This is a genomic window from Rhodococcoides navarretei (genome assembly GCF_038069675.1).
Classification (GTDB): domain Bacteria; phylum Actinomycetota; class Actinomycetes; order Mycobacteriales; family Mycobacteriaceae; genus Rhodococcoides; species Rhodococcoides navarretei.
Map to the genome: position 1 here is coordinate 4193197 of NZ_JBBPCN010000001.1, position 114441 is coordinate 4307637.

General features: G+C 64.8%; 111 protein-coding genes and 2 pseudogenes (2 of these 113 cut by a window edge). 61 read left to right on the top strand and 52 right to left on the bottom strand.

Annotated features, from left to right (window positions below):
* Positions 1–351 carry the 5' portion of a class I SAM-dependent methyltransferase gene (locus tag AABD04_RS19695; protein WP_341442214.1) on the bottom strand. It extends 510 nt beyond the left edge of the window, so the window shows 351 of its 861 coding nt (coding positions 1–351); the start codon lies at positions 349–351; the stop codon falls past the left edge of the window.
* A gap of 63 nt (positions 352–414) precedes the next feature.
* Here AABD04_RS19695 and AABD04_RS19700 point away from each other — a divergent pair, with 63 nt between their 5' ends.
* Genes AABD04_RS19700 through AABD04_RS19710 form a run of 3 tightly spaced genes read left to right on the top strand, consistent with a single transcriptional unit; the run spans position 415 to position 3494 of the window.
* The gene (locus tag AABD04_RS19700; RefSeq protein ID WP_341442215.1) at positions 415–1227 is read left to right on the top strand and encodes a class I SAM-dependent methyltransferase; all 813 of its coding nucleotides are present in this window, start codon (positions 415–417) and stop codon (positions 1225–1227) included.
* Positions 1218–2192, top strand: a complete 975-nt coding sequence (locus tag AABD04_RS19705) for a phytanoyl-CoA dioxygenase family protein (protein WP_341442216.1) — start codon at positions 1218–1220, stop codon at positions 2190–2192. The genes AABD04_RS19700 and AABD04_RS19705 overlap by 10 nt, the downstream gene beginning before the upstream one ends.
* 36 nt (positions 2193–2228) lie before the next feature.
* Positions 2229–3494, top strand: a complete 1266-nt coding sequence (locus AABD04_RS19710; protein WP_341442217.1) for an esterase/lipase family protein — start codon at positions 2229–2231, stop codon at positions 3492–3494.
* 1 nt (position 3495) lies between these two features.
* Here AABD04_RS19710 and AABD04_RS19715 read toward each other — a convergent pair whose 3' ends face one another.
* Positions 3496–3918: a phosphate acetyltransferase gene (locus AABD04_RS19715; protein WP_341442218.1), complete on the bottom strand. Its 423-nt coding sequence runs from the start codon at positions 3916–3918 to the stop codon at positions 3496–3498.
* A 109-nt stretch (positions 3919–4027) separates the two neighbouring features.
* Between AABD04_RS19715 and AABD04_RS19720 the strand changes: the two genes are divergently transcribed.
* Positions 4028–4942, top strand: coding sequence for an aldo/keto reductase (locus AABD04_RS19720; protein ID WP_341442219.1), 915 nt, complete (start codon positions 4028–4030; stop codon positions 4940–4942).
* Between the two features lie 16 nt (positions 4943–4958).
* Here AABD04_RS19720 and AABD04_RS19725 read toward each other — a convergent pair whose 3' ends face one another.
* The 3 genes from AABD04_RS19725 to AABD04_RS19735 form a co-directional block, all read right to left on the bottom strand.
* On the bottom strand, positions 4959–5219 hold the full coding sequence (locus AABD04_RS19725; RefSeq protein WP_341442221.1) for a hypothetical protein: 261 nt from the start codon (positions 5217–5219) through the stop codon (positions 4959–4961).
* A 114-nt stretch (positions 5220–5333) separates the two neighbouring features.
* The gene (locus AABD04_RS19730; RefSeq protein WP_341442222.1) at positions 5334–6224 is read right to left on the bottom strand and encodes an oxygenase MpaB family protein; all 891 of its coding nucleotides are present in this window, start codon (positions 6222–6224) and stop codon (positions 5334–5336) included.
* Positions 6221–8164 (bottom strand): linalool dehydratase/isomerase domain-containing protein, encoded by a 1944-nt coding sequence (locus AABD04_RS19735; protein ID WP_341442223.1) that lies wholly within the window; start codon positions 8162–8164, stop codon positions 6221–6223. Before AABD04_RS19735 ends, AABD04_RS19730 begins: the two co-directional genes overlap by 4 nt.
* A 232-nt stretch (positions 8165–8396) precedes the next feature.
* Here AABD04_RS19735 and AABD04_RS19740 point away from each other — a divergent pair, with 232 nt between their 5' ends.
* A complete protein-coding gene (locus AABD04_RS19740) occupies positions 8397–9020 on the top strand; it encodes a TetR/AcrR family transcriptional regulator (RefSeq protein ID WP_341442224.1) in 624 nt (207 codons plus the stop codon).
* Between the two features lie 434 nt (positions 9021–9454).
* Positions 9455–10453: a DUF368 domain-containing protein gene (locus AABD04_RS19745; RefSeq protein WP_341442225.1), complete on the top strand. Its 999-nt coding sequence runs from the start codon at positions 9455–9457 to the stop codon at positions 10451–10453.
* A gap of 314 nt (positions 10454–10767) precedes the next feature.
* Here the strand turns inward: AABD04_RS19745 and AABD04_RS19750 are convergent, their stop codons facing one another.
* Positions 10768–11517, bottom strand: coding sequence for a FadR/GntR family transcriptional regulator (locus AABD04_RS19750; RefSeq protein WP_222062785.1), 750 nt, complete (start codon positions 11515–11517; stop codon positions 10768–10770).
* A 115-nt stretch (positions 11518–11632) separates the two neighbouring features.
* Between AABD04_RS19750 and AABD04_RS19755 the strand changes: the two genes are divergently transcribed.
* The 4 genes from AABD04_RS19755 to AABD04_RS19770 are packed head-to-tail and all read left to right on the top strand — an operon-like array spanning position 11633 to position 16319.
* Positions 11633–13264, top strand: a complete 1632-nt coding sequence (locus AABD04_RS19755; protein ID WP_341442227.1) for an AMP-binding protein — start codon at positions 11633–11635, stop codon at positions 13262–13264.
* Positions 13265–13272: 8 nt separating this feature from the next.
* Positions 13273–14070: an enoyl-CoA hydratase-related protein gene (locus AABD04_RS19760; RefSeq protein ID WP_341442229.1), complete on the top strand. Its 798-nt coding sequence runs from the start codon at positions 13273–13275 to the stop codon at positions 14068–14070.
* Positions 14067–15257 carry an acyl-CoA dehydrogenase family protein gene (locus AABD04_RS19765; protein WP_341442230.1) on the top strand — a complete coding sequence of 397 codons (1191 nt, stop codon included), beginning with the start codon at positions 14067–14069 and terminating at the stop codon, positions 15255–15257. Before AABD04_RS19760 ends, AABD04_RS19765 begins: the two co-directional genes overlap by 4 nt.
* Positions 15258–15266: 9 nt before the next feature.
* Positions 15267–16319 carry an acyl-CoA dehydrogenase family protein gene (locus tag AABD04_RS19770; protein WP_341442231.1) on the top strand — a complete coding sequence of 351 codons (1053 nt, stop codon included), beginning with the start codon at positions 15267–15269 and terminating at the stop codon, positions 16317–16319.
* Between the two features lie 17 nt (positions 16320–16336).
* Here the strand turns inward: AABD04_RS19770 and AABD04_RS19775 are convergent, their stop codons facing one another.
* Positions 16337–19720 (bottom strand): pyruvate carboxylase, encoded by a 3384-nt coding sequence (locus tag AABD04_RS19775; RefSeq protein ID WP_341442232.1) that lies wholly within the window; start codon positions 19718–19720, stop codon positions 16337–16339.
* A gap of 232 nt (positions 19721–19952) precedes the next feature.
* Between AABD04_RS19775 and AABD04_RS19780 the strand changes: the two genes are divergently transcribed.
* From AABD04_RS19780 to AABD04_RS19790, 3 genes are all read left to right on the top strand, one after another.
* Entirely contained in the window at positions 19953–21692 is a 1740-nt protein-coding gene (locus AABD04_RS19780) for a PEP-utilizing enzyme (RefSeq protein WP_341442233.1), read from the top strand.
* Positions 21689–22633 carry a TIGR03619 family F420-dependent LLM class oxidoreductase gene (locus AABD04_RS19785; RefSeq protein WP_341442234.1) on the top strand — a complete coding sequence of 315 codons (945 nt, stop codon included), beginning with the start codon at positions 21689–21691 and terminating at the stop codon, positions 22631–22633. The genes AABD04_RS19780 and AABD04_RS19785 overlap by 4 nt, the downstream gene beginning before the upstream one ends.
* A 79-nt stretch (positions 22634–22712) precedes the next feature.
* Positions 22713–23480 carry an SDR family NAD(P)-dependent oxidoreductase gene (locus tag AABD04_RS19790; protein ID WP_341442235.1) on the top strand — a complete coding sequence of 256 codons (768 nt, stop codon included), beginning with the start codon at positions 22713–22715 and terminating at the stop codon, positions 23478–23480.
* Here the strand turns inward: AABD04_RS19790 and AABD04_RS19795 are convergent.
* From AABD04_RS19795 to AABD04_RS19815, 5 genes are read right to left on the bottom strand one after another with little or no spacing between them, the layout of a single operon-like run.
* Complete coding sequence (locus AABD04_RS19795) at positions 23477–24523, bottom strand: zinc-dependent alcohol dehydrogenase (protein WP_341442236.1); 1047 nt, start codon at positions 24521–24523, stop codon at positions 23477–23479. The two genes, AABD04_RS19790 and AABD04_RS19795, sit on opposite strands and share 4 nt — an antisense overlap.
* 39 nt (positions 24524–24562) lie before the next feature.
* Positions 24563–25402, bottom strand: a complete 840-nt coding sequence (locus tag AABD04_RS19800; protein ID WP_341442237.1) for a sugar phosphate isomerase/epimerase family protein — start codon at positions 25400–25402, stop codon at positions 24563–24565.
* 6 nt (positions 25403–25408) lie between these two features.
* Positions 25409–26533 (bottom strand): sugar ABC transporter substrate-binding protein, encoded by a 1125-nt coding sequence (locus AABD04_RS19805; protein WP_341442238.1) that lies wholly within the window; start codon positions 26531–26533, stop codon positions 25409–25411.
* Positions 26534–26552: 19 nt separating this feature from the next.
* The gene (locus AABD04_RS19810) at positions 26553–27581 is read right to left on the bottom strand and encodes an ABC transporter permease (protein WP_341442239.1); all 1029 of its coding nucleotides are present in this window, start codon (positions 27579–27581) and stop codon (positions 26553–26555) included.
* A 10-nt stretch (positions 27582–27591) separates the two neighbouring features.
* On the bottom strand, positions 27592–29136 hold the full coding sequence (locus AABD04_RS19815) for a sugar ABC transporter ATP-binding protein (protein WP_341442240.1): 1545 nt from the start codon (positions 29134–29136) through the stop codon (positions 27592–27594).
* A 495-nt stretch (positions 29137–29631) separates the two neighbouring features.
* Between AABD04_RS19815 and AABD04_RS19820 the strand changes: the two genes are divergently transcribed.
* Entirely contained in the window at positions 29632–29862 is a 231-nt protein-coding gene (locus AABD04_RS19820) for a hypothetical protein (protein WP_341442241.1), read from the top strand.
* A gap of 21 nt (positions 29863–29883) precedes the next feature.
* Here the strand turns inward: AABD04_RS19820 and AABD04_RS19825 are convergent, their stop codons facing one another.
* Both AABD04_RS19825 and AABD04_RS19830 read right to left on the bottom strand, forming a co-directional pair.
* The gene (locus tag AABD04_RS19825; RefSeq protein ID WP_341442242.1) at positions 29884–30357 is read right to left on the bottom strand and encodes a nuclear transport factor 2 family protein; all 474 of its coding nucleotides are present in this window, start codon (positions 30355–30357) and stop codon (positions 29884–29886) included.
* A gap of 1 nt (position 30358) precedes the next feature.
* A complete protein-coding gene (locus AABD04_RS19830; protein WP_341442243.1) occupies positions 30359–31804 on the bottom strand; it encodes an aldehyde dehydrogenase family protein in 1446 nt (481 codons plus the stop codon).
* A gap of 242 nt (positions 31805–32046) precedes the next feature.
* On the opposite strand from AABD04_RS19830, the gene AABD04_RS19835 reads away from it, so the two are divergent.
* Genes AABD04_RS19835 through AABD04_RS19845 form a run of 3 tightly spaced genes read left to right on the top strand, consistent with a single transcriptional unit; the run spans position 32047 to position 36295 of the window.
* Entirely contained in the window at positions 32047–32673 is a 627-nt protein-coding gene (locus AABD04_RS19835; protein ID WP_341442244.1) for a hypothetical protein, read from the top strand.
* A gap of 41 nt (positions 32674–32714) precedes the next feature.
* Positions 32715–35213 carry a putative PEP-binding protein gene (locus AABD04_RS19840; RefSeq protein ID WP_341442245.1) on the top strand — a complete coding sequence of 833 codons (2499 nt, stop codon included), beginning with the start codon at positions 32715–32717 and terminating at the stop codon, positions 35211–35213.
* Positions 35210–36295 carry an acyl-CoA dehydrogenase family protein gene (locus AABD04_RS19845; RefSeq protein WP_341442246.1) on the top strand — a complete coding sequence of 362 codons (1086 nt, stop codon included), beginning with the start codon at positions 35210–35212 and terminating at the stop codon, positions 36293–36295. Before AABD04_RS19840 ends, AABD04_RS19845 begins: the two co-directional genes overlap by 4 nt.
* A 7-nt stretch (positions 36296–36302) precedes the next feature.
* Here the strand turns inward: AABD04_RS19845 and AABD04_RS19850 are convergent, their stop codons facing one another.
* From AABD04_RS19850 to AABD04_RS19875, 6 genes are read right to left on the bottom strand one after another with little or no spacing between them, the layout of a single operon-like run.
* Complete coding sequence (locus tag AABD04_RS19850; RefSeq protein ID WP_341442247.1) at positions 36303–37553, bottom strand: acyl-CoA dehydrogenase family protein; 1251 nt, start codon at positions 37551–37553, stop codon at positions 36303–36305.
* Between the two features lie 13 nt (positions 37554–37566).
* Complete coding sequence (locus AABD04_RS19855; protein ID WP_341442248.1) at positions 37567–38721, bottom strand: thiolase family protein; 1155 nt, start codon at positions 38719–38721, stop codon at positions 37567–37569.
* Positions 38718–39098 (bottom strand): Zn-ribbon domain-containing OB-fold protein, encoded by a 381-nt coding sequence (locus tag AABD04_RS19860; protein WP_341442249.1) that lies wholly within the window; start codon positions 39096–39098, stop codon positions 38718–38720. Before AABD04_RS19860 ends, AABD04_RS19855 begins: the two co-directional genes overlap by 4 nt.
* A 5-nt stretch (positions 39099–39103) precedes the next feature.
* Complete coding sequence (locus tag AABD04_RS19865; RefSeq protein WP_341442250.1) at positions 39104–40555, bottom strand: 2-oxo acid dehydrogenase subunit E2; 1452 nt, start codon at positions 40553–40555, stop codon at positions 39104–39106.
* A gap of 3 nt (positions 40556–40558) precedes the next feature.
* Positions 40559–41596 (bottom strand): alpha-ketoacid dehydrogenase subunit beta, encoded by a 1038-nt coding sequence (locus AABD04_RS19870; protein ID WP_341442251.1) that lies wholly within the window; start codon positions 41594–41596, stop codon positions 40559–40561.
* A gap of 21 nt (positions 41597–41617) precedes the next feature.
* Positions 41618–42646, bottom strand: coding sequence for a thiamine pyrophosphate-dependent dehydrogenase E1 component subunit alpha (locus AABD04_RS19875; RefSeq protein ID WP_341442252.1), 1029 nt, complete (start codon positions 42644–42646; stop codon positions 41618–41620).
* A gap of 160 nt (positions 42647–42806) precedes the next feature.
* Here AABD04_RS19875 and AABD04_RS19880 point away from each other — a divergent pair, with 160 nt between their 5' ends.
* The 3 genes from AABD04_RS19880 to AABD04_RS19890 are packed head-to-tail and all read left to right on the top strand — an operon-like array spanning position 42807 to position 45586.
* Positions 42807–44351, top strand: coding sequence for an AMP-binding protein (locus AABD04_RS19880; RefSeq protein ID WP_341442253.1), 1545 nt, complete (start codon positions 42807–42809; stop codon positions 44349–44351).
* 39 nt (positions 44352–44390) lie between these two features.
* Complete coding sequence (locus AABD04_RS19885) at positions 44391–44990, top strand: histidine phosphatase family protein (protein WP_341442254.1); 600 nt, start codon at positions 44391–44393, stop codon at positions 44988–44990.
* On the top strand, positions 44987–45586 hold the full coding sequence (locus tag AABD04_RS19890) for a histidine phosphatase family protein (protein WP_341442255.1): 600 nt from the start codon (positions 44987–44989) through the stop codon (positions 45584–45586). Before AABD04_RS19885 ends, AABD04_RS19890 begins: the two co-directional genes overlap by 4 nt.
* A 4-nt stretch (positions 45587–45590) precedes the next feature.
* Here the strand turns inward: AABD04_RS19890 and AABD04_RS19895 are convergent, their stop codons facing one another.
* Together AABD04_RS19895 and AABD04_RS19900 are read right to left on the bottom strand one after the other, a co-directional pair.
* Positions 45591–46604, bottom strand: a complete 1014-nt coding sequence (locus AABD04_RS19895) for an NADP-dependent oxidoreductase (RefSeq protein ID WP_341442256.1) — start codon at positions 46602–46604, stop codon at positions 45591–45593.
* Positions 46601–48325, bottom strand: a complete 1725-nt coding sequence (locus AABD04_RS19900; protein WP_341442257.1) for a PEP-utilizing enzyme — start codon at positions 48323–48325, stop codon at positions 46601–46603. The genes AABD04_RS19895 and AABD04_RS19900 overlap by 4 nt, the downstream gene beginning before the upstream one ends.
* 159 nt (positions 48326–48484) lie before the next feature.
* Between AABD04_RS19900 and AABD04_RS19905 the strand changes: the two genes are divergently transcribed.
* Genes AABD04_RS19905 through AABD04_RS19915 form a run of 3 tightly spaced genes read left to right on the top strand, consistent with a single transcriptional unit; the run spans position 48485 to position 50932 of the window.
* Positions 48485–49261 (top strand): SDR family NAD(P)-dependent oxidoreductase, encoded by a 777-nt coding sequence (locus AABD04_RS19905; protein ID WP_341442258.1) that lies wholly within the window; start codon positions 48485–48487, stop codon positions 49259–49261.
* Between the two features lie 40 nt (positions 49262–49301).
* A complete protein-coding gene (locus AABD04_RS19910; protein ID WP_341442260.1) occupies positions 49302–50141 on the top strand; it encodes a mycofactocin-coupled SDR family oxidoreductase in 840 nt (279 codons plus the stop codon).
* Positions 50138–50932 (top strand): maleylpyruvate isomerase family mycothiol-dependent enzyme, encoded by a 795-nt coding sequence (locus AABD04_RS19915; protein ID WP_341442261.1) that lies wholly within the window; start codon positions 50138–50140, stop codon positions 50930–50932. The genes AABD04_RS19910 and AABD04_RS19915 overlap by 4 nt, the downstream gene beginning before the upstream one ends.
* Positions 50933–50938: 6 nt before the next feature.
* Here the strand turns inward: AABD04_RS19915 and AABD04_RS19920 are convergent, their stop codons facing one another.
* The 5 genes from AABD04_RS19920 to AABD04_RS19940 form a co-directional block, all read right to left on the bottom strand.
* Complete coding sequence (locus AABD04_RS19920) at positions 50939–51718, bottom strand: ThuA domain-containing protein (protein WP_341442262.1); 780 nt, start codon at positions 51716–51718, stop codon at positions 50939–50941.
* Positions 51719–51754: 36 nt separating this feature from the next.
* Positions 51755–53155: a dihydrolipoyl dehydrogenase gene (lpdA, locus tag AABD04_RS19925; protein ID WP_341442263.1), complete on the bottom strand. Its 1401-nt coding sequence runs from the start codon at positions 53153–53155 to the stop codon at positions 51755–51757.
* An 8-nt stretch (positions 53156–53163) separates the two neighbouring features.
* Positions 53164–53925 (bottom strand): SDR family NAD(P)-dependent oxidoreductase, encoded by a 762-nt coding sequence (locus AABD04_RS19930; protein WP_032369204.1) that lies wholly within the window; start codon positions 53923–53925, stop codon positions 53164–53166.
* Between the two features lie 35 nt (positions 53926–53960).
* Positions 53961–54668, bottom strand: coding sequence for a histidine phosphatase family protein (locus AABD04_RS19935; RefSeq protein WP_341442264.1), 708 nt, complete (start codon positions 54666–54668; stop codon positions 53961–53963).
* Positions 54669–54776: 108 nt separating this feature from the next.
* Positions 54777–55418, bottom strand: a complete 642-nt coding sequence (locus AABD04_RS19940; RefSeq protein ID WP_341442265.1) for a TetR/AcrR family transcriptional regulator — start codon at positions 55416–55418, stop codon at positions 54777–54779.
* A 68-nt stretch (positions 55419–55486) separates the two neighbouring features.
* Here AABD04_RS19940 and AABD04_RS19945 point away from each other — a divergent pair, with 68 nt between their 5' ends.
* From AABD04_RS19945 to AABD04_RS19960, 4 genes are all read left to right on the top strand, one after another.
* Positions 55487–56260 carry a TetR/AcrR family transcriptional regulator gene (locus tag AABD04_RS19945; protein WP_341442266.1) on the top strand — a complete coding sequence of 258 codons (774 nt, stop codon included), beginning with the start codon at positions 55487–55489 and terminating at the stop codon, positions 56258–56260.
* A 51-nt stretch (positions 56261–56311) separates the two neighbouring features.
* Positions 56312–57070, top strand: a complete 759-nt coding sequence (locus AABD04_RS19950; RefSeq protein ID WP_341442267.1) for a ThuA domain-containing protein — start codon at positions 56312–56314, stop codon at positions 57068–57070.
* A gap of 113 nt (positions 57071–57183) precedes the next feature.
* Entirely contained in the window at positions 57184–57489 is a 306-nt protein-coding gene (locus AABD04_RS19955; RefSeq protein WP_094630315.1) for a hypothetical protein, read from the top strand.
* Positions 57486–58868 (top strand): aromatic ring-hydroxylating oxygenase subunit alpha, encoded by a 1383-nt coding sequence (locus AABD04_RS19960; protein ID WP_341442268.1) that lies wholly within the window; start codon positions 57486–57488, stop codon positions 58866–58868. The genes AABD04_RS19955 and AABD04_RS19960 overlap by 4 nt, the downstream gene beginning before the upstream one ends.
* 298 nt (positions 58869–59166) lie before the next feature.
* Here AABD04_RS19960 and AABD04_RS19965 read toward each other — a convergent pair whose 3' ends face one another.
* The 3 genes and pseudogenes from AABD04_RS19965 to AABD04_RS19975 all read right to left on the bottom strand — a co-directional run bounded on the left by AABD04_RS19965 (position 59167) and on the right by AABD04_RS19975 (position 62621).
* The gene (locus AABD04_RS19965) at positions 59167–59361 is read right to left on the bottom strand and encodes a hypothetical protein (protein WP_341442269.1); all 195 of its coding nucleotides are present in this window, start codon (positions 59359–59361) and stop codon (positions 59167–59169) included.
* 682 nt (positions 59362–60043) lie between these two features.
* Positions 60044–61369: pseudogene (locus AABD04_RS19970) on the bottom strand (ISL3-like element ISPfr2 family transposase).
* A gap of 940 nt (positions 61370–62309) precedes the next feature.
* Positions 62310–62621 carry a putative quinol monooxygenase gene (locus AABD04_RS19975; RefSeq protein WP_314142768.1) on the bottom strand — a complete coding sequence of 104 codons (312 nt, stop codon included), beginning with the start codon at positions 62619–62621 and terminating at the stop codon, positions 62310–62312.
* 107 nt (positions 62622–62728) lie between these two features.
* On the opposite strand from AABD04_RS19975, the gene AABD04_RS19980 reads away from it, so the two are divergent.
* A complete protein-coding gene (locus AABD04_RS19980; protein WP_341442270.1) occupies positions 62729–63670 on the top strand; it encodes a GlxA family transcriptional regulator in 942 nt (313 codons plus the stop codon).
* Positions 63671–64133: 463 nt separating this feature from the next.
* Here AABD04_RS19980 and AABD04_RS19985 read toward each other — a convergent pair whose 3' ends face one another.
* From AABD04_RS19985 to AABD04_RS19995, 3 genes are all read right to left on the bottom strand, one after another.
* A complete protein-coding gene (locus AABD04_RS19985) occupies positions 64134–65582 on the bottom strand; it encodes an aldehyde dehydrogenase family protein (RefSeq protein ID WP_243608729.1) in 1449 nt (482 codons plus the stop codon).
* A gap of 85 nt (positions 65583–65667) precedes the next feature.
* Entirely contained in the window at positions 65668–66534 is an 867-nt protein-coding gene (locus AABD04_RS19990; RefSeq protein WP_008719926.1) for an alpha/beta fold hydrolase, read from the bottom strand.
* Between the two features lie 37 nt (positions 66535–66571).
* Positions 66572–66985, bottom strand: coding sequence for a hypothetical protein (locus AABD04_RS19995; RefSeq protein WP_042940221.1), 414 nt, complete (start codon positions 66983–66985; stop codon positions 66572–66574).
* Between the two features lie 109 nt (positions 66986–67094).
* On the opposite strand from AABD04_RS19995, the gene AABD04_RS20000 reads away from it, so the two are divergent.
* The 3 genes from AABD04_RS20000 (at position 67095) to AABD04_RS20010 (ending at position 69466) form a co-directional block, all read left to right on the top strand.
* Positions 67095–68069 carry a LysR family transcriptional regulator gene (locus AABD04_RS20000; RefSeq protein ID WP_243597456.1) on the top strand — a complete coding sequence of 325 codons (975 nt, stop codon included), beginning with the start codon at positions 67095–67097 and terminating at the stop codon, positions 68067–68069.
* A gap of 294 nt (positions 68070–68363) precedes the next feature.
* Positions 68364–68795, top strand: a complete 432-nt coding sequence (locus AABD04_RS20005) for a cupin domain-containing protein (RefSeq protein WP_314142761.1) — start codon at positions 68364–68366, stop codon at positions 68793–68795.
* Positions 68796–68947: 152 nt separating this feature from the next.
* Positions 68948–69466, top strand: a complete 519-nt coding sequence (locus AABD04_RS20010) for a MarR family winged helix-turn-helix transcriptional regulator (protein ID WP_314142760.1) — start codon at positions 68948–68950, stop codon at positions 69464–69466.
* Here the strand turns inward: AABD04_RS20010 and AABD04_RS20015 are convergent.
* The 5 genes from AABD04_RS20015 to AABD04_RS20035 all read right to left on the bottom strand — a co-directional run bounded on the left by AABD04_RS20015 (position 69396) and on the right by AABD04_RS20035 (position 74903).
* Complete coding sequence (locus tag AABD04_RS20015; RefSeq protein WP_341442271.1) at positions 69396–70265, bottom strand: nucleotidyl transferase AbiEii/AbiGii toxin family protein; 870 nt, start codon at positions 70263–70265, stop codon at positions 69396–69398. The genes AABD04_RS20010 and AABD04_RS20015 overlap by 71 nt on opposite strands.
* Positions 70175–70768, bottom strand: coding sequence for a type IV toxin-antitoxin system AbiEi family antitoxin domain-containing protein (locus tag AABD04_RS20020; protein WP_094662028.1), 594 nt, complete (start codon positions 70766–70768; stop codon positions 70175–70177). Before AABD04_RS20020 ends, AABD04_RS20015 begins: the two co-directional genes overlap by 91 nt.
* A 1273-nt stretch (positions 70769–72041) precedes the next feature.
* Positions 72042–72671, bottom strand: coding sequence for a Cap15 family cyclic dinucleotide receptor domain-containing protein (locus AABD04_RS20025; RefSeq protein WP_094650840.1), 630 nt, complete (start codon positions 72669–72671; stop codon positions 72042–72044).
* On the bottom strand, positions 72671–73531 hold the full coding sequence (locus AABD04_RS20030) for a nucleotidyltransferase family protein (RefSeq protein ID WP_094650841.1): 861 nt from the start codon (positions 73529–73531) through the stop codon (positions 72671–72673). Before AABD04_RS20030 ends, AABD04_RS20025 begins: the two co-directional genes overlap by 1 nt.
* 229 nt (positions 73532–73760) lie before the next feature.
* Positions 73761–74903: a site-specific integrase gene (locus AABD04_RS20035; RefSeq protein WP_249277103.1), complete on the bottom strand. Its 1143-nt coding sequence runs from the start codon at positions 74901–74903 to the stop codon at positions 73761–73763.
* 394 nt (positions 74904–75297) lie between these two features.
* Between AABD04_RS20035 and AABD04_RS20040 the strand changes: the two genes are divergently transcribed.
* Both AABD04_RS20040 and AABD04_RS20045 read left to right on the top strand, forming a co-directional pair.
* Complete coding sequence (locus AABD04_RS20040; RefSeq protein WP_237669138.1) at positions 75298–76092, top strand: SDR family NAD(P)-dependent oxidoreductase; 795 nt, start codon at positions 75298–75300, stop codon at positions 76090–76092.
* A gap of 54 nt (positions 76093–76146) precedes the next feature.
* Entirely contained in the window at positions 76147–77148 is a 1002-nt protein-coding gene (locus tag AABD04_RS20045; RefSeq protein ID WP_094650844.1) for a GAF domain-containing protein, read from the top strand.
* Positions 77149–77246: 98 nt separating this feature from the next.
* Here AABD04_RS20045 and AABD04_RS20050 read toward each other — a convergent pair whose 3' ends face one another.
* On the bottom strand, positions 77247–77699 hold the full coding sequence (locus AABD04_RS20050) for a helix-turn-helix transcriptional regulator (protein ID WP_094650845.1): 453 nt from the start codon (positions 77697–77699) through the stop codon (positions 77247–77249).
* Between the two features lie 1194 nt (positions 77700–78893).
* Here AABD04_RS20050 and AABD04_RS20055 point away from each other — a divergent pair.
* The 21 genes from AABD04_RS20055 to AABD04_RS20155 all read left to right on the top strand — a co-directional run bounded on the left by AABD04_RS20055 (position 78894) and on the right by AABD04_RS20155 (position 98831).
* Positions 78894–79970 (top strand): hypothetical protein, encoded by a 1077-nt coding sequence (locus tag AABD04_RS20055; RefSeq protein ID WP_143537089.1) that lies wholly within the window; start codon positions 78894–78896, stop codon positions 79968–79970.
* Positions 79967–81529 carry a cutinase family protein gene (locus tag AABD04_RS20060; RefSeq protein WP_259468020.1) on the top strand — a complete coding sequence of 521 codons (1563 nt, stop codon included), beginning with the start codon at positions 79967–79969 and terminating at the stop codon, positions 81527–81529. The genes AABD04_RS20055 and AABD04_RS20060 overlap by 4 nt, the downstream gene beginning before the upstream one ends.
* Before the next feature lie 58 nt (positions 81530–81587).
* Positions 81588–82364 (top strand): hypothetical protein, encoded by a 777-nt coding sequence (locus AABD04_RS20065; protein ID WP_094650848.1) that lies wholly within the window; start codon positions 81588–81590, stop codon positions 82362–82364.
* Positions 82361–83248, top strand: a complete 888-nt coding sequence (locus AABD04_RS20070; RefSeq protein ID WP_147458314.1) for a MinD/ParA family ATP-binding protein — start codon at positions 82361–82363, stop codon at positions 83246–83248. Before AABD04_RS20065 ends, AABD04_RS20070 begins: the two co-directional genes overlap by 4 nt.
* Positions 83245–83895, top strand: a complete 651-nt coding sequence (locus AABD04_RS20075) for a DUF6668 family protein (RefSeq protein ID WP_259468021.1) — start codon at positions 83245–83247, stop codon at positions 83893–83895. Before AABD04_RS20070 ends, AABD04_RS20075 begins: the two co-directional genes overlap by 4 nt.
* Positions 83892–84173 carry a hypothetical protein gene (locus AABD04_RS20080; RefSeq protein WP_121870945.1) on the top strand — a complete coding sequence of 94 codons (282 nt, stop codon included), beginning with the start codon at positions 83892–83894 and terminating at the stop codon, positions 84171–84173. The genes AABD04_RS20075 and AABD04_RS20080 overlap by 4 nt, the downstream gene beginning before the upstream one ends.
* 10 nt (positions 84174–84183) lie before the next feature.
* Entirely contained in the window at positions 84184–84420 is a 237-nt protein-coding gene (locus AABD04_RS20085; RefSeq protein ID WP_032393575.1) for a hypothetical protein, read from the top strand.
* 47 nt (positions 84421–84467) lie between these two features.
* Positions 84468–85142, top strand: coding sequence for a hypothetical protein (locus AABD04_RS20090; RefSeq protein WP_121870946.1), 675 nt, complete (start codon positions 84468–84470; stop codon positions 85140–85142).
* Positions 85142–86011, top strand: coding sequence for a hypothetical protein (locus AABD04_RS20095; RefSeq protein ID WP_241259768.1), 870 nt, complete (start codon positions 85142–85144; stop codon positions 86009–86011). Before AABD04_RS20090 ends, AABD04_RS20095 begins: the two co-directional genes overlap by 1 nt.
* The gene (locus tag AABD04_RS20100; protein ID WP_121870947.1) at positions 86008–87573 is read left to right on the top strand and encodes a hypothetical protein; all 1566 of its coding nucleotides are present in this window, start codon (positions 86008–86010) and stop codon (positions 87571–87573) included. The genes AABD04_RS20095 and AABD04_RS20100 overlap by 4 nt, the downstream gene beginning before the upstream one ends.
* Positions 87574–87638: 65 nt before the next feature.
* Complete coding sequence (locus AABD04_RS20105) at positions 87639–89126, top strand: SCO6880 family protein (RefSeq protein WP_121870948.1); 1488 nt, start codon at positions 87639–87641, stop codon at positions 89124–89126.
* Between the two features lie 28 nt (positions 89127–89154).
* Positions 89155–90864, top strand: coding sequence for a hypothetical protein (locus AABD04_RS20110; RefSeq protein ID WP_206511069.1), 1710 nt, complete (start codon positions 89155–89157; stop codon positions 90862–90864).
* Complete coding sequence (locus tag AABD04_RS20115; RefSeq protein ID WP_094622100.1) at positions 90861–91169, top strand: transposase; 309 nt, start codon at positions 90861–90863, stop codon at positions 91167–91169. Before AABD04_RS20110 ends, AABD04_RS20115 begins: the two co-directional genes overlap by 4 nt.
* A gap of 4 nt (positions 91170–91173) precedes the next feature.
* Positions 91174–92832, top strand: coding sequence for a peptidoglycan DD-metalloendopeptidase family protein (locus tag AABD04_RS20120; RefSeq protein WP_341442272.1), 1659 nt, complete (start codon positions 91174–91176; stop codon positions 92830–92832).
* Entirely contained in the window at positions 92829–93422 is a 594-nt protein-coding gene (locus tag AABD04_RS20125; protein ID WP_206511067.1) for a hypothetical protein, read from the top strand. Before AABD04_RS20120 ends, AABD04_RS20125 begins: the two co-directional genes overlap by 4 nt.
* The gene (locus AABD04_RS20130; RefSeq protein ID WP_206511066.1) at positions 93419–93658 is read left to right on the top strand and encodes a hypothetical protein; all 240 of its coding nucleotides are present in this window, start codon (positions 93419–93421) and stop codon (positions 93656–93658) included. The genes AABD04_RS20125 and AABD04_RS20130 overlap by 4 nt, the downstream gene beginning before the upstream one ends.
* Positions 93659–93691: 33 nt before the next feature.
* Positions 93692–95599, top strand: coding sequence for a type IV secretory system conjugative DNA transfer family protein (locus AABD04_RS20135; RefSeq protein ID WP_206511065.1), 1908 nt, complete (start codon positions 93692–93694; stop codon positions 95597–95599).
* On the top strand, positions 95596–96207 hold the full coding sequence (locus AABD04_RS20140; protein WP_294638009.1) for a DUF4913 domain-containing protein: 612 nt from the start codon (positions 95596–95598) through the stop codon (positions 96205–96207). Before AABD04_RS20135 ends, AABD04_RS20140 begins: the two co-directional genes overlap by 4 nt.
* A gap of 52 nt (positions 96208–96259) precedes the next feature.
* Complete coding sequence (locus AABD04_RS20145) at positions 96260–97126, top strand: hypothetical protein (protein WP_206511064.1); 867 nt, start codon at positions 96260–96262, stop codon at positions 97124–97126.
* Between the two features lie 41 nt (positions 97127–97167).
* On the top strand, positions 97168–97605 hold the full coding sequence (locus tag AABD04_RS20150; RefSeq protein WP_206511063.1) for a hypothetical protein: 438 nt from the start codon (positions 97168–97170) through the stop codon (positions 97603–97605).
* A 134-nt stretch (positions 97606–97739) separates the two neighbouring features.
* The gene (locus AABD04_RS20155) at positions 97740–98831 is read left to right on the top strand and encodes a hypothetical protein (protein WP_341442273.1); all 1092 of its coding nucleotides are present in this window, start codon (positions 97740–97742) and stop codon (positions 98829–98831) included.
* A gap of 95 nt (positions 98832–98926) precedes the next feature.
* Here AABD04_RS20155 and AABD04_RS20160 read toward each other — a convergent pair whose 3' ends face one another.
* The 4 genes from AABD04_RS20160 to AABD04_RS20175 are packed head-to-tail and all read right to left on the bottom strand — an operon-like array spanning position 98927 to position 102304.
* Entirely contained in the window at positions 98927–99418 is a 492-nt protein-coding gene (locus AABD04_RS20160; RefSeq protein WP_176457858.1) for a Pycsar system effector family protein, read from the bottom strand.
* A complete protein-coding gene (locus AABD04_RS20165) occupies positions 99415–100158 on the bottom strand; it encodes an adenylate/guanylate cyclase domain-containing protein (protein ID WP_141215092.1) in 744 nt (247 codons plus the stop codon). Before AABD04_RS20165 ends, AABD04_RS20160 begins: the two co-directional genes overlap by 4 nt.
* 44 nt (positions 100159–100202) lie before the next feature.
* Positions 100203–101897, bottom strand: a complete 1695-nt coding sequence (locus AABD04_RS20170; RefSeq protein WP_206511061.1) for a relaxase/mobilization nuclease domain-containing protein — start codon at positions 101895–101897, stop codon at positions 100203–100205.
* 26 nt (positions 101898–101923) lie between these two features.
* Positions 101924–102304 carry a plasmid mobilization protein gene (locus AABD04_RS20175; RefSeq protein ID WP_341442274.1) on the bottom strand — a complete coding sequence of 127 codons (381 nt, stop codon included), beginning with the start codon at positions 102302–102304 and terminating at the stop codon, positions 101924–101926.
* 395 nt (positions 102305–102699) lie between these two features.
* Here AABD04_RS20175 and AABD04_RS20180 point away from each other — a divergent pair, with 395 nt between their 5' ends.
* Positions 102700–103920, top strand: a complete 1221-nt coding sequence (locus AABD04_RS20180; protein ID WP_206511060.1) for a hypothetical protein — start codon at positions 102700–102702, stop codon at positions 103918–103920.
* 761 nt (positions 103921–104681) lie between these two features.
* A pseudogene (locus AABD04_RS20185) lies at positions 104682–104924 on the top strand (GNAT family N-acetyltransferase); the annotation flags it as partial.
* A 12-nt stretch (positions 104925–104936) separates the two neighbouring features.
* Here the strand turns inward: AABD04_RS20185 and AABD04_RS20190 are convergent.
* Together AABD04_RS20190 and trxA are read right to left on the bottom strand one after the other, a co-directional pair.
* Entirely contained in the window at positions 104937–106130 is a 1194-nt protein-coding gene (locus tag AABD04_RS20190) for an N-acetylmuramoyl-L-alanine amidase (RefSeq protein ID WP_206511059.1), read from the bottom strand.
* 136 nt (positions 106131–106266) lie between these two features.
* Positions 106267–106599, bottom strand: a complete 333-nt coding sequence (gene trxA, locus AABD04_RS20195; protein WP_037152116.1) for a thioredoxin — start codon at positions 106597–106599, stop codon at positions 106267–106269.
* A 482-nt stretch (positions 106600–107081) separates the two neighbouring features.
* Between trxA and AABD04_RS20200 the strand changes: the two genes are divergently transcribed.
* The 4 genes from AABD04_RS20200 to AABD04_RS20215 all read left to right on the top strand — a co-directional run bounded on the left by AABD04_RS20200 (position 107082) and on the right by AABD04_RS20215 (position 109268).
* Positions 107082–107492, top strand: coding sequence for a hypothetical protein (locus AABD04_RS20200; RefSeq protein ID WP_206511058.1), 411 nt, complete (start codon positions 107082–107084; stop codon positions 107490–107492).
* 104 nt (positions 107493–107596) lie between these two features.
* A complete protein-coding gene (locus AABD04_RS20205) occupies positions 107597–108526 on the top strand; it encodes a methyltransferase (protein ID WP_241260216.1) in 930 nt (309 codons plus the stop codon).
* The gene (locus AABD04_RS20210; RefSeq protein WP_206511057.1) at positions 108523–108942 is read left to right on the top strand and encodes a hypothetical protein; all 420 of its coding nucleotides are present in this window, start codon (positions 108523–108525) and stop codon (positions 108940–108942) included. Before AABD04_RS20205 ends, AABD04_RS20210 begins: the two co-directional genes overlap by 4 nt.
* Entirely contained in the window at positions 108939–109268 is a 330-nt protein-coding gene (locus AABD04_RS20215) for a hypothetical protein (protein WP_206511056.1), read from the top strand. The genes AABD04_RS20210 and AABD04_RS20215 overlap by 4 nt, the downstream gene beginning before the upstream one ends.
* Before the next feature lie 36 nt (positions 109269–109304).
* Here the strand turns inward: AABD04_RS20215 and AABD04_RS20220 are convergent, their stop codons facing one another.
* From AABD04_RS20220 to nrdH, 4 genes are all read right to left on the bottom strand, one after another.
* The gene (locus AABD04_RS20220) at positions 109305–110117 is read right to left on the bottom strand and encodes a hypothetical protein (RefSeq protein WP_206511055.1); all 813 of its coding nucleotides are present in this window, start codon (positions 110115–110117) and stop codon (positions 109305–109307) included.
* A gap of 139 nt (positions 110118–110256) precedes the next feature.
* Positions 110257–110853, bottom strand: a complete 597-nt coding sequence (locus AABD04_RS20225; protein ID WP_341442275.1) for a DnaB-like helicase N-terminal domain-containing protein — start codon at positions 110851–110853, stop codon at positions 110257–110259.
* Positions 110854–110932: 79 nt separating this feature from the next.
* Positions 110933–111076, bottom strand: coding sequence for a hypothetical protein (locus AABD04_RS20230; protein WP_155289416.1), 144 nt, complete (start codon positions 111074–111076; stop codon positions 110933–110935).
* 36 nt (positions 111077–111112) lie between these two features.
* The gene (nrdH, locus tag AABD04_RS20235) at positions 111113–111346 is read right to left on the bottom strand and encodes a glutaredoxin-like protein NrdH (protein WP_032364215.1); all 234 of its coding nucleotides are present in this window, start codon (positions 111344–111346) and stop codon (positions 111113–111115) included.
* A 501-nt stretch (positions 111347–111847) separates the two neighbouring features.
* Between nrdH and AABD04_RS20240 the strand changes: the two genes are divergently transcribed.
* On the top strand, positions 111848–112018 hold the full coding sequence (locus tag AABD04_RS20240) for a hypothetical protein (protein ID WP_341442276.1): 171 nt from the start codon (positions 111848–111850) through the stop codon (positions 112016–112018).
* Between the two features lie 179 nt (positions 112019–112197).
* Here the strand turns inward: AABD04_RS20240 and AABD04_RS20245 are convergent, their stop codons facing one another.
* The 3 genes from AABD04_RS20245 to AABD04_RS20255 all read right to left on the bottom strand — a co-directional run.
* Positions 112198–113217, bottom strand: a complete 1020-nt coding sequence (locus AABD04_RS20245) for a DUF4192 domain-containing protein (RefSeq protein WP_341442277.1) — start codon at positions 113215–113217, stop codon at positions 112198–112200.
* Positions 113218–113269: 52 nt separating this feature from the next.
* Positions 113270–113410: a hypothetical protein gene (locus tag AABD04_RS20250; protein WP_155289314.1), complete on the bottom strand. Its 141-nt coding sequence runs from the start codon at positions 113408–113410 to the stop codon at positions 113270–113272.
* A 573-nt stretch (positions 113411–113983) separates the two neighbouring features.
* Positions 113984–114441: the 3' portion of a hypothetical protein gene (locus AABD04_RS20255; RefSeq protein ID WP_341442278.1), read on the bottom strand. It continues 40 nt past the right edge of the window; only the last 458 of its 498 coding nucleotides appear in the window; its start codon lies beyond the right edge, outside the window; it ends in the stop codon at positions 113984–113986.

The window sequence follows — 114441 nt, forward strand, 5'->3', positions numbered from 1 at the left end:
GGCGGCGAAGCGCTCCGCACTTCCCACCCAGGGGTCGACGCCGACGTACCGAACCGGTCGGCCGGGTACCCCCTGCACCAGCCCCGCCGCCAGCCGCGCGTCCAGCGAACCGTCACCGCAGCCCACCGACAGCACCGAGATCGGGCCATCCCCCATTCCGGTCAGCCGGCCCGCGAGGTGTTCGGCGATCAGGCGGCGCTGGTCGGAGAGGCACTCGAAGGCGGCGTGCCCTCGGGCGTAGGCATCGGGCTCGAGGCCGGCGAGGGCCGCAGCGCCACGCCGCACCGCGCGTACGCCGTCGAGGAGCACTGCCGCAGTGTCGGTCGACGAAGTCGGAGCTATGTTGGACACCACACCGAGTGAACCACGGCGCGCCCACGAGTGCGTTGCGGTTGGCTTCCCGAGAGGAGTGCCGTGAGCAACGGAGACACAGCCGAGCGCAGTCTCGAGCATTGGAGCGAGGCCGGCCGCACGGGTATGGAGGCGTTCTACGCCCTGGCCACCGAGGACTACCACCAGCTGGCCCTGGCCGCCGACTGGCCCACACTGCTCGCCGGACGGGCGCACGAGAACTGGTCATTGCTCGACGTGGCCTGCGGCAGCGGAAAGTTTCCCACCGCTCTGCGTCGCTACACGGACCTGTCCGCCGTGCCGGAGCTGGCCTACGACCTGCTCGATCCGTCCGAGTTCTCGGTGGCAGAGGCACGCGGGGCGCTCGGGGCACCGTTCGTGGCCCGCCACGACCTGGTGATGACTCTGCAGGAGCTACCCGACGATCACACCGGCTACGACGTCGTCTGGGCCACGCACGCGCTGTACGCCTTGCCGCCTGCCGAGCTGGATGCCGCAGCCGAAAGGTTCGTGTCCGCACTGGCTCCCGGCGGTCTCGGACTGATCGCGCAGGCCACCGAGGCGTCTCATTACATCGCGTTCTACGACGCTTTTCGCGCCGGCGTACGCGAGGCCACGCCGTACACGACGGCCGAACAGGTGCGCGACGCGCTGATTCGAGCCGGTGCAGACGTGCGCGACCAACGCGTCAGGTACACCACCGGTACTTCCGATCGCGTTGTCGCAGAAGGCTTTCTGCAACGCTGCGCCTTCGACGACTCGGTGTCGCTGGAAGAGATGGAAGCGGCACCGGTACTGGGCGACTACCTTGCCTCCTGCCGGGACGCATCCGGCTCCTACACCTTCTCCCATGAGGCGGCGCTGCTGTGGCTCTGACGAACGAACGGCTCCCCGAGCAGAACCGCAATGGCGGTATCGACCAGGACTGGGCGGGCGACGATCAGGATTGGTGGGACTGGTACGTCACCCTGGCTGCCAACGACACGATGCCGACCGAGCTGGTCGACGGTCCCGGCCTGCCCGAGATCGAGGCGGCCACGGACCAGCAGGTCGAGCGTGAGCTCGCCGAGCCCTACGACCTCGACCCGGCCGCCGTCGAGTCCTTCGCTCGAGAAGCGTTCGTGCGGCTGCCCGCGGTGTTCTCACCCGCCGTTGTACGACGCCTCGCCGAACGCCTCGACGAGCTACTCCGAGCCGAGCACGGCGAGAACGTGGCAGGCCGGTTCACCGCACTGGAACAGATGTGGCTGCACGACGACCTGATGCGGGCAGTGGCACTGTCACCGCGAATCGGCGGCCTGGCCGCAGCACTGCTCGACGAACCGGGCGTTCGGCTCTACCACGACAACGCGCTGTCCAAGGAGCCCGGCTGCGGACGCACACCCTGGCACCACGACGCGGAGCATTTCCCGCTGCAGACCACGCAGGCGGTTACCGCGTGGATGCCCATGTCTGCCATCCCCGGCCGAATGGGTCCGCTGTCGTTCGCCCGTGGTCGACAGGTACTGGACGAGGTTGCCGACCTCGAGTTCGACAAGGTCGGCACGTCGTACGACGAGGCCGTCACGCAGCGCTTGGTCGAGCGTGACGTCGCGGTCGAGTCCACGCCGTTTGCCGTGGGCGACGTGTCCTTTCACTCCGCGCTGTGCTTCCACACCGCGGGGCCGAACCTGACGACGCAGCCGCGCCGAGCGCTGGCCACCACCTACTTCGCCGACGGGGCCCGAGTGGTGGAATCGCCGACACTGATCAGCGGCACCTGGCGCGAATTCCTTCCCGGCGTCGAGCCAGGAGGCCTTGCGGCCTCCGAACTGAACCCGGTGGTGGGTCGCCGGGACTGAGCCGACGGTTTCAGTGGACACGCGTACACTGATTTCGTGGGTATCAGAACTCGGCGCACACAGGAATTGGGTGAACTCGGCGAGCTCGCACTTCGCGAACTGGCCTCGGCCGCGGGTGGCGTTCGCGCAGTTCACTCGGCAATCGCACGACGGACGTTCGCTGCCGTGAGGCTCGGTGTCGGTCCCGCCGCACGACCGACACAGCTGATGCACGACGCCATTTCCGCAGGCACCTACGCGAGCATCGAGGCCGCCTGCACCGGCGCAGCCAAGGCAGTCGGTGCCATGACGGGCGGCGACGACGCGTCCGACGACGACCCCCGCCCGTCGCCGTCGCACACCACCCTCGGCGCACAGACCATCGCGATCTTGCACGGTCTCATCGGCGACGACATGGAGCGAACCTCCCGGGTCCTCGCCTACCCGATGTCGATCCGCGTCGACGGACGCCCGGTAATTCCGAAGTACCGCGCTCTGGCCACTGCTTTTCCCGACGCGGGAGCACACCTCGTGGTGTTCCTGCACGGGCTCGTAGAGACCGAATCGGCATGGCGGCTCGGCGGGCGGCCCACCTACGGGGAGCGGCTGGATTCCGAAGCCGACACCACCTCGATCTTTCTGCGCTACAACACCGGACGTCGTATCGCCACGAACGGCGCCGACCTGTCGGAACTGCTGGAACAACTCGTGCAGGCGTGGCCCGTCAGGGTTCACCGCATCACCCTGGTCGGGCACTCCATGGGAGGACTGGTCTCACGCAGCGCCGCTCATCACGCCGCCGAGAACGGACGCCGGTGGGTGGACCTGTTGACCGACGTATTCACCCTGGGGACACCACATCTGGGTGCGCCACTCGCACACGGCGTTCACGTCGCCACAGCAGCGCTGGCACTCACACCCGAGACCAGGCCGTTCGCACACCTATTGGCGCGTCGAAGCGCCGGAGTCCGGGATCTGATCCACGGATCGATCACCGAAGACGAGGGACATGCCAGCTACGCCGACGGATTCGACGTCGGAGTTGCCGCGGATATCTCGGTTCCGGAGGGGGTGCGGCATCATCACGCCTCCGCGGTCGTCACCGGAAACCCGCGGCACCCGGTCGGGATCTTCGTGGGCGACGGGTTGGTCCGCACCGACAGCGCCGGCGGACGGAATACACTGCGCAACATAGGACTTCGCCCGGACGATGGCCTGGCGATCAACGGTGCGCACCACTTCACCCTGCTCAACGACGAGAGAGTCTATGAGTGGATGCGGCGTGCACTGGTCGGTGAATCCGATCCACGACTCCGGTCGTGAGCTACTTTTCGGCCAGACCTGTTGCCGCTGAGAGATATTCACGCGAGTCCCGAAACGTCTGCGCCACGCCGCGTCCGGCGATGGCCCGGTACCGACTGATCTGATCGTCATCGAGAAGATCGAGCACCGTGCTGGAATCCGCATGCATCCAACCACCGTCTCGCACCAATTCGTGGGCCCGCTTGCCCTGCAACGCTGCAATTCCTTCGACCCTGATTCCGTTCGGATCGGTCGACACCGCGATGTAGTAGGCCTTCTTGCCCGAGTAACCGGCCTTGACCTTCGAGCGCAGCCGCAGGACGGCAGCGGCCGCGTCATCGACGGCAGACGAATGCTCGTCCGAGCCCGATTCGGCAGCTGAGAGTCGCGCGATCTCAGCATCCAGTCCGGCAAGCAAAGTGGCAAGGTACTCGAGATCGCTCATCAACTCATGATGCCCTACAACAGTGAGCTTTCGAACCAGCACCCGACGACAGGCATACTCGAGGAGCGTGCGCGCATTCCGACCCTGACGCAACGAAGGTAATGACGACATGACACAACTCGGCCTCGGCCTTGCCGCACTCGGGCGACCCGAGTACCTGACGATCGGGCACTCGGATGCTGTGGACGGGCGATTCGATCCGGCAGCCTTGGAGCAGCTGTGCCACGCAGTACTCGACGCCGCGTGGGACAGCGGCGTTCGACACTTCGACGTTGCGCGCTCCTACGGGTTGGCCGAGCGGTTCCTCGGCAGCTGGCTGTCTCGACACCCGAATCGGCGCGAGAACCTCATGATCGGCTCCAAATGGGGATACGCCTACGTCGCCGATTTTCAGCGCAAAGCCGAAGTTCACGAGGTCAAAGAACACTCGGTGGCACGTTTGGCCGAACAGTGGCCGCAGACCCTGCACGACCTCGGCGGCGCGCCAGATCACTACCTGATCCACAGCGTCACCCCGGACAGCCCTGCCCTCACCGACACAGCACTGCTCGACAAACTACGGGCCATAGCCGAGGGTGGCACCCGAATAGGTATCAGCACCAGCGGGCCGCACCAAGCCGACGTGGTGGACGCAGCGCTCGAGCTCGGACTGTTCAGCTCCGTGCAATCGACCTGGAACCCACTCGAACCGTCCGTCGGCCCGTCCCTGGCGCGAGCCCACGAGGCCGGTTGGTTCGTCGTCGTCAAAGAAGCAATGGCCAATGGCCGACTCGTGGCGGAGGATTCGGAGCCTGCGCGGGTCGCGGACGCAGCCGGGGTGGGCCGTGATGCCCTCGCACTGGCGATTGCACTCGCGCAACCATGGGCCGATGTCGTGCTCTCCGGCGCTGCCACCGCGGGGCAACTGAAGCAGAATGCAGCCGCGCTTTCGATCGACCGCGAGCTGATCGCAGCAGCCGGTCCGGACCTTGCAGAGGCCCCAGAGAGCTACTGGGACAACCGCTCTCGCCTCGCGTGGACGTGATGCACCTCGGCGGCGACTACACCCTCGCCGTTTCCGGCGCCGCGGTGACTACGTCGACGGTGTCGTCGCGATCAGCTTCCGAGATGTCACCGATTCTGCCGCGACAACCAGCAGCCTGCTCGAGGCATACCGCGAACTCCTGGTCGAATCGAGGGTCGACGATCTCACCGGCGTCCTCGATCGCGCCGCGTCGCTCGAGCGCATCACAGCCGCCAGGTTGATATCGACCTGCGACTCCAGCACCGTGTTCGGAAGGATCGGAGTTGTCGATCGGCATCGGCGTCGCGCACAACACTCGAGCCGGCACCATCGAAGAGATGCCGGCCCAAGCCGACATTGCCCCGTACAAGGCCACGCAGTCGGCTGCGTCGGATCGGACAGACGGCCCGACCTACTCACCATGACTTCGGTCGGACGCGGCCGGCCGCTGGTACCCGACGTCGTCCGGCACTCGCGCGCCGTAGCGCCTGTCGCCGAAATCTACTGCCAATGAGCGGTTCACCGGGACGAGCTGGACCGGCAGAGTGCGCACGTACGCCCCGAGCGCGCCGCGAGCAACCACCCGCACCAGGGGTCCCGGGCTGGGCAGGCTGTGGATTTCACGAAGTCGCGGTGGACAGAACACAGCGATGATCCGCGCGTCCCACCGTCGCAACGGCGCAGGCAAGCATCGCTGCCCGAAAGCACGTACCAGTGCAGCGGTGATGTGTCGTCCTTCGTCGCTGCCGGCGTATTCCGCTCTTTCGTACTGCTCAGCCCACGCGCTCATCTCTGCGCGGGTTTCCGGTATGTCCTCGAGGTGTTGCCGCACTGCAACTTCGCGCCAGAAGAGCCACTGCGCTTGCAGTTCCGCTGGACCGAACGGCGAGTGCCCCAGCGCCAGTGTGAGATCGTGTGGGTCGAGTGCGAGCGTAGACAGGGTGTACAGCGAATCCTTGTTGCGAATAGGAAAATTGGCATGAATCCGGTTGAGGCGTTCGATCCACTCCCGGCCGGTGGGCGAGTTCGGCCCATGGTCGAGCAGCTGTCCGAAAAACACGATCGTGTCGTCGTTGCGCTCGAGGGTCTGTCGAACGATGTCGCCGGTCCCGCGGCGGTACAGAATGCGCGCCATGCCCGGCACAGCCACCTGTTTGATGAATGCGACGGTGAAGAGCGCATATACCAGCCTGTTCTTACCGTTGAGGGTGACAACGGACAATCGCGCGATCTCGTCGGCATCCTCGGTCGGGTCGAGGGCACGTATCTGCTGCCGGACGCGTCGGCCCCACACTCGGTTCATGATTGTGGCTCGATTCGTAGCTCGGTTCGACCGCCGAGGTCGACGGTGAGGGCGAAGCGGCCGTCGCGTCCTGCCATGACGGTCGTCTCGACAGCACCGACGACCATGTAGTCCCGCTCGGGTTGCGCGTTGTCGATGGTCAGATGCACTCGCTTTCGTTCCGCGCCCGGATGGAGTACGCATTCGAGCGCCACCCCGTCACTGACCGCACGGCCGACCAGGACGTCCGGATACGACGCGTCGGCCAGACGAGGTCCCCGGAGCCATTTCGAATCGGAACCATGACCGACGAGATCGCGAAGACCCGAGTGCCGACCGAACCGAGCCATCAGAGAATACAGATTTCCCTGAGTCGATGTCTCGGTGAATACCGTTGCGCCGTTTACTGTTCGGTTCGGTTCGTGATGATCCAGATGAGACAGGACGTTGGCGGCGACGTCCTCGTCGCCGATCTCCCGGGCTGCCATGGCGAGCATGATCTGACCGAAGGTATCGCGACCGAAGGAGTAGGAACCGGCATCCACCCGATTGGCCAGAGTCCTCGGCAGGTGAAAACGCTCGCCGTCGTGGCGCAGCACCGTATCGCGCATCAGCCACCACGAGCGGTGCGCAAGATCGGGCATGGCCGCGTGCATCCAATACGTCGTCGGAAGCCACACTCCGTCACCGGACCATGGGCTCCACGAGATTCCGGCAGTTTCGGATCGGACGCCGATGATCCGTCCGTCGGGTCGATGGAACTCCTCGAGGTACGCCCGCCGGATGGACTCTTCGAGATCGCCGAACATGTGAGTGCCATGGAGTCTGTCGTGCATGACCAACGTGTTGACGCCGAAGGTGTTGCACACCGGGTAGATCCAGCGGGGTTCACACGAATACAGCGTGAACGGTGATCTCCGCATGTTGTTGTCGATCGACGCCGAAAGCGAATGGAAGTCGTTGGCGTAGGACTCTGTATCGGACCACCGATACGTCAGCGCTTCCGGCTGCGAGAAGCGGTCGTCTTCGAGGCTCTCGAACATCCCGGCGGCGACACCCTGCCAGCCGGTGAGCATGATGTTGTCGGTGTTCGCTACCGGATCGCGACTCGATTTCATTCTGCCCCAGGCATTCTCGAGAGCCCAATACCCCCACACTCGTCGGTCGCTCATCTTGTGGATCGACCGCGCCGCCGCCTCGGCCAGATAGCCCGAGAATGCGGGAGCGTAGTTGTATCGATATGTCGACAGCGTGTAGCCGAGGATACTGAGCTGGTATCTCAGCGCAGCCTCTCTGAACTGATCCCGTCGGTCGAATCCATCGAAACGGTCCAGCGGCTGCAGTGCGAGGTCGAAAGCCAGCCTCAATCGGGTGAGATCCTCGATCGATGCCTCACCCACGGGCAGAACGGGAGTCGACGGCACCCGCGTGACGGGTACCTCGAGTTCTTTCAACACGAGATTGGTACGCGCCGCCACACCTCGGCGCCGCTGATGACGTAGGGCGTGGGCAACGACAGCCAAGGCCAGCACGGTGGGCACCACCGCGGAAAGGGCTGCCACAGTGACGCTGTCGATGTGGTGATGGCTCGGCATTGCCACAGCCCACGCCGCGTTCAGACCCCACACGATGAACGGTGCAACGAAGGCGCCGACCATCCACCAGAGCAGCACGGCCGCGACCATCGACACGAGAGCAACGACGCCGAACAGAACGTGTCCATGGGCAAAGTGGCCACCGCCCGGCACCAGCAGCTCCGCGCCGAGAATCTGGACGCGACCGGTCCCGGCCAGAAGAAGGGTGAGGCCCAGGATCCACACGGCGGTGTAGACGATCATGAACCTGCCGAGGACTCGGGCCGTGACCGGTGGAAGAAGTGGTGCTCGTTCGTGGAGGAGTGGGACCGACATCGGCTCGGTCTCGGGCACAACAGGAAGATCCTGCGGCGTCGTGTTCTTCACCGGAGAACGTCCGATCTCTGCAGCGGCTGGACCTCGTACCGCGCCGTGGACAGCTCGCGCACGTCTCGCCCGCCACCTTTCGCCCACGAGATCGGCCGTACGAACACCCGCGACAAGATCGACAGGACGGCAATTGCGGCGATGCAACACACCATGACCACTCCAATCAGGAACTGCGACGTAGCAGTTTCTGAAGGATGCAACGTTGTTCCCCGAGTGTCAAGATGTCGGTATGAACTCGATCGATCGCCCCACCCGCAAGTACGGCGGCCAATCACTGGAGGAACGACTTGCGGATCGACGAGATCGCCTCCGTGAAGCCGCACTGGATCTCGTCCACGACAAGGGCGTCACCGAACTCACCATCGGCGCGGTATGCGCCCGAGCGTCTCTTGCGAAGCGATACTTCTACGAGACCTACACGTCCCTGGAAGAGCTGTTGTCGTCAGCAATGCAGGACGTCTTCGACTCGATCTCACAGGCCATCGACGCGGCGGGCCACCTCGGCATCTCCGATCCCCGGCAGGTACTGACGGTGGCGATCGAGGCTGTACTGGACGCGATGGACGACCCACGGACAGCACGTCTGTACCTCGAATCGGCGGCCAGCCCAGCACTACTCGCGACGCGCGACGCCGCTGTGGATCGATACGTGGACCAGCTTCTCGGCGCGATGGGGTCGACTTCCGTCGACGACGTCGACGCACAACTGGTCGCGCACTTGCTCGTTTCCGGCTCGACGCACGTAGTGGCCATGTGGCTTCGAGGTGCACTGCCGATCGAACGGGACGAGTTCATCGAGCGACTACTGAACCTTGCGTCGACGGCGGTCGCCGGTCTCGGTCGAGTCGAATAGTGCTGACGGGACCAAAACACCGCACAGTCAGGGAAAGTTGGTTCTCGGAGTCTGCCGAGCTGAACCAAGCACCAGATCCACACCTCGTGTCGAAATCCGCGCCCTGTCTGCGGGGCGCGGATTTCGACGAGGGGCGTTTCTAGCGACAGAACCCACCACATCGGCTCCCCGGTTACGGAAATCTGACTCCGATCGGCGTCGGCTATTCAGATACGGGGAGCCGATTCGGAGATCGTCGAGAGACACGCGCTGCCACCGGAGCGACGGCCGGGTTCACCGAACGGTTCTCGAGACGCTGCAAACATGACGGTCCCTCGTTTGCTGCTGGTGAGGCACAGTGGATGCTGCGCGCAGTACGGACTCTGCCGATGGGTCGTACCCGAGCTCGCCGAGCCGGTGTCTGGCGGCACAGAAGCGTTTGGGACGATTCGGACATGACGACGAACGGGCAGACGCCCTCCGCCGATGGGTACAACGAGCGGAGTGGACACGGGCTGGATCAGCGACCCGGACTCGATGACATTGCCAGGGGACGGCCGCCGGCGACGGAATTGGCAGCCAACGTCGTTCGCGGCGGTCTGATCGGTCTGGCGGAAACGGTTCCCGGTGTCTCCGGCGGCACGGTTGCCCTGGTCACCGGCATCTACACCAGGGCCATCGCGTCGGCGAAGCATCTGACGGACATCCCCAAGGCCGTGGTGACGCGGTCCGACGTGCGCGCCGAGGTCCGTCAGGTCGATTGGTGGCTGCTCGTCACGGTCGGCGTCGGCATGCTGCTGATGGTGTTCTCGGTGGCGGGGATCATGGCGGGTTTCGTCACGGATCAGCCCGTCTACTCCAAGGCACTGTTCATGGGCATGATCGCGATGTCGGTGGCGATCCCGTTCATGGAGATCACTCGTGGCGCTTTCCCCACCACCCGGTCCCGACTGTCTGCCGTGGCTCTGTTCGTCGTTCTCGCTGTCGGGGTCGTCGTTCTCACGTCGTTACCCGGGGCCGAGGCGTCGAATCCGTCGCTGATTCTGGTGTTCTTCGCCGCAATGATCGCAATCTGTGCGCTCGTGCTGCCAGGCGTATCGGGGTCGTTCTTTCTGCTGGTCATCGGCCTGTATGCGCCGACGCTGACGGCCGTCGACGAGCGGAACCTGACATACCTGGCCGTGTTCGCCCTGGGCGCTCTGGCGGGGTTGGTCAGCTTCGTTCGAGTGCTCGAGTGGTTGCTGGCGAACCACCACGATCTGGCGATGGTCGCCGCTGCCGGCCTGCTGTTGGGGTCGTTGCGTGCACTGTGGCCGTGGCAGGGCGAGAACAGAGAACTGCTGGCCGTCGGCAACGAATGGCCCGCTGCCTTGGGGTTCTTCGCCGTCGGAGTTGCAGTCGTGGCGGTGGTCGCCATCGCTCAGCGGCGACTGGCAACCACGCGTACGCCCTGACCCAAACAGCAGGCGTAGCGGGCCATCCACGCCCCTCGTCGGAATCCGCGCCGCCTGCAGGCACCGTGAATTCCCACAAGGGGCGTATGTGCGCACAAACCATCCACACCGGCCCGCACAGACACAAAAACTCCGATCCCAGGGACGGAATCGGAGCGGTGGAGCCTCCTAACGGGATTGAACCGTGACCGCTCGCTCATAAGTATGTTGCGAAACAGCCAGAGGCGTCCGCATGGAACCGAGACAGACACCCTGACCAGGGTCAATTATCCAAGCGGGACCACCCGAATCCACCCTCGCACAGCCTGTCTCTGTCACATCTGCCACCGGACCGGCCTGGAGATGATCTTGGACAGCCGACGGCGGTAATACTTCGCCGTCTCCTGCACGAATGCGCTCATGGTGTCGGCTGCTGCATCCTCGTCGCGGGCCCGCATCGCGTCGAGCACATCCTGCTGCATCTCGATTGCGGCGAGCCGCGTGGCGATGGGATGCTCGTTCGGCTCGGCGTCCCGCACCAGCAGCCAGAGAGTCTCCATCACGATGTTCAGGACCGGGTTTCCCGCGGCGTCGTACACGCTGCGCTGAAAGGCCGCATTGTTGTCCTGGAAGTTGCCGTAGTCGCCCGGGTCCTCGCGCATTCGGTCCAAGGCGGTCTGCATGACGTCGACCTGCTCGTCGGTGATGTTCGCCGCGGCTTCACGCGCCACGATCGGTTCGAGCATCAGCCGCACGTCGATGACGTCGCTGATGTTGGCTCCGTCGATCTGGAGGAAGAGCTTCATCGTGTTGCCCAGAGATTCCAGCTGAGGGCGTTTCGCCACCGGCCCACCGCCGATGCCCGACTTGATGGTCACCAGGTCACGGCTCTCCAGGAGCCGAAGTGCCTCGCGGACGGTGGTCCGTGCGACGCCGTGCTCTGCCACCATGTCCTTCTCGGTCGGCAGCCGCTGCCCCTCGATGATGCCGCCGGTCAGGATCTGGTCGGCGATGAGGTTGGCTATCTTGGCGGACATCTTGGGTGCCCGCGCGCGCGGGACGATCTCGCCGTCAGTGGTCACCATGGGACAACCATAGCGTCGGGCCGGTGTGATCTACCTTAAACCTATACATAGTTTGCGCGCTTAGTTACTGTAGTTGTTGTCAGAAAAGTATCGAACCTCGAGGCAGGGAGTAGCGATGTTGCCGACCAGGCCGCCGAGCGCCGACCTCGCGCACTCGTACCGGACCGGCGGACAGTGGAACGACCGGCCGATCGGGTACTACCTGACGCGAGCCGCTCGCATGTACCCGGACGCCGTGGCCGTGGTCGACGGCGAGCGCCGCGTCACGTTTGCCGAGATCGATCGAGATGCGACGCGAGTGGCCGCCGCCCTGCACGCCCGCGGCGTCACGTCCGACGACGTCGTGTCGTTTCAGCTCCCGAACTGCGTCGAGGCAGTAGTCGTCTTTCAGGCCGTCATGAAGCTGGGTGCGGTCGCCAACCCCATCGTGCCCATCTATCGGTCCCGCGAGCTCCGTTTCATTCTCGGACAGTCACGAGCGAAGGTCGCATTCGTCCCCGCCGAGTTGCGCGGAGTCGACGTGGACGCCATGTATCGCGATCTGGCCGACGATCTGCCAGCCCTCGAACTCGTCGTGTCCTTGGCGGGGTGGGACGATCTGCTCGACCGAGTCACGGACGAGATGATCTCGGACTTGCTCTCGCGCACAGCACCTTCCGCCGACGAGGTCTGCCTGTTGCTCTACACATCCGGTACTACCGCCGACCCCAAGGGTGCCCTGCACAGCCACAACACCCTGGTCTACGAGAACTCGTCGATGATCGAGTGGTTCGGACTCAACGAGACCGACGTGATCTTCAACCCGTCGCCGGTCACCCACGTCACCGGCGTCAATTGCGCCCTCGTTCTGCCGTTTCTTCTCGGTACATCCGTTGTCCTACAACAAACGTGGGATCCTGCTGTAGCGCTCAGCCACATCGTCGACGAACACTGCAGCTTCATGATCTTTTCGACGCCGTTCCTCCGCGGACTGCTCGACGAAGCCGAGTCGGCGCAGGTTTCGACACCGTCGATCAGGTACATCGTGTGCGGCGGAGCCGACGTCCCCGACACACTCACCGCGGCGGCCACGACTCGCCTCGGCACCGTCGTTCGTATGTACGGGGCCACCGAAGGTCCGTCGGTCACCACTGCCGATCGATGGGATTCCTCGGCCGTGCGCCAGAAATCCGACGGACGCCCCATCGCACCCACCGAGGTCATCGTGTCGAACGGAGCGGGCGGCGTCGGCGAAATACTCTGGCGCGGACCGGATACGTTTCTCGGCTATCTCGACCCCACCCTCAACGACGACGCCTTCACCGATGACGGCTTCTTCAGGACCGGTGACCTCGGCCGCTTCGACAGCGACGGTGCCATTCACGTGGTGGGGAGGATCAAGGACATCATCAACCGTTCCGGGGAGAAGATCAGCGCGCACGATGTCGAGAACCACCTCGGTGCGCACCCGTCCGTGATCGAGGTCGCCGTCGTCGCAGGACCCGATTCCCATACGGGAGAACGGGGATGCGCGTTCGTCGTCACTCGCGATCGCCGAGACCTCACCCTCGATGAAGTCCACCGATTCCTCGTCGACCGCGACATCGCCGTACAGAAGATTCCCGAAAGCATCTTCGTGGTGGACTCGCTACCCAAAACCGTCAGCGGCAAGGTGCAGAAATTCGCACTGCGCAACTGGACCCGCGATCGCGCCGCCGTACCGGCGCAGATGGCGGCGATGACCTTCGCCGCGTCACACGAGAGATAGAGGCTCCCATGTCTTCACAGACCGAGTCATTACAGCCTGCCGGAGTCGACCACGTCGTGGTCACCGAGCCCGAGCCCGGTATCGCAGTCGTCGAGTTGGCCCGCGGCAAGGTCAACGCGATCGACACGCAGATGTACCGGGAGATCGCCACCGTCTTCGAGGCGTTGTCGGACAACCAGGACGTCCGCGTGGTGGTCCTGACCGGGCGCGGCCGCATCTTCTGCGCCGGAAACGATCTCGGTAGCTTCCGCGTCATGGATGCGACGAGCGGCGTCGTGGACATGCGCGAAGCCAAGCGAGCGATCTTCGGAGTGCTGGACTGCGCCCTGCCCGTGATCGGCGCAATCAACGGCCCCTGCCTCGGTAGTGGATTCGGTCTCACATCCATGTGCGATCTGGTGGTCGCCTCGGAACGGGCGACCTTCGGTCTACCCGAAATGGGGGTGGGTGTCCTCGGCGGTGGACGCTTCACCGCTCGGATGCTGCCGCAACAAGCTATGCGTCGGATGTTCTTCACCGCCGAGGCAGTGGACGCGGCAACGTTGAAGAACTGGGGTGCTCCGATCGAAGTCGTTGCGCACGAGACGTTCATGGCCACCGCGATGTCCCGCGCACGGTCGATCGCAGCCAAGAGCCGCTATGCGCTGACCTTGGCAAAACAGTCCCTGAACGGTTGCGAAGACATCGACATCAAACGCGGGTACGAGCTCGAGCAGTCGTACACCCTTCGCCTGTCCGAACACCCGGATTCCAAGATCGCGGTCGAGGCGCGGATCGCCGAGATGTCGGGAGGAACGAAGTCATGACGATCGACGTACAGGCATTCGCCGAGAAGTCCGAGGCGTGGCTCGCAGAGAACCTCGAACCCCGGACGAACACCGCGATGTCCGACCCCAACTACGCGATCTTCCACAACCGCAGTCACGACGAGGAACGCGAGCTGATCCAGGCCGCGGCGCAGTGGCAGGGCCGCCGTGTCGATGCCGGATTCGGTGCGATCACCTGGGCACCCGAATGGGGTGGGCCGGGCCTCACCGCAAGCCACGAGCGCGCGTACGTCGGGCTCGAACGGCAGTACGACGCACCAGAGCGACACGAGACCATACTGGTGACAGTCGAATTGGTGGCACCGACCATCCACGCTATGGGTTCCCCCGAACAGAAGAAGACATTCGTCGAGCCCTTCCTGCGGGCCGACGAGCTCTGCTGCCAGCTGTTCTCGGAACCCGGAGCGGGCTCCGACCTTGCCGGATTGTCGACCAAGGCAGTCAAGTCCGGCGGCGGCTGGCGCGTGAACGGCCAGAAGGTCTGGAGTTCGGGGGCGCAGTTCTCCAAGTGGGGTCTGCTCATCGCCCGCACCGACACAACCGTCCCGAAACACCGCGGCATGACGGCGTTCATGATGCCCATGGACGCACCCGGGGTCGACATCAGACCCATTCGGCAGATGTCCGGCGGGTCGACGTTCAACGAGGTGTTTCTCGCCGACGTCGAGTTGCCCGACTCGTCGAGGCTCGGCGACGAGGGCGACGGCTGGACCGTCGCGCTGACGACACTCGGGTTCGAGCGGAGTTCGAGCGCCGGGATCGTCAGCGCCGGCGGAAACGGCACCGATCTGATCCGCCTGGCCAAAAGCCTCGGTATCTCGGACGATCCGCTCGTCCGGCAACAACTGGCCGAAGTTGTTGTCTACGAACAAGCGTCGGCACTCATGGTCGCCCGGTACGCCGAGCGCGAATTGGCCGGAGCTGTTCCCGGAGTGGAGGGTTCGATCGGCAAGCTGGTGTGGACTCAGAATCTCAAACGCATCGGCGACACGGCCGCGACATTCCTCGGGCCCCGGATCCTGGCGGACACCGGTGCACCCGACACCTTCGCGTGGACCGAACATCTTCTCGGTGCTCCCGGGTATCGAATCGCCGGCGGTTCGGACGAGATCCAGCGCAACATCATCGGCGAGCGCGGGCTCGGCTTGCCTCGCGAACCACGATAGGAGCTTGTCATGACACTCGAATTGACCGTCGAGCAACGGGATCTGCAGGCCGGCCTTCGTTCGTCCTTTGCCAGAACGACAGTCGGCGAGGACGTTCGGCCGGCATTAGCGGAAATGGGCCTCACCGAAATCCCGTTCCCGGAACGGTTCGGCGGTGCCGGCTTCACTCTGAAGGACACAGCAGTGGTGATGACCGAGCTGGGTCGCTCCCTCGGCAGCGCCCCTTACCTGTCGTCGATCGTCCTGGCAGGCTTCTGTCTCCTGCATGCAGGGTCCGAACGTGCTTGCTCGCAGAATCTTCCGGCGATCGCCGACGGTACCGAGACGGCCGCGCTGGTGGCCTCCTTCCCCTTCGCCGCGTCCTCCATCCAGGCTACGGCGGGCAGCGGCGGCACCCTCGTGCTCGACGGCGTCCAGGAAGCCGTGGTGGACGGGGCCGATGCGGATCTGCTGATCGTGGTGGCCGTGGGTGCGGACGGCACCGAGCTGGCAGCGATCGACGGTACCGCTGAGGGAGTGGTCCGAACACCACGTGAGGCGTTGGACTTCACCAGAGGGCTGGCACGAGTCGAGTTTTCCGGAGCGGTCGCTCACCGGGCGACGGGCGACGACATCGGTGCCGGCCTCGACAGGGCACAAGCGGCCGCCATCACAGCACTTGCGGCCGAACAGGTGGGATCGGCTCGCGCATGCCTGGACATGTCGGTGGAGTATGCAAGAACCCGTCGGCAATTCGGACGGGCGATCGGGTCGTTCCAAGCGATCAAGCATCGTCTCACGGACATGCTCATCGCGACCGAACTGGCCGAGGCGGCGGTGCTCGATGCAGCCGGGGCCGACTCGCGTAGCACCGGCGAGTTCGTTGCCGCCGCCGCGACTGCCCGAGTGCTCGCGTGCCGTGCGGCCACCTTCGCCGCCGAAGAATCGATTCAGATCCACGGGGGAATCGGCTTCACTTGGGAACACCCTCTGCACCACTACTTTCGGCGGGCAAAGACCAGTGAGTTGCTGTTCGGCACCACCAGCGTGCACGCCGAGACGATCGCCGCCGCCCTGATCTGAGTCAGGGCGGCGGGCTGTTACGCCACCACCAGCAGAAGATCTCCACCGTCGACCTGGGAGGCACGGCCGATCGGAACGCGGGTGACCGTACCGGCCTTGGTCGCGGTGATCGTCGCTTCCATCTTCATGGCCTCGATCGAGCCGACAGATTCACCTTGCGCGACCACGTCGCCTTCCTTGACCGACACCGTCACGACACCGCTGAACGGCGCGGGTATGTGACCGGGGTCGGTGCGATCGGCCTTCTCGGCAGACCGGGTGGTGGTTTCGATGCTCCGGTCACGGATCGGCACCGGACGCAGCTGACCGTTCAGGATGCACAGAACGTTGCGGACTCCCTCGGCGTCCGGATCCGATATCGCCTCGAGCCCGATCAGCAGTTCGACGCCCTGCTCGAGCCGAACGCGGTGTTCCTCCCCCTGCCGCAAACCGTAGAAATACTGGTTGGTCGAGAGCTGTGAGGTGTCGCCGTAGTCCTCGCGATGCTTCTCGAACTCCCGCGCAGGGGCAGGAAAGAGCAAGCGGTTCAGCGTGGTTCGTCGTTCACGACCGGGCACGGACAGCGTGAGCTCGTCCGCTTCGGTCAACGGAGTTACGGGGTGCGGCTCGGCCCGGCCGGTCAGCGCCCGGCTTCGCAGCGGTTCCGGCCAACCGCCCGCGGGTTCGCCGAGATCCCCGCGGAGGAAGTCGATCATCGATCCCGGGATGTCGTAACTCGATGGGTCCTCGGCAAATTCGGCGGCCGTCGCGTCGGCGCCGACCAGCGCCAGCGCGAGGTCGCCCACCACCTTCGACGACGGCGTGACCTTGACGAGTCGGCCCAGCACCCGATCCGCCCCGGCGTAGGCCGCCTCGATGTCCTCGAAACGATGCGCGAGCCCCAGCGCGGACGCCTGTTGGCGCAGATTGGAGAGCTGACCGCCCGGGATCTCGTGGGTGTAGACGCGCCCGGTCGGCGACGGGAGACCGGACTCGAACGGCGCGTATGTCGAACGCACTGCTGCCCAATACGGTTCGAGGTCGCAGACCGCCGCGAGATCGAGTCCTGTGGCGCGGTCGGTGTTGTCTGTTGCCGCGACGATCGCCGACAACGCGGGCTGACTAGTCGTGCCGGCCAAGGCCGCACTCGCCCCGTCGACGGCATCGACGCCGGCTTGCCACGCCGCGTAGTACGTCGCGAGTTGGCCGCCGGGGGTGTCATGGGTGTGGAGGTGCACGGGTAGGTCGAAGCGCGACCGCAGCGCAGAGACCAGAGTCGCTGCGGCGGGCGGGCGCAGCAGGCCGGCCATGTCCTTGATCGCCAGGACATGGGCACCCGCGTCGACGATCCGTTCGGCCAGGCGCAGATAGTAGTCGAGGTCGTACAGGGTTTCGTTCGGATCGGCCAGATCGCCGGTGTAGGACATCGCCACCTCCGCGACAGCGGTCCCGGTGTCCCGCACTGCATCGATGGCCGGTTTCATCTGATCGACGTTGTTCAGAGCGTCGAAGATTCGGAAGATGTCGATTCCGGTGTCGGTGGCTTCCTGGACGAAGGCGTGCGTGACGCGATCGGGGTACGCCGTGTACCCGACCGTGTTCCGCCCGCGGAGCAGCATCTGCAGACAGATGTTGGGCATCTCCGCGCGCAGCGCGGCGAGTCGTTCCCACGGGTCCTCGTGCAGAAACCGAAGCGCGACATCGTACGTCGCGCCGCCCCAGGCCTCCACCGAGAGCAATTGCGGGGTGAGGCGCGCAACGTGGGGTGCCACCTCGACGAGATCCCGGGTGCGCACCCTGGTAGCCAGCAGGGACTGGTGTGCGTCGCGGAAAGTGGTGTCGGTGACTGCAAGTGCGGTGGCGGATCGCAGCTCGGTTGCGAAACCTGTCGGTCCGAGAGCGATCAGCCGGTCCCTGGAACCGGCCGGAGGCGAGAACCGGGTGTCGATGGACGGAAGCTTGTCGATCGGATAGACCGACGACGGTCGCTCGCCGTGCGGGCGGTTGACGGTGATGTCGGCCAGGTACTGCAGAATGCGTGAGCCACGATCGGCAGAGATGTTCTGCGTCAACAGTTCCGGATGCTCCTCGATGAAGGTCGTGGTGACCTTCCACGAGAGGAAGTCATGGTTGTCCAGCACCGCCTGCAGGAACGGAATGTTCGTCGCAACGCCGCGTACCCGGAATTCGGCGATCGCCCGTCGTGATCTCGCGGACGCGGTCGCGAAATCACGCCCGCGGCAGGTCAATTTGACGAGCATCGAATCGAAATGCGACCCGATCTCCGACCCCACGCCGACATTGCCGTCGAGCCGCACGCCCGATCCTCCTGGGGTGCGGTAGGCGGTGACGCGCCCGGTATCAGGACGGAAACCGTCGGTCGGATCCTCGGTGGTGATGCGGCACTGCATCGCGAAGCCGCGGATCACGATGGACTCTTGGCTCAATCCCAGATCGGCCAGGCTTTCCCCGGACGCGATGCGCAGTTGCGAGCCCACCAGATCCACGTCGGTGATCTCCTCGGTCACCGTATGTTCGACCTGAATTCTCGGATTCATCTCTATGAACACGTAGTTCCCGTGCGGGTCGAGCAGGAATTCGACGGTGCCCGCGCACGTGTATCCGATGTGGCGGGCGAACCTGACCGCGTCTGCGCAGATTCGTTCTCGCAGTTCGGGATCGAGCCCGGGTGCCGGGGCGACCTCGATTACCTTCTGATGCCGCCTCTGCAGAGAACAGTCACGCTCGAACAGATGGATGACCTCACCCGTCGCGTCGCCGAGAATCTGTACCTCGATGTGCCGGGGGTCGACCACCGCCTGTTCGAGAAACACGGTGCCGTCGCCGAACGCGGTCCTCGCCTCACGGGATGCGGCGTCGATGGCGTCGCGTAAATCTTCCGGCGCGGCCACCCGGCGCATTCCGCGACCGCCACCACCGGCGATCGCCTTGACGAAGATCGGAAACGACATCGTCGCGGCCGCCTCGAGCAATACGTCGGGATCCTCCGACGGAGCCGATGATGCGAGGACCGGAAGCCCTGCCGCGGCGGCTGCGGCAACAGCACGCGACTTGTCTCCGGTGAGCTCGAGGATCTCGGCGGACGGGCCGACGAACGTGATACCTGCCGCCTTGCAGGCTGCGGCCAAGGTGGCGTTCTCCGACAGGAAGCCGTACCCCGGGTAGACCGCGTCGGCACCGGCTTTGCTTGCCGCCGCGATGATCTCGTCGACCGAGAGGTAGGCGCGGACCGGGTGACCCGGCTCGCCGATCTGATACGACTCGAACGCCTTGGCGCGGTGCGCAGAGTTGCGGTCCTCGTAGGGATAGACGGCGACGGTCGAGGCACCGAGTTCGACCGCCGCACGGAATGCGCGGACGGCGATTTCTCCGCGGTTTGCAACGAGGACTTTTGCGAACACGATGTTCCTCCCGGGTAGGGGCCGACGAAAAGGGCGACAGACGGGGTGTGAGCTGAGTCTCCCACACAACCGGATTAGTTACTAGATCGCAAGTAAAGTTAGTCCAGAGGATCCTCCTCGGGAATCAGCTCCTCAAACTGCTGCGCAATATCTCTGTGCATGTTTCTATTGACCCGTTGTTTCTATAGTGTGACTTGAAATACAGTCCACGACCACGGATGAGGAGGACCCGATGAGCAGCGACCAGAATCCCGACAGCTGGATCACCGATTGGGAGTTCAGCGAGCGGTACCCGGTCTACACACGGGCGAACGCCGGTGAGGTTCTGCCCGACCCGTCGAGTCCGCTCAACGTGACCCTCGTGTGGAACAAGGGTTTGAACATCGGTTGGCGTGAGGGCTACGTCGAGCACCTCGGGACTCACCTCGCGTCCGAGATCGACGAGGAGATGCCGGAGATCATCGGCAACTTCGGCGGGTACCATTACACGAACTTCTCGATGACAGAACTCAACGGTGCCCGACTTCCCGGACTGACCGTCCCGGTCTGGAACAGCCTGTGGGTCGGCGACCATCCGGGCATCCCCGAGTACGTCGAGAAGCCCGGCCACCAGAACGCCGAACTGACCGCGGGCCTGGCGGAGAAGACCGCGTGGTCGCTGACCACCGACACGTTCCCCGAGGCCGAAGAAGCCAAGCACCGTGCCGATCTCGCGCGCGCGAATCGTCCCGATGTCACGGCCATGAGTGACCAGGCGCTCGTCGATCACGCCCGCTCCTTCGTTCCGGACCTGATCTTCTGCTACGCCTATCACCCCGTCACCACCACCCTGTCGACGATGGGGCCGGCCGTGGCGGGCGCGCTGCTCGAATCCATCGGCGAGGCAGACAAGCTCGGCGATCTTCTCAGCGGCCTCGGCGGAGTCGACTCCGCGGAGCCCTCCTACGCGCTGTGGAGCATGGGCCGCCTCGTCGCCGGGTCTGCAGAACTGACCGCTCTGTTCGACGACGGCCTCGCCACGTTGCTCGAGGCCGTCGACGCGAGCGGCACCCCCGACGCGAAACAGTTCCGAACGGACTTCGACGACTTCCTTTACAAGTACGGATCGCGCGCACCGAACGAATGGGACATCCGCTCGGACAGTTGGGAATCCAAGCCGGTCCTGGCACTGCTTGCCGTCAACGGCATGCGGATGAGCCCCGCCGAGAACGACCCAGAGCTCATCCGAAAGCGTAACCAGGCCAAACGCATCGCGCTCACCGCCGAACTCGCCGCCAAGATGCCCGACGACGCCACTCGGCAGAGCTTTCTCGACGCAGCCAAATCCATCACCAAGTTCATGCCGTGGCGTGAACGAACCAAGACCGCATGTGTGAAGGTCATGGGCGAAATGCGGACAGCTCTGTACGAGCTGGGCCATCGCATGGTGGATCGAGGAGTCATGGGCGATCACCACGACGTCACCATGTTGCTCGACGACGAACTCGACGCGTTCGTGGCGGACCCCGAGTCGTTCGTGGACACCATCGCGGACCGGCGTGAGCAATACCTGGCACTGTTCGATCTCGAACCACCGTTCTTCCTGTTCGAGAAACTCCCGTTGTCGCAGTGGCCCAGGCGGACCGAGCACAAGGCACAGATCGCGGCACCGGGCGACGCGCTGTCCGGTGTGGGTGGCGCACCGGGCGTGAGCCGTGGCCGTGCCCGAATCCTGCACGATCCGTACGAGGTCGGCGATCTGGCCGAAGGCGACATCATCGTTGCGCCGCAGACCGATCCGGCGTGGACGCCACTGTTCGTCTTCGCCGGCGGTGTGGTGGTCAACGTAGGTGCCACCATCACCCACTCGTCGATAGTCTGCCGCGAGCTCGGCATTCCCTGTGCCGTGTCGGTGCAGGACGCCACGTCCAGGATTCCCGACGGCGCGATGATCGAGGTCGACGGCAACACCGGAACGGTGACCGTCCTGTGAGTCTCCCTATCGGATTGAGCCTCCCCCAGCTCGGCGAACACGTCGACGTCGGTGCGGTACGCGAGTTCGCCACCTCGGCCGAGGAGCTCGGATTCGCGAGCCTGTGGGTCCAGGAGCACCTGTTCTATCCAGAAGAGAACGAATCGATCTACGGTGGTCGCCACACCACCAGCGTCCACCCGGCCTACCGATCGGTGCTCGGTGCCACAGAACTCCTGGCGTACGTGGCGGCCTGCACTCGGACGGTCACGATCGGCAGCAGCATCCTGGTCGCCGGGTACCATCGTCCGATCGAACTGGCACAGCGACTGTCGACTCTGGACATCCTTTCCGGCGGGCGTCTCGTCGCGGGCCTCGGTGCCGGCTGGTCCGACGAGGAACACGCTCAGATGGATGTCGATCCGCGTACCCGTGGTCGACGGATGAGTGAACTCGTGCACGCCGTTCAGGCGTGCTGGGGTCCTGATCCCGTGCAGTTCGACGGCGAATTCTTCACTATCCCCCGCTCCGTCGTTCGGCCCAAACCCGTGCAGAAACCTCATCCTCCCCTGTTGTCCGGTCTCCGGTCGGCAACGGGATTGGCACGCACCGCAGCATTGTTCGACATCTGGAACCCCAGCAGCGGCAGTCCTGACGCACTACTGGACCAGCTCGACACCATGGCCGGAATGCGGCCCGCCGGTATGGATCCCGTCCGACTGTTCCTGCGGTCCTATCTGCAGCGACCGACGGATGCCGTCGGCTCGGCCGGTCAGGGCATCGAGGGCGTCGAAAAGGACATCCGGACCGCGATCGCCGCCGGCGCGGAGCAATTGATCGTCGAGGTCAACTTCTGGGACGACATGCGTTCACCCAACGATTGGGCTGCGGCGCCGGCACGACTGGCCACCCTGCTCGACACCGCCGCAGAATTGACCACGCCGAAAACGAGTGCACTATGAAATCCACATTGTTCGACGGCACCAGCCCGTCGTCGACCGTCGAGGGGACTCCCCGTCCGGTGCAGCTGGAGCAATCGTCGTGACCGCCGGTTCGGTGGCGGTCGTAACCGGTGCAGCGTCCGGAATCGGCCGTGCCGCAGTCGAAATCATCCTCGAACGTGGCGGGTCGGTGGTTGCCTTCGACACCACCCCGGAGTCGCTGGACTGGTTGGCGGGCAACGACGATGCGGTGGCCTTCGTCGGCGACGTCACCCGATCCGATGACAACCGGGCCGCGGTCGAGCAGGCCGAATTGTCGTTCGGCCGACTCGATGCCCTCGTACTGAACGCCGGAATTGCGGCTTCGGGCTCGATCGAGACACTCGACATGGACGTCTTCGACCGGTCGATCGACGTGAACCTGCGCGCTATCGCACTGGGTGTGCGCGAGGCGATTCCGGCGTTCCGCCGCTCAGGAGGTGGCTCGGTCGTCATCACCGCGTCGGCAACCGCGCTGGGCGGTGAACCGAACCGGTGGCCGTACGCCGCCGCGAAAGCGGGTGCTGTCAATATGGCGCGGTCGTTCGCCCTCGACCTCGCCAACGACGGCATTCGTGTCAACGCAGTCTGCCCCGGTCCGATCAGTACCGGAATGACCAAGCGCATCGAAGAGAACACGCCCGACCGCTACGAGTCGCTCAAAAGCATGGTGCCCCTGCACCGTTGGGGCACCGCCCGCGAGGTGGGCGAGGTCATCGCCTTCCTCGCCTCTCCGCTCGCATCGTTCGTCACCGGGGCGGCGATCCCTGTCGACGGCGGCGCAACCTGCGGCAGCGGCCAAACCGTCCCGGTCCCCGCAGGCCTCTAGAGTTTCGGGTCGACCAGCACCTTGGCGTGGGTGCTGGTACCGCTGTCGAGCTCGTCGAACATGTCCACCAGCTCACCCAGACCGATCGTGCCGGTGTGCAACGACTTCACGTCGATTCGGCCCTCGGCAATCAGCGTCATCGTGCCCTTGAAGTCTTCGTGCGAGTACGCCAGCGAACCGATGACGGTCAGTTCTCGGGACTGCCAATCCCCGTAGCTCACCGACGATTCGGTTCCCGGATAGCCGAGCAGCGCAAGCGTCCCACCTCGCCTGACCAACTCCGCCGAGGGCTGCAACAGCGCGGCCACGCCGGTGCATTCGAACAGCACGTCTGCACCGAGACCGTCGGTGACCTCACTCAGCAGAGTAGCGAGGCCCCCGGGCTCCACCACGTCGGTGAAGCCCAGATCGGTTGCCGCCGAGCGACGTGCGGACGTCGGTTCGCTGACCAGCACTCGACCGGCACCGGCCGTACGCGCGTGCTGCGCGGTCAACAGGCCGATCGGTCCGGCACCCTGGACCACGACGATCGAACCGAGCGTGATGGCCGCTCGCTTGACGGCATGGAACGTCACGGTAGCCGGCTCCATCAACGCGGCCTCTTCGTCGGACAGCGCATCCAGTACCGGAATCGCCCGTCGTGCGGACACTTTCAACGTGGTAGCAAACCCACCGTGGGCAGGTGCATCGTCGGTGATTCCGTTCGCCTCCGCGAACGCGAGATCGCAGTTGGACGCGTGCCCGGCGCGACACTGAGCGCACACCCCGCACGCCGGCCCGACACCCGCGACCACACGCTGCCCGACGCGTACCGAGGTCACCTCGGCACCCACCGCACTGACCGTGCCCGTCCATTCGTGTCCGAACACCGCGGGCGGCAATGCTGCCGACGCGTATCCGTGCGTGTCGGTCGCGCAGATACCACAGTACCGAATGTCGACGACCACCCCGTCCGGGGCTGGTGTCACCGAGTCCTCGACGACGGTCTCCGCATCCTTGGGTGCGACGATGTGGACGTATTTGTTCTGGATTGCAGATGTCATGTCAGCGTTCGCTTTCCGGTCGACACAAACTTGTCGGTCTTAGTACAGTTTGTCATTCGGGTGCTGCAGCCGGTCGAGCACCGTCCACGTCGCCCGGCCGAGTTCGGCGATCCATCCGCCGGGATCGGTGACGCTCCGGGCCGAGGGTGCTTCCACACTCACGGCGGCCGACGCCGGGAGTGCTCGCAGAAATTCGGCGAGCGGAAGGGCACCTGTGCCCGGTGCCAGACGGTGGGTTCGGGCCTCGGTGATGGCCGCGTTCGGATCCGTCGACGGGGCTGCCGACACGGCGTCGCACAGCTGGCAGTACGGCAGCAGATCCTCTGCGAGGGCGGTGATGTCGGCGACGTCGGAACCCGCACGCGCCCAGTGCAACGCATCGACGAGCACGCCCGCCCGGCCGGCCACACCCTCGACGAATGCCGCGGCCGCCGACACGTCCCGCACCGACGAGAAGATCATCGGTTCCAGACAGGCGCGAAGTCCGTAGTCGCCGGACAGTTCGGCGAGTTCCGCGAAGTTGCTCTCGGCGCGAATCCGATCGTCGTCGAGCACCGTGACGAGAAGATGGTCTGCGCCGAGTTCCGCGCCGGCATCGAGCACCGCCGACCAATCACCGCGAGAGCTGCCTGGGTGCAGTTTCACCACTTCGACGTCGAGCACGCGCATCCCGTTGTCCGCCAGAGCAGACTTGGTGTCGCGCAGCAGCGCGGACCCGGCAGGGAGCTGAAATCCCCTGTCCTGCCCGGTCTGCGCCGCTCGGACACCCACCGCGTCGAACCCGCCCGCTGCGGCGAACTCGACGAACTGCGGCGGCGGTACCTCGATCGCGGACAGGGACGACAACGACACGATGCGCTCGGCTGCCGCGTGGATCATGCGAATCTACTTCTTCCAGAGCGTCTTGAACTGATCCTGGTAGTCGGCGACACCCACGTAGTAACCGGTCTCCTCGTCGAGCACCGCCGTGTCGATGTTGTCTTTGTTGAGCAACTGAGTCGGCATGAACGCCGCGTCCGCTTCGGCGACATCGTCGCCGTTGAACTGGCGGGCCAACGTGTCGAGCACACGCCATCCGAGAATCTGGACCGGGAAACCTACCCACACACTGTTGTCACCGTCCTTCAGCGACTGCAGGTTGTCCGGCGTCGGCGTCTGACCGGCGAACGTGACCTGATCCTGCAGGCTCGCACCGCGCAGTGCCGCGTCGACACCGAGGACGAGGTCGCCGAAGGAGAAGACCGCGTAGTTGATGGTGGGGTCACGCTGGAGCGTGCTGACGACGCTCTGCGGGGTCTTGGTTCCGAGATCGGTGACCTGCTGGTTCACGAGTTGGACCTTGCAATCCGGGCACTGGCTTTCCAGCTGCGCGGTGAAGGCATCCGTGAAGACGTTGAGGATCGAGTAGTCGGTGATCGAGAAGATCGCGACGTTGGCCTCACCGTTGCTGTCCGCAACGACCTGACTGGCCACCATCTTGCCCCACTCCTGCACCTGCGCATCGCCGTCGAGGGCGGTGGAGATGACACCGGGAACCGGCTCTCCCGCAATACTGTCGGCGACCACAGGAATGCCCGCGGCCTCGGCCGAGGCGATCTGCTTCGTCAGCATCGTCAACGGTGTGCCGGAGATGTGGATGGCGTCCGGCTTCAGGGCAATGGCCTGATCCATGGCCTTGGGTGCCGCTTCGGCGTCGGTGCCCATCAGAACGCGCTGATACCGCCAGCCGAGTACGTCGGCGGCCTTCTGAATGGCGTCGTTCTTGGCGCTGGAGATCGGTTGGGGCGTCTCGATGCTGATGACGTACTTTCCCTCGTCCGGTGCCTTGCTCAACGGCGTGGTCAGCACGAGATCGGTAGGCGCAGCCTCGTACTGGTCGGCGAATGCCTGCGCACCGGTGACGTCTGCGGCCTCGCCGGTGGTCGTGTCTTCCGAGCTGCTGCAGCCGGTCAGGACCAGGCTTGCGGCAGCAATACCGGCCAAAGCCTTTGTCCAAGTGATGGTTTTCACGTGATTTCCTTTCGAAGACCTAATTGCGGCGAGCGGTTCGCGCGGCGAGTGCGACGGCGACGATGAGGGCGAGTCCGTTGAAAAGGTCGTTGACGAAGCTGGGTGCGCCGGCCAGTTGCAGGCCCTTCACACCGGTGGCGAGGAGATAGATGGCGATGAGCGTGCCGAGCACGTTGACGCGGCCGGCGCGGATCTGGGTGGAGCCCAGGAACACGGCGGAGAAGGCGGGAAGCAAGTACGACGGACCGATGTCGGGCGCGGCGGTGCCCAGCTTGGCTGCCAACACCACTCCGGTGAGCGCAGCGATCGTCGCCGAAGTCATCAAGGCCCCGAACATGATTCGTTCGACACGTAGCCCGGCGAGTCGCGCTGCCTGACGATTGCCTCCGGTGGCGTACAGGTATCGGCCCAACGGTGTCTTCTCGAGCAGGACGTACATCACCGCAGCGACAGCGATCATGTAGAAGAACGGCAGCGGCAGGCCGAGGAAGGGCTTGCTGCCCATGTCGAGGAAGCCGTCGGTGAAGCCCTCGGTGATCTGCTTTCCGTCGGTCACCCAATACGTTCCGGCCAGCAGGATGCTGGACATACCGAGCGTCGCGATGAACGAGTCGACGTGCAGTTTGACCACTACGAAGCCGTTCACGGCACCGATCAGCGCGCCGCACAGCAGGGTCGTGACGATGGCGACAGGCGTACTGATGCCCTGGGAGAGTTGGTAGGACACCATCGCGACCGAGAACCCCATGACGCCGGCGATGGACAGGTCGAACACGCCCGCGGCCAACGGCACGATGAGGCCGATGGCCAAGATGGCGGTGATCGCCTGATCACCGGCGACGATGCGGAAGTTGCCCTGGGTCATGAAGGTGTCGGGGATCCAGATCGCGAACAGCACGATGATGGCGACCCACACGTACAGACCGCTGAAGCGATCGAGTCCGAGTGAGAACGTGCGCCCCTTCGTTGGGGCACCCGAACCGTCGCTTCCGCCCGATGGTGGGCTCGCGGGCGCGGCCGCCGCTTCTTCGTGAGATTGGGTTGTCATGGTGATCCTTTCACCGAGTCCGAGTGCCGGCGAGGGCCGCGGCGGGAGCAGGTTTCTTCAACGTGGAGGCGGTCAGCCGATCGGGGTCGATCCGGGGCCGCGAGAATTCGTCGACAACACGGCCTACGGACAGCACGATCACTCGGTCACACAGTCGGGTGAGCTCGCCGTGGTCGGTGGACACCACCAGTACCGCTGCGCCGGCCCGGGCGGCGGCGTCCACGAGAGCGTGAATGTCGGCCTTCGCGCCGATGTCGACGCCCTGTGTGGGTTCGTCGAGCAGCAGCACTCGCGGATTGCGACGCAGCCACCGCGCGAGCACGACCTTCTGCTGGTTGCCGCCACTGAGGGTGCTCAGGTGTCGCTCGGTATCGCCCGTGGGCCGCACTCCGAGGCGTTCGAGCCAGTGCGCCACATCGGATTTCTCACGCTTGACGCGCACCACACCACCCTTGGCGAATCCCCACGGGTCGGCGACCGACACGTTCTCGCGGAGCGACGCTGTGGCAAAGGCTGCGTTGGACAGGCGTTCGGCCGGCACACAACCGATACCAGCCGACATCGCCAGGTCCGGACGACCTTGTTCGACGGTCTCCCCGTCCACGGTGATCTCGCCGCCGCGGGTCTCCGCACCGAAGAGCGCGGGCACTATCTGCTCTCGACCGGATCCGGTGATGCCGGCGATGCCGAGTACTTCACCGGAACGGATCGAAAAACTGAAGTCTTCCACTGCGCCACAGGACAAGTCGACGATCTGCAGAACAGGGTCACCGATGGCGTCGGTGGTTTCCTCCGGCTCGGCGAGGAACTCCTCGACGCGGCGGCCGATCATCAGTTCGACGAGACCGGATTCGTCGAGATCGTCCAGGGCCCTCGTGGTCACGATCTTGCCGTCTCGCATGACCGTCACGCTGTCGCACAGGGAAAAGATCTCGTTCAGGTGATGCGAGACGAACAGCACGGCCACCCCGCGGTCGCGAATTCGGCGGACCAGATCGAACAACCGGACCGCCTCTGCAGCAGGGAGATTCGCGGTGGGTTCGTCGAGTACCAGCACACGGGCCTCACCGGAGCGGTCCTGGACCGCACGGGCGATGGCCAGCATGGTGCGTTCACTCATGGTCAACGCCCCGGCGAGCGTGTCGAGGGCGAGGTCGACACCGAGCTCGGCGAGAGCAGCCTTGGCCCCAGCGCGTTCTGCCCTGAAGTCGATGGTGCCGATGGCGGTGGTCTTGTATCCGTGCCCGAGCGCGAGGTTGTCGACCACGTCGAGGCTCTCGACCAGTCCGAGTTCCTGGTGAACGAAGCGAAGACCGGCAGCCTCGCCGCTACCAGGAGTTCCGACATGCAGCTGGTCACCGCCGACCGCGATCGATGCACCGTCGTCGGGATCGTGATATCCGGCAAGCACTTTGATGAGAGTGGACTTGCCGCACCCGTTCTGCCCGACCAGGCCCCGGATCTCGCCGGGTGCGACGAGAAGTTCGACGTCGTCGAGTGCCCGATGGCCGCCGAAAGTCTTGGAGAGACCGTTGATGCTCAGCGCATCTGTCATGGAATCCTACCTACGTGAGGTGAGTAACTTGAATGCTGCTGTTGTTACCTAGGTCATACTCAACTATGTACATGGATAAGTCCAGCATTCCGAGAAAGTTCGTTTTGTGCACTGACGTGCCAAAATAGGACTGACAGGGCGCGCACTTGACGGGCGATGGCGCGGAAACCGGCCTTTCGAGCCGTCGGAGTATTTATAGTCGATGCCAAGTTGAGCAAGGCCCCCCAAGGAGAAGCCCATGTGCGAGTATCAGCTGGGCAGCGTCGTACAGATCGCCTACATGGTCGATGACGTACGGGGGCGGCCGCGGACTTCTCGTCCCGCACCGGCACCGGGCCGTTCTTCGTCCGGCACAATCCCGGAGCGTTCGATCACACCTCGGCCTACGGCCAGTGGGGGCGCACCCAGATCGAATTGGTGCAGACCCATGTGGCAACTCCACCGGAGTTCGCGGAGACCACGACGGCACGACACTGCGTTCACCATGTTGCGATCATGGTGAACTCGTTCGCCGAACAGCAACGCATCTTCACCGAAAGCGGTTGGCCCGCACTGTTTTCATCGACCACGCCGAACGGAAACAGCTTTGCGTTCCACGATGCCCGCGGCGAACTGGGACATCTCGTCGAGATCTACGAACCGCGGCCGAGCATTCTGGCGTTGTACCGTCGCGTCGCCGAGGCAGCCACGAACTGGGACGGCACCGACCCAGTTCGTGACCTGTGACGGCGGTCGGTGCCGAACCGGTCAGACGTCTGCGAGCAAGGCGGCCGCACGTTCTCGGGCCATGGCCAGAATCTGCGGGTTACCCGAGTTCCACAGCACCGTCAGTTGCTTCTTGCAGATCTTCCACTCACCGTCGACCCGCCGAAGCGAATCGGTGTAGTAGCCGCCAATGGTGAACATCGCGTCCCCGCCCGTGTTGGGGAGCACGTGCTCCGCGCGCACGTAAGAGATGACCGTTCCGCTGTCGCCGTCGACGGTGATGTCGAGATTGGACAGAAAGTGCTGCGACGCTGTGAGTCCCGGAAAGAGCATCCGCCCTCGCTGCACCCAGTCGTCCGCCGTGAACGGACCACCGTTGCCCGCGCGGTAGCTCGTGTAGTCGATCTCGATGTCGTCGGTGAACACCGACCGGTACATAGCCCAGTCCCGCAGATCGATTCCGCGCGCGAAGCGGGCCATGAGCTTCGTGATCTCCTGATGATCGTCGGCACTCATGTCACGTCGCCTTCGCGGGCAGCTGCAGCGAAACCGTCTCGAAGTACTCGTCGAGGCCGTCCGGTCCGAGCTCACGGCCGATTCCCGATTTCTTGAAGCCACCGAACGGTGCGGCCGCGTTGAACCGGCCACCGTTGACGGAGACCTGGCCCGTGCGCAACCGGCGAGCGATGGCGATCGCGGCGTCGTCGTCGTCGCCGGCGAACACCGCTCCGGAGAGTCCGTAGTCGGAGTCGTTCGCGATCTCGACCGCGTCGTCGATGCCGTCGTAGGTGATCACGGTGAGGACGGGACCGAACACCTCTTCGCGCGCGATCGCGGACGTGTTGTCCACGCGGGAAACCACAGTCGGGCGAACGAAGAATCCCGATCGCAGATCCGCGTCGAGTCCCTGGACATCGCCGGGTCCACCGACCAGGAAGACCGCGCCCTGCGGCACCTCGGCCAGATGTTTCAGCACGGACTGCTGCTGTTCCTGCGACGCCATCGGTCCGATGTCCACCGACTCGTCGAGAGGGTCGCCGACCGTCTGCGACCCCACGAGTTCCACCAGCTTCTTCTCCACCTCGTCGATGCGCTCGGCGGGAACCAGCAATCGTGTGGTGGCAGTACATGTCTGACCGTTGTTGACGTAGCAGCCCCGAACTGCTGCGGTGATCGCGGCGTCCAGGTCGGCGTCGGGAGCGACGATGAATGCGGACTTGCCGCCGAGCTCCAAGGTCACTTTCTTGATTCCGGCTGCAGCTACCTGTCCGACGCGGGCACCGGCCGAAGTCGAACCGGTGAGGCTCACCAGGTCGACGTCCGGATGGCCGGCCAATCGCTCCCCGACCCGGCCGCCCGCACCGGTCACGATGTTCAGCACGCCCGGCGGCAACCCGGCCGAGTGGGCGATCTCGGCGACGACGAACGCCGCCAGCGGCGCGACGCTGCTGGGTTTGACCACGGTGGTGCAACCGGCCGCGATCGCAGGTGCCACCTTGGCTGCCAGCTGATACAGCGGGTAGTTCCACGGGGTGATCGCTCCGACGACTCCGATACCCACCTTGATGATCAGCGACGTACCTCGGCGCTCCTCGAGCGAGATGCCCTCCAGGGTGTCGGCCATCGATCGGAAGATCGTGACGCCCAGTCCGACCTGCACGGTCCGCGACCGCGCAATGGGCGTACCGACTTCGCGCGCCATCATCTCGGCGAGCTCGGTCTCACGCTCGACGAGCCCGTCGGCGATCTGCCGCAGCACTCGCACGCGTTCGGCGATCGTCGACTGGGACCATTCGCCGAAGGCGGAACGCGCTGCGGCGACGGCGTCGTCGACATCGGATTCGGTGCCGGCCGGTACCCGGGCCAGCAGCTGTCCCGTTGCCGCTTCCAGCACGTCGATCGTTCCACCGCCTGACGACGGAACCCATTTACCGCCGATGTAGAGCTCGTGCCGGTCGTTCATTCGAAGCCTCACTTCGTCTGCTGTACGGCCGAGTGGCGGCCATCACAATCACCCTAACGGTGTTAGACGACTTGTTGTCAAGTAACTAGGTCGAATCAAGTCTGTACATAGTTAGCGGTTGTTTCTTGACATCCACTACTAATTGGGTAGGTTATGAGCACCGTCACAGTCCCCTGACAGCGAGTGCCAGATCACTCGCCGATGACCGTCCCGACAGGGACCGGAGAAGAACGAGGAACACCATGAACGACCTCGCGATCAACACGTCCGCACCGACCGTCGTCACGAGCGAGTTGGTCGATCTGGTGGTCAAGGGCATGGTCCGCGGCCCGATCACGCCCGAACTGCAGGCAGTGGTCGACGCCGGAGATGCCGTCGCGAAGGGTCCCGTCGTGATGCCGACACAGGCCGGTATCGCCCACGCGGGAGCGCAGGTTCGCCTCCCCGAGGGCAGCGACGAGGCCAGGGCCGTCACCGACCTGCTCCATGTCTTCCTTCCGGTCAACCGTCGCCTGCGCGAACTGTGCACCGCATGGCAGTGCCGCCCCGACGGCTCCGCGAACGACCATTCGGACGCGCAGTACGACGCGAAGATCCGCGATCAGCTCGAAGACATTCACACCGACGTGGCCAAGATGCTCCGCCGGTCTGCCAAGCAGTGCCCCCCGCTCCTGGACTACCGCGAGCGACTCGTCGTGGCGCTCGAGCGCTTCGACAACGGCGACACCGCGTCTCTGACGTCGCCTCTGACCGACGGTTACCACACCGTGTGGATGTGGCTGCATCAGCACCTTCTCATGATGCTGGGCATGACCCGGGCCGAGGACGAGGCCCTCGAAGAGAAGCTCGTATCCGGTAGCCCAGAATGACCGTGTCCGACAACGTCATTCATGCTTCGACACGAGCGGCTGTGCCATACGGTCAGGGCCGGGCCCGTGGACTCGGTGCCGACGTACTGGGTGTTCACGGTGTGGAGATGGACAATCTCGTGGCGCTCGGGCTGCCTGTGGTACCGGGGCTGACCGTGCCGATCGGGTCCGGTACCGGACTCGAGAACCGCGAGACCGCCTCCACTGCAATCGATCTCCTCGAAAAGCTGGCAGTCCGCGGAATCTGGCCCGAGGTTCGTACCGAACGCAGGCCCATGTTGATGCATCTGCGCTGCAGTGCTCCGGTGGCAGTGTCCGCGCTGCCGCCCGCCATCTCGGCCATCGGCCTGTCGAGCCGCAACATCGACGCACTCGTCGAGGTGATCGGACGAGAGCGCGACATCTACGACTCCTGGGCTGCCAACCTTCGGTTCGTCGCCGAGGGCGCGTTGGAGATCGACACCGACGACCTCGATGACCTCGACGACGACCACCCCGACAGCCGCGCTCGCGTACCGGCTCTTCTCGAATTGATCGAGAAGTCCACCGGTGCAACGTTTCCCACGGATCCTGCCGAACAGCTCGGCCTCGCCGCGAAAGCCATGCTCGCCCGCTGGGCCTCTCCACGCGGACAGCGGGCGCGCAAAGCCCTGTCTTTGCCGGGCGACCTGGGAATCGCTCTCCACGTTCGCGCCCTACGGCTCGGTTCCTGGGACGAGTCCGGGTACGGGTCGGCGATCAGTCGCGACCTGGAGAGCGGAAAATACGCACCTCACGGCGTCTTTCATCTCGGAGTTCGCCGGGCCGACCCCAACCCCGGTCCTGGGGCACCGCTCACCCACACTCCCGGTGGCGTGCAGATTCTCGACCAGATCTTCGCCACGCTCGAGCCGCATCTCCGAGCGGTCGCCGAGGTGGAGTTCGAGGTCCGCGACCGCCAACTCGCACTGCTCAGCGCCGGCGCGCTGGAACACCCGGGCCCACGTGCGGTCACCAATCTTGCCGTCGATCTCGCCACCGGTCAGTCGATCGGACGCAGCGAGGCCGTCCGCATGCTCGAACCCGATCTGATGCAGGACCTCCTCCACGCCCAGCTCACGCTCAGCGGCCGGGAACAACTACTCGCCCATGGTCTTCCCGCGTCGCCGGGCGCAGCGATCGGCGAGATCGCCCTGTCGAGCGAGCGGGCCCTCCGGCTCGCCGCCGAAGGCAAGAACGTCGTCCTGGTCGCGTCGGAGACCAGCCCGGCAGATGTCCCCGCCCTGCTCGCCGCGACCGCGGTGATCACGTCCAACGGTGGATTGGCGTCGCATGCGGCTGTCGTCGCGCGCGGCGCAGGCCGTCCGGCCGTGTGCGGGGCGACGACACTACGCATCGACCTCGGTGCCGCCACCGTGACGTCCGACGGCATCACCCTGTCCGAGGGTGACACAGTGTCCGTCAACGGCCGAACCGGCGACGTCTACGCAGGTGCCGTGCCGATCCGGCCCGCGGAACCATCGCCGGAACTCGAGGTGTTACTCGGGTGGGCGGACGAGATTCGTGAACTGGGTGTGCGCACCAACGCCGACAACGCTGAAGACGCCGCGACCGCGTTCCGTCTCGGTGCCGAGGGAATCGGGCTGTGCCGCACCGAACATCAATTCCTGGGTGATCAACTGCCGCTGGTGCAGCGGCTCGTTCTCGCCGAGAGCGAAGCCGAGGAGATCGAGGCGATCGCTGCTCTGACGGCGGCTCAGCAATCGGACTTCACCGAACTGCTGCGCGTCGTGGGCGACAGGCCCATCACCGTCCGGCTCCTCGATGCACCGCTGCACGAATTTCTGCCGTCCGACGGGCACTACCGAGACGATGCCCAGGCCGAACGAGCTGCTGCCACACACGAGTCGAACCCGATGCTCGGTTTACGCGGGGTGCGCTTCGCCATGGTGCAGACCCGCCTTTACCCCGCACAGGCGGAAGCATTGTTCCGCGCATGGGTCACGGTGAATGCCGAGGGACTTACGCCTGCACTCGAAGTCATGGTCCCGCTGGTGTCCCTGCCAGGGGAGCTGACCGAGGCCATCGCACAGGTGCACCGCGCCGCCGAGACGGTCGCCGCGGACACCGGGGTCACGGTTCCCTATCTCGTCGGCAGCATGATCGAGACTCCGCGGGCTGCGCTGCTCGCGGCACCATTGGCCGCCGAGGCGCAATTTCTCTCGTTCGGCACCAACGATCTGACCCAGCTGACGTACGGATTCTCGCGAGACGACGTCGAGAAGACGATGCTCGCGCACTACCTCGAGCACGGACTGCTGACCAACAGTCCGTTCGCGGTACTCGACCGTGACGGGGTCGGTGCCCTGGTCTCCCTGGCCGCAGACAATGCGCGCTCCGTGCGCCCCGACGTCAAGTTGGGCGTCTGCGGTGAGCACGGAGGCGACCCGGAGTCCATCGCGTTCCTCGATTCGGTCGGGCTGCATTACGTCTCGTGCTCCCCCAGGCGTGTTCCCGTGGCCCGATTGGCGGCTGCGCACGCAGCGCTCGACGGTAAGTGAGCAGAACCGACGTGACGACGGAACTCGACGACCTGCGCGCCGCTGTGCGTGGTGCGGCGGCCGATCTCGGCGGACCCGACCTGTGCCGATCGCTCGATCCCGCGGGCCCAGGCTGGGATGCCGACGCATGGTCGGTCATGGCGGGTCAGATCGGGGTCGCCGGCTTGGGACTGCCCGAATCCTGCGGTGGCCTCGGCGGTCTGGCCGAACTCGCCGTGGCCGCCGAAGAGCTGGGTGCCGGACTGCTTCCGATCCCGCTACTGTCGACGATCCTCGCCGGACAGGTGCTCGTTCACACCACCGGTGCCGACGACGTGATCACGGACATCGCCGCAGGCCGACCGGCCGCGTTCGCGGGACTCGACAGGCGTGGATGGTGGTCACCCGGCCACGAGATCTTCACCGCCACCGAGACAGGTGCCGGGTGGTCTCTGTCCGGCCACGCACCGGCTGTCCTCGGTGCCGCCGGAGCTCGGTGGCTCGTGGCCGTAGCCCACACATCGGACGGTCCCGACGTCTTCGTCGTGGACACTGCTGCAACGGAACCCGCGGTCACCCCGCTGCGAACTCTCGACCTGTCGCGAGCGCAGGCCGCGCTGACTCTGTCGAGTACACCGGCCCGGCGGCTGACAATCGGGGGAAGCGCCTCGGCTGCCGTCGGCCCCGCGCTGGACGCGGCCTGCATCGTGCTTGCCGCCGAGCAACTCGGTGGCGCTCAGGTGAGCCTCGATCGCACGGCCGCCTACGCAAAGGAACGACGCCAGTTCGGCCGGGCCATCGGCAGCTTCCAAGCCGTCAAGCACACGCTCGCCGACATGCTGATTCTCGTGGAGTCCAGCCGATCGGCAGTGGTTCGCGCGGTCGAGGCCACCGATCTCACCGAGGCGAGCGCTGTGGCGCAAGCATGGTGTTCGGACGCCTACCGAACCGTGACCGCCGAAGCCGTACAACTGCACGGCGGCGTCGGCTTCACGTGGGAACACCACTGCCATCTGTATTTTCGGCGAGCCCGCGCCGACGCCCAACTCTTCGGCGGGTCCACGTTCCATCGGGAACGGCTCGCCACCTCTCTCGCCTGGTGAAAGGCGTTCAGCGCTTGTCCCGCTGGGACCACGGCTGGTCGCGGTTCTCCCGCGGCTCCGGGGGCAAACCGAGTACTCGCTCGCCGATGACGTTGCGCTGGATCTGATCGGTACCACCTGCAAGCCGGTAACCCGGGCTGCCCAGTAGGTGTTCGGTCCACGCGAAGCGGTCGTCGTCGACTGCGGCGGTGATCTCGGTACCCAGCAGGTCCGCCGCGATCTCGCCGATCCTGCCCAGGACGTCCGAGGCCATCAGTTTGCCGACCGAGGCTGCCGGCCCGGGAGAAACACCCGCCGCAGCGGCGCGGGCAACCCGATCTGCGGTGGCCGCCCGCAGTTCCGATCGGATGTACACGTCCGCGAGGTTCTGCCGTACCAACGGATCGTTCGCGGTCCCGAGAGACTGTGCCAACGAGATCAATTCGGCCACCGAGCCACCCTTCTTGCGAGTCACCGATCCGGAGGCAGTGCGTTCGAAGGCCAGCGTGGCATTGGCTACCTTCCACCCTTGACCCACCTCACCGAGACGCATGCTGTCCGGCACCCGAACCTCGTGTAGGAACACCTCGTTGAACGAGGATCCTCCACTCATCTGTCGAATCGGGCGAATATCAACGCCCGCGAGGTCGAGGGGAATCAGAAACGCGGTGATGCCCTTGTGTTTCGGTTCATCCGGATCGGTGCGGGCCAGGAGCATCCCGAGATCGGCGAAGCGCGCTCCGGAAGACCACACCTTCTGCCCGTCGAACACCCAGTCGTCGCCGCGGCGGACGCCGCGGCACCCCAGTGCCGCCAGGTCCGATCCGGCGCCGGGCTCACTGAACAACTGGCACGCGAGGAGGTCGGTGCGGAGCAACGGGTTCGCGTAGGCGCGCCGCTGATCGTCACTTCCGAACATCGCTACCGCGGGTCCGACGAGACCCGTTGTGACGCTGATGAGTTCAGTGGACGGCGGAACGTCGAATTCACGCTCGGCCTGCGCTATGGCCGAGGCGTAGGACGCGGGCAGTCCGCGTCCGCCGTGCTCGACGGACAGGGTAACCGCGCCGTAGCCGGCATCGAACCGTTGTCTGCGGTACTGCCGGGCTGCGTCGAGCAAGGAAATTTCGTCCTCGTCGGACAAGTTGCGGAAGACGGCGAGGTCGGGCCGGTCCTGCGGTGACGGCACCGGTCGAGGCGGAAGGATTGAGCCCAGCCACGAGCGCACGTCCGCCTGAAAGTCGGTCAGTTCGAAGTTGTTGCCGAAACCCTTTGTCATGGTCGTCCTTTCGTCATTCCGCAGTCAGGACGGTGCACGCCGACAACCCGGGTGCGCCGTAGACGTGGGTGAAGCCCACCGTCGGCCGGCCCGGCACCTGATTACCCTCCGCCCGGCCCTGCAATTGCCGAACGACCTCGTGTACCTGCCGCAACCCCGACGCGCCTATCGGCTCGCCGCCCGCCAAGCACCCGCCGTCGGTATTGATCGGCATGGAGCCGTCGTGGTGTGTGGCACCGGAGTCGAGCAACGTCGCCTGCTCGCCGTGCTCGCACAGGCCTGTCTCCGCCATGTGAATGATCTCGGAGCCGGAGTCCGTGTCCTGCAACTGCGCCACGTGGACTTCGCCGGGTTCGATGTCGGCTGCGGCGAACGCCGCCGCGGCCGCATCGATGCTCGGACTGTGTATCGGACGGGGAGCGAGCCATGGCGAGAACACCTCGAACGATCCGGACCGCCGGGTGCGCACCTCCACCGCAGCAAGCCGAATCGGTCTGTTGCACAGGTCGTGCGCTCGGTCTCCGCGCGCGAGAACGAGTGCGACGCCGCCCTCACCCGGCGAACAAAACATGTATCGCGTGAGCGGGTCGTTGACCATGGCGGACGAGCGGACCTGCTCGGCGGTGAGTTCTTCTCGGCGCCACGCCATGGGATGTGCCGCCCCGTTGGCGAAGGCGCGTTCGGACACTGCTGCCAGCGCGAACTCGTCCAGCCCGTGCTCGTGGAAATACCGGCGAGTCTTCATCGCGAAGTACTGGGTGGTGACCATCATGCCGGTTCGGGCGTACCAGGGGTCCAGACCGTAGGCGGCCGGGTCCGACGCGAACGCACCGCGCGGGTGTTTGTCGAAGCCGACCACCGCCACCACGTTCGCGCGGCGTGCGGTCAGCATGTCGGTGGCCGTCGACAGCGCCACTCCCCCTGTGGCACAACCGTTCTTGACAGTCGTGAACGGAATTCCGGTCAGGCCGAGACGGGAGACCAGCGAGTCCGGCTTTCCGGAGACGTTGCTGCCCCCGACGGCCGCGTCGACGTCGGACCACTCGAGTCCGGCGTCCGCCAAGGCGGCGCGCAGCGCATGCTCACCCATGTCCAGACCCGAGATCCCGTTGTGCCGACCGAACGCATGCATGCCGGTGCCGACGATGTAGACGTCGTAATTACTCATCGCTCGACCTTCTCGAAGGCGAACGTGACCTCGGTGTCGCTGACCGGGAGCAATCGAAGTTCGACCTCGTCACCTATCGCGACGACGCCGACGATGCGAGCCTCTGCCAGCACGCTGCCGAGATCCACGTAGCCGACGACGAACGGCTCGAACCCTGACAGGGGCACTTCGAACGGCGGCTTCGGCGCGAATTCCTGGGTGGTCCAGGTCCAGACCGACCCGCGTGTCGGCAGCGCGCGCCGCGACACGGCCGTACCGGCGCACCCCGGGCACCGCGCTGCAGGCGGAAACGCCACGACTTCACAATCGTCGCAGGCGCTTCCGGCCAGCACCGGCGGATCCAGTTGTACGAAGAGCGCCTCGTCGACCGCGAGCATGCGCGCTATCCGGCCAGCAAGCTCAGCGGCCGGGCGAGGATCGTGCCGAGAGTGCGCAGGTACTCCGCCGCGGGAGCACCATCCACCGCTCGGTGATCGAAGGTCAGGCTCAGGGTCATGATCTGCGTCCGCACCGGAGTCTCACCTTCCCAACGGAATCCGTCCTTGACCCGGCCGACGCCGAGAATGGCGACGTTGCCCGGATTGACGACCGGGGTGAAGAAGTCGACACCATAGGCACCGAGTGTGCTGACCGAGAACGTCGCGCCCTCCATATCCGTCAACCCCAGTTTGCCCGTCCGAGCAGCGGTGGCCACCGCGCCGGTGCGGCCGGCGATTGCGGTGAGCGACAGAGCGTCGGCATTGCGCACAACGGGAACCAGGAGTCCGCCGTCGACTGCGACCGCGATTCCGATGTTGATCTCCTCGAACAGTGTCACCTTGTCGTCGGCGATCCCGGCGTTCAGCACCGGATGCTGTTGCAACGCAAGGGCGGCAGCTTTGACGACGAAGTCGTTCAGGCTCGGCGGCCTCGAATCGGTCTGCACGCTCTCGGTCTTGAGTTGTTCGCGAACGGCGACGAGCGCAGTGACGTCCACCTCGTAACCGTGGGTGAGCTGCGCCATGGTGTGAAGGCTGTCGACCATGTTGCGGGCGATCGCGCCGCGCATACCCGTGAGCGGGATGACGTCACCGGGCTGCGGACCGGAGACACGATCGGGCGTCGGCGCTGACGCAGTCGCAACAGGCCGTGGCGCAGACGTGTTCTCCACATCGGCTTTCGTGATGCGGCCACCGATTCCGGTGCCGACGAGCCGAGTCAGGTCCACGTCGAGCTCGGCTGCCCGGTGCCGAATCAGCGGGCCGACGAACTGTCCAGCCGCAGACTTCGGTTCGGAGGCAGTGGATTCGGAGATGATCGTGGGCTCGGAGGTCACACTCACGGGTGCCGGAGAAGCGGGTGGCTGAGATGCGGGTGCCGGGGAAGCGGCGAGGAACTCCTCGACGTCTTCGGACACGATGCGCCCACCGGGGCCGGTGCCGTGTATCGCAGCGAGATCGACATTCGACGCCGCGGCGACGCGGCGGGCGTTCGGCGACGATTTGAGTCGAGTGCCGTCGGCCGGAACCGGTGTTGCCGCGGGAGCCACTACCGATGCGGTGTCGTCGACGGCGGCATCCGTGGTCGCGGGGGCGGCGACACCGTTCGGTGCCTGTTCTCCGTCACCGAGAAGCCAGCCGATCACCGCGCCGACCGGCAGGACGTCGCCGGCCTTCGCGGAAGTGGCGAGGATGCCTTCGGCTTCGGCTTCCACGTCGATATCGACCTTGTCGGTCTCGAGTCGCAGGAGCACGTCGCCGAGGCCGATGCGCTGGCCCGCCTCTGCCACCCACTCCCCGATGACGCCTTCCTGCATGGTGAGACCCAGCTTCGGAAGCACGATCTGCTGAGCCACTTCTCAGTTCCTTTCGAGTAAGCGGCGGGCTCCGGCGACGATGCGGTCGGCGTCGGGCACGTAGGCCTTTTCGAGCGGAGTACTGAACGGCACGGGGGTGAACGGCGCGCCGATACGCAGGACCGGTGCGTCGAGGTAGTCGAACGCTTCTTCCTGGATCTGCGCGGTCACTTCCGCACCGATGCCACCGAACGTGACAGCCTCGTGCACCACGAGGATGCGGTTGGTCTTCGACGCCGATTTCACGATGGTGGCGGTGTCGAGAGGCTGCACCGATCGCGGGTCCACGACCTCGACCGAGACTCCGGATTCGGCGAGAATGTCAGCGGCTTTCAGTGCCTCCGTGACCATGCGACCGAAGGCGACGATGGTGACGTCGTCACCCTCCCGCGGAATCGCGGCCTGACCGATGGGGATCGAGTAGATCTCCTCCGGCACCTCGGCTCGCGCTCCGAGGAGCACCTTGTTCAGCATGAACACGACCGGATTGTCGTCGCGCACGGCCGAGACCATCAGGCCCTTCGCGTCGTACGCGTTGGACGGCATCAGCACCTTGAGGCCCGGGGTGTGGGCCAGCCAGGCTTCGAGCGACTGCGAATGTTGCGCACCCGCGCTCACGCCGGCCCCGTAGGCGACCGCAATCACCATGGGGACCTTGACCTCGCCGCCGTACATGAACTTCATCTTTGCGGCTTGGTTCACCACCTGGTCGAGGGCGACGGCCAGGAAGTCCATGAACATGATGTCGACGACGGGACGAAGCCCGCGCGCTGCGGCACCGACGCCGAGACCGATGAGGCCCATCTCGGCAATCGGGGTGTCGACCATGCGCCGCGGCCCGAACTCATCGAGAAGTCCGTCGTACATGTGGAAGACGCCGCCGTATCCGGCCACGTCCTCGCCGATGACGAAGACATCCTCGTCCTCACGCATGGTCTGCGCGACGGCTTCGTTGTACGCCTTGACGTAGGTGGTGACGCGAGCCGTCGTGGCCTCTGCCGGGGTAGTCGAATTCGGTGATGTTTCTGTTGCAGTAGACATCGTTTCAGCCTTTTCGATTCTTCAGTCGCTGTAGACGTTGAGGGCGAAGTCGGCCACGTCCGGGAAGGGGCTGGCCTCGGCGAAGCTCACGGATTCTGCGATGTCCGCGTCCACTTCGGCCCAGACGGTGGCGAACTCGGATTCGGTCACCAGGCCTTCGGACACGGCTCGGGCTTCGAGGAGCTTGATGGCGTCGCGTTCCTTCCACGCCTCGACCTCTTCCTGCGTGCGGTAGGTCTTGCGAAGTCCCTTGACGCCCTGGTGGTCGTAGTAGCGGTAGGTCTTGGCCTCCACCAGGGTGGGTCCACCGCCGTTGCGGGCCCGTTCGACCGCACGCCCGACTGCGGCACGCACCGCGATCGCATCCATACCGTCGCAGATCTCGCTGGGAAATCCGTAGGCCGGTGCGCGATCGGCGACGTTCTCGAGCTTCATGTGATCCCGCAGTGCGGTGAATTCCGCGTATCCGTTGTTCTCGCAGACGAATACAACCGGCAGGTCGAGGATGCCGGCCATGTTTGCGGCCTCGTGGAACGCGCCGATGTTGCTCGCCCCGTCACCGAAGAACGGGATGGCGACGGAATCCTCGCCGCGGTACTTGGCGGCGAACGCGGCACCGACGGCGATCGGAATACCGCCGCCGACGATGCCGTTCGCGCCTAGCATGCCGATGGACAGGTCGTTGATGTGCATCGAGCCACCGCGACCCTTGCAGTATCCGTCGACGCGGCCGAAGAGTTCCGCGAACATCTCGCGGAACTGGGCACCCTTGGCGACGGCGTGACCGTGTCCGCGGTGTGTCGAGGAGATCTGATCGGTGTCCCTCAGATTGCTCATCGCACCGGCTGCGACGGCTTCTTGGCCGACGTACAAGTGTAAGAACCCTGGCAGCTTGCCGCCTTCCATCAGCCGGCCGGCCTCGGTCTCGAATTGCCTGATCCGAACCATGCGGCGATGCAGATCCAGCAGGATCTCCCGGCTCGGTGTCGGATCGTTGGATCCGATCGGCTCGACGGCCTCACGGGTTGGGTCGGTCGCGGTCGAAGTCACCACGTACACCTCTTCTCTGGTCCGAACGATGCAACGAGCATCCCGGCGGGACTTTGTTTATGTCTTCTACAGTATGGACACAACAGTAGCCGAATGTAAGTAGAATCACTATAAAGTTACTCTTGCATATCCGAGGACCGAATTGTTGAAGGAGTGAGCCATGCTCGACCTGATCAGGAAGCGAGCGACGGCCGACCCGCACGGCCTGGCTCTGGTGGACGACAGCAGAGCGATGAACTGGATCGATGTCGCCACCACCCTCGACGCCCTGGGCGCACGACTGATCGACATCGCGCCCGACTCCGACGAACGCATCGCCGTGATCGGCGAGAACACCGTCGAGACCCTTCTGACGCACGTTGCCTGCATACGGCGGGGCGTCGGCACGGTGGCCGTCTCCCGACAGCTCAAGCCCGGTGAAATGGCCGATCAGCTGCTGGACTCAGGGTCCGTGGCCGTCGTGACGGGGCCACTCGGTCTTCTGTCGTCCCTCGAAGCGGGGCTCCACGTCGGCCTCCGGGCGGTGATCATCCACAACGCCGATGCCTTCGGCGGCGTCGACTGGTCCGAGTTCGTCGCGTCGACGCAGAACGTGTCCCCGTCGCCGCCGGCGACGGAGCGTCCGCCTCGACCACCGCTCGTCTATACCTCCGGCACCACCGGCCGCGCCCGGGGTACGCAGGTGCGCTGGTTGCCCGCTCCCGCCGAGACCGCCGCGGACTTCGTCGACGCGGTGTCCGCACGGTCCGGCTATCCCGCCGGCGTCCACCTCGTCGTCGGACCGCTGCAGCACAACGGCCCGTTGACCGCGATACGCCATCTGCTCTCCGGCCGGCCCGTGGTGGTGATGGGCCGCTTCGACGCCGAACGCACGTTGGAGCTGATCGACAGTCACCGGGTCACGTCGACACTGATGGTTCCCACGCACTTCCAGCGTCTGCTGGGACTCGACGATCGCGTCCGCTCGCGCCACGACGTGTCTTCACTGGAGTACGTCGCACACACGGGTTCGGCGTGCCCTGCGGACGTGAAGCGTTCGATGATCGACTGGTTCGGTCCGGTGCTCGTCGAGTCGTACGGCGGCAGCGAGATCGGTTCGGTGTGCAAGATCGACTCGACGGAGTGGCTCGAGCACCCACGGTCGGTGGGCCGAGCGGTCCCGCCGTTCGAAGCCGTGGTCGTCGGATCCGACGGAGCCGAGCTGGGCCGTGGTGAGGTCGGGATTCTCGGGTTTCGAACCCCGCCCGAGCGCAGCGTCGTCTTTCACGCCGATCCTGAAAAGACCGCAGCTGCATATATTTTGCCCGGCGTCGCAACTCTCGGCGACGTCGGCTACGTGGACGACGACGGGTACGTGTTCATCACCGATCGAGTGGCGGACATGGTGGTCTCCGGCGGCGTGAACCTGTATCCCGCAGAGAGCGAACGAGTTCTGTCGACGTACCCCGCCGTCGCGGAAGTCGCAGTGATCGGCGTGCCGGACGCCGACCTCGGCGAGGCCTTGCTGGCCCTTGTGGTGGCCCGTCCCGACACCGAGCTGGACGTGGACGAACTGGCCCGGTTCGCCAAGGGCTCCATGGCTTCTTACAAATGTCCCAAGAAGTACGTCGTGGTCGACGAACTGAGCCGCAACGCCATGGGGAAGCTCGACAAGAAAGTCATGCGCGCTCCGTATTGGAGCACCGAACGCACCATCGCCGGCTGACGCCGGCACTCCCGAAGTCCGCTCCGCTGAAAGGTAGTCATGATCGAGGTTCTTCTGGTCCGGCACGGCCGACCCGTATCGCGGGTGCACAATCCCGGGTTGGCCCCCGAGGGCATCGCGGATGCCCGCAAGCTCGCGACGTGGCTGCGACACGAGAAGATCGACGCGATCGTTGCCAGTCCCCTGGTTCGGGCCCGGCAGACGGCGGAAGAGCTTGCGGCAGGCATGGATCGGGAGCTCGATCTGGTGATCGAGGACCTGCGCGAGTGGGACGACGACATCAGTCCCGAGGACTACATGGCCGTCGAGGACATGGCGCCCGACGATGCTCGACTGCGCGCGGTGGCCGACGGCCGGTTCGAGGACTACGTTCCTGCCCTCGATCTGCCGAAATTTCGCGCCCGCGCTCGGTCGGCTCTGGCTCAGGTCTTCGACCGGTATCCCTCCGGGCGGGTGGTGGTGGTGGCGCACGGCGGCATCATCAATGCCGTCGTCGCCGACATCCTCGAGATGCCGAAGACGTTCTGGCACAATCCCGCCTACACCTCGATCGCGCGCGTGCAGAAATTGGATTCCGGTGTGATCGTCGTCGATTCCCTCAACGACACCGCACACCTGCGCGGCACGGTGACCGCATGACGCAGGACACGCTCGCCACGGCGAGCCGGGTGATTCTGGTCCGGCACGGCCTCCCGGATGAGGAGGGCTCGGCCGATCCCGGACTCGGGGACGCCGGAAACGGCCAGGCCCAGCGCCTCGGGGCCTGGCTGCGCAGGGAACCGGTGGCGCAGGTGGTGTCGAGTCACTACAAGCGCGCCCACCAGACGGCGTTACTGGCGGCGGAACCACACGGACTCGACGTTGTCGTCGACGAGCGGTTCCGGGAATGGGACAGCGACCGCACCGGTTACGCCACCCCGGAGGCCATCGCCGACACACCTCAGGGTCGAGCATTCGCCGAAGGCCGGTTCGAGGATTTCGTTCCGAAGTACGACAAAGCCGAAGTCGCGCAGCGGATGCGCGCTGCGGTCCTCGACGCGACGCGGCGGGCACCGGGTCAGCTGACCGTGGTGGCGTCGCACGGCGGTGCCATCAACACGCTGTTGTCCGACATCCTGCAGGCGCCGTCACCGTTCTTCTTCAACCCCGGATACACGTCCATGAGCCGCATCGCGGTGCTGCGCTCGGAGCGCTTCGTCATCGAATCGGTCAACGATACGGGTCATCTCCGCTGAGCCGTCAGGACAATCGGACCAGCATCTTGCCGACGTTCCCGCCGCCGAGCATGGACAGGAACGCGTCGACCGCGTTGTCGAGCCCGTCGTGGATGGTGGACTCGGCGATCAACCGTCCGGATGCCAGCCACTCCGCGACCTGATCCTCGAACTCGGGCCGTAGGTCCTCGTGGTCGCGGACGATGAAGCCCTGCAGAGTAATTCGTTTCAGGATGGCGTTCATCAGGTGATCCATGGGCGGGCTGTCCGGACCCCCGTTGGATATCATGCCGCACAGCGCCACCCGACCACGCTGATTCATGGATGCCAATGCCGCTACCAGGTGGTCGCCACCGACGTTGTCGAAGTAGAGGTCGATGCCGTCCGGTGCGAATGCGCGCAGCGCATCACCTATCGGCCGCTCCCGGTAGTCGATGCCGTCGTCGAAACCGAATCGCTCCGTGAGCAGCGCCGCCTTGTCCGGCCCGCCGGCGCTACCGAGGACCCTCGACGCACCGAGCAGTTTCGCGAACTGGCCCGCTGCACTGCCGACCGCCCCGGCTGCTGCGGAGACGAACACAGTGTCACCGGTGCGCAATCCAACCGCACGCACCAGTCCGACGTAGGCGGTGAAGCCCGTCTGGCCGAGTACCCCGAGCCAGTGGTGCAGGTCGATCCCCCGCGGCTCGATCACGGTGGCCGCAGCGATGTCGACCACCGCGTGCTCGCGCCAGCCCAGACGATGCCTCACATAGGACCCCGCGGGCACGTCTTCGGTACCGTCGACCACCACACCGAGTGCGGACCCGTCGAGCGGCGCGTCCACCTGAAAGTTCGTGGTGTAGTGCATCTCCGACGTCGCCAACCGTCCCCGCATCGATGGGTCGACACTCATGAACAGGTTGCGCACGAGTACCTGATCGGCGGTGCGTTCGGCGAGGGGGAGGTCACGGATCTCGAAATTCTGCGGTCCGGGGTCACCACTCGGACGCTCCGACAGGAAGACGGCCCGTGTGCTGGTCACGACCCCGGTGGTCACGGCAGTTCCAGGATCGTGACCGTGCCTTTGGATCCGTCGATCTCGACGAGCGTCCCGTTGGGTATGCGACGGGTAGCGGCCTGAACACCGGCTGCGCAGGCGATTCCGAGTTCGCGACTGACGATCATCGCGTGCGACCCCATGGCACCGACGTCGGTGATCGCACCGCCGGAGACCATGAACAACGGTGTCCAGGACGGATCGGTCTGCGGTGCAACGAGAATGTCGCCGACCTCGAACGTGGCCAGTTCGGCCATCGACGTGATCACGCGTGTGCGGCCCTGCGTGATGCCAGGCGAGGCTCCGGAGCCCTGGAGGACGTCGCCGACCTTCACAGGGGCAACGACCGACTGACCGGTGCGGCCCAGTGTCGACAGGGCCGGGATCGGTTCACGGGTGTCGAGGAAGGTGGGCAGCTCCAGGCCGAACAACTCCCGCCAGTCGCGGTGTCGCTGCGCCAGAGCAGATCTCATCGATTCGGGGGCGCTTGCCAGCGCGTCGAGTTCGTCGTCGACCGCCATGAACACGTGGTCGGCCGAGTCGAGGTGACCGTCGGCGTGGAGCCGGCGACCGAGTTCCACGAGCGGCACGCGGGCCTCGTGCAGCACCTTGATGCAGTTGGTCTTGGCGCGCTCACGCCATGCAGCGAACCGGCGAGCCGACGCCAGCGCCGCCGCGAGCGTCGCCTGTCCCTCCTCGTCGTCTCCGACGATTTCCTGCGCTCGGGCCCATGCGTCGGCTCCGGTCGACGCGTGATCGGACAGCTTTACGTCCGGCGCAGCCGAGTCGTCCTGCAGCCGCAACCGGTCGATGAGGGCAAGGACGAGCTCGGGCCGGGTCTCCCACGAGACGGACCCGAGGTCCCATTCGTTGGGCCCGCGGTATCCGTAGTCGAGGAGGAACCGGTCGAGGGTTGCGTCGAACTTCGGGTCGATTCCGGCAATGCGTTCGCCGACACCCGCAACTCCGGAATCGAAGGCTGCCATCAGCTTTTCGTCCGCGCGGACCAACCGGCCGAGCTCCCACAACGCATACGACGGCATAGCCGAGTCCACGTCGCCGGCCGCACCGACCAGAGTGACGATGAGGTCTTGGTTCTCCGCGCCCAGCAGCTGGCCCAGTACTGCGGGACCCACCGCGGCGCAGTTGGTGGCGATCACTTCCCCGCGCCACGCGACGCGCTCGAGCGGCATCACCGACCGGGCTCGCGCGACGAGCGCCGCTGGGGTCAGTACGGACAGGTCGGGTCGTTCGGCCCGCAAGCGGTCGGCGAGAGTCCGGTCTTCTTCGAGTTCCGGGAATGTCTCGGTCGACAGCGCCCACGCGTTGCGGGCCTCCAGCCGGCGGCCGGCTTCGGCGTTCTCGTCGTCGGGATGGCCGACGTACGCCGGAATGTTCGGGTCTCCGCCGTAGAAGAGCTGATCGACGAGTTCCACCGGGAGACCGCCGCGGATACCGACGAGGCGAGACATCGAGAGGTTGATGTAGAGGTGCCCGTAGAAGATGCCGGACGAGGCTGCCACGTCGGGTTTTTCCGCGAGCGAATAGCTACCGAGGCTGGCATACCCGAAGTTCCACCCGGGCAAGATGTTCTGAATCCAGCCCAAATCTGCACCGAGGGGGGTGATCGGGTCCGACAGCACGTCGCTCGCGTTGAGCCGCGTGTACACGGGCAGACGGGGGCTCGGGTCGGTGTCGACCAACCAACGCTGATCGGCCATTTCAGTTCTCGTCTCAGACATCGGCGATTGCACCTCGTGGGTAGTTTTTTGATTCAGACTGCAGAAATACTGTGACGTAAGCCACTCTACATGCAAGACTGTAGACGATGACAAGTTACTTGTCCGTGGTCCTGAGCGAATCGGTATGGGAGAAGATCAATGAAACTGCAAGACAAGGTCGTTGCCGTCACGGGTGGAACCCAGGGAATCGGACGGGGTATTGCCGAAGCAGCGCTCGCCGAGGGAGCAAAGGTGTCCCTCAACGGGCGTTCGAAGGACAAAGGCGAGAAAGCTCTAGCCCAGTTCGGGGTCGGTGATCGCGCTGCCTTCTTCCCCGGAGACGTCACCGTGCAGTCCGATGTGGAGGACTTCATCGAGCAAACGGTCGCCACGTTCGGACGCATCGACGTTCTGGTCAACAACGCCGGCGGGGCCAAGGACCTCCAACCCACGGCCAACCTCAGCGACGAGGAATGGACTCTGGTGATGAACTGGAATCTGAACTCGAACTTCTGGGCCACCCGCCGAGCCCTCCAACACATGCTGCCCAACAAGTCCGGCCGAATAATCAACATTTCGTCGGTCGAGGGCAAGCACGGCAAGCCGGTGTTCACCGCCTATGTGGCCGCGAAGCACGCTATTAACGGCATGACCAAGTCCATCGCCCGTGAAGTCGGTACCGAAGGCATCACCGTCAACTCCATCTGCCCCGGACTGGTGATCACCGACATCATCAAGAACAACGGCCCCGCCACCGCCAAGGCCATGGGTATGTCTTTCGAGGAGATGGTCGCGCTGTTCGCCGAAGAGTCGGCGCTCAAGCGCCCCAACACGATCGAAGAAGTTGCAGCGATGGCGATGCTCCTCGCATCCGACGCCGGAGCCGGCATCACCGGTGCAATCCTCAGCGTCGACGGCGGCACCGCGAACTACTGAGCCACGGCTCCCCGACCGACCACTTCAAGGAGAGAATCTCATGGGCCAATTCGACGGCAAAGTCGCCTTCATCACCGGAGCCGCACGCGGGCAGGGGCGGTCGCACGCAGTACGCCTCGCCGAGGAAGGCGCGGACATCATCGCGGTGGACATCTGCAAACCCATCGACAGCGTCACGCCGTTCTACTCACTCGCCGAACCGTCCGACCTCGACGAAACCGTAAGCCTGATCGAAGGGATGGGCCGTCGCATCGTCGCGCGGCAAGCCGACGTTCGCGACCTCGCCGGTCTGCAAGCAGCTTTCGCCGCCGGAATCGCGGAACTCGGCCGTGTCGACATAGTCCTCGCCAACGCAGGCATCTTCATCAGCCACGATGCGGCCAACGTTCCGGAAGAGTCGTGGCGCGACGTCATCGACATCAACCTCACCGGGGTGTTCTTCACAGCGCAGGTGGCCATCCCCCAGCTCGTCGAACAAGGTGACGGCGGAGTGATCCTGCTGACCAGTTCCACGGCCGGTATGCAGGGTTACGCCAATGCTCCGCACTACACGGCGAGCAAGCACGGCGTGGTCGGGCTGATGAAGAGCCTCGCACAGGAACTGGGTAAGCACGGTATCCGTGTGAATTCCATTCACCCGACCGGCGTCGACACACCGATGATCCAGAACGAACGAACGTGGGGCCTGTTCTCCCCGGGCGATCCCAACCCGAACAGGGAAAAGGCCGCAGAAACGATGAAGGTCTCGAACCTGTTGCCTGTCCCGTGGATCGACCCGCGCGAAGTGAGCAACCTCGTCGCTTGGCTGGTGTCGGATCAAGCGCGCAACGTCACAGCATCCCAGTACTCCATCGACGCCGGGGCGGTGAACAAGTCATGAGCCAGGCAGGACTATCGGCCAGTCGAGTACTTGCCGACCGATACGGGTCCGTGGTCCGCAGCCTCACCGCCGATGAGTGGTTGGCTCCCAGCCGATGCGCGGGTTGGTCGGTGAAAGATCTGGTGGCGCATACCGGTTCGAACTTCGCAGTCATGGTCGATCCGCCGCCCGCCGATCCGTCCGCGCCTGCACCGAGCACCGCCGAAGAACTGCAGAACCAGTTGGTCGACGCGCGCCGGAATTGGTCCAGCTCACAGGTCGCCGACGAGTTCCTCGAGAACATCGACGGCGCGATGGCGGTTCTCGACGCGATGCAGCAGACCGAGACGGCGTCCACCCCGATGACACTGACCGATCTGGGAACCTATCGCACGCATCAGCTTTCGGATGCGTTCGCCTTCGACATGTGGTGTCACATGTACGTCGACTTACTCGGATCCGAGGGACCGGTCACTCGCGAGGTACCCGCCCCGGAAGACGATCTGGTGCGCACCGCCGTCGAGTGGATGTGGACCGGGCTGCCGCAGATGTGCACTCCGGTGAGTGGGGTACTCGACCGCCCGCTGGGGGTGCGACTCACCGGTCCCGGCGGTGGCGAGTGGACCCTGCGGCCGGGTTCGAAGCTGCTCACCGTCGAACCCGGCGCAACGGCCGCCGACACCGTGATCACCTCGGCCGCTACCGATTTCGTACTGTGGGGCACCACCCGCAGCCCGTGGCGCAAACACGTGGCGGTCGACGGCGACTCGGCATACGCCGAAAGGGTTCTCGACACGGTGGACATCATCTGACCGAGCTCAGTGGTGGGCCGTCGTCTCTCCGGTGATGGCCCACGACAGGCACCGTTGGAAGACCGTTCGGAACTCGGGGACTGTCCAACTCCCTCGGTCTACCCGGCCCAGGTCGTCGATTCCGAGGTCCTGGACATCGAACCGGCCCCGGCAGTGCCCCAACGTGAAGTAACAGACCGTCCCGTCGCCGTGGTCCTTCAGGTACAGGACGGGCCGGGGCTCGTCCTCGGTGGTGTGCCCCTCGGCGAATCCCGTCGACTCACCGACGAATCGAGTGTGGGCGAGGACGCGAATCGGTGGATGAAGCTCACTGACGTAGAGCTCGTCGGTGACCTCGAACGGGTCGATCCCGGCGACGAACGGGTGCGCGGGTTCGGTGAACTCCACCGTGTACGGCCCGATCGGCGGGTGCCCCAGGAATTGGCTCCCCAGCACACCGGCGAGGTCACCCAGGGTTCGCGGTGTCACGTACTTGCTCGGCGATCCATCCGGCGTCCGGTCGATCGCGGAGTTCGTGCCGTGCAATGCCAGCCAGCGGCCACCGCGAGAGACGAACGCCTCCAACGCTTTCTGCTGAACGTCGGTCGGCACCCGATTGCACGTGTAGGTGACCAGCAGATCGGCCGAAGCCAGAGCATCGAGGCAGTCGTAGTCCTCGAACACCCTGGTGCGGACCTGCTCGTACTCGCTCAGCGCCGACAGCAGTTGCAGCCTCGCATAATCGAAGTCGTGCCACTGCCCACCGCACACTACGACCGCGTCGAGCCGGCCTGCAGGTCCCGCCATCCAGTCCTCTTTTCAGCGATCGGTCTCTTTCGGTGATCAGCCGTGCGCGTGCAGCGGTTTGCCGGCCAGGGCCAGATGCGCCTCGCCCAATGCCTCCGCCTGAGTAGGGTGCGCGTGCACGTGTTGGGCCACGTCGCCCGCGGTCGCTTCCCAGTTGTAGATGAGCTGCGCTTCCCCGATGAGCTCTCCGACGCGTGCGCCGACAAGATGGATGCCGACCACCGGTCCGTCCGGGCCGGCCTGCACCAGCTTCACGCCGCCTGCCGTGCGGAGGATTCGGCTCTTGCCGTTACCACCGAGGTCGTAGACGACGGTCTCGACCTCTCCGTACTCCGTGGCCGCTTCGCTTTCGGTCAAGCCAACCGACGCGACCTCGGGGTTGGAGTACGTGACTCGCGGAATTCCCCTGTCCGCGAGGGGCATGCAGTCCAGACCGGCCAGTTGCTCGGCCACCATGATTCCCTGTGCGAAACCGCGATGGGCCAGCTGTGGCCCCGCCACGATGTCACCGACGGCGAACACGCCCGGTACAGATGTCTGCAGCCACTCGTCGGTGACCACGAACCCGCGATCGAGATCGACGCCCGCTTCGGCGAAGCCCATGTCCGCGGTGCGTGGACCGCGACCGACGGCCACGAGCATGAGGTCGGCATCGATGGTGGATCCGTCGGCGAGCTCGACGTGCACGCCTCCGGCTGTTTGTGTAGAGACGGCGCTGAAAGACGTGTTCGTCTTCAACACCATCCCGCGTTTGCGGAACGCCCGCTCGATCTGTTTCGACGTCCACGGGTCTTCGGTCGGCAGCAGAGTGGGCGCCGCCTCGACGATCGTCACCTGCGTACCGAGCGACGACCAGACGCTGGCGAACTCGCACCCGATCACTCCGCCGCCGAGGACGACGACACTGTCCGGGAGGGTGTCGAGTTCCAGAGCACGGTCGCTGGTCACGACCGAACCACCGATGTCCAAGCCCGGCAACGACTTCGAATGCGAGCCGGTTGCGAGGATCAGCGCTTCGCCGCGATAGGTGGCGACACCACCGTCGGCGAGTTCGACCTCGACAGTGCGGTCACCGCCGAGACGGCCCCGTCCGGCGACGAGCTCGATGTCGCGGGAAGCGACGAGGCCTTGCAACCCGCGGTACAGGCCGGCGATCACGTCGTCCTTGTAACTGTTCACCGCACTCATGTCGATACCGTCGAGGGTCGCCTTGATCCCGAAGCTCGAGGCCTCCCGGACGGAATCGGCGACCTCGGCCGCATGCAGTAGTGCCTTGGTCGGAATGCATCCGTTGTGCAGACAGGTACCACCGAGTTTGTCGGCCTCGATCAAGATCACCGACATGCCCAGTTGGGCAGCCCGCAACGCGCAGGCGTACCCACCGGACCCGCCGCCGAGGATCACCAGGTCGGCTGTGCCGGTCACATCAGATGACATGACGGGACTCAGAAATCGAAGCGGTTGGTGAAGCCGCCGTCGACCACCATGTTGATTCCGGTGACGTGTCCGGCGGCGGGTGACGCCAAGAAAGTCACGGCGTTCGCGACGTCCTGTGCTGCACCCAGTTTGCCCAGCGACGCCGACTCGAGTGCAGCCTCGTACAGAGCGGGACGACTCGTCTGGATGGTCTCCCAGGCACCACCCTCGAAGAAAATGGGTCCCGGCGACACTGCGTTCACGCGAATACCTTTGGGTCCTAGCGCACGCGCCTGGGCCGACGAGTGCTGCAGTACGGCAGCTTTCAGCGCACCGTAGCTGTTGGCGGTGGTGATCGGACCGGCTTCGAGCGCCGACGTGGTGCTGATGGTGACCACCGACGCCGAGGTGCTGGCTTCGAGATGGGGCGCGGCCGATTCGATGAAATTGACCAGGCTCATGAGGTCGACGTTGAAGCTGTCGACCCACGCCTGCGGGCCCTTGCCGGTGGCAGCGGAGGCGTTGACCACAACGATGTCGATGCCACCGAGCGCCTCGGCCGCATCGTCGACGAACGATTTCACGGCGTCGGCGTCACCCACGTCGACTGCTTTGTGGAAAACCGTTCCGAGCTCGGACAATTCGGCGGACACCTCGTTGAGGTGTTCTTCGCCGCGCGCGCACACACCGACCGATGCGCCTTCGGCGAGCAGCGTGCGGGCTATTGCGAGGCCGATGCCGCGACTGGCACCGCTGACGATGGCGCGCTTGCCTTTGAGATCCAGATCCATCTGATGACTCCTTGATCGGTGTTCAACTGCAGGGCTTAGAGATTCATGGCTCCGACGGATGTCTGAAAGTCGAGTACATGAGAGAAATCGTTGACCGACTGGACCGCTCGGCGCGTGTCGGCACCTCGAACCACGCTGATCGAGGTGTGGTGGACTCGAACCGGCATGTCCAGACCGCTTCCCAGAGCATCGGCAAGGACCGCGTTGATGACACCGCCGTGGCAGGTCACCACCACCCGCTCACCGGGATGGGAGTCGACGATCGCGGAGATCTGACCGAGTACACGGGCGCGGAACTCTGCCCCATCCTCGGCGTAGGGGAACGCGTCGTAGCGACGCGTCCTGATGTGCTCACGAAAGATCGTGGCGATTTCGTCGTGCGGCAGGGCGTCGAAGGGACTGCGGTCGGCAGGGAACTTCTGCCAGGGCTCGTACTCGGTGAGGTCGTCCCGCACCACGGGGACGAGTCCGTGTCGAGCGGCTATCTCGGTTCCGGTACGAAATGCTCTCCGAAGCGGAGAACTGTAGACGGCATCGACCCGAGCCGTGGCCAGCCTCTGCGCCACAGCCCGCACCTGGCGTTCGCCGAGGTCGGACAGCGGCGGATCGACCGTCTCACCGGCGCTGAGTTCTTTGCTCAGCACCTGCTCGCCGTGACGTACCAGGACCAGTTCGCACAATCCGGTCAGCGGCGCGAATGGGTTGTCGAGATCGATGGATCGGGCACGCGACTGACTGAGCATGATGCCAAGTCAACCACAAACTGTCGTTGGCCTAAAGATACTTCCGCAAAATCGCTGTTCGACTGCCAGCCTGGAAGGACTTAGTAGTGTTCGACTCCAGCGATATCGTCACAGACTGCAGATGTCGGCGGCCAGTTCGCGTACCTCCTCGGAAAACCTCCGACGTCCGAGGTTGGCGAGAACGGTGTCCTCGGTCAGCCAGGACGACACGGAGACCTCGAGCAAACTGGACAGCGCAGTCGCGGCGGCGGCTTGCTTCGCTCGCGTCGTGATGCCGCTCCGGGTCCGTAGCTCGGCGGTGAAGACGTTGAGCATCGTCAGACGCACTTCCCGTCGAAGCGACTCGATCGACAGGCTCCATCCCGGCGAGCGCACGAAGTACACGAGCGACGCGGCTCGGTGCTGGTCCGTCCATTCCAGCAATCCCACGATGATGTCACCCAGAGAGGCGTCCGCATCGTTCTCGACCTCGGCACGAAGTTCGTCGAGCAAACCGTCCGCATAGAGCCGCAGCCCGCCGAGCAGAACCTCGTCTTTCGACGGGTAGTGGTAGTAGACGGCGGCAGAAGTCATCTGGGCCTCAGCGGCAATATCGGCAACCGTGACGTCCTCGATGGACCGAACCGAGTACAGGTGCATCGCGGCGTCGACCACGACCTCACGCCGCGACGGACGATGCGCCGCCCTCTTCGCACCCTTGTTCGTCGGAGCCGTCGCGGTCCGCTTCGGTACCACTCCCTTGCCTGCCATGCACTAGATCATGGCACCCACCGCCCGATCGGGTGTCGCGACGTACACCAGCGGGTAAATTAGGGCACGTGCCACGACGACGAAGCAGCGACCACGAAGACGGTCACGCCGATGAGACGCCGACCGGCTGGGATTCATCGCCCGCCGCCGACGACAATCCGGTAGTCGCCGAATCGCCGGGGCCTTCCTACGCAGACAGCGACACGCCCGCCGAGCCCACTGCACCGAAGGGTTCTGCCCACCGGCCGTCGCGCCGGCACCTCATCGTCAAAGCGGCCGTTCGCGTCTTCTCCCGAAAAGGCTTCGCAGAAACGTCGATACAGGAGATCGCCGAGGCTGCGGGCATGGTGCCCACCGCGGTCTACTACCACTTCGCCAGCAAGGAAGAGCTGTTCGAGAGCGCCCTCGGTTATGCGATGGACGCCAGCTCCGCCGCCGCTCAGCAGGCCCGGCCGGACGACGCCGAGGCCGACGCAGACACGTTCAAAAGCGTCATCGACGCCGTGTGGGACTGGACGGCTCAACACCCGAACGCGGCGAGAATGCTGTTCCTACAGATGGCCGGCGGCGCCACACCCGGGACTCGCCTCCTGACGAAGGAGTACGAGGACCGGCACATCCGGCGTGCCTTCGATTACTTCCCGGTTGCGGAGACACCGGCCAACAAGCGGTCCGCGGCAGCGCTACAGGCCGCGCGGTCGTTGCGGGTGCGGACGATGATCGCCACGACCATCGCCATCCAGCCGCTGCGCATCGAGGGTGGGCCGTTGGCCGGCATTTCCGTACCTCGACTGCGGGCGGCGACCACCGAGGTCTGCTCGAAGATGATCGAAGGACGCTGAACTACCACTCTCATCGAGTAACTTGACTGCATCACCAGTTGAATTTCATCGATGGGACACCCGTTCATGCGTATTGCGGCATTCACCGGTGGGCACTCGTTCGATCGCGATGCCTTCGCCGACTTCCTGGACTCGCTGCCCGGCGACGTGTTCTGGCACGAACACCCGGAGGCGGATCTCGGCCCGGACGACCTGGCTCGGTTCGACGTCTCGTTGCACTACGACATGCCTGGCACATTGCCAACACCGTCCGATCCACCGGAGGCCGTACGCGCTGCGGTAGCCGCGGCTCCGACCAGCGGCCACGGGTACGTTGTGCTGCATCACGCCATCGCCTCGTGGGCGAACTGGGACGAGTGGGCGGAGTTCGTGGGCGGCCGATACCTATACCAGCCAGGCGTCGTCCGGGGCGTCGACTGCCCGGACTCCGGCTACCGACACGCAGTTCCGCAGACCATCACCGTTGCCGATCGTTCGCACCCGATCACCCTCGGCATCCCCGACTCGTTCGACCTCGTCGACGAGACCTACCTGTGCCAAGTCTTCGAGGATGACGTCACTCCCCTGTTGCGCACCGACGCGGAGATGACCGACGCCGTGCACTGGTCGACGGCACTGGCCATGGCGGGCCGCCGCGACGAACGCGAGGACTGGACCCACCGGCAAGGTTCGCAGCTGGTCGGGTGGACGAAAACCAATGGGCGAAGTCGGCTCGTGTATCTGCAGCCCGGCGACAAGCCGCCAACCCTTGCCGATCCGGTCTACCGCCAACTCGTGGCGGAGGCACTGCGGTGGACAGCGCGCACGTGACCCGAGTTTTTGGAGTCAGCCTCAAGAAAAGTGTGCTTGCGATCACTGTTCGCTGCTACAGTTAGTGTATTCGACACCAAGTAAGGGCGTTGCCCCGTTCCAAGGAGATTGTGATGCGACAGATCAAGCATCCGATGAGCCACGCTATCTACGAATTCGATGACGACTTCAACGTTCTGGTCACCGACCGCCACGGCAAGACCGGAACGTTCGACCCCGAGGGCCGCTACCTCCACGGCGAAGTCAAAGCGGTCGACCCCGAGCTGGCCCGGTGGGTCGGGCTCGGTCCCCGCGAACCCGTTCCGATCACACAGAACCGGCGGTTCATGGGTGCGGCGAAACTGCTCGAGAAGATGCAGTCCGACAAATTGGCAGAAGAGGCCCGCGCCATCACGCTCGAACAGGGAGGCAAGCTGTGACCAACACCGAAGAACGCCCCGCCGCGGAACCCGGGTTCATCGAGAACGGCGTTGGCTACCAACGACTCCTGGACACCGACACCCATCCCGTACCCGAGATCCTGCGCATCGAATCGCACGAGATGTACGAGGACCAGAACTTCGTCCCGATCTCGCGTTACATCAGCCGCAAGTACCACGAACTCGAGCGGGACCGAGTGTGGTACAAGGTGTGGCAGATGGCGTGCCGCGAGGAGGAGATCCCTGAGCCAGGCGACACCCTGGTCTACGAGATCTGCGAGAAGTCCATTCTTCTCGTGCGCGGCAAGGACATGGGCATCCGGGCCTTCTACAACTCCTGCCTGCACCGCGGACGCACCCTCCGCGAGGAGGACGGCCCGGCGGGCAACGAATTACGTTGCCCCTTCCACGGTTTCGCGTGGAACTTTGATGGATCACTGAAGTCGATGACGTGTGCCTGGGATTTCCCGCAGGTGGACAAAGGCAAGATGGACCTTCCGCAGGTCAAAGTTGACACCTGGGGCGGCTTCGTCTTCATCAACATGGATCCCACGTCCGAGTCGCTGGACAGCTTTCTCGGTGACCTCGGAAAGCATTTCGAGGCATGGCCGTTGGAGGATCGCTACATTCAGGCCCACGTCGCACAGGTGATCCAGGCGAACTGGAAGATCGCGCAGGAAGCGTTCTCCGAGGCGTTCCACGTCATCACCACGCATCCGCAACGCGTCGTCGGCACCGGTGACTCGAACAGCCAGTACGACAGTTGGGGCAACTTCAACCGTGGCATCACCGCCAACGGCGTACCCAGCCCACACATCAACTTCGTACCGTCAGAGCAGGAGATGTTCGACTCCATGGTCGACGCTCGGATCGACGAGGATCCGATGGTGACGCTGCCCGACGGCATGTCCGCCCGAGAGATGTCGGGCATGCTCGCACGTGAAGGACTGCGCGAGATCATCGGAGATGTCAAGGCCGACAACATGTCCGACGCCGAGTCGCTCGACAGTGTGTACTACACCGTGTTCCCGAACTTCCACCCATGGGGTGCGTACCAGCGCATCGTCTACCGGTTCCGCCCGAACGGAGACAACCACGAAACCTCGATCATGGACGTCTACCTGCTCGCGCCGTTCAAGGGCGAACGGCCGAAGCCGGCCAAGACCCAGTGGCTCGAGCCCGAGCAGTCTTGGTTGGAAGCAACAGTTCTCGGTAGCTCGGCGCGTGTGTTCGACCAGGACGCGTACAACATGCCCAAGGTGCACAAGGGCCTCAAGTCCGCGCAGTCGAAGACGTTGCCGTTGGCTCGGTATCAAGAAGTGAAAATTCGTCACATCCACCATTTGTTGGCGAAGTGGATCGGCGAAGAGGCGGACTGAGCGGCAGGTCCGCATTGACACCTGATCGCCACATGTTGGTCCCCACCGCTTACTCCGGGGCACGTGGGATGGGTGTTTGGGGTCCTACCTCGATTGGGTGGATCAGCGAACTGTTCTCCAGCCACCGCTTGGCCATCACCCAGGTGATGGACGCCCGGCGTAGCGGCGCAACACCAGTTCTCGCGCCTGGGTCAGGCGCTACAGATCGGCTCGAAGGCCTCGTATCGCCGCGCGGATCCTCTGCGTCGCCGAAACCCGGACGCTTCACCAAACCCCAACACCGTCTGCTCGGCAAGCGTCATCGAAACCGGACCCAACTCGGTATCGATGCGGTCCGCATCCGGGCGTGCAGTGTGTCGCTCGGATAGCCGAACGACCGCCCGACGATCCGCCAACCGAATCGGACCGTGCCACTGAGGTGCAGCGCCAATGCCTGCGAAAGCACCCCGTGCAGCGGTGCCGCGATACCAGCAGTGACTGTCTGAGCCGCCACGCAGAAGCCCGTCGCCACTCATATGGGACACACTCAACTCCATCGGGTGCTCTGGTTCGGCGCGCGGAGGAAAACAGACCTCGGCTGCGACTCCAACCAACCCGTTTGCCTGTATCCGCGCCCCTCATCGGAATCGGCACCTCCTCGACGGGGTGTGGATTCCGACGAAGGGCGTCGATGCGGCCCGTTCGCTCGATCAGCTCCCCCGATTCGGATATCCAACCCCCATCGGCGTCGGGTATCCGAAACCGAGGAGCCGATCCGAGACGAAACGCAAAACTCCGATCCCGGAGCCAGGATCGGAGTTCGTGGAGCCTCCTAACGGGATTGAACCGTTGACCGCTCGCTTACAAGTATGTTGCGAGACAACCAGATACGTCCGCATGGAACCACCATGGAGCTGCTGACCTGCATCGACCGTCCAAGCGGGACCATCCGAATCCACTCTCGTAGGTACCAACATGTGACACGCTCGTGACACCGAGACCCAACTCCACCCAAATACGGTACTTGTAAACCGACGTTGTACAACACATCCGACACCTCGGCCCACTGGCTCGAACGAACATCAGTATTCTTTGGACCGACAAACACCCGGTCGTTCGCGCAGTCCCGTTGTGGTTGGTTTCGGTCTTGCCTGGCGTGAGGGCGAACGGTTGACTCGCGGCCCCGACGGGAAGGCTCATCCCAATCGGGGGTGTAGGAGTTGGGGTCTGAAGCCGCCGGTCTCGAGCAGGCTTCGGGCGATGTAGTTGGTCAGGTTGCGGAACCCGAGTGCGGAGCCGCGCAGGTGTTCGAGCCGTCCGTTGAGCGCCTCGGTCGGCCCGTTGCTGGTGCCGGGTCGTTCGAAGTAGGCGAGCACGTCGGCGGCTCGCTTCTTCAGGGTCCGGCCCAGGGTGGTGAGCTCGGTGAGCACCTTGGGGACGCCGGCGCTGAGGTCGGTGATCAGCTTCTCCATGAGCTCGCGGCCACGTTGCCGGTCCTCGTGGCGATAGGCGGCGATCATGCGCTGGTAGACACCCCAGGTCGCCTCGACCTCGACGTGAGCGTCATCAACGAACAGCGCGCGTAGCCTGTCGCTCTGCTTGTCGGTGAGCAGGTCCGCGCCGGTGTGCAGCGTGCGCCGCGACTTGTAGAGCGGGTCGTCCCTGAACCCACGGTGCCCGTGGATCGCGAGTTGGACCCGGCGCCGACACCTGTCGAGGGCGTCACCGGCCAGGCGCACGACGTGGAAGGGATCCATCACCGTGACCGCGTCCGGGATCTCCTCCGCAGCGGCGGTCTTGAACCCGGTGAAGCCGTCCATCGCGACCACCTCGACCGCGTCACGGAAGGCGTCGTCGCGGTCGGCGAGCCAGGTCTTGAACGCCGCCTTCGACCGGCCCTCGACCATGTCCAGCAGCCTTGCTGGGCCGGCGCCATCGCGGACCGGGGTGAGGTCGATGATCACGGTGACGTACTTGTCGCCACGCCTGGTGTGGCGCCAGACGTGCTCATCGACGCCAATGACCTTCACGCCCTCGAACCGCGTGGGGTCGTTGATCAGCAGCCGATTGCCTTCGGCCAGGACCGCGTTGTTGGCGGTGTCCCACGCGACCCCGAGTCCCTCGGCGACACGGGCGACGGTGAGGTGTGCGACCACGATCCCTTCCAGCGCCCACCGCAACCCGGTGCGCGAGAGCTTCGCGCGTGGCTCCGCCGCGGCGCTGGTGTCTTGGCGCCACACGTGTCCGCAGTCGGCACAGCGGTAGCGGCGCACTACAACTTCCAGCACGGTCGGTCGCCAGCCCAGTGGCTCGTGGGCCAACCGCCGGATCACGGTGTCACGAGCAGCGCCTTCGCTGCCGCACCGTCGTCACCACTGATCTGGTTCCACCACGCGGCACGCGAGGACCGCACGATCCGGTTCAAGTCGTTGCCCGGTCACGCTCAGACCGAGGCCGTCGAGTCGAGCGAAGGCGGTCAGGTCAGGGCGGCCGAAGCCGGCCGGCGGGGTAGCGTCGGACACGTCGAGGTCTTTCGGATGGATGGCGTAGGAACCTCCATCGTCGGGAGACCTCGACGTCTATCTGCGGACCGACGCGCCCGGCCGACCCACACCCTCATCTGGGAAGAGCCCTGAGAGACGTCTTCGACGACGACGGGACCGGCGAGGAGCAAGGCGCGGTGAGCTAAAGAATGGAGCTTGCTCGGCTTCGACGCCGCCGCGAGCTCCGGTGAAACTCCGGTAAAACGGTCGGTACTGGTCGGTCGTCGTCGGTCACCACCGGATGGCAGCGTCCCCCACGCTCGGCGTTTGTGCAGGTCAGCGGCTCGTTCACCCAGTGGGCGCATCAAGCGATAGACGCAGAGCCGACGTGATTAGGTCGTCGGTTCGGTTCTGGTGGTCGCGCGATGCGCTGGCCTCACGGCTCTGCCCGACACCGACGTCGCTCTCCTCTGCGACGGACCCCTCGCCGGCTGAGCGCTCGCGGCCGGCATCCTGTCCGTGTGCCGATAGGCCTCGCTCCGCTCGGCAACGCAGCGTGGCGTTGTGTCGCGACCTGGACGTGCGAGGTGTCAACGGTGCGTCGGCGCAGCGATCGTTGTGTGCGCAGCGAGATGCTCCATGCCGCACGCGCGGCGCGCACGAACGCAACGCCCCGGAACGCCAACGACCCGTCATCGCTGCGACGCGCAACGCGTCTCCCGTCACGGCAACGGATCGCAACCACGACCCCGCCCACGGCGCCTCGCGGGACGGAGGGCAAGTTGACACAGTTGCGCTGCCATGGAGCCGCGCTGGCTCTCTCGATGACCACCGGTGAAACAGTGCCGCTCCAGGCTTGCGCCTGGTGTTGCCTGGCCTCCTCGTGATCGGCCCGTCGGGGATCGTCAACGTGGTGCGGGTGTCGAGGCGGTCGGGTCCGACGGCTCGGCGGGGCGCGATCGTCTCGTGCGTTGGCGGACTACGGGAGCTTGGACGCGAGGACGTCGGCCGCCAGGATCTCGGGTGCTGCGCCGAGGAGGTGCTGGTTGGCCATCAGGGCTGCGACGATGGCGCCGTTGGCGTGGGCGTCGCGAGCGGCCTCGTCGGGGAATGCATCGAAGATCCAGAAGGTGTCGGCGTGGGTCCTAGCCGCGAACCAGACAGTCGTTCCTACTTCTTCGTTGGCTAGTGCGACAGCGCCGGCGAGCAGATCGGCGAGCGCGTCGTGCTGTCCATCGGCCGCGACGATCTTGGCGACGAAGGCATACGGAAGTGATGCGGGTGTGGACATGAGGGGTTCTCCTTGAAGTCGGGGTTCTTCGTGGGGCGAGTTCAGCTTATGACGAGCGAGGGCCGGTGGGGAGTGGCGTATACGACAGTATTGCTATTGTTCGCGCCATGCGTATCGGACTGATCGCGATCGACGGCTGCTTCGGTTCGGCTGTCGCGTCGGTCATCGACATCGTGCGGGTGGCCGACGGAGCCCGCGGCGATGTCGACCCGCGGATCGACCCGATCGAACTCGCCATCCTCGGACCGAAACGGCGAGTGACCACGACGGCATCGATGACCCTGTCGGTAGACCACCCGCTGTCGGAGTCCGGAGAGTTCGACGTGGTCGTCGTCCCTGCGCTTGGAACCCTCACGGCCGCCGCTACCAACGACGCCCTCCAGAGCCGAGATGCACGTTCGGTCATCGCCTCACTCGGGCGCCTCGACGACGCGACCACCCGGATCGCCGCGGCGTGCACCGGCGTGTTCGCCGTCGCCGAGACTGGACGGATGCATCATCGGCGGGCGACGACCAGCTGGTTCCTGGGGCCGGAGTTCCTGAAGCGCTATCCGACCGTCGCCCTCGATCTCGACACCATGGTCGTGGTCGACGGGAACCTCGTCACCGCCGGCGCCGCGTTCGCCCACATCGACCTCGCGCTCTCACTCGTGCGATCGATCAGCCCCGACCTGGCCCAACATGTCGCCAAGCTCCTCATCATCGACGAGCGTCCGTCGCAGGCGGCCTTCGTCGCCTACGAACATCTCCGGCACGAGGACCCGATCGTCGTCGAGTTCGAACGCTTCGTGCGCGCCCGCCTGGACGAACCGTTCAACGTCGCCTTCGTCGCGCAGTCGCTCGGCACCAGCCGGCGCACCCTCGAACGACGAGTCCGTGCGGCGCTCAACCTCACTCCGCTCGGCTTCGTCCAACGGCTTCGCACCGAACGAGCTCGGCACCTCTCAGCAACCACGGACCTCACCTCCGCCGAGATCGCGCTACGGGTCGGCTACGCGAACGCCGAGACTCTGCGCTCCCTCCTGCGCAGGGAGCGACGCCGTTCCTGACCTATCGCCATGCCTGTAGCCGGTGTCCTAGCGCTCGACTGGAACCACCTCTCAGCACGTCGCGTCGACGCTCCTGCGTCGCCCCTGGACGACCCACTCGACACGCCCGCAGCACAGGCCATGTGACGTGCCCCGGCTTCCCGGACGGTCGGGGTCGGGTGGCTGTGATGTCGCTGCGTTCTCGTCGAGGGGGTCAGCAGACCCGATCAGGGTCGATTGGGATGAGCCGCGAAGGCGCTCAGGTCAAGGCGGCCGAAGCCGGCCGGCGGGGTAGCGTCGGACACGTCGAGGTCTTTCGGATGGATGGCGTAGGAACCTCCATCGTCGGGAGACCTCGACGTCTACCTGCGGACCGACGCGCCCGGCCGACCTACACCGTCATCTGGGAAGAGCCGGGAAAGCCGGCGCACTGTGAATTTGCCGTCGGAACAGGCATTCGGAGTTGGGTGGGTCGTGCCGAATCTCAGGGAATCTCGATACCGGTCAGAACGAGCACCTTCTCCTGCGTCAGGTCCTCCATCGCCGAATGCACCCCTTCTTTGCCCATCCCAGAATCTTTGACTCCGCCGTACGGCATCTGATCGGCGCGGAAGCTCGGCACGTCACCGACGATGACCCCGCCGACGTCCAGGACGCGTGACGCCGTGAACGCCGTCTGCAGGTTCGACGTGAAGATGCCCGCCTGCAATCCGAATCGGGATTCATTGACCTGTTCGAATGCCTCCGCATCCGAGGCGACTTTGCAGAGTACGACAACGGGCCCGAAGACCTCGTGGTCCACAACCTTGGCCCCTGGCGGTGCATCCTCGATGACCGTCGGTTCGACGACTGCGCCCGTGCGTCCGCCGCCGGCCAGAACGGTGGCTCCCCCCTCGACGGCTTCCTCGATCCACTCCTCCACGCGTACGGCTGCGCGGTCGTCGATCAGGGGGCCGACGTCGGTCTCGTCGTCGTCGGGTGAACCGGTCGACAGCGACGCGACGTGAGCCAGAATGCGGCGGCGCATGGCGTCGTAGAGACTGTCGTGGACGAAGACCCGCTGCACCGCGATGCACGACTGACCCGCTTGGTACATCGAGAATCGTGCGATCCTCTCGGCTGCGTACTCCTGTTTTTCCTCGTCGGCCCAGTCTGCGCAGACCACCACCGCGGCGTTACCTCCGAGTTCGAGCGTGACGTGCTTGCGCGGAACGAGTTCTCGGATCGACCAACCCACCGGGACCGATCCGGTGAACGAGACAACCGGTAGCCGAGGGTCCACGACCATGTCCGATGCCTTGTCGTTGGAGACGGTCAGCACTGACCACGCACCCGCCGGAAGCGATGTCTCGGCGAGCATTCCGCCGAGCACCAAACTTGTCAGCGGGGTGGCCGGCGCAGGTTTGACGATGATCGGCGCGCCGACCGCCAGGGCCGGTGCCACCTTGTGGGCCACCAGATTGAGCGGAAAGTTGAACGGTGCAATTCCGAGGATGGGACCGCGTGGGACGCGCTGAATCAGCGCCAAGCGGCCGTCCGATCCAGCGTCGGTGTCGAGTCGCTGAAGATGCCCGCTCCATCGTCGTGCTTCCTCGGCCGCCCACCGAAATGTCGACACCGCGCGAGCGACTTCGACTCGCGCCCACTTGATCGGTTTGCCGGATTCGGCAGAGATGAGCCGAGCGATTTCCTCCCGACGCTCGTGCAGACGCGTCGAGACATGTACGAGCGCATCCGACCGAACGTGGGCCGGCGTTCCCGCGAACTCGTCCGCCACCGCGGCGGACGCCTCGATCGCGGCGTCGACGTGTTCCGACGCCGCTTCGAACACCGTCCCCACGATGCGACCGTCGAACGGATTGCGGATCTCGGTAGCGACACCGCTGATAGTCGCTTCGCCGGCAACCCAGAACGGAAAGTGTGTGACGGACATCGGGATCTCCCTTTCGAGGGCCGAAAAGAATGCTCGCCGGCCCCGTGTCGGAGGCCGGCGAGCATCGAGGGCGTGCAGGGTCAGATCAGACGGAGACCGAGGTGGACGCGGATTTCTGCAGAACCTCGAGCGCCTCGATGAGGTACGTCCGGAACACCGGGTGGTTCTCGCTCATCGGGAAGTGCCCGATGTCCTTCATCTCGATGAACTTCGCATTCTTGATCTGCGCAGCTGTGCGGGCACTGTCCTCAGGGGTGGTGAGGTAGTCGTAGTCGCCGGTCAGCATGACGACCGGGCAACGGTCGCCGTCGATCTGGTCGAGCTTGTCGCGCAGGTCGTGGTCCACGGAGTAGAAGTGCAAGTCGCCCTTGAACGCCTCGGATCCCTGCGTGTAGTAGAACCAGGTCTTCCACCGGTCGGCTTCCGGCGACTGTGGTGCCATGAGATCCCATGTGCCACTTGCGCACACCTGCGCAGCGTTCGCGTGGGGGTGCTGCCACCAGTCGAGGTAGAAGCCCGGTGAGTAGTCGGCTCCCTCGACCGGGATGACTCCGGCGAAGCGTTCCGGATGGCGAAGCGCCAGCTGCAAGGCGATGTTGCCACCGAACGACGAACCCATGAAGATCGGATTCTCCAGTTCGAGTGCATCGACCAGGGCCACGATGAAGTTGGCGTAATGGTCGGCCGAGAGCTTGTACTCCTCTTTCCACCACTCTGTGTTCTCCGGCGGATCGGACTTGCCGTGGCGGGGCAGGTCGTACGCGATCACGCGGTAATTCTGCGTGATGTCCTCGTCTTCGAGCAGTCCACGCCACTGGTGGTTGTGGCACCCGGCGGTGTGCTGGCATACCAACGGTTGGCCGGTGCCGTTCTCTAGGTAGAAGACCTTGTACAGAAGACCGTCGACGTCGACATCGACGTAATGGCCGGTCACAGGTGAAATCTTGCTCATGTTCTGTTCCTTCGGTGAGTCGTGTGTGAGTCGGGGACTAGACCGGAACGCCGACGGCGCGCAGCAGTTCGATCTGGCGGGTAACGCAGCGCAGGTTCTGCATCAGGACGAGGACATCTCCCTCGAGCCTCATGTCGCGCTGGAACGACGCCGCCCAGATGCCGTGAAACATCGGTGCCGGAACGGGAACTCCAAAGCCCTGCCACGTCTCGACGCCGGCGCGGATGGCGAACTGATAGGGCCGGTCGAGCGGGCCTGGGTCGACGGCGATTGCGTGGACTTTGCCGTTCGACATCTCGATGACGAAGGAGTGGGTGTCCATGTCGAGGAGGTACGAGCAAGTGAAGTACGTGCCGTGCGCGGAGATCTCGGCGTCTGCGTCGGATGCTTGGGTGAACGCGTCGGCCCACTGTTCCGGGGTCTGGGTGGTGGTGTCGGTTGCTGTTGTCATGTGACCCATCACACGCTGGACCTGCGGGTTCGTCCAATACCAATCGGTCGCCCGATCGATAGGAAACAACTACTGGTGCTGGTCTAGCTGCGGGAATAGCATCGGGGACGTGAATCTTCCGTTGGAGCTCAGGCCGTTGTCGTATTTCGTGGCCGTCGCGGAAGAGCTTCATTTCGGCAAGGCAGCAGCGCGGCTGCATATCGCACAGCCCTCGCTCAGCGTGCAGATTCGCAAACTCGAACACTCCTTGGGAACCGCACTGTTCATCCGCGATTCCCGTCATGTCTCGTTGACCCCTGCCGGGGACAAGCTCCTCGACGGGAGCAGGCAGCTTCTCGCCGATGCCGAGCGTGTCGCGTCGTTGACACGTCAGGTGGGCCGTAGTGGGCGCAACAACCTGATCGTCGGATTCCAGGCGAACGCTGCCGCGGAACTGACGCCGGACATCTTGTCGGCTTTCCGTGCTCTCCACCCCGACGTCGCGGTCGAGATGCAGTCGTTCGACTTCACCGACCCCTACGTCGGGCTCGGCGACGGGTCGGTCGATGTCGCGTTCGTCAGGCCGCCGGTCGTCGTGCAAGACTGGCTTGCGCTCGAGACACTGTTCGTGGAGCCGAGAGTGCTTGTCGTAGCATCCACTTCGCCTCTGGCGCAGCAAGATTCGACCAGTGTCGAAGAAGTGGCGGGGCAACCGTTCGTCGCGAGGCGCAGCCCGGAATCATGGAGGGACTTCTGGCTCGCCGTCAGCTCGAGAGACGGTGAGACCGTTCGTCTCGGTGCCGAAGTCTCCACTGTCGACGAGTGTTTCGAAGCCATCCTCTCCAGCAAGGGCGTGGCGTTCTCACAAGCGTCGACTCAAAGGTTCTATGCGAGGCCAGGTTTGGCATTCGTTCCGGTTACGGGTATACCCCCCACACCGTTGTCCATCGGGTGGCGTTCGGACGTCGACTCGCCTCTGACCCGCGACTTCGTGGCTGCGGCCCGCCGTGTCGCCGTCGATTGTCCGGTTCCGAACTCGTGGGCACCCCCGACCGCCGGCGTTCCGTCGCTGCTCGATCGCTACCAAGCCAAGCTCACGTCCTGAGACCCTCCCACAGGGTCGAGACTTAAAGCTTTCCTTGTCCCGTCCGGACTTCCCCCTTCGGAACACCTCGACACCCATAGTTGATATTTCAACAGTGCGTGTTTACCGTCAAGGTGTCGATGAACGACATCGACACCGGCACGGACGACCGCGGGCATATCCCCGCACAGGAGCGAGTTCGAACCACTCCCAGGTGAACACAATCCGCGGGGTACCACCGGTGATACCGAAAGCGGCGGGGAGACAACCACTCCCGTCGAAGGTTTCACCGTCGCAGCCGGGGAGGGCGAGCGGGTGTGGTTCGTCGCCGACACCATGATCTACAAGGCAACCGCCGAGAACACGGGTGGAAGCTTCGCAGTCATCGAATGCATCACCACCCCCGGCGGTGGCCCGCCCCCGCACATCCACACCAACGAGGACGAGTTCTGGACCGTTCTCGACGGGACGTTCGAGATCACCATCGGCGGCGCGACCCACGCCGCCGGGCCGGGTGACTTCGCGTTCGGTCTTCGAGGAATTGCCCACAGTTTCCGCAACACAGCAGATACACCGAGCCAAATCCTGCTGGGCTTCACCCCCGGCGGGATCGAAGGCTTCCTCCGCGAGTCCGGCCAACCCGCCACCAACAACGGCCCCGCCCCAGCCATCGACGACGCAGAGATCGCACGCATGATGCTCGCCGCACCCAAATACGGGATCGTCCTGATCGGACCAGACGCGTAAGAACACAACGCAGCGCTGCACGTAGCAGTGCACCTTCGATACTTCAGGCAGAGCTCCCGCACCCTGGCGTCACCGCCGGCGAAGCGCGGCCTACGCGATGTCCACCGAGGTCGATGAACGTGCCCGTCGAACTCGAAAACTACACTCGGGCGATGACGAGCGACCCCCAATGGCTGACCCGGGAGGAGATCCGGGCGTGGCTGACGCTCGCCGGTCTGGTCGAGTCGCTGCCGACAGTCCTGAGTGCCCAGCTCAAGCAAGACGCGGGAATCAACAACTTCGACTACATGGTCCTTTCATGTATATCGGACACGCCCCATCAGACGGTCCACATGAGTGACCTCGCCGCATTCGTCGGTGGCTCTATCTCTCGCCTGTCACACACTCTGACCAAGATGGAGAATCGCGGCTGGGTGCGTCGCCGACCGGATACCGACAACGGTCGCTTCACAGAGGTGGCTCTGACGCAGGAGGGTAAGGACGTGGTCGCCCAGGCCGCCCCCGGGCACGTCCGCGAAGTCAGGCGCGTCATGATCGACGTCCTAGGACACTCGCAGACGCTGCAACTCGGCACGCTCCTCGATCAGGTTCTCGCTGCGGTCAACCCCGATGTCCAACGCGTCTTCGATGAGCGCTTCCCCGATGTCGACCTCCACGCTTACGACGGCTGATCGACCACCCAGCTCGCAAGATACGGGTCCGGACGCGCAAAAGCTCGCTCTCCCTATCGGATTCGGTCGGAGCATCCGCGAACTGCAATTCACCAGGCAACTTGTTCGTGGGCCCGAACCTCCGATACAAATCGGCCACTTCCGGTTCGAATGCGCCAATGCAATTGAGTGCCCACAGGTCCCACAGATCACGCGACGCCCGCCGCTCACACCAGGTCACCGTCTTACCCGCAACGAACGCGGGCCGCGTGGGTACCGTCAACTCAGCTCCCGGTGCATCCTCAAACCGTTGTTCGAGTCGCCGGTTCTCCAGAGGCCATGCTGGGCGACCTTCCGCCGACAGCAACTGCACCTTGACCGCCAGTCCGGACTGCGACCTCAACACTGCACCGAGGCGCTCAGGCACCTCGCTGATCGCAGGATCCCACACCAGACGCCCGTGGCTGCGCATCACCGCGCGTGGGAGAGCGCGGTCGAGATCACGAGCGACCTCCGATCTGGAACCGACCGCAATCAGGTCGATGTCCTCACTGAGACGACCATCGACCAAATGGGTTCGAGCCAAGGCTGTTCCGCCGATGAACACAATCCGATCCGCGAAATGCGCACTCAGATAGCCGAGCAGGTGCGAGATCAGGTGATCCCGCTCGACCTGTGCACGCGCGACACCGAATTGCGCGGCCACCGAGGCCAACTCGCGGGGATTCACTACTTCTCCCCCAACCGAGCCTGCAGCCGCGTCAACGTCATTCGCATCTTCTGAGCCCCAGCGATCTCGGCTAACACTTTCGGATCGCACCGTCGATACAACTGCTCCACCGCCGGCCACACCTCAGCCTCGGCGTCACCGAGACCCGGACGCTTTACCAGATCCAACACCGTCTGCTCCGCAGTCGTCACCAACACCGGACCCAACTCGGTATCGATACGCTCCGCATCCAGACGTGCGGTGTCGCGCACGACGAACCGAACCAACGCCGGCCGATCCACCAACCGAATCGGATCGTGTCGCGTCGGCACAGCCACCACAGCCGTCGCCAACGCACGCGGAAGAACACCGTGCAACCGCGCTGCGCTGATACCCATCACCACAGCGTCATCGCGGCCGTACGCCGCGACAGCGATACCAACTGCTGCAGCCTCCAGGCCAGGCATCCACTCGGTCCCGACCCGATCGTCGGGCACGGCCACGTAGAAGCCCGTCGCCACTCGGTGCAGCAGGCCCAGGTCCGTCAGCCGCGCAAGCTCGGCTCGCGGGTGCGCGTAGACATCGGCCGCTGTCGCGGCTCGCACCATCCGCATCGGAAGCCGTGCAAACGCGGGAGGTAACCCGGCATGACGGCGTCGCACATCGCTTGTCGTCACAGTTACCTCCATCAAATGTCGGATACGTAGGCTCCAAGCCTACAGAACCGACACTGATTCCAACACTGCACCTCGGCCCGGCCATCACCTGCCCAGTCCGTACACATCCACCTACATCCACACGAACGCTCACCGATGAGTTAGCGACGAGTTGTGACATTCTGTGACACCGAACGCCGGATCGAGCCGCCGAACCGGCAAAACCCCAGGTCACAAGCGACCCATAAACCCAGGTGGACGAACCGGGCTCGCGCAAGAAACGAGCGGCCGAAATAGGCCAAAAAGGGACGGCCCCAACCGTTTTCGCTGGTCAGGGCCGTCCGAACGAGCCTCCTAACGGGATTGAACCGTTGACCGCTCGCTTACAAGTATGTTGCGAGACAACCAGATACGTCCGCATGGAACCATCACAGATACTCTGACCTGCGTCAATCGTCCAGTCCGTACCACCCGAATCCACCCTCGTTCGTACCGACATGTGACACGCTCGTGACACCGAGATTCGTCTGGTAAAACCGTGTGGACCGTGGTGGATCCGCCTGAATGCACGTTGATTTGGAGCGCTCTGAGCGCTGCAAGTCGTTGCTCTCGAGCCACGACATATTCATCATTACAGTGTAGAACTCGCCTTTCGGACGGGCATTTGAACCCCTAACCTCCTGGTAGTAACTCACACGGTTTCGCGGACCGGTGTGGATCCATATACACCCCCTGAGCTGACGATTCGGGAGTTCAAGTGCCCGCCCGAGTTCAGGTGGGAACATCCGAACCGAGATCAAAGTGTTGAGCGAGTTCCGGGGTCGAGCGTCTTCCGAAGTCCGACGAAGTCAATCGACGTCGACCCGGTAGGCAAGGACCGTTGCCACCTGGGCTGGGCGGTTCCGACCGGTCGCTGCAGCGACAAGTACGTATGTCCGACCATGGAGCAGGTGACTGCACAGATCCTCACCTTTTTCGACATGTGAACACGACGGCCTCTGGCACGCCAGAGGCATAAACCTCAGTTACCGCACCGTCAACGCATCTTGACCTACGCAAGCGATCGTGACGGCGCCCCGTCGGTCGAGCAGGTCTACTACAGTCAAGAATCGACCCTCTACCCGGAGATGTCGCAAGCGTGGAAGCGGCAAGAAAACTCGGGGCAATTCAGAGTGTCGAGTGTCTCACGGGTCGAACTTTTTTTGCACGGCTCCGCCGAAGTCTCCTTTAGTCAGGACAGGGGAAGATCGGCCAGCGATTGGCGGTCCTTCTTTCGGTCGACGTAGGTCAGGTCCATATCTCCGACCGTAAAGCGGTCGGTCCAATACGTGCCGGTGATGTACTTGGGGAGTCTTCCGACCACAGTGAACTCACATGCCCCTCGGTGCGGAGCGCTCCGCGGGCGGTGTTCCGCCCGCGGCTCGTTTCGGTACGTGTAGGTCAGCAGCGTTTGCTCTTTGCTTTCGCCGTGGTTGCGCAATGATGCGATCTCCGACATCGAAGAACTCTCGGCCGTCAGCAGTCGCACGCTGATCGTCCAGAACGTCTGCTCAACGACCACAGCGCTTGTGATCGGCCCCCAGTTCCCACCCTTCGGAATTCGACTCTTCTGGTGCGGCCGGATGGTCGTGCGCCAGGTTCCGTCCATACGTGGTCGCCCTACCAATATATGAACCCCTGGCCACTTCCAGATCCAGAGGTCGAAAGCGACAGCGAGTAACACGGAGGCGGACGGAATGTAGGCGAGAAGTCGTCGCATCGAGTCATCGATATCGACGCCGCTGAGGTAAAGCCCAGCGCCCCAAACCGCGCTGACTGCAACGGCGACGATCCGGACAAGCCGAGCTTGGTCCTTAGACATTAGTAGTCCAGGTACTGCCAGGTCGCGAGCACGAGTTCACGTGCATCGCCCGGAGTCCATTTGGCTCCGGGGTGGAAGAGATACTTCAACCCGTTCGGTTCTTCCCAGTCTGTCCGCACGTAGTTCTCTTCCTTCAATCCGTTCCACAGCCACACGAGCACGGACTTGAACCCGGCGCTGAGATCCGACCCACCCGTGAGTATCTCGTCCTGCACATTCCAGATAAGACACTCCATGAAGTAGGACGGCAGGTCGCTGATGGTGCCGTCTGCGACCAATTGGTTCTCTGCACTCTTCAGAGCACGTGCGAATCTCTTGTATCGGCCGTTGGTCCGTCCGTTCTTGGCCGTGCCGCGGTCGAGTTGCTGTTGCGGGTAGTTGACAATGGGCGATCCAGTTTTCGGGAACACCTTGCTGCCTCTATGCTGCCGGGTTTGGTCGGACGAGTCGTAGCGGACGTAGTCAAAACTTGGGACCACGTCTATGTCGGGGCGGGTGCCGTCGTGCTCGTCGATGGTGATGGCGACGACTCCGGACCCGGAAACCTCGCCTGGGAATTTTGCATCTAGCGCCGCCAAGATTTCGGCGCGCCAGAGTGGCGGTGTCCAATCGCCGTCATATGTAGGGGTCCCTTCACTCGACGGTTGCTCGCAGCCGTTGTACTCGTAGTAAAGGCACTCTCGGTTTTGCACCGCGATGTCGACATCACTGTCGAGGCGGACGTTCGTGTTGTTGGCGTAGGAGCCTTTCGCGTAGATGTGGTACGCCACGCCATTGAAGGCCGGCCACGCGTCAATGGCGCTCTTGACCATCCGTAGAGCGCGGTCCTGCTTGTCCTTCTCGTAATCGCTCGACGGCATCACCCAACGACGAAGAATCGCTTGGCGTTCTACAAGGTTCATATCTGCTCCCGGTTTCTCACCAGGAGGCTACAGCTGGGCACCGACAGTTCTAACTATGCGATGGAGCCCGTGACTCCAAAAGCCTCTGACAGGCGACAACGAAATTGCGAGCACGTACGTGATGCGAATCAACGAGGGCGACCCGGCGGCTCTAGGGTCGCGAGACCGTCACCTCCAGGCAGACTGGCTATAAGCCGATGTCGTTGACGGCATTCCCAACGAGTGGGGTGTGCTCGCGGCGGTACACCTCGACCGAGTCGAGGCTGGCGTGGCCGGTTTGGCGGGCGATGGCGGATCCGTCGGCACCGTTGCGGGTGCCCTGTGTGACAAACCCAGCGCGCAGGGAATGACCTCCGAGCTTGGCGAGAGCGGTTGGGTCGAAGCCCGCGTGGTCAGCACGGCGACGGATGGTCTGGTGGATTGCTGCTCCGGACAACGCAGTGTCCCCCAGGTTTCCGTTCTTGGCGATGGCGCGAAACAGCGGCGCGCGAGCGGCGGTGCGAGGTACTCCCCCACGGCACACGTGCGCGTCGAACAACTCCCGTTTACGGAGCAGCCTAATCACCGACGGCCTGCCGCCGACGTCGAATGCGCCGACGATCTGGACCCAGCGAACGTACGCGCATGGCGGGCAGGTCTCGTGAGAGTCGGTGTACGGCAGCGCTTTCACCGCTCCTCTGCCCTCTTGGTCGGTCTTCGACTTCCGCAACCGGATGTGGAGGCCGTCGTACCGATGCACAGTGACGTCCCCACACGCCATCTCTGACAACTCGCTCCGGCGGTATGCGCCGGCGAAGCCGAGGAGCAGAATTGCCGAGTCACGGCGTTCGAGGACCTCGTCGGCCCACCCGCGACACCGCTTCCGGGCCGTCTCGACAAGGAGTTTCATGTCATCGACAAGCAACGGGTCTCGCGGGGTGCGGGCGCGGTCCCCCGCGGCGGCGTACTCCCGGCGTATCCCGGACAGGGTGGCGGTGACGAGTTCGTGTGCGGACGGGGAGAGGTGTCCGGTGGTGCGGTGCTGGTGGTTGATCGCGGCGATCCAGGTCCCGAAGGTAGAGACGGCGTAGGACCGCTCCCCCGCTTCGGTGCGGGTATCTGCGGCGTCGACGAGATACGCGGCAACGGTGACCGGGTGCGCCGGCAATGCGGCATGTCCCTCGCGTTCGCACCAGCGGGCGAAGCGTCGCCACCCGGCGGCGTAGGTGCGCCGCGTCCCCTCCGACCGCGAAGATTCCACCGCTCTCGCGATCCGCTTCGCGACGGCCGGTGGGATCTCCGGCTCCACGGCCGCAGTTGCAAGTTCCACACGGCCGACCGATGTGCTCACCGCGGGTGTTCTGCCTGGCCGGAAGTCGATAACGGCAGCCTAGCGCAGGTCACCGACAGAGCTGCGGAGCGAAAACTGTGCTGAACTGGCGTTTCAGCCAAAACGGTGCGGAAAATGCAACTTACCGCGGGGACATCCGATGTACTTATAGACGTTGCTCGATACTGACCGTCGTGCAATGCGGTGGCGAGACTTCCGGCCCGAAGTCATTTTCACGCCGACGTTTCATCGTATCTTCGAGCATCTCCGTACGAACGCATCCAACCACTGGGTACAAACCGGAATACAGACCAGCTGGTTGCTAGCGCGACCTTCAGTCATTCGTTACTGTGCCTAGTTACCAAGGGCAGCGAGGTGCGGGAGGCGGCGTTAGATGCCAGGGGAATGGAGAGCAGTGGTCACCGGCGCAGGTTCTGGGGTCGGCCGCGAAATTGCGTTGCAGCTAGCAAGCCAGAAATGGTCACTTGCTCTCGCGGACAACAACTACGACGCACTGCTGGACACGCAGTCCCGATGTGCTGCTATGACCACCGTCGCACGCGCGACCCAAGTCGACGTCGCCAACCGGACCGAGATCAACTCGTGGGCCGAGTCATCACGTAGAGCGCTTGGCGGTCTCGATGCGATCTTCAACGTCGCGGGCGTTCTCTACAGGGGTGACGTCATCGACACTCCCACAGCTGACTTCGATCTCGTGATGGCAACCAACTTCGAGAGTGTGGTGAATAGCTCTCGCGCCTTCCTTCCAGACATCCTGAATTCACGTCGAGGTCGAATCGTCAACGTGTCGTCTGCATTTGGGGTTATGTCCGCACCAGGCTACTCGGCGTACAACTCGTCGAAATTTGCCGTACGAGGTTTCACCGAGGCCCTCAACCAAGAGCTGCGGCTCGCATCACGAACTGCGCGTGCGACGTGCGTTATCCCTGGTGGACTCAAAACGCCGATCGCACGGACGGCACGGGCGGCACCCGGCGTTGATCGCGCGCGAACGGCGAATTTTTTCGACACCCGCGTAGCCAGAACCGCCCCTAAAGTGGCAGCCCAGAAGATCATTGCGGGCGCATGGAAGGGTAAGTCGCAGGTGACAATCGGAAATGACGCCCGCCTCATCGACGTAACCACGCGCCTACTCGGCTCTCATTATCAACATCTGCTGCCTGCGCTCCAAGCACTGCGGCGGCGCTGAGAAGCCGTCACCAATTAACATTTCACTCACCAGACCTGCGGGGGTCGGTCAACCATGTCGAATAGCTGGATCCTGATTGAGACGTTCGGAGACGGGGAGCCGTCGGTCATCGGGGTTGGGTCTTCGCCCAAATCCTTTGTTCCACCTCGTAAAGTTCTCCGTAGCTCCACCAGCCGCGAAGAGGCAGTCGCCGCGGTAGCGGAGGCGCTTTCTACAGGAGCCGTAGTGGATCGGCTATCCAAAGACCGAGTCAGGCGAGTAGTGGCCGAACCACTACAAACGTTTGCTGCCCGTACGCATGGCGCGTGGGTATGGCTTGGCCAGCGTGACGAGACTCCACCTCCACGCCACGCCGCGGGGGCGTGGCAGTTCAACCTCACGAATAGCACGGCAAGCGGTAGCGACGATCTACTCGACCTGTATCGCGTTCCGCAAGACGAGCGCGAGACCCAGCGCGCACTCGCGGGCGCGTTCACCCGACTGGTCACCAACCGTGACGAGAGCGAAGCAATGGCGAAGATCGTGCAATCAGCGCCGGGCACCACTCACCAAGCGGTCTGGACAGTGAGGCGGGACGACGGTGAACTTCGGGCCGCGCACTTCTCGTGCCGGATGATTGCCGAAGACGGGGTTTCGGGAACCGAAGTCATCCTGAGGGGTATCACCCACGACATCGGCCCCGCAGGGGAAATCAATATCGCTCCCCCACCTACGATTCTCGAGCATCGCGTTCTGGAGGCTTCCACCAAAGAAGGCGAGTACCGCGCACTGGTGAACCTCAGAACACTCAACTTGTTGCGCTGGTACAACTCTGAACCCGCACCGGATATCTGCTGGGAAAACCTTCCTGGCGAACCGGTACCTGCGATTCATCCGGACGACGTACCAATTGCGAAGCAAATGTCGAACGCACTCGCACGCGAACGCGCCAACGGCGTGCTTCGCTTCAGAACTCTTGACGGAAATTGGAAGCCGATGACAATCGACGCGGTTTTAGTTTCACTCGATCAGCACACCACGGCCGCACTCGTCACTCTGACCGAATTGTGCAAGTAGTAAATAATTTCGCGGATTCATATGGATCCACAGAGACCGCTGCGGACCGAGAAAGATGGGAACCATTGGGACCCAGATCAGTTTTATAGTTGCGTGATTTACAATACCTGCGCGCGTGTCGTGCGAGCATCGCGCGTTCGACTCCATGCAGCTGCCACCGTACGCGTCGACACCCCATACGTTTCGGCAAACGACTCGATGCGCTCCTCGGTTTCGGGCTTACGCCCACGCTCGATGTCGGCGAGAACGGTGTTCGACATCCCGAGCAGCTGCGCAGCGTCGCCCTGAGACAGCGCGGCGTGCACCCTAAGGTCGGACAATTTCAGCTGAGACTCCGGGATCGGAACAAGCGCTGCGACCGACGTGTGCAGTGCGTTCGCAATTCGGCCAAGCGTCGCAGGCGGTGGCGTCGAGCGCCCCGTTTCCCAGGTCGACACTGCTTGCCTGGTCGCGCCCACCTTGGCCGCAAGGTCGTCAGCACTGAACCCCGCACGTACCCGCAGCTCACGCAACCGGTCGGCGCGAAACCCACGAACTCCGCTTCGCGGCACTGTCCCCAACTCCCTGTCGAACCTACAAGACAGTCCCATCTTGCTCGATCCACCGCAGCCTCGAACTCTTGTGCGTTTTATAGTTGCGCGTTACTGTTGCATCCATGCACCTATTCGATTTGAGTTCCACGAAGCAGAACGGATTGCGCGGTGCACCTAACCTGTTCTACAGTCCTGATGCGCGCCCAAAAGGGATTCCTCGGTGCTTGTCGTTCTCAGCACTGCTTGTAGCGCGGGACATCAGGTCGGTCTGTTCGCAGGTTCCGTCCGATCTTTCCTGTCGGGAGTTCCACATGTTCGCGTCTTTCGCCCTTGCCGCATCGCAATTGCCATCGACGGCTGAGATCAGCAATTGCCGTCGTCGAAGTTCAGCGTTGGGCCGTTACGGACAAAGTGCGACGGCAGGTGCATTCGCCCGACATCGCCGCTTTCGCCGGGGTTACGGGGGCGAATCAAGGTGAGTGCCGCACGGGATGCGATGGTGCCAAATTTCCTCCCGCAGAAACAGTTCTGCGCGTCAATCGTCGTAAATCGGACACATGGCGACTTGATTGCCTGCTCGCTCGACCACGGGCATTCCGGTCGCCACCAATACATCGGTGACGACGGAGCCCTGCTAGCCGAGTGGAGTCCATCCACATCGTGCAAGGAGCGGTCCATTCCTACCCGTAAGCCCTAGACCTGACAGTCCGGACTGCAACCCGACTCGGGTGGGCTTTCGCTGATAGTCCCACTCGTGAGCTACAGGAGCTCCCCCGCGCCCTGTAGCTCGACCGGTGGACCGGCGCGAGGGTCGCGCAGTGAGCGCATTCATCATGTTCAGCGCTGCGCGACCCCGCCGGGACATCACTCCTCGAGATCACACCCGTCCGCACAGAAAGGATTCCGATACCCGATGTGGATTTTTCAGCAGCCTTGGTTCTGGTCGGTGGTGTTCGGCTAGATCTAAATGAGTAAGTGAGGCAATCGGATCGACATCCACACATGCCGATGCGATTGCCCCACATAGCCTCCCTGCTGGTCAATAGCTGAATTGCTCGACCGATCTGAGATCCAAATTTGTTGTAGGTCAACAAATCTCAAAGGAGATATATCACCATGCCGACTCGCTCTTCAACTAAAGCACGCCACCGTGCGATCCCTCGCCCTGTCGCAGCGTCAGCGACAGCAGCGCTCACTTTGACGGTGGCCGCGATGTTCACCGGCGCTGGATTCGCCGTTGCCGCGACAGGGCAGCCCGGGGTAACCACAGAAGTTCCCGGCGGCCAGCCGAGCGTCACTGCACCGTCCCCGTCGGTATCGCAGCAAGATTCAGGCACGACGGCGGACTGGCAGTACGTCGGCCCCTACGTGCCACCGGCGGAGTACCGCAACGCACCGACCCGTTCGGTTCCCAACTACAACGCGCCGATCTACTACAGCGAACCCAAAGTCGAGCAGACGCCGCCGACGCCTGCCCCACAGCCCTCGACCGACGCTGTACCCGAACCTTCCAAGGACGAGACGGTCGTAGCACCGGGTACGCCGGTTGCTCCGATTCAGGCCCCGGACAACACCGTTCGTTTCGGTGCTATCTCCGGCGAGAAGCCAGGTTGGTTGAGCCAGGACGACGCGGACCGTGTCAACAACACCGCCGCTGTGCTCGAAGCCCAAGGCGCGACGTACTTCAACAACCTCGGTATCCCGACGACACGCTCGGACCGGATGGCTGCCGGCACCTCGGCAGGCGTCCTCATCGGAGGAACGACCTCCGCTGTCACGACCTACGCAGTCGTAGCACCAGCGGCGATCTTGGCCGGCGGCCTGATCGGCGGCACCATCGGCGGCATCACCGGCGCAGGAGTCGGGTCGGTTCTGATCCCCGGTGTCGGAGCTGTCCCGGTGGGTGTCGCCGCCACAGCCGGTGGTGCAGCGATCGGTGCAGCGGTCGGCGCTGCTGCAGCGCTGATTCCAGCGGCCGGTGTCGGCGCAGCCGGAGCGGTCATCGGCGGTGTCGTCGGCGGCGCATACGGTGCGGGCGAAAACCTCGGTGAAGCACCTTCGCCCGCCCCAGCACCTGCACCTGCACCTGCCCCGGCACCCACGCCAGTCGCGGCCCCGGTATGGACTCCTCCGGAGGCAGCGAGCATCGCACCCGCGCATCCGTTGGAGGTGCGGGAGATCGTCGCTGCGCAGCCGGGCGGTGCCGATGCACTCGCCGCTGCCGACAACGTTGCAGCGCAGGCGGGATCGTTCCTGGATTCGGTTGCCCCTGCTGGATGGCACCTGTGACCTCGCGTCCTCGACTCCGCGTTGCTCGCGTGGCGTTGGCTGCGGCCGCCACTGTGGCGGTCGTGGTCAATGCCACGTCGCCGGCGTTGGCTGCTCCGAGCGAATCGGGCACGGACCTCATCACAGGTCCGTGCCCGGCGCTGTTCGCCCTCGGCGTGCAAGGGACCGGGGAGTCCGCCCCCGATGCCGCGCCGACGACCGACACCGGGATGCTCTCGCAGGTCTTCATGCCTCTGCTCGCCAAAGCCGTATCCGGTGGTACCGAGCTCGCTGGGCGGGCGTACGTGCCGTACGACGCCGGGTTCGGCGGCGCGGTGCCCGGCGGCAACGTCCCCTACACACAGTCGGTCGAGCGTGCGGAGACCAGCATCGACGCCATGGCTGCGGAGGTCGCTGCCGCATGCCCGGAAACGAAATTCACCGCCGCCGGCTACAGCCAGGGCGCTCACGCGGTCTCGACGTGGGCACAGAAAGTCGGAGCCGGTCAGGGGTCGATTCCGGCCGCCAAGCTCGTCGGGGTCGCCACCTTCGGCGACCCGACTCGGGCCGTGGGTGCACCGCTGTTTCCCGGTGCACCAGGGCAGACGACCCCAAAGCCTGCACCGGGCACCGCAGGGACAGAGGTCTCGAAGATCGAGGCCCTCGACCAGAACGCGCCGACCGGTGGAGGTATCGCGCCCACGTCGGACACGGTGAGCAACTACGGCGCGTTGACCGGCCGGGTCGCGAGCTTCTGCCAGTCCGGAGATCTCGCGTGTGACGCACCGTCGGATTCGCCGATCCTGCGGGTGGTGACCAACATCGCCGGTCAGTCCGAGCTCTCGGCCGGTGACCCGGTTCGGTCCCTGTCCTCGGTCGCGGAAGCGTTGGCGATGACCTCGATCAAGACGGCAGTGACGGTGGTCAACGAGGACATCAAGGGAACGACGCTGGCGAACCTGTCGATCGCTCCGAAGAAGTCCCTGTCCGAGCGTCTCGCGGTGGCATCGGATCCCAATACCCCGCTACCGACTGCCGACCAGGCGATCTCGGCTCTGCTCAAGGTGGGGACGATCGGGTTCAACGCCGTGAAAACGGTCGCGAAAGAGATCCTGACGCCGGCGAATATCGCCGAACTCGCCACAGTCGGGATGTCCAACCCCGTCGCCGCGGTCGGGTTGCTCGGAACCAAGCTCCTCGGCGCGGCCGCCAAGCTCGTTCCCCCGGCCACGACATCGCGGTTGACCAACCAGGCCTTCACCGCTGTCAAAGACAACATCACCGACAACAAGGACCTGTTGAACCTGGCGACCCTGACGAAGTACTCGTCGACCATCGCTCAACACGGCTCCTACGGGTCGACACCGACCACCCCGACAGGTGAATCGGCGACGGCGTTCGTGACCGACTGGTTCGTCGCGCTTGCCAAGGACCTGGCTAACGGTTCGACCGATACGGGCGGCATCGACGCCGACCCCAGCTCCCCACTCCCGAGCACTGCGATCACCACCACCGCCGTCGTCACACCACCGGCCAGCAGCAGGCCGACCACGACGACCCCGGCCGCTCTGCCGAATTGAGAAAGCCCCTGGCGCACACCTGCTGTGCGCCAGGGACTCTCGAAGACAGGAACCAAAGATGATGACATACAACAACGAAGCATCGACCTCCCTCGACTCTTGGTTTCCACCCTTCGATCCCCTCGACGCCACCCCGGTGGCTGATCCCACACCGCCACAGGACGTTCCAGCAGACAAGACCGATGACACCCGCTCCGCCGACGACGGGTCGCACTGGCTTCTCGCGCCCCCACAGCCCGTCTCGACCGATACCCCACGCCCCGCTCGACGCCGCCCCGTCAACGCCCGCGCGCTCGGCATCACCGCGGCGGCCGTCGCGATGACGATCGGTGTCGGAGCACTTGCGGTCTCTGCCTTCACCTCCGACCCGGACACCACGCCCGAGATCGAGGCCGTGTCGACCCCAGCCCCGACATCCGAGCTGCCCGCACCCACGACCACCACCGCTGCGCTCGCCCACTCCTGGTGCCCCGAATCGGTGACCGACGGCGTGGTGACCGGCGCGGGCCCAGGCGGTACCACCTCGGGAAGCGCAGCAATCCTGGCGTTCGAGCACGCCTACTACGTCGAACGCAGCGGCGCGGCCGCCCGCGAGATCCTCGCGCCGAACGCGCAGTTGAAGTCTGCAACCGCCGACGAGCTCCAACGCGGCATCGACACCATTCCCGCCGGTACCGAGCACTGCGTGAGCATCCGGGCCGCCGCCCCGAACACCTACGCCGTGACCCTCGAACAGCGGTACAGCGACGGCACTCGCACCACGGACAAACAGACCATCAGCACCACCGACGCCGGTGGCCGCACCTTCATCACCTCGATCGGAGCAGCACAGTGACCGAAGAGCGCGCCGAATGGATGAGCGAATGGCTCACCCCGCCCCCAGAGAGTCCGTTACCCGACCCCGCGGACCAGGGCGCACGGGTCCTTCCCCTACGTGCTCACCCCGAACCGGTGCCCGCCCCCGAACCGATACCACCGATGACTCTGGTCCTCGGTGCCTGCGGGGGCGCAGGAGCGAGCACGACAGCACTCGGACTGGGCAACGCATGGTCTGCCCGCGGCCACGACGTGGTCGTCGTCGACGCAACACCTGCAGGCGGTGATCTGGTCGAACGCGGCGCAGATTCCATGGTCAGCGACACCGTCATCGAAACCGCCTTCGACAGCTCCGACCCCGACAACGTGCCGGCCTCGGTCGCCGACTGCACCTCTGCGACCTCGGCAGGAGCACACATACTCGGGCGCGCCTGGCTGCAGTCGGCCGAGCCGGCATACCGGGGCATCGATCGCTACCTCCGCAGCCAAGTCGATACCTCGATCTACGACCTCGGACACCGCGGGTTCGGCCGCGCCGCAGCCGATCCGCTGCGGTCCGAGCCCTGGGCGGCGATAGTCCTGGCCGTCCATGCCCGCGCCGATGCCGTCAATCGGATGCGCGCGGCACTGGAAACCATCCGCTACACCGCCACGGATGCAGGCCCACTGCGCACCATCATCGCGATATCCCACCAGCTCCCGGGAACACCTGGAATCGACCTCAACGAACTCCGAAACCACCTGCACGGCAAAGTGTTCGCCGTCCTCGACATCCCCTACGACCCTCACCTGGCCACCGGGCTGCCGATTACGGCCGACGAGCTGAACCCAGCGACGTCCGCCGCCTACGAGCAGCTGCGGGCAAACACCGTCCGCGCTGCCGCCGGAGGGCAGGACCGGTGAGCATTCCCCACCTCGCGACCTCCAGCAACCAGACACCCCGCAAGTCGGGAGATCTCTCGATGCGCCTACCCGAACGCGAGCTCCCGATCTGGGACAGGCCGATACCACTACCGGATCGTTCCCCGTCCCCGATGCTCTGGCTGCTCGGCGCACACGGCGGCGCAGGCGTGAGCACCCTCGCCCACGTCCTCGCTCCCGCCGGCGACTGCGGTGACCGCTGGCCCGGCGGGTACGGAAAGCAAAGTCCCTACGTCGCGATCGTTGCCCGCGAGACCGTCTCGGGACTGGTCAAAGCAGGTGAACTGCTCCGTCAACACACCGCAGGCCACGGTGGACCCTCCACGATCATCGGCCTGATCACCGTGGCCGACCGACCGGGTCGAAAGCTGCCCAAACAGATCCAGCAGACCCGCGACGTGGTCACCGCACTCGTCGGCCGCGACTGGCGCATCGGCTGGATCGAGCAGTACCCACTCGCGCGAGATCCCAGCGGCCTGGCGGTCTGGTCACCGTTCGATCCGCAACCGGAGAAAAAGCGCAGTGCCACAGACGTTCCCGCCGACATCGCCACCGTCGGATCGGAACTACGCGAGGCCATCCTCCTCGACGTTCAACGCTCCACCACCCCGACAAAAGGAAAGCCATGATCCTGCACAGCCTGCACACCGGAATCGACATCCTCGCCCAGATCGAGCTCACCCCCGAAGCGCCCCCGAAGTCCGACGGCTTCCTACGCCTGGGCCGCTGGCTCAGTTGGTTTGTCCTTCTCGCCGGGGTGTGTGCACTGGTCTACGGCGGCGGAAAATTCGGCTGGGAGAAGTACAACGGCGGGGCACTGGAATCGCCGAAGATCATTGTCGGTGCCCTGATCGGCGGTGTCATCGCCACCAGCGCCGGCACCATCATGACCAGCGTCGCCGGATGAGCGTGCACAGGTGAAGACACCACCGACCGAGGTCACCGAACCATTGGTGCAGTTGCTGCAATACCTGCTCTGGTTCGCCTTCGCGATATTCACCATCCGATTGATCTGGGCCGCAGGACGTTTGGCCTACACCCGACGAGAGTCCCCCCACGAGACCGACGCCGCTCAATCGATCGTGGTCACGCTCATCTCGGCCGTGTTCGCCTCTGCCGCAACCGGTATCGCCGCAGCCCTGTTGACGTTCTGACCATGCGAGCGCCCCAGCATCGCGTAACGAAAGAGGCATCTCCGACCATGACCGCATCCACACCCGACGACGGGGCACCCCGCATCCGCGGGGCACGAGCATGGATAGCCGTCGGGCTGCTCGCAGCGGCACTGGCCACGGCCTGCAGCTCCGGCGGCACCGAAGCCACCGATACGGCGGCTCCGACCACCTCGACGGCCCCGGATCCGTCCGCACCACCGACCGGGGTGCGCTGGCAGGACTACCAAGGCATCGCACTGCCTGTCGGCGATCAGGGCCCGGCCCGCAATCCGGGAAGCGGCCCTGTCGGCGGATTCACTCACGACCCGCAGGGTGCGGCCCTGGCAGCACTGCAACAGACCGTGCGGATCTCGGTCGCTCCCGACTACCAATGGCCATCGGTGGTCAATGCCGCGGTCGCTCCCGGACCTGCACGTGACTCGTTCGCCGTCAACCGGCAGCTGATCTCGATCACCGCACCCCCTGCCGCCGACGAGCGTCCCTCGATCGCCGGGTACCGGATCACCGACTACACCGCCGAGCGGGCGGCTCTGACGATCTACACCACCTTCCCCGACGAATCGATCGCCGCATCCGACACCGCAGTTCTCTGGTCGGGCGAGGACTGGCGGCTACTGCTTCCCGAGCCCGGCGACACCACCGTCAGAGTGCGCTCGATCACCGAAGTACCGGCAGAGGCAACACCCTTGGAGAAATCGTGATGAGCACAGCCCCGCGACACAATCCCGTGCCGTCGTCCCCGGGTGACGACGGACAGGTCCTGGGCGGACGCCGGTGGACGCTGGTGCTGTCGGTGATCGTGATCGTTCTCGTCGTCGTCGGCGGCACCGCGGCCGTCCTGATCAACCGCAGCGCCCGCGAGAGCGCCGCGTCGCAACCCGACACCGCCAGTCCCGCCGCGCCGCAGCCGACCCAGAGCAACCGCGCCGACTGGGGACTGCCCTACCTCGACGAACTCGGCTTCCGCGTCGAGGTGCCCCCGAACCCGAACGGCATCGCCCTCGACCAAGACCCCGGCTCTCGCCCCGATCCCAGCTCCGCCGACTACCAGAGCGCCCCGCCTGCCGGGGTGATCTGGCAGAAAGTGCAGAACTATCCCCTCCCGTTCTCCGCCTCCGACGGGCCCACCGCAGTCGACGGTGCCCTCGCCACCGGCTTCGCTCGAACCCCACAAGGCGCGGCCCTGGCGGGACTGCAGCTGGTGAACCGCAGCCAATCCACGTTCGAGGGTGCAGCGGCAGTGATGAGTACCCGAGCGGTCGCCTCGACCCCCGAGCTGCAGACCGAGCTCGACCGCAATCTCGCCAACGCCCAACGTCAGATCGCGGCCGGCAACACCGCGCCGCCGGCCAAGCCATTGTTTCGACAGGAGGCCTACCGCCTGACCTACTACTCCTCGGATTACGCGGTGATCGAATACGCCGGCAAGAACGTCTCCGGCAACGGCTGGACCACGGTGCCGATCGAGCTGCTCTGGCGCGGCGGCGACTGGTCCCTCAAGCTCGCCGAGGCGGGCAAGGTCGGCAACACCCCGACGTTGGCGGGGTGGACGCAATGGCCCGGCAAATGACGACCCTCGCCCTCCGGTACCTCCGGTCGACCGCAGTGGCACTGGTGATCGCGCTTGCGGTGATGCTGACCGGCAGTGCGATCGCGGCCGCGCAGCAACCCACCCCGGACGACACGGCACAGACGGACTCGGCGCAGACCACCGCGTGCGACACCGCCGGCGACGTCGTCGGAGACGTATTGGGCACGCAGTTGCCGGTTATCGGCGATCTGATCGGCGGCGCGAGCGGCGCACTGTGCGCCGCCGATGGCAACCCCCTCGACGCAGCCAAAAACTTCGCCACCAGCCAGTTCGCGGAGATGTGGGAATCGCAGTTCGGGGAGATCGTGCAGTCGATCCTCACCGGCATGGCGCAAGTACTGACCATGGCGATGACCTGGTGGATCAAGATCCCGAACCCGGATCTGCAGAATTTCACTCCGCTGCAGACGATCTCGGAGTACACGGGCTGGATACAACTCGCACTGCTGGTCGCGACGATCATCTTCCTGGCCTTGCGTCTGGCGGCTGCGCGTCGTCACGCACTGCTCAACGAAGCCGAAGAAACCTATAAGGCCCTCTCCCGCACCGTCATTGCCGCCACGATGTTCTCCGTCGTCGTCGCCGCGGGAACCCGTGCCGGGGACGCGTTCTCGGACTGGCTGATCACCGATACCTCCAACCGTGACCCGGTGGGCATGGTCGACTCGATGCTCTCGATCAACTCCTACGGCAGCGCCACCCCGGGGCTGATGCTGATCATCGGATTTGTCGGACTTCTCGGCGCGATCGCGCAGGCAGTGATGCTCGTGGCCCGCCAGGTGCTTCTCATTGCCGCTGTCGCGGCCGCACCGCTCGCGGCCGCGGCCGGAGGTACCTCGGTCGGCTCACAGTCCTACGAGAAGATCGTGGCCTGGATCATTGCGTTCCTGCTCTTCAAGCCCGTCGGCGCACTGGTCTACGCGATGGCGTTCCTGACCGCACAGAACTCGGCGAACGTCACCGAGGGCGAGATCCCCGACATCGACCAGCTCCAACAATCGCTGTTGGGCATCGTCATGCTCACCATGGCCGCGGCGGTTCTGCCCGCGATGATGCGCCTGTTGGTGCCGGCGGTCGCGGCCGTCGGCTCGGGTGGATCCGGTGCCGCCGCAGCAGGAACAGCTCTGATGGCCGGAGCTGCGGTCGCCACGGGCGGAAAGTCCATGGCTGCAGGCAAAGCAGTCGGTGGCGGCAGCGCAGGCGCGGCAGCGTTCTCCGGAGGGGCCGGTGGTGCCGGACGACTCGCCGGCGGTGGCGGTGGTGGTGGTGGTGGTGGCGGCGGCGGCGGCGGAAGTCGCCCGAGCCCACGACCGAACCTGACCCCACCCTCGCCAGGCGGTTCGCCGTCCTCGGCATCAGGCCGACAGAGTCAGAGCGCCAACGGATCTCGCGGAGGATCGGGCGGCGGATCGGGATCGAAGGCAGCCAAGGCGGTGGGGTCCGGAGCTGCGGGCGCAGGACGTTCGGCCGACGACCTCGCCGGTGGCCGAACCTCGAACAACAACAGCAGCAGCGGTAACCGACACGCGATACCGCGATGACCACCCCGACATCGGCCACACCGGTTGTGGCGCAACGTGTTCTTTCCTATCCGAGGAGTGAGTAGATGGCGACGAGAACCGAAGCAGGTCTGCTCTACCACGGGTGGACCAAGCCCCGAAACACCGGATTGTTCGGTGCGACATGGGCAGCGACGATCATCGGGTTCGTCCTGGTGATCTCGGTGATGGTGACCATGATGTTCGCCGGTTTCGGCACAGGCGTGGTCGTCGCAACAATCGCGACAGTTGTTGCCGCACCGCTGGTGTGGAGCAGAGATGGTCGATCCGGATACGAAATGACGGTGCTGAGAATGCAGTGGATACGAGCACGACGCAGGAAAGAGAACATCTACCGAGGCGGGCTGTTCTCCGAACTACCCGGAGGCAAAGCGTTCCTCCCGGGCATCATGGCCCCGACCAAACTCTACGAAGGCGAAGACGCCGCCGGGTTCCGGTTCGGGATGATCCACATGCCCGCCAAGCACTGCTACACCGTGGTGCTGCGCGCCTGGCCGCAGGGCGACGAAGCAGTCGATCAGTCCCTGATCAACAACTGGGTCGGCGAATGGGGAGTCGTACTCGCCGCGATGGGCCAGACTTCCGACATCGTGGCCGTCGTCCCGGTCATCGACACAGTCCCCGAAACCGGTAACCGGTTGCTCGCCGAAGTCGACCGCAACACCGCGCCGAATGCACCTGCCCTGGCTCAGCATTCGATGTACGACCTCGCCGAGTCGCTGCCCACCGAACAGGTCCAGCTCGAGGCCCGGATCGCAGTGACATTCCGCGCCACCACTGATGCCCGCAAGAAGGACCCGTCCGAGCAGGCCGTCGAGATCAGCCGTCGACTACCAGGGCTGTGCGCGGCCCTCAAATCGGCGTCGGTGATGGTCCGGCCCATGCCTGCGGCCGACATCGTCGCCTTCGTCCGGCGCTCCACCGATCCCGCTTCACAGGCAGATCTCGAACGCGCGTCGTCGAGCTCGGCGGGACACGGACTTCACTGGGACGACGCCGGACCGGTTTCGCACGAGGAGAAGTTCGACCAGTACGTCCACGACGGTGGCCGGTCGGTGACCTGGGAAATGGATTCCGCTCCCGCCAGCGCCGTCGACGAGGGCGTCCTTCGGCGCATCCTCGCTCCCAATCCCGACGTGCCTCGCAAACGTGTCGCGATCATCTACCGACCCCACACCGCGGCGGATGCGGTCAAGATCGTCGACACCGACTACAAGAACGCACTCATCGCCGAGCAAGGCGGGCGCGGCATCGGATCGGTGACCGCCTCGATCAAGGTCGAATCGACCTCCCGCGCCCGCGAAGAGCAGGCCCGTGGCCACGGACTCGTGCGCTTCGGGGTGCTGATCACCGTCACCGAGCCCCTCACCGGCGACATCCCGGCCATCGAAGCCATCGTCCGCGATCTGTCGGTGCAGTGCCGTCTCAAGATCCGCCGCGCCTACCGCTGGCAGGCCGCCGGGTTCTACGGCTCCCTCGGCATCGGTGCAGTGCTGCCCGAACACGCCACCCTCCCCGGCGCACTCGCCGGATAAGCACCCGAGACGAGAAGAGGACCCGTCCATGGTCAAGATCCTCGACGACACCGCCCGCGCGGCCCTGGTCGTCGCCGCGAACCGTCCCGGCGTGCGCAGCATGTGGGCCAAACACAGGCTCGCCACCGACGACCGCCGCCGCCGCAACCGCGACGCCGCGGACTACTCGTCCTCGGCCGACGGCTTCGCCCGCTCCACCCTGCGCCTGACCGACCGCGGATTCGCCGGCCCAGGGGGCGGGCGCACCAACACCGTCGGCCGACAGATCGAATACCGCGCCACCTCCGTCCAAGCTGCCGGCCTGTGGCCGTGGTCGGTCGGTGCCGGAGCACCACTGATCGGGACCCCGATCGGGCAACACCTGCTCACCCGCGCCGCGGTCTGCTTCGACCTGCTCAACTGGTTCATCGAAGGTCTGATCACCGCACCGGTGGGCTTCGTGCTCGGACTCAACGGTTACGGCAAGTCCTCGTTCGTACGACGCGTGGTCCTGGGCGGTATCGCACAGAACGTCACCACCCTCGTCCTGGCCGACGTCAAGCCCGACTACCGCAAGGAAATCGAAGCCGTCGGAGGCCAGGTGATCGATCTCGGCTACGGATACGGACGCATCAACCCGCTCGCCGGTGGGGTCCTGGGATCGGTGATCCCCACCCTCTCGGCGTTCCCCGACCTGCAGCGCCGCATGCTCGCCGAGCTCCGCGGCCGCCAGGTCCAGGTCGTCTCGGGACTGATCGAACTCTCCCGCGGCGGCCAGGTGCAGGACTTCGAGGAAACCATCCTCGCGACCTCGCTGAACCTGCTCTACGGCGAGATGGGCTACACCCCCGATCGCCCGCCCCTACTCGGTGACCTGCTCGCCCTCGTCATCGACGGACACCCCGAACTGATCGCCGACGCCGGCGAAGACACCGTCGAGGAGTACCGACGCTCGACCAAACGCCTCCGGCAATCACTGCGCGGGCTGATCAAAGGACGGTTCGGTGAAGTGTTCAACGGACACACCACCACCGAAATCGACATCGACGCCGTCGCCATCTGCATCGATGTCTCGCACATCGCCGAAGGCGACACCAAACTCAAAGCGGCCGTGATGCTCGTGTGCTGGTCCGACGGCTTCGCCGCCATCGAAGCCGCACACGCCCTCGCCGACGCGGGCCTGGGACCGCAGCGCTACTTCCAGGCCATCATGGACGAGCTCTGGCAGGTCCTGGGACTGGGCGACTTCATGGTCGACCGCGTCAACGCCCTCACCCGCTTGAACCGAGCCATCGCCACCGCGCTGTGGATGATCACCCACACCATCACCGACCTCGAATCGCAGTCGACGACCGGATCGGCGAACAAAGCCCTGGGCTTCCTCGAACGCGCCCGCGTCAAGGTCATCGGCCCGATCCCGGAAAAAGAAGTCGAACGCCTGGCCGGCATCGTCAAGTTCACGGCCACCGAATCCGACATGGTCAGCGGATGGTCCGCGCCGCCGCCCATGACCGGAGATCGCCGCAAACACGACGAGCCGATCGAGCCCCCATCCGGACTCGGCAAGTTCTTGATCAAGATCGGCGAGAGCGAACTGAGCCCCGGCATCCCGGTACAGCTGATCTTCTCCGCCGCCGAGATCGACGCCGGCATCCACGACACCAACTCCCGGTTCAGTGAGTTCGCCGACGCGAACCTCGTCCGCGAGGTCATCGAAGCCGACATCGCCGCCCCTGAGCAAGCAGGAGCGCTCGCATGATCGCCGAACGCAAGTACAAGCGCCTCACCCCCGAACTGCGGGCAGCAGCAGTACAGACCGTCGCCAAGGTCGCCACCGAGGTGTCCTCCCGGTGGAGAGCGATCGAGCTCGTCGCCGAAACCCTCGAGGTCCACCCGAACACCCTGCGCAACTGGGTCGTGGCCGCCGGCCGCGACGCCGCCCCCGTCACCACCGAAGAAGCTGAGCGCCGCGCCCGCGAACACAAAGTCCAGCTCGCGGCCGCGACGGAGCTGATCGCCACCCTGACCGCAGGAATGGGTCCGCACACCGGTCGGCGCGCATAGCGACGTGGACGCCAAGAAACTCCTCGTCGCCACCGCCGCGACACTTCTCGGGCTGGTCCTGATCGTGGTGGTCATCCTCGCTCCGGCGTCGACGACCATCGCCTGCGCTCCCCCGTCCGGTGCCGCGGCCGGCGCGATCGCGCCGGCCGGGACGCTGGTCAAGCCCACCGCCAGCGACACCACCACCGACAGCTCCGGTTTCGGCCCCCGGTGGGGCACCGTCCACCAGGGCATCGACCGCGCCGGCCCGGTCGGCACCCCGATCTACGCCTTCACAGACGGACGTGTGGCCGAAGCCGGGGAGGCCGCCGGATTCGGGCACTGGATCATCCTCGACCACGAGATCGACGGCCGGACCTACTCCACCGTCTACGGTCACATGTTCGCCGACGGTGTCCTCGTCTCTGCCGGCCAGCACGTCTCGGCCGGCCAGGAGATCGGAAAGATCGGCAACGACGGCGAATCGACGGGCGCACACCTGCATTTCGAGGTGTGGGAGGGCGCGCGGCTCCCCGACGGTGCTGGAACCGCAGTCGACCCCGCGCCGTGGGTCGCCAAGGCCGCCGAGCCCGGCACCGCCGCCCAGCCACAGACCTCGAGCTCCCCCGGTGCAGGAACGGGCGGCCTCAATGCCGCACAGCTCGCACTGGCGAAACAGACCGTAGCCATCGGCGAGGCGATGGGGGTACCCGAACAGGGAATCGTCGTCGCGCTCGCCACCGAAGGCCAGGAGTCGACCTATCGGATGCTCGCCAGCTCGAACGTCCCGGACTCCACGAACTACCCCCACGACGGCATTGGATCGGATCACCTGTCGGTCAACCAATTTCAGCAACAAGTCACGATCTGGGGCACGACGGAAGAGCTGATGAATCCAGTGACCGCGAACATCAAGTTCTACACCGCCCTGCTGAAGATCCCCGGCTGGCAGTCGATGGCTGTCACCGACGCCGCCCAAGCAGTGCAAGGGTCTGGCCACCCCGGGGCCTACGCCGACGACGAACCACTCGCCCGCCAGCTCTACGCACAGTTCAAAGGTGCCCGCGCCGACCTGACCGCCGACGACCTCGCAGCGATCGCCAACAACGGCACCGGCGCTGTGGCCACCGCCGTCGTCGACGGCGGCACCGCCCCCGGTGCCTGCACCCCGCCTGCCGGCGGAGCGAGCGGAGGACCGACCTTCGTCCCCGGCGGCCCGTTCGGAGCCAATGTCATTGCCGCAGCGTCGAGATGGATCGGCACACCCTACGCATGGGGAGGCGGAGATTCGAGCGGTCCGACCCGAGGAATCAGCGACGGTGGAGGCGCAGCCGACGCGAACGGCGACACCGCCAAAACCGGGTTCGACTGCTCCGAATTGACCCTCTACGCGGTCTTCCAAGCATCGGGCGGAAAGATCACGCTCCCGCACTACACCGGCGACACCTCCAACCCCGGACAGCTGGGCGACCTACGGGGACAACAGATCCCGTTCGAGGACAAGCAACCCGGAGACCTCATCTACTTCGGCTCCGGAGGCAACACCCACCACGTCGGTATCTACACCGGCACCGAAGGCGGCCAGGACATGCTCCTCAACGCCCCCCAGTCCGGCCAAACCGTCTCGATCATGCCGCTCTCCGGCTGGGCCGGAGAAGACATGTACGTCAGGAGATTCGGATGACCACCACACCACGCACCCACCGACGCGCCGCTTTGGCCTTGCTGGCGGCCCTCACCTTGGTCATCGGTGGCTGCGGCAGCGACGACTCCGGTCAGGACACCGGTGACCAGCCTCTCGATGCCGGCGGACCGACGACCTCGCTACCCGCGCCCTCGACCCCGGACCTGCCACAGGCCTTCGCCGGGGTCGACCAGACCGATCCCGAGCAGGTCATGCTGGCCGCCGCGACCACTCTGTTCTCCTACACCCCGGCAGACGAGCCCAACCAGCTCGCCGCAGCGAAGCGGGCGCAGCCGCTGTTCGACGAGCGCTACTACGCCGACAACGCCGCTTCGTTCATCGCCCTCGCCCCGATCACCGGCAACCAGTGGCAGGACTGGGCACAGGCAGGTGCCCGCGTCATCGCGGTCGCCGCGATCGGCGGCGACGACCATCCCGCCGATCAGAGCGGCCGAGTCTCACGCGTGGTCACCGTCACCCAAACCGCCACGACCCCCGACGGAAAGACACTGGGAACCAACACCTTCGCGGCCTACTTCACCGCCACCAAACTCGGCGTGTGGCGCATCAACGCGGTGGCTGTGCGATGAGCTTCCTGGTCCTCTACGGCCACGGCACCGCCGCCGGGCCTTCTCCCGCCCCCGCCCTGCAGATCGCAGCCGACAGCATGGTCGGCTACATCGACGAGCTCGAACGAGGCCACACATTCGTTGCCGTACAGGGCCATTCGCACGCCGTGACACCGCTCCAGGTAGCCGATCCACCGGGATCGCGCACCGCCCCCGGCTTCACCGTCACCATCACCGCCATCGTCGAAGTCTCCTGACACACCCGCCCACCAACGAGAAGGACTCCACACATGCGCACTCGCAGCGTCAAAGACCCCGCCACCACCGACGGCTCCCTGGTCCTGCTCGGCTTCGGTGCCGCCGTCGCCGCCCTCGCCGGAGGCGGACTGTGGGCCGGCATTCACCTGGGCACCGACCAACCCGCCCCGGACAATCCCATCGCCATCGCCAAACGCCTGTTCCGCGGCGATCTCGTATGGCAGACCGGCTCGACGATCGTCGTCGTCCTCTCCGCACTGGTGCTGCTCGCGGCGGCGGTCGGAGCGCTGGTGCTGCTCGGTCGCTACCGGAGCAAGAAAACCCGCGTCGACGACAAGGCCCGCCACCTCGGCCGTGGCCGCGACATCGAATCGCTCAGCGAGAAAGGATGCAGACGCAAAGCAGCGGACCTGGCGATCGAGCTGACACCCACACAGGTACCCGGCGTCCAGGTCGGCCGTCACCTGCTCTCCAAACAGATGCTGCGCGGCAGTTACGAGGACCTGCACTGCGACATCTGGGGGCCGCGGACCGGTAAGTCCTCCTCGCGGGTCATCCCGGCGATTCTCGACGCCCCGGGCGGGGTGATCACCACCTCCAACAAACGCGACGTCGTCGACGCGACGCGGCTCTGGCGCAGCGTCCGTCTTCTCGACCGCGTCACCGGGGAACCGGTCAAGGCCGCGGCGGTGGACTGGAGCACCTACGGCGACAGTAAGGCCGTCCCGGCCAAGGGCATGGTGTCCGTCGAGTCCCTCGAGCGGCGCCCGGTGTGGGTGTTCGACCCGCAGCAGGTCGCCGACGAACAGCCCAGCTGGTGGTGGAACCCGCTGACCTGGGTCACCGACGAAGTCAAAGCCGCCGACCTCGCCGAACACTTCGCCTCCGGCGACGACGGGGTCGAAGCCAAGAAGGACCCGTTCTTCGACCCCGAGGGCCAGGACCTGCTCGCCGGGCTGATCCTCGCCGCTGCAGTGGCCGGACGCCCGATCACCGACGTCTACACCTGGGCAACGCAGGAGAAGAACAAGGAGCCCGTCGAAATCCTCCGAGGCACCGCCGACGGCCGATACCGCCTGCAAGCGGACGGCCTTGCCGCACAGTACAACCAGACCGAGAAGCAGCGATCCGGCGTCTTCACCACCGCCAAGAAGATGATCCGATCGCTCAAGCTCTCCGCAGTGCACCCGTGGATCCGTGCGAGCGGACCCGGCGATACTCGCCCGCACTTCGACCCACGGGCGTTCGTCGCCGAGGGCGGCACGATGTACAGCCTCTCCCGCGAAGGAAACGGCTCCGCCGGTCCCCTGGTCACCGCCCTGACCGTGGCCATCATCGACGCCGCCGAACAGCTCGCCACCACTTCCCCCAAAGGCCGTCTCCCCGTCCCCCTCCTCGCACCGCTCGACGAGGTCGCCAACGTCGTGCGCTGGGCGAAACTACCCGGCCTCTACAGCCACTACGGCTCCCGCGGCATCATCATCATGGCCGTCCTCCAGTCCTGGTCCCAAGGCGTAAACGTCTGGGGCACAGAAGGAATGCGCAAACTCTGGTCCGCCGCCAACGTCCGCGTCTACGGCGGCGGCGTCGCGATCGACGACGGCGAATTCCTCCGCAACATGTCCACCGCGATCGGTGATCACTGGGAAATCAGCGGATCGGTCTCCACGAGCGATCACGGCCGCAGCGTCTCACGCTCGCGCACCAAACAACGCACCTTCACCGAAGCCGAACTCGAAGCCCTCCCCCGCGGACGCGCCATCGTCCGATCATCGGGCAACACACCGGTTCTCGTGCGGACCGTGCCGTGGTGGGAAGGACCGAACCAGGCCGCCGTCGTCGCGTCCATCAGAGTCCACGACCCCGAAGCCGATCGCACCCTCGCCGGCGCAGTCACCCTCGTCGGGAACGTCGACCTGACCAGAGAGGGTGCAGCGTGAGCGAGGATTTCAGCTTCGACGGCCTCGACGACACCGCCACCGAAGCTGCCACCGGATCGTTGAGCGAGCCGATGCAGGCCCGGGTCCAGGCGGGCGTCGATCGACGCCTGAGCGCCGAAGTCGACGCGATCGCCGCCGCACAGTTCGAGGAGCTCCTGACCCCCGAGCTGCACCACCAGCTGGCCGAGGCGACACGGGCTCGGATGGAAGCCGAGCTCGACGCCGCGATAGACGCGGCCAGCAACGAGCCCGAACCGCTCAAGTTCGGGTCGGTCGAGGAGTTCGTGCGCGACCACCTCGCCGTCCTCTACCGCCGCGAGGTCGAAGACGTACCGTACCGGTGCTGGTGCCCGCAGTGGTGGCGGCACGCCGAAGCCGTCGCCCGCCTCGAAGCGCTGTGGCGATCGTTCGAGCACCTGCGCAAGGACCCACACACCGGCATGAGCGTGTGGCTGCGCGATCACGCCGACCACCACATGGAAAAGCTCTTCGCCTCCGACGGCCCCTTCCAGAACTGCGATACCCGCACCGGACACTCCGACCGGCTGCATGCGCTGCCCGTGGACCCCGCGCCGCCGGCGATGTTCCCCGACCAGCGACAGCGCTGACCCCCCACCGATCCGGTAACGAGCCGGACCGCCGATTGAAAGGTGACACCACATGTCCGATGACGAGCTCGGCTCCGCCAGTAGAGAAGTGGGGATGGTGTTCCGCGTCGGGATGCAGCTCGCATCCCGTTTCGCCGAACAGAGCGCCCGCCGACGTGAACAGCAGTCACGCGAGGCCGAGCAGCACAGCAACCAAGCCACACGTGAATACAGCGAACGGCTCCGCACCGAACGGATCGCCGCCGAAACCCAGCTCCGCAGGCCTTTCGCCCCTCAGTGGTGGGACCGGGCGACACCTCACGACATCACGACCGTCTACGAGCAGGCCAAGGCATGGGAAAGCGAGTCGGAGATCGCCACGCAAGCCGCAGCAACGGTCCGCAGCGAAGTTCGTCGTCGATACGGCGTCGACATCACCGATGACCGCGGGGCCCGAGCGTTCATCGACGACAGCCAGCGTAAAGATGCCCTCGCCCAGAACTCCGACAGAGCGGCAGGACTCGATCGCGCCCAGGCCGCTGCACTCATCGCGGACGCCGAGCGCCAGGACGCCGAAACGCAGCGGCTCTCACAGGACGGCTACGGATCCGGCCCTGGCATAGAAGACGCGGAGGCCCAGCCGATGAACGAACGTGAGGCCCGGGACCAGAACTCGGAGCATGCTGAGCGGTCGCAGGAAGCAAACGGACGTGCTGAGGCCGATCGCAGCTACGACAGCGCCGCACGCCGCGAGCAGTTTGCCTCGGACATGCGCGCGGCCGGTGTCGACGACGAGGCGATCGCCGCGCGGATCTCTGCAGACATCTGCCAGGGCGCACCCGCCGGTGCCATTACAGTGCCTTCGACGAAATCACCTCGAGCGCGCAAAGGACGGCCCGGCAACGGAAAGCACACCGACCGCGAACGTTCCGGCCGCTGACCTTCTTTCACGCCTAACACCCATCCAACACAGGAGATCCCATGAACACCATCACCCGCACTGTCGCCACCGCAGCCATCGCCGCCGCAGCATTGATCGGCGGGACCGGTCTCGCAGCAGCGGACGTGCCTCCTGCAACTCCGAGCCTGACCGGCGACGACATCGTCACCGTCGGAGACAACGGCGGCTGCAACGGACCCATCCACATCGACCGCACCACCGACCGAGCCCACCCCGGCCAGCTGACCATCACCGCCACACCCCGCGGAGACCTAGGCGCGCGTCCGGGCTGCGGAACAACTATTCAGGTCGACTGGGTGAACGGCATCGCACCGTTCACCCACTCCGCACAACTCCCCCTCGACGGAGGCCCCGCCACCATCACCGTCGACGCCGGACTCGGCGCAAGCTGGGTGACCGTCTCCGTACTCCCCCAGCGAGCATTTGCCGTATCGAACTACATATGGATCGCTCCGTAGTCGCGAACTCGGAACGAACACGACTGTCCACTTCGAGCTTCGAGGTGGGCAGTCGTGTCGGAGCGCTTTGCGACAATCTGCCGTCACAAGGCACCCACCCACTCTGTTCGACTGCTCACCAGCGGAGGTATCCCATGACCGGCTACTTCATCGGTCGTCCGAACGATGATGTGTTCCCGTCCCCGCCCCAAGCTGCCGTGCGGGCGGTGCGATCGCTGCTGCCCAAGCATGTACCGGCACTACTCGACGGCCTCGACGCGGTTGTACGCCCGCGGCTGGACGATGTGCTGCGCTACCACCAGCAGATGGCACCCAGATGGGACCACCCGCAACCACAGTTGAGCGAGGCAGAACGATTCGAGCGGTACAGCAACTTCGCTGTACGGCTGGCGCTTTCGGTTACCTCCGGCGCAGTCAGTGGCGAGACCTTTTACGCATCGCCTGAAGCGTCGGCCCTCGTGCAGGAGGCATCGGCACAGCCTGCCGACCTCGTCCCCGCGACAGTGGCCGATCTACCGTCCCCCAGCGGGTTCGCGTATTTCGGTGCGGCCGTACCCGAGGAATCGTTCTACCTGCTCTGGCACACAGACAGCGATCCCACGTCCTCCAACAGCGTCGGCATCCAGATGGCGACGGCAGCTGGCCTCGAAGCATTCCTGCTCCAGAACGGTGAAGCAGGGTGGGGCACCGATCGCGCTCTCCACATGCCCCTTCAATCCATGACCATGGACATCGGTGAGCCTGCCGACGATGCTCCGCCCGGTCTGAGCGCAGGCTGGGGGTTCCTCACCCAGCCACCGCATGTTCCCCAAGCCCCCGAAGGCTTCCGAAATATCTTCTGCTGGGACGATCCAGCCCTGTTCATCCGCGTCCTGATGGCGTTCACGGACCTACTACGGATGGAACGATCCAACCTGACGACCAGCGACGAAACTGTTCTGTCCAAACGCACCCACAGCCGAGGGCGCAGGGTGGAAACCGTCGTACGCCATCTGAGCTACCGGGGATCTGCCACTCCTGCCGAAACGATTGGACAGGAAGGGCGACTCAAGAATCGACACATCGTCCGCGGTCACTGGCACACCTACCGCTACGGACCGGACCGACATGAACGTCGACGCCGCTGGGTGGAGGCCCACATCAAGGGTCCCGACGGCGCACCGCTCATCGTGCGACGACGGGTAAACATAGTGCCTCCACCCCCTTCGACAGGCTCGGCAATCTAGCCAAAACAACTCGATCACGACAGTTCTGGTGCAACCCAAGCCACGACGTCGCTTCGACCGCTATCTTGCGTTTCGCAATCTGATTGTTGAGTCACCTACGCACACAGGGACGAGATCACGAGAAAGAGCACACCAACAGGTGCGAGACTCATGGAGACCTGCACCAGGCGATGCTTCGTCCACGCAATTTTGCTCATCTCGACCAGCTGCTTAGAGAGCACCGGTAGTAGGTCCGACGTCTCCAGGTGATTTTGTACCGCAGCGGCGTCTAGGTGCCTTAGATGACCGAAGTAGACGAAATTTCCACGCGCTTCGGACTGGAGTCCTCCCCTGCGTAATCGAGGTCGAACAACCAGGACAACGCACAGCACGCTCAACGCAAGCGTGAAGACGCCCAGGACGTACCAGACGACCGAGGCCCCAGCAAGATCATGGAAGACGCGGCCATCGCCGGATAACGCCACTACCCCTCCGAGTAGCGCCGACTCGATTGTCAGCGCGAACGAAGCTTTGGTATCCACCTTGCCGGTCCAATCGACCAGTGCGGCATGGATCTTCCAAGCTGTTTCGATCGGATCAGCGCTCATGAATAGGATCGCCACCACGTGGACGTGTAGACGTTCTCGATACGTGAACCGATCTTGGTATAGCCCTTGTGTTGCCACATATCGCGGACAACGCCGTCCTTCTTTTCAGAATTTTCGCTACGAAGATTTTTCTCACTGAGCAGCTCATAGACATCATCGGTGATGATGGTTGCGCCACCATCTTTGTAGTCGCTCAGCTTTGCGGCGGTGTTGGGCGCGTGGCCGATACTCACCAGGTCGTTGTGATCGCGCACTCCGCCCCTCACTACGTGCGCGAACCCAATATCGATACCGGTTCGGTGACGCAACTTCCAGTCGTTCTCCAAGAACTCGTTCCAGTACGGCTCGTACAGGGTGAGCGCATCATGGGCGAGCACCGAAATTGCCCAGTTGATTCTCAGACCCGCGTCCACCGCGTCGTTGGCGGCATCGTCACCCTTGAACATTGCCATCACTCGGTCCCCGTCGAAACTCCGAATTTCACCACCTCGGTCTCTGATCACTCGGCATACGGTTGTAAGAAATACACGCAGTATGCGAGCACCTTCGTCGTACTCGAAGCGGCTCGGAATGCTGGAAGAGTCCGCCATGTCGGTGTACAGGTACGCGACATCGGAAAGCGCAACGTAGTCGTGCGGCCCTATCGAGCTGCTTGTAGGGATCACACGGCCATCACGAATCTTGAATGGCGTATTGATGAGGCTGTCGACTTGGGTCTCTAGGTCCGATTTGAAGCTCAACGCGGGTCCTCCGTCTCGTACCGGCCGCTGTCCTGCGGGCGGTCTTACCGTCCGTCCCTTGAGTCTCGTTCCCTCTTAGGTTTCTTGGGCTGAACCCGGCGAGGTTGTTCGCTGGTACGCGGTTTGCTTGGCGTATTTGCCGACGGTGGTGGGGCCATCACTTGCGCCACGCGCTGGGCGGATTCTGCGTCCGTGAGCTCGTCAACGGTGTACGCCGCCCGTGTTGCATCTACTTCGGCCGCCGTGCCTTCGCGGTAGACATCCGCAGCCGAAGGGAGCTCGATGCCTTCGAGTCGGGTGTGTACCTCACTGAGTCTTTCCCGGGTGACGATCTCGAGGTCGTGTGCGTACTCGGCGTTACCGGCCGCGCGTGACGCGGCCGCGATGGCCTCGGTTGCTTTCATCAATTGCCGCAGCAGCAGGATGTATCCGGTGGTGGCGTCGAGACCTGGTTTGCACGCCATGACGATCAAAGCCGCTCCGCCGGCCGACACCACCCCGGCCGGCTTTGCGGCGCGTTGGTGTGCGGGCAATTGCGCCGCGCGTGCGAGCTGCTTGGATGCATGTGCGAGTGGTCCGGGACGATTCTCGACCTTCGCCGACCATGCTGCGAACACCCCAGAGGTCCGGCCTGCCGCACGTGCCCATTGCGCTCGATCGGTGACCGGAATGCTCGTGAGGTACTCGTTCCACCGTTCGAGGTCTTCCGCTGCTCGCGCGAGCAGTTTCGGATCGGCCACGACAGCTTCCGGTCCGCTCCGCTTGGCGGGCTTCCCTGCTTTGGCTGCAGTCCATTCGTCGACGGCGTTCGCCGATTCTTCGGTGGTGGTGTCCCATTCGCTGCGCAGGCGCGGCAGCGTCAGGTCTTTCGACAGCTTTCCTCCGCCATACCAAACAGCGGCGACCGGGCCCTCGCCTTGATTGGGTCGCAACGCCACCGAGTAGCCCTCGACAGTGTCGGTGGTTCCCTTGGTGAATCGTGGCCGCACCAGCACCCCACTGCCCCGTAGTCGACGCACGAATTCTGCTTCGGTCTTCGAGGCGGTAGCTGCGGCTCGCACTCGGCGCTCCAACACATCTCGACCGGTCTCCGGCAGGTGCGCTCGGTCAGCACGGCCCTGCTCGGCGGGCTTGGATCCGCGGCCGCCGAGTTGCTGTTCGCGGGACTGCAGAACATCGAGACCGTACCGGTGTTCGAGGGTGTTGCACGCGGCCTGCGCCCGCTTCCGGTCGTTGAACGTGTTGACCTTCGTACCGTCCTCGCGGACAGCGGATGCCGCGATGTGAATGTGGTCGCCGCCGGCCTTGGTCTTGCCGTGCCGGATCGCCACCCAGCGAGCCGGGGCCCGTGGTGAGTCCGCGTCGTCGAAGTCCATTTCCTTCATGAAGTCGGCCGCGATCGTCGCCCACTTCTCGTCCGACAGCTCACCCTCCTCTGGCTTGAGCGAGAGCGAGCAGTGCCACACGTTCTGATCCGATGTGGCGTCGGCCAACGCCACCGATCGCGGGACACCGTCGTCGATGGCAGCGTTCATCTTGCGTCGACTGGTCACCGACACCTCGGTACCGAACACCACACGCGCAGTGTCCAGTTCTCCCGCTAAGGCGATGGCGTCCTCGTGCGACATCTCGCCCGCCGGGGCCGCGAACACGATGCTTTCGTGTCCGGCGACGACGTGCGGGTTCTCGTGCTCGTTCGACTTACCCGGACCGGCGAGATACACCACCAGCCCGGTCATCTTCGCGCCCCGAGTGATGTTCGGTATCAACGTCCCACCAGATCGCGCGGCAACCGGTTCACCCGATCGAAGACCTGCCGCACCGCCGCGATCGCTGCCATGGTTTCCGGTGGCACCTCGCCCGTCGCGTTCGCCACTTTCGCGAGCTGGTTTAGGTTCCGTCCGAGAGCTGCGATGAGCTTCGTCGCCGCGAACAACTCCGTCAGATCCTCACGCGAGACCGTCGAGATTGGGGCCTTGAGAGCGGAGTCGATCAACAGCCGGGCCACCGTCACGCCCTGGACGCGGGCAGCGGCTTGGACCGCCAGCTCCTGTTCGGCGGTCAGCTTCACCACGTGCCGGTACTCACGGCCGCCGACGACGTTCGACTGACGGGTGCGCAGCCACCCCGCTTTGCGTTCTGCCATCACCCGCTCCTCCCATTTGCACCTCACTTCGGCCCAGCGCAGCGACCCCAGACCTGGGGACCACGCGATCAGCGTGTCAGATTTCCGTCAGGAAATCCACACTTAGGGCACCTAAGTTATAGCTTGCTCCGCCGGGGCACGTTGGTGGCTCGCGGAGCCTGCGTAGTGGGTCACCAGAAAAGACGCTCAGGACGAGCGCCGCGAGTTCGGAATCCGCGCGCCACAGGTGCGCGGCCGGCGGTTGTCCCCGGTTGTGGATTTCGGACCCGATTGTGGGTGCCCGAGATCGAGCGGAGCGGCCTGGGAACTCTCGGACATCCACATGAGGACCACGTCCGATCCACAGTTGGGGGCAACCGCCGCTACCGCTGTCAGCTGTCCCGCAAGATGTAGACATGACCCTGTTTTCGCCGGCACAGAAGTTGTCTACGTTTCTGGAAAATCGACTCAAGGCAGCGCTGCAAGAGGCGCACTCTGCGGACATGTCGACAGCGACGGTTGAAGCCCTCGCCGAAAACATCATCGAGCAGTACCGGGTGGAACCGTTGGAGGTGCACCGAGACAAATTGACGCAACTTGCCGCTTCCAACGACACCGTAGTGATGGGTCGGCGAGCCTTCCCTGTTCGCTACCGCCTGCCCTGCACCGGAACACCGGAACTCTGGAGCAAGGAACCCTCTAACAGCTATCTGAACCCGGATTTCCTGTTCACCACGAAGATGGGCGGCGACGACCATCTGATCATCACAATGCAGCTCCCTGCCCTCAATCTCGCCACCGACATCTACGACGACAAGGAACGACTTCTCGCCCTGCAGGCAGAACAGCAGAAGAGTGTCCAGGACACCCGAGACGCCCACATCGAACAGCTGCAAAAGATGGTGAATTGGAGCGGAAATCAAACCAACACATGGAACGATTCACTCTCGATTCAGATACGCCGCACTCTGAAGGAGCGCGCGATGGTCGCCGACGAGGCCAAGCGCTTTGCTGCCAGTTCCGATGTCCCGGTCTTCCGTGTGGACGAGGCGGAACAGGTGCCGCTACAACCCGGCATCGTCCGCCGCAAACTACGTCCCGAAGCATCGGCCACCGAAGCGACGCTAGCTACCGAGATCTACGAAGACATCGTGCAGACCATCGAACAGATGACGCGCGCGATGGAACGCACCCCTACAGCGGCTCGGCTCGGCGAAGAAGAGATCCGAGACCTGATCTTGTTCGTCCTCAACGCCAACTATCGTGGCGCAGCAGCTGGTGAAGTCTTCAATGGAAACGGCAAGACCGACATCCTCCTACGCTGGAACGACCAGAACGCATTCATAGGTGAATGCAAGTTCTGGGAAGGCCCGGCGCGCTTTCGTAGAGCGATCGATCAGCTACACGGGTATGTCACGTGGCGAGACACCAAAGCTGCGCTCATTCTGTTCGTCAAGGCCGGGAAACCAACAGACATCATCGACAAGGCCGCGGGCGAGCTGCGCAAACATCGGACATTCGTTGATGAAGCCCCGCACACCAACGGAACACGGCGCGACTTCGTCCTCAGCGCAGCCGACGACGACGCGAAACACATAGATGTTGCCTTGGTCGTCGTCATACTTCCGGCACGCTGAGTAGAAGCGGGCAAGTGAGATCTCGTTACCGACCTGAACGTCTGACTATTCGGAGCGTCTGATGCGGGTCGAACCTTCTGGTAAGCAATGCCTATGTCGATCACCACGGAACTGCAGCGCCGCACACTGCGGTTCGTAATCGCCGCAAATCGTGGCGGATGTCAACCGACGGCCAAAGAAGTTCGAGAGTGGATCGACCGGCCAGACCCTCGCCCCGGCAAGCCTGGAAAAATGATCAGGCCCGCTATACCGGCGAAGCCGGGAGTCCCGTCCCCCCTCATGCAGTCTCTCTCCGCATCCTTCGAGACTCCAATAATGAGTTTCCTGAAAGAGACCCAGAGAAACTACGTCGTTCTTGGCTTCGACTTCGGCCGCGATTTTCGAGCGGCCACAGGCATTGCCTCGATGTCCGGAGGAAGTGCACCCACACCGGCGATCCCAGCCAAGTACGCCCCTGACGGCCCACCAGAGCATGTCGCCAAACAGTTGCTGCGATTCGGTTGGATGCAAAAGGGCAGCAACAAGGGACTTACCGTCACACCTCTCGGTCGGGCGCTGTCAACTCCGATGAGAGTGAGGAGGCCGACGTCGACGAGTCTGGCGGCCTTCTGCTGGAAGGTCGCAACCCAATTGCGTGGGGAAAGCTGGTTGGCAGTATCGCCGAGCTCGAAGAGGTCTACATCGTCGATCCCTATTTGCATGCCGAGCACCTGGCGCAGCTCGTCGAGCACGCGGACGTGAATCGGGTTCTCACGCCTGTGGTTCCGAACGCAACCGCACATGTGACGTGCTCGGCATCGACGTGCATGATCGAAGCCGACTTCCTCGAGAAGGTCGGCTTCGAGGTGGTTGCACCCCACCACAGGTTTCCGAGGCTGCGACTCGAACTCGATCGAGACCACGGCTGGAAGCAGGACGTGGAATCCGCCCTGGAGCAATTGCTCATCGCGGCCAGCATCTCGGTGGTCGACATCGAGCAGAAGTCGACGGTCGGTGCCCGCTGACACGCGATGCGGTCAGGGACGATCGGCGGCGGCCAGTTCCTCGGCGAGCAGTTCGGCGAACGTGAAGGTTCCCGTCGGCTGATCGTCCTGACCCAGTAGGTATAGGCGCTTGACGGAGATCAGAATTGCTTCGGCGATGATGTCGCGGTATCGGGGGTCGGACAGTACCTCGACGTCGGACTCGTTGGTGAGGTAGCCGACGTCGATCTGAATGGTCGGCATGTTGGTCAGGCGCAACAGATCCCAGGTTCGACCGTGGCTGCGGCAGTCCAGAAGCGGTGTGCGAGCGACAATTTCGCGCTGCACATAGCTGGTGAGAACCTGACCGATCATGGACGTGGAACCGTGCGAGTTACCGAAGTGGAAACTGGCGACGCCATTGGCGACCGGACTGGTGCTCGACGCGCATCGCAGGGAGATCATCAGATCGGCGCCCCAGGCATTGGCGGTCTCTGCGCGGTCGGCCACGGAGGGATTGGTACCACGGGCGCGGGAGAGGAACGTATCCATTCCCGTCGCGGCCATGCGGCCCTCGAGGCGGCTGGCCAAGTCCCACAGAATCTCCGATTCGGAGACTCGACCCAGTGGGCCGTCGACGATGCGCCCGGTGTCGGCACCACCCAGATCGGGATCGATGACGATGCGCTTGCCGGTCAACTGCGGTCCGGACTTACGGACGAGCTCTTCTTCGCTCATGGCATGAGGTGATCCGCCGGTGACACGGGTGCCGAGGAGGTCGAGCGAACGCAACGTGGCCGGGCCGCAGATACCGTCCGGCGAAAGACCGATCTCACGCTGGAACGAAGACAGGCCTTCGTGGGTTCGAGGACCGAAGAAGCCATCGACGCGTTCGCTGTAAAACCCCAGGTCCTGCAGACGTGTCTGCAGAGTGGCGACGTCGTCTCCGTAGAGCGGGGCGGACAGCTGGTAGATCAAGGTGCGGGCACCGAGGTGGTACGACGCCTCCTTGAGAGCGCGATACGTGGCCGGCCCGACGACACCGTCCACCAACAGACCGCGATGCTGTTGAAAGGCGCGCACCGCACCGCCGAGAGCTGCATCGAAGACCGAGCCCGGAGCAGTCCAGTGTCCGTCGTCCATCGGACCGGGAGGAACTACGGCCTCATGGAGAAAACCCAGAGCCGAGAGAGTGCCGCGGACCTCGGCGACGGCGGGTCCGGAATCGCCGTGACTGAGTTCCTGCATCCTCGAAAGCCTCCAGATCGTTCTGACAACACCTACCACTGGACGTGGACGATGTGCCGACGCTCAGCGCCGGCACATCAGATGATTGTCGCAGAAAGACTGCCTTCCGCTGCAATCCACACGATTCGGAGGTGAATCAGATAACGCCTTCGAGGTCTTTGAGCAGCGCGGCCTTGCCCTTGGCACCGACGATCTGCTTGACCGGCTTGCCACCCTGGAACAGGATGAGCGTCGGAATCGACATGACCTTGAAGTCGCGGGCGGCCTGAGGGTTGGCGTCGATGTCGAGCTTGGCGATCGTGAGCTTGTCCTTGTGCTCGGCGGCGATCTCTTCCAGAACCGGAGCGACCATCTTGCACGGGCCGCACCAGGTGGCCCAGAAATCGACGAGGACGGGCTTCTCGCTCGTCAGCACGTCGTCGGCGAACGACGCGTCGGTGATGGTGACTGTGCTCTTGTCGTCGGACATTTCTACCGGCCCCAACATGAGCAAGGGCGCATTGGCTGAGCTGAAGGTCCTACTTGCCACACCCGGAAATGAAGGTCTTTTCAATCCGCCAAGCACCTCGAGGGATGTTGCACGACCGATGCATCGTCGACCCGCTGTCTGTGCGAATGCTCGGGGGGAGCATGAATGGGGTCGGAGGAGCCGCAACGACGGTCGTCCTCCCACTACCTGACGAACACGGTGCGTATTTCAGGCAGCGCGCCGAAGAATGGTGGGCAGGCTCGGAGGACCTACGCGCGTCACTGGCAACCTAGGTGCGCCAGAACTGACCCCTCACATTCACCACCTTTGTCAAAGGTGCATTGGGGTGCATCTGTCGGAGCGATTCGATAGCGTAGCCCTCGGATATCGGACGGCGTGTGGGCCGCCCGAGACCGCGTTGTCAATCAGCGCCGCGCAGTCTATGGGCGCGCGCTGCACGCCGTCTCCGGAAGGTTCCACACATGTCGCTCGCCCCTCTCAACCCCGACACCGTTCGCGCCGCCGCACAGGCCGCCCTCGAAACCCGTCTCGGTCTGATCGATGCCATCGTCGCCGCGCAGAACGAACGCGCTACCGCCGCGACGAAAGTCGCCGAAGCGCAAGCCGCCGAACGCGCGGCGGCCGCCGCCGAGCTGGCCGCGATCAAAGCCGCACTCGACGGCGGCTGGTCCGCACCCGAGCTCCGCAAGGCCGGACTGAAAGTCCCCACCTCCGCCGTCTCCGGCAAGAAGACCGCCACCAAGACAACGCCCCGGCCCCCTCGCCTTCAACCATCGTCGACGGCGGCGAAAACCGAGCCCGACGCAGCCGAGTCGACCGGCACTGAGGCTGAGCAGAAGTCGCCGGGTGAGAGCTACGCGAACGCGAGCTGACCGATGACATACCCGCTCGGCTCGACCTGGGTACCGGTGTTCGTCATGTCGTCGCTGCAGGAGCAGCCGGGCTACGCCTGGCTATAGCTGATGGCTGCGAACCGATGAACCGAACCACCACCGACTTGTCTGCGGCCGCTGCGGTGTGCGTCCTCGCTGCACCCGCGCTCGTCGCGTCACGTAACCGATTCCTTGCCCGGACCTACCGAAGGCAGACCTTCATGGACACCACAGATCCCCGCTCGCTCCCGCCGGCCACAGATCCGCACTTGGCCGCGCCCTCGACTCGTACGTTGATCGAGGTCGAGATCTCCACCCTCGACCAACACGGCGACCCTGGGTTCGTACACACCCGCGGGCACTTCCACTCCCCTTCCACCGCGGCCCGGTTCGCGGTGAGCCAAGCGGAAACCGTCGCGGACCTCCGACAGGTCGATACCGTCGCCGCGACGTTCATCCACACCGTCGACGACTCGCTCTGCCTCATCGGGACACCCGGCGAGATAGCGTGCGCTCTCGCCTCGATCCCGGTCTACGCGCCGGGTGTCCGCTCGGCGGAACTACCGCCACCGGGCTATGTCACCACCTCGATCGGGGTCTGGACCGCCACACCGATCGAGCCGCTTCCCGGCGTCGACCCGGCCGACCTGATCGACGTCACGGTGCGCTCGACTCGGCCCGATCCGTTGCCGGACTCGACCACGGTGGCCGGCGACTTCCCTGCCCACGCGGCGCACATCTTCGCCGCCGCTCTCGCCCGCGAGATCACGATGCGCAGCGGCGGCCACAGCGAGGCGACCGTGAAGACGGTGCCAGGGCAACGGCGGCTCGTCGTCGAACACCCGGTGGAGGTCGACGACGCCGACGCCGCGGCTGTCGCCCGCTACACCCGGATCACGCAACTGCGGGCGAACATCGCTGCCCTCGATCCGGTGGCCGACGCCGAATGCGCGGTCGGCCTCACTGCCGAGCTCCACATACTGGAAAGCCATACCCGCCGGTCGTTCGACGACGAATCGGACGCAGTGGCGTGATCGACGTCGGGTGGTATCTCAGCCTCGTCGGGCACCGCACGGCCACCGAGATCCCCGGGGTTATCGAGCGCCTCCAGGCGTGCGGGATCACTGCGGAGATCCTCGACAAGGTTCTCTGCGCGCCGGAATCGCTGCTGTACGCACCCGAACGCGACGGCGAGGACTGGGCGCAGGACTACGGCGGGCCGATCGGTGCCGCACTGCTCACCTCCGAGCTGCTCGCCTACCTTTCCCATCAGCACCGCCTCGCCGCGCTGATCCATCGGGATCTGGTCACCGAGATGGTGGCCACCGACTCCGTGGCCACCATCGCCGGCCATCTCGGGACCACCGAAGCCGCGGTGTCCCGAATGTTTCTCGTCCCTCCCACGTCTCCGGCCACCGGCGACGCACCGACCGAAGGACCCACACCATGAGCACACCCGACTCCCCCGCCCTGTCCGACCTCGACGCCGTGGAGCTCGACATCCTCGCCGAACTGCGCTCACCGGAAGCGGTAGCCACGTTCGAAATGCTGCACAGCACCGTCCGCCCAGAGGCCGGGCCGCGGTTCGTCGAGCTGCTGGCGATCATCAACGAGCTCTCGGGCCCGAACTTCGCCGTCGACGCATCACTCGATCTGCTCGACGCGGTGCAAGATTCGGGTGACCTCGAGGTGGTCGTCGCGGCCGCCCCCACCGTCGACGATCCGATCACCGCGCTCGCTCTCGCACAGGTCTTGCGGAGGATCCGCGAGGACTGACAGCCACACCACTCCGATCGCGAGAAACAGCGGGTTCTAGTGCTGGGGCCAGCCGCGAACGAGCTTGTCGGTGCTCGCGTGCACGGCGTTGAACGCGGCGACGAGGTACGTCAGCCACGACGCTGCGGTCTCCGGATTCGGAACCAGCGTCGACGGGACGGCGTTCTGTTCGTCGTCGGAGAGTTCGTTGAAGTCGCTCGGGTAGTCGGTGGTGTCGCCGTCGACGATGTTCGGTGCGCCGTCGATCTCGTAGGTGATCACGAAGTGGAGCTCGTGCCGGTTCGGGGCGGTGAACTCGGCCGACAGGGCAAGCTCGCCCCACAGTCGCCGGTCGTAGGTGACGGCACCGGAGTTGATCGCGGCCTGCAGCAACCAGTGCGGCGTCCACAGTGCTTGCGGGGTACCGGGTTCGGGCCACTCGAAGTCGTCGTCGAGGACGTCGGCTTTGGCGATGTCGAGGGTGAGCAGCGGCGCGGCCGGCGCAGGGGTTCCGTCGGCTCCGTGTGCGGTGGGTGCGGTCATGGCCGGTGCCTCCAGGCTGTCGGTGTGGGTGTGGGTGACGATGAGGACGCCGAGGTCGGTTCCGATGTTCGCACTGTCCCCGAGAGCGTCGAGCAGTCGTTCGGCCAGAGTTGCGGCGTCAGCGGCGCGGTAGGTGCCCAGGGTGCTCCACGTCGCGGCGTCGTACGAGGTTTCCGATGCCGAGCACACCTGCACGGTCAGCGCACCGCTGCCGGTCGGGACGTGCTCGAGGCCGCCGGAGGCGTCGACGACTGCAGCGATCTGGTCTCGAACGTGCGCGGGCAGGCCTGCGCCGAGAGTGGCGGCGGGCGTGGTGGGCTCGTTCATGCCGTCTGACGCTACGTGTGGCGTCTGTTCGGCGTTTTCACCTGTCGTTGTCACTGTCCTCGTCTTTCGGTTGTGGCCCGCAGAGCACCGTAGTGCCATCCGCCCGTCGTCCGCGTACACGGACCACCCCGCCCGATGGTCAGGATGTGGAGGGTTGCCGAAAAGCGTTGAGTCGGTTGAACGCTGCGCGTTGCGTGGTGCCGAGTTCGACCATGTAGTCGAACAGGTCGGCTTCGGGTGCTTCTTCGGCGGCCTGGGTCAGTCGTTGGCCGGCGATGTGGAAGCTGCGTCGGTAGGACTGGGATAGGACGTTGTCGGCGTAGTGCACGGCGGCGACGGAGTGTGCGCCGGCGGTGACGATGCCCATGAGGCGTTTGCGTAGCGGGGCGTCTTTGGCTCCGTCTGCTCCGGATCGGATGAGTGCGCCGGTGACGGAGGCGAAGTCGTGGGGTTGGCCGGCGGCGATGAGGTCGACGATGTGGCCGTACATGCGTGCGTGTGCTGGATCTTCGAAGTCTGCTGCGGTGAGTGTGCTGGTGATCCGTTCGATGTCGGCTCCGTCGGTGCTCTGGTTGCGCACGTCCATCAGGGCGCACAGGAGCATTGCTTCGGGGTCGGTGGCCGGGTCGTAGTTGGGTTCGACGGACGTGTCGAGGTCCGCGACGGGTGCGAGGTCCGCGCGTGCCTGCGCTGCGGCGTCGTCGCCGGGTGTGGGGACTGCGCGTAGTGCGTTCATCGTGGGCCTCGTGTTCGTGTCGGGTCGGACGTCGTACCGGTGGAACGTTGCTACCGGCTGTGGTGCATTGCGTCAGTGGTCAGGATGCAGCTTTGTCGATGTCACTGCACTCGGTCTCGGCCAGGTTGGACTGACGTGATGTGGGGTGTTCTGCGGTGAGTTCGGCGTCGATCTGGCGGTCGATGTAGTCGGAGTCGGGGGTGTAGGCGGGCACGAGTCGCATGGCGGGGCCTCTTCTGTGTTTGTGGGTTTGCGGGTTTCAGGCGGCGGCGAGCTTGTCCAGGGCGTCGATCCGGAACCCTGACCAGTGGGTGTCCTCGTCGACGACGACCACGGGTGCCTGGAGGTAGCCGAGTTCGCAGGTGACGAAGTGGCGGGCGGTGTCGTCTTCTGTGATGTCGACTGTCCGGTAGTCGAGGCCGTGCTTGTCGAGTCGTTGTTTCGTTGCGTCGCATTGGCTGCAATTCGGTTTCGTGTACACGGTGATCGGCATAGTTTTCTCCTTACGGGAATTACTGCTGTTGGCTTCTATTCTACGTCAATAACGGCATTGAATCCAGACCATGAGTACTCCAAATATATTTCAATTATGTTGCTGCACTTCGCCTTATCGTTTTCTGAGCAATCCCTGATGCATCCATTTTCGGCATTCCGGAACAGTTACGAATTCCTCTGATTGGGCCTGCCTTACTGCGTTCTTTTCGCTTCCGGGTGGCGCGAAAAAGAGACGGCGGTGCACGGTGTCGACGGTCAATGCCTGGCCGGTGCGAGTGTTCGCCGGGGAGCGCAGCGAGTGCGGGTCGGGTGAACAGTCGTGCTGGGCCCTGTGGGCCGGAGCGTGAGCGGAGTCAGGGGTTGATCCGGAAGAGCGGCGGGTGACGCATTCTCGTTGCGCAGCCAGACGGATCGAAAAGAATCTCTTCCCTTTGTGTGTGGTGGCGCGGAGCTCGTGCCTGGTGGCTGGTGTTCGTGCTGGTCGGTAGGGTTCTGGGGTATGGAGCGCTCGCGGGTCGAACATGCCTTGTGCAAAGCTGTGGTGAACGCGTCGCTGCCGCCGTCGGATCTGGCGCTCAATGCGATCGTGGCCGGCGTTCCGGTTGAGGACACCCGTCCCACCGCCGCCGACGTCGATATGGCGTGGCCGGCCGATCCGACGTCCCTCTGAGCGCTCTCTCGCTCTTCACTTCTCCCTGCTTTGCTGCCGGCCGCCCGGCCCACGTTGGTGTCGACGCTGGTGGGCGTGTGTCGGTGTGAGGGCTCGATGCCCGATGCACCGGCCCCGCGCCCGCGCCCTGACTGCCGAGCGTGGCCACCTCGAGCCGGTGGCCACGCTCGGCTGCGGTGTCAGGTGTAGCTCTGGACTGCGCCGATGTGGTCGGCAACGTAGTCGGGGGTGATGACCCTGCCGATTCCTTGGACCTGCGTCGGTTCCATTCCGGCTGCGAGTGCGGCGGACAGTAGACCGGCCAGTCTCGGGAGGGTGAGGTCGGCGCGGTGGGCGGTGCGTTCGGCGGCCTCGAGGGCCGCGCGCGCTGCTGCGCCGTCGCCGGTGCAGTACAGGAAGTAGGCAGCGATGCTGAGGGCGTTGGCTCGGGCGGTGCCGCGTAGCGCGGCCGCGATGCGGGTGAACGCGTCGGCTGCGTCGGCGTCGCCGTGGATGGACAGGGCCATGAAGGCGTCTCGGACTTCGGCGTGGCCGGTGGCCAGCGCGAGGCCGACGCGGGCGGTGAGGTCGGCGTTGGGGATTTCGCGGGCGTGGATGACGGCGGCGAGCTCGTCGAAGGTGACGGGCAGGAAGTCGGCGCCCATTGTGGCGGCGGCGGTGAGTGCGAGGGCTTCGGGGATCTCGGCGGTGGGGGCGTATCGGGCCTCGATGTCGGCGCGTGATGCGGCGATGACGGCTCCGTCTGCGGTGCGGGCGGTCGCGAGTTCGGTGGTGGCGGGGTCGGGGATGGTGCCGTCGGTGAAGCGGTCGAGGTCGGTGAAGGTGGTTCCTTTGGTGAGGCTGTAGGTGTGTAGGGCGCGGATGGTGCGGATTCCGGCGGCGGCGAGCGCGTCGCGGATGGCGTCGAGTCCGAGCAGGGCTGCGCCTGCGTGGGTGGTGTCTGCGATGGCGGCGAGGATGACGGCGGTGACCGGTCGCCCGTCGACGGTGTGCCGGGACAGTGGGGTCGCGACGTTGTGCGCTCCGGCTTCGGCCTGGTCGGCGTCGATGCGGGCGGTGGTTGCGACCAGGTGTGAGCCGTTGCCGTCGTCGGCCAGGGCGATGGTGACGACGGAGTTGTCGGGGGTGTGGCCGAGCAGGGCGGGGATGGCGGCGAGGGTGTCGGCGGCGGTGGTGAGGGACATGCGGTGTTGGGTCATGGTGATGCCTTTCGGGAGTGTGTGTACGGGTTGGGTTGGGGTGGAGCGGTTTTCAGTGTCGGAGTTCGCGGCGGGCGGTGCGGCGGTCGCGGCGTGCGCTGGCGCGTTTGACGGTGCGGCGGACTTTGCGGCTGCCGTTGCGGTGGACGATGATGTCGATTTCGTCGGCGGTGGTGGGGTGCTGTGCTCGCATGGTGACCTGTCCCTCTCGACTGGTGGCCGGACCTTCGCCCTGCCGAATTTCTTTCGCCGTGGTGGCTGGGGAGAGAAACCAGCGCACGGGAACGACGGGGCAACCCCGCGGCCGGACAGTTTTCGTGGGAGCGCAGCGACTGCTCGACGAAAAGTGTTCGGAGCCTTCGGCCGTAGCGCAGCGGAGCGAGGGGTTGAGGCGGCGGGCACGGGTGATGGATGCTCGCCAGAAGCCACCTACGCCCGAAAGAAATTTGATTCTTTTCGCTCTTTTGAGTGCGGAGCGCAGCGGAGTTCGGTTCGGTGCAGCCCGTAGGGGTGCGTGTGGCCCGCTAGGGCCTGCCTGTGAACGTGGCCGGCTTCGGATGGTGGGACGCAGAACGCCGCCGGAGCTGGTGCTCTACGGCGGCGCGGTGTGGGGTACGGCTGTGAAGGTGATTGTGCGGGAGCGACGGAGCGTGACCGGGCTCGGTGTCGCGGCAGCTTTCGCTTTTCTGTCTGTGGTTGTTCGTCTCGTGGGGCGTGTGGTGGTGCCCCGCCACCTGATTGTGGCGGGGCATTGCGGGTTGGTGGGTTAGAAGCCGAACGATCCGGTGGGGAGGCAGACCGATCCGGTGCAGCCGGGTTCCGGTATGTCCGGAGTGTCAGGTGTGGGGACGATCAGTGTGGACGGCTGGCGGTATCCCTCGGCATCACCCAATCCGACAGCATTTTCCGTCCCGTCGTAACTCGAAAAGCCCTCCGGGGGGAAGAGAGTGCATGCCCATTCGACTGTGTATTCGCCGTCGGGCACGTCGGTATCGACAACTGTCTTCGTAATTTCCCGCGGGCTGTTTGTGCTCGCATTGAGAACGTACGTACCGTCATACGGGTCGTACATGGCGCATCTGGTTGGGTAATTGCTGTTGGTAGCAGTGAAGGTGCCGGTGACGGTGTTGCTGCCGTCTGGGTTGGGTGTGGTGGTGAAGACGGCAGTGATGTCGCCTGCATCGGCTGTGGCTGGTGCGGCGGCGAGGAATGTGAGGGGTATTG

What these genes read in the sequence shown, in the direction of transcription:
- AABD04_RS19750 (WP_222062785.1), bottom strand. Translation starts at nt 11,517, where the DNA reads ATGGTGACCACTGACGGCGAGATCGTCCCGCGCGCGCGGGCACCCAAG.
- AABD04_RS19940 (WP_341442265.1), bottom strand. Translation starts at nt 55,418, where the DNA reads ATGGCAGGCAAGGGAGTGGTACCGAAGCGGACCGCGACGGCTCCGACG.
- AABD04_RS20055 (WP_143537089.1), top strand. Translation starts at nt 78,894, where the DNA reads ATGTTCACCGGCGCTGGATTCGCCGTTGCCGCGACAGGGCAGCCCGGG.
- AABD04_RS19715 (WP_341442218.1), bottom strand. Translation starts at nt 3,918, where the DNA reads ATGAGCGATCTCGAGTACCTTGCCACTTTGCTTGCCGGACTGGATGCT.
- AABD04_RS19810 (WP_341442239.1), bottom strand. Translation starts at nt 27,581, where the DNA reads ATGACAACCCAATCTCACGAAGAAGCGGCGGCCGCGCCCGCGAGCCCA.
- AABD04_RS19850 (WP_341442247.1), bottom strand. Translation starts at nt 37,553, where the DNA reads ATGACAAAGGGTTTCGGCAACAACTTCGAACTGACCGACTTTCAGGCG.
- AABD04_RS19980 (WP_341442270.1), top strand. Translation starts at nt 62,729, where the DNA reads ATGCGTATCGGACTGATCGCGATCGACGGCTGCTTCGGTTCGGCTGTC.
- AABD04_RS19995 (WP_042940221.1), bottom strand. Translation starts at nt 66,985, where the DNA reads ATGACAACAGCAACCGACACCACCACCCAGACCCCGGAACAGTGGGCC.
- AABD04_RS19990 (WP_008719926.1), bottom strand. Translation starts at nt 66,534, where the DNA reads ATGAGCAAGATTTCACCTGTGACCGGCCATTACGTCGATGTCGACGTC.
- AABD04_RS19855 (WP_341442248.1), bottom strand. Translation starts at nt 38,721, where the DNA reads ATGAGTAATTACGACGTCTACATCGTCGGCACCGGCATGCATGCGTTC.
- AABD04_RS20225 (WP_341442275.1), bottom strand. Translation starts at nt 110,853, where the DNA reads ATGAACGCACTACGCGCAGTCCCCACACCCGGCGACGACGCCGCAGCG.
- AABD04_RS20170 (WP_206511061.1), bottom strand. Translation starts at nt 101,897, where the DNA reads ATGACCGGGCTGGTGGTGTATCTCGCCGGTCCGGGTAAGTCGAACGAG.
- AABD04_RS19730 (WP_341442222.1), bottom strand. Translation starts at nt 6,224, where the DNA reads ATGAACCGAGTGTGGGGCCGACGCGTCCGGCAGCAGATACGTGCCCTC.
- AABD04_RS20045 (WP_094650844.1), top strand. Translation starts at nt 76,147, where the DNA reads ATGTCGAATAGCTGGATCCTGATTGAGACGTTCGGAGACGGGGAGCCG.
- AABD04_RS19860 (WP_341442249.1), bottom strand. Translation starts at nt 39,098, where the DNA reads ATGCTCGCGGTCGACGAGGCGCTCTTCGTACAACTGGATCCGCCGGTG.
- AABD04_RS20115 (WP_094622100.1), top strand. Translation starts at nt 90,861, where the DNA reads ATGATCGCCGAACGCAAGTACAAGCGCCTCACCCCCGAACTGCGGGCA.
- AABD04_RS19740 (WP_341442224.1), top strand. Translation starts at nt 8,397, where the DNA reads ATGAACTCGATCGATCGCCCCACCCGCAAGTACGGCGGCCAATCACTG.
- AABD04_RS20125 (WP_206511067.1), top strand. Translation starts at nt 92,829, where the DNA reads ATGACCACCACACCACGCACCCACCGACGCGCCGCTTTGGCCTTGCTG.
- AABD04_RS20010 (WP_314142760.1), top strand. Translation starts at nt 68,948, where the DNA reads ATGACGAGCGACCCCCAATGGCTGACCCGGGAGGAGATCCGGGCGTGG.
- AABD04_RS19835 (WP_341442244.1), top strand. Translation starts at nt 32,047, where the DNA reads ATGAACGACCTCGCGATCAACACGTCCGCACCGACCGTCGTCACGAGC.
- AABD04_RS20200 (WP_206511058.1), top strand. Translation starts at nt 107,082, where the DNA reads ATGTCGCTCGCCCCTCTCAACCCCGACACCGTTCGCGCCGCCGCACAG.
- AABD04_RS20180 (WP_206511060.1), top strand. Translation starts at nt 102,700, where the DNA reads ATGACCCTGTTTTCGCCGGCACAGAAGTTGTCTACGTTTCTGGAAAAT.
- AABD04_RS20090 (WP_121870946.1), top strand. Translation starts at nt 84,468, where the DNA reads ATGACCGCATCCACACCCGACGACGGGGCACCCCGCATCCGCGGGGCA.
- lpdA (WP_341442263.1), bottom strand. Translation starts at nt 53,155, where the DNA reads ATGTCATCTGATGTGACCGGCACAGCCGACCTGGTGATCCTCGGCGGC.
- AABD04_RS19885 (WP_341442254.1), top strand. Translation starts at nt 44,391, where the DNA reads ATGATCGAGGTTCTTCTGGTCCGGCACGGCCGACCCGTATCGCGGGTG.
- AABD04_RS20100 (WP_121870947.1), top strand. Translation starts at nt 86,008, where the DNA reads ATGACGACCCTCGCCCTCCGGTACCTCCGGTCGACCGCAGTGGCACTG.
- AABD04_RS19815 (WP_341442240.1), bottom strand. Translation starts at nt 29,136, where the DNA reads ATGACAGATGCGCTGAGCATCAACGGTCTCTCCAAGACTTTCGGCGGC.
- AABD04_RS20095 (WP_241259768.1), top strand. Translation starts at nt 85,142, where the DNA reads ATGAGCACAGCCCCGCGACACAATCCCGTGCCGTCGTCCCCGGGTGAC.
- AABD04_RS19975 (WP_314142768.1), bottom strand. Translation starts at nt 62,621, where the DNA reads ATGTCCACACCCGCATCACTTCCGTATGCCTTCGTCGCCAAGATCGTC.
- AABD04_RS19955 (WP_094630315.1), top strand. Translation starts at nt 57,184, where the DNA reads ATGCGACAGATCAAGCATCCGATGAGCCACGCTATCTACGAATTCGAT.
- AABD04_RS20215 (WP_206511056.1), top strand. Translation starts at nt 108,939, where the DNA reads ATGAGCACACCCGACTCCCCCGCCCTGTCCGACCTCGACGCCGTGGAG.
- AABD04_RS19950 (WP_341442267.1), top strand. Translation starts at nt 56,312, where the DNA reads ATGGGACACCCGTTCATGCGTATTGCGGCATTCACCGGTGGGCACTCG.
- AABD04_RS19825 (WP_341442242.1), bottom strand. Translation starts at nt 30,357, where the DNA reads ATGAGTGCCGACGATCATCAGGAGATCACGAAGCTCATGGCCCGCTTC.
- AABD04_RS19890 (WP_341442255.1), top strand. Translation starts at nt 44,987, where the DNA reads ATGACGCAGGACACGCTCGCCACGGCGAGCCGGGTGATTCTGGTCCGG.
- AABD04_RS19755 (WP_341442227.1), top strand. Translation starts at nt 11,633, where the DNA reads ATGTTGCCGACCAGGCCGCCGAGCGCCGACCTCGCGCACTCGTACCGG.
- AABD04_RS20220 (WP_206511055.1), bottom strand. Translation starts at nt 110,117, where the DNA reads ATGAACGAGCCCACCACGCCCGCCGCCACTCTCGGCGCAGGCCTGCCC.
- AABD04_RS20110 (WP_206511069.1), top strand. Translation starts at nt 89,155, where the DNA reads ATGGTCAAGATCCTCGACGACACCGCCCGCGCGGCCCTGGTCGTCGCC.
- AABD04_RS20230 (WP_155289416.1), bottom strand. Translation starts at nt 111,076, where the DNA reads ATGCGACTCGTGCCCGCCTACACCCCCGACTCCGACTACATCGACCGC.
- AABD04_RS20080 (WP_121870945.1), top strand. Translation starts at nt 83,892, where the DNA reads ATGATCCTGCACAGCCTGCACACCGGAATCGACATCCTCGCCCAGATC.
- AABD04_RS20160 (WP_176457858.1), bottom strand. Translation starts at nt 99,418, where the DNA reads ATGAGCGCTGATCCGATCGAAACAGCTTGGAAGATCCATGCCGCACTG.
- AABD04_RS19985 (WP_243608729.1), bottom strand. Translation starts at nt 65,582, where the DNA reads ATGTCCGTCACACACTTTCCGTTCTGGGTTGCCGGCGAAGCGACTATC.
- AABD04_RS19765 (WP_341442230.1), top strand. Translation starts at nt 14,067, where the DNA reads ATGACGATCGACGTACAGGCATTCGCCGAGAAGTCCGAGGCGTGGCTC.
- AABD04_RS20155 (WP_341442273.1), top strand. Translation starts at nt 97,740, where the DNA reads ATGACCGGCTACTTCATCGGTCGTCCGAACGATGATGTGTTCCCGTCC.
- AABD04_RS20135 (WP_206511065.1), top strand. Translation starts at nt 93,692, where the DNA reads ATGCGCACTCGCAGCGTCAAAGACCCCGCCACCACCGACGGCTCCCTG.
- AABD04_RS20150 (WP_206511063.1), top strand. Translation starts at nt 97,168, where the DNA reads ATGAACACCATCACCCGCACTGTCGCCACCGCAGCCATCGCCGCCGCA.
- AABD04_RS19900 (WP_341442257.1), bottom strand. Translation starts at nt 48,325, where the DNA reads ATGGCCGATCAGCGTTGGTTGGTCGACACCGACCCGAGCCCCCGTCTG.
- AABD04_RS20145 (WP_206511064.1), top strand. Translation starts at nt 96,260, where the DNA reads ATGTCCGATGACGAGCTCGGCTCCGCCAGTAGAGAAGTGGGGATGGTG.
- AABD04_RS19930 (WP_032369204.1), bottom strand. Translation starts at nt 53,925, where the DNA reads ATGGATCTGGATCTCAAAGGCAAGCGCGCCATCGTCAGCGGTGCCAGT.
- AABD04_RS20030 (WP_094650841.1), bottom strand. Translation starts at nt 73,531, where the DNA reads ATGCCGTCGAGCGATTACGAGAAGGACAAGCAGGACCGCGCTCTACGG.
- nrdH (WP_032364215.1), bottom strand. Translation starts at nt 111,346, where the DNA reads ATGCCGATCACCGTGTACACGAAACCGAATTGCAGCCAATGCGACGCA.
- AABD04_RS20250 (WP_155289314.1), bottom strand. Translation starts at nt 113,410, where the DNA reads ATGCGAGCACAGCACCCCACCACCGCCGACGAAATCGACATCATCGTC.
- AABD04_RS19905 (WP_341442258.1), top strand. Translation starts at nt 48,485, where the DNA reads ATGAAACTGCAAGACAAGGTCGTTGCCGTCACGGGTGGAACCCAGGGA.
- AABD04_RS19820 (WP_341442241.1), top strand. Translation starts at nt 29,632, where the DNA reads ATGGTGAACTCGTTCGCCGAACAGCAACGCATCTTCACCGAAAGCGGT.
- AABD04_RS19830 (WP_341442243.1), bottom strand. Translation starts at nt 31,804, where the DNA reads ATGAACGACCGGCACGAGCTCTACATCGGCGGTAAATGGGTTCCGTCG.
- AABD04_RS19745 (WP_341442225.1), top strand. Translation starts at nt 9,455, where the DNA reads ATGACGACGAACGGGCAGACGCCCTCCGCCGATGGGTACAACGAGCGG.
- AABD04_RS20025 (WP_094650840.1), bottom strand. Translation starts at nt 72,671, where the DNA reads ATGTCTAAGGACCAAGCTCGGCTTGTCCGGATCGTCGCCGTTGCAGTC.
- AABD04_RS20105 (WP_121870948.1), top strand. Translation starts at nt 87,639, where the DNA reads ATGGCGACGAGAACCGAAGCAGGTCTGCTCTACCACGGGTGGACCAAG.
- AABD04_RS19720 (WP_341442219.1), top strand. Translation starts at nt 4,028, where the DNA reads ATGACACAACTCGGCCTCGGCCTTGCCGCACTCGGGCGACCCGAGTAC.
- AABD04_RS20020 (WP_094662028.1), bottom strand. Translation starts at nt 70,768, where the DNA reads ATGCGGATGGTGCGAGCCGCGACAGCGGCCGATGTCTACGCGCACCCG.
- AABD04_RS19760 (WP_341442229.1), top strand. Translation starts at nt 13,273, where the DNA reads ATGTCTTCACAGACCGAGTCATTACAGCCTGCCGGAGTCGACCACGTC.
- AABD04_RS20190 (WP_206511059.1), bottom strand. Translation starts at nt 106,130, where the DNA reads ATGCAGGAACTCAGTCACGGCGATTCCGGACCCGCCGTCGCCGAGGTC.
- AABD04_RS19725 (WP_341442221.1), bottom strand. Translation starts at nt 5,219, where the DNA reads ATGCCGATCGACAACTCCGATCCTTCCGAACACGGTGCTGGAGTCGCA.
- AABD04_RS20205 (WP_241260216.1), top strand. Translation starts at nt 107,597, where the DNA reads ATGAACCGAACCACCACCGACTTGTCTGCGGCCGCTGCGGTGTGCGTC.
- AABD04_RS19780 (WP_341442233.1), top strand. Translation starts at nt 19,953, where the DNA reads ATGAGCAGCGACCAGAATCCCGACAGCTGGATCACCGATTGGGAGTTC.
- AABD04_RS19935 (WP_341442264.1), bottom strand. Translation starts at nt 54,668, where the DNA reads ATGCTCAGTCAGTCGCGTGCCCGATCCATCGATCTCGACAACCCATTC.
- AABD04_RS19915 (WP_341442261.1), top strand. Translation starts at nt 50,138, where the DNA reads ATGAGCCAGGCAGGACTATCGGCCAGTCGAGTACTTGCCGACCGATAC.
- AABD04_RS20130 (WP_206511066.1), top strand. Translation starts at nt 93,419, where the DNA reads ATGAGCTTCCTGGTCCTCTACGGCCACGGCACCGCCGCCGGGCCTTCT.
- AABD04_RS20065 (WP_094650848.1), top strand. Translation starts at nt 81,588, where the DNA reads ATGATGACATACAACAACGAAGCATCGACCTCCCTCGACTCTTGGTTT.
- AABD04_RS19795 (WP_341442236.1), bottom strand. Translation starts at nt 24,523, where the DNA reads ATGACATCTGCAATCCAGAACAAATACGTCCACATCGTCGCACCCAAG.
- AABD04_RS19870 (WP_341442251.1), bottom strand. Translation starts at nt 41,596, where the DNA reads ATGTCTACTGCAACAGAAACATCACCGAATTCGACTACCCCGGCAGAG.
- AABD04_RS20240 (WP_341442276.1), top strand. Translation starts at nt 111,848, where the DNA reads ATGGAGCGCTCGCGGGTCGAACATGCCTTGTGCAAAGCTGTGGTGAAC.
- AABD04_RS19910 (WP_341442260.1), top strand. Translation starts at nt 49,302, where the DNA reads ATGGGCCAATTCGACGGCAAAGTCGCCTTCATCACCGGAGCCGCACGC.
- AABD04_RS19880 (WP_341442253.1), top strand. Translation starts at nt 42,807, where the DNA reads ATGCTCGACCTGATCAGGAAGCGAGCGACGGCCGACCCGCACGGCCTG.
- trxA (WP_037152116.1), bottom strand. Translation starts at nt 106,599, where the DNA reads ATGTCCGACGACAAGAGCACAGTCACCATCACCGACGCGTCGTTCGCC.
- AABD04_RS19800 (WP_341442237.1), bottom strand. Translation starts at nt 25,402, where the DNA reads ATGATCCACGCGGCAGCCGAGCGCATCGTGTCGTTGTCGTCCCTGTCC.
- AABD04_RS20175 (WP_341442274.1), bottom strand. Translation starts at nt 102,304, where the DNA reads ATGGCAGAACGCAAAGCGGGGTGGCTGCGCACCCGTCAGTCGAACGTC.
- AABD04_RS19770 (WP_341442231.1), top strand. Translation starts at nt 15,267, where the DNA reads ATGACACTCGAATTGACCGTCGAGCAACGGGATCTGCAGGCCGGCCTT.
- AABD04_RS20245 (WP_341442277.1), bottom strand. Translation starts at nt 113,217, where the DNA reads ATGACCCAACACCGCATGTCCCTCACCACCGCCGCCGACACCCTCGCC.
- AABD04_RS19920 (WP_341442262.1), bottom strand. Translation starts at nt 51,718, where the DNA reads ATGGCGGGACCTGCAGGCCGGCTCGACGCGGTCGTAGTGTGCGGTGGG.